The sequence below is a fragment of the Streptomyces sp. NPDC013317 genome, from assembly GCF_055563155.1.
Window position 1 is genome coordinate 1 of the sequence record NZ_JBVHDX010000007.1, and the last position, 111420, is coordinate 111420.

Genomic DNA, 111420 nt, shown 5'->3' on the forward strand with positions numbered 1-111420 from the left:
CAGAACTGCAACATCTTCAACGACGGCGCCTTCGAACCCCTCAAAGACAAAGACCAGGCGCAGGAGGCCGTGATCCGCCTGGAGCACGGCCGGCCGATCCGCTTCGGCGCGGACGACTCCAAGGGTGTCGTCCGCGACCAGGCCACCGGCGACCTGAAGGTCGTCACGGTCACCCCCGAGAACGAGAGCGCGATCCTGGTCCACGACGCCCACGCGGCCTCACCGACCACCGCCTTCGCCCTCTCCCGCCTCGCCGACCCCGACACCCTCCACCAGACCCCCATCGGCGTCTTCCGCTCCATCCGGCGCCCGGTCTACGACACCCTCATGGCCGACCAGCTGGAGACCGCCATCGAGCAGCACGGCAAGGGCGACCTGGGCCAGCTCCTCGCGGGGAACGACACCTGGACCGTCGTCGGCTGACACCCGCCGCGCCCTGAAGGGGTGAGGGCCGCTGCGGCCCCTCACCCCTTCAGACGCTTCTTCTCCTCGTCCGCGAACTTCTCGAACTGCCCGAGGTAGCGCGGGGCGCCGTGCTCGATCCGGTACACGAACACCTCTTTGTTGTACCGGTACATCATCACGTTCTGTTCCTCGAAGCCGTACATCTTCGCGACGCCCTGGAACGAGAACACGCGCATCGCGCCGCGCACGGCGACGCGTGTCATCGCCAGCTTCCGGTTCGCCACCAGGTCCCTCATGCGGTCGGCCAGACACGTCACCGCGTCGTACGCCTCCACCGCGAACCGCTCGACGGGCGCCGTGCCCGACAGGCGCCAGCGCCTGCGGTAGGCGGACGTGAACTCCTCGGCCGCGGGCACGAGCGCCGGATCGACGTAGGTGGTGCCGAAGTACCAGCCCTCGGCAGCCGGGCCGGCGGTGGAGAGGAACTCCGGTCCCAGCGCGTACTCGACGCTCCCGCACAGCCCGCCGTAGCCCTGCTGCTTCAGCGCCTTGGCGCACAGTCCGGCGCGGCGGGGGGAGACGCCCCCGTAGAGCACGGCGTCGGGGCGGGCGGCGACGACCTCGCGCGCCACCGGACCGAAGTCCTCCTCGTCCGCCGCGATCTGGTGAACCGTCACCGTCTCGCCCACCGCAGCCATGGTGGTCTGCGCGGAGTGGGCCGTACGCCAGGCGTAGTCGCCCGCCGCCCGGTCCTGCACGACGGCCGTCCGCTTGGCGCCGCGCACGAGGGCGATGCTGGTGAAGGGCAGTTGCAGCATGTCGTGATGGACGCGCAGCTCGCGGTAGACGGGGTTGATGGTCTGGAAGGGCAGGTCGCCCTGGTCGATCCCGACGGCGACGGTCGCCGTCACCAGCAGGTTCGCGTCGTAGGTGGGGGCCGCGGCGAGCAGGGTCTCGCGGGTGCTCGGGCCGATCAGGGCCATGACGGACGGGTCCTTCACGAACTCCCGTGCCAGGGCTCCCGCCCGGGGAGGGTAACCCTCGTCGTCCAGCACCTTCAGCGCCAGGTCGAAGGGCCGGTCGGGGCGGGCGTTGAAGGTCTCGGTGGCCAGCCTGGCCCCGCGCTCCTGGGCGCGCCCGTCCGCCGCCCGGGGTCCGCTCAGATCGGTCTGGATCCCGATCCTGTACGTGGGCAGGGCCGCGGGCGGCCCGCCGGCCGCCGGGGTGGCGGGGCTGCGGTTCACGAACCAGGCCGTCAGTCCGCCCGCCCCGGCGACGGCGGCCGCGGAGCCGAGCGCCAGGAAGCGGCGCCGTGACGGGGAGGCGGCGTCCGGGGCTCCGGAGGCGACGACGACGGTGGGCTCCGCGACGGGCAGGTCCAGGACCCGTCCGGAGCGTTCGGCGATCAGTGCGGGCAGCCCGGGCGGCAGCCAGTCGCCGGCCGGCCCCTCGGCGGACCCCAGCCGCGCCCGTACCTCCCCGGCCGTCGGCCGGTCCGCCGGGTCCTTGGCGAGGCACGCGGTCACCAGCGGCAACAGCGCCCGCGGTACGCCGTCGAGGTCGGGCTCCTCGTGGACCGTGCGGTACACGACGGCGGCCACCCCGCCCGTACCGAAGGGGGGCCGTCCGGTCGTCGCGTGGGCGAGGACGCAGCCGAGCGAGAAGACGTCGCTCGGCGGACCGACCTCGCCCGCACCGGCGGCGCGGGCCTGCTCGGGGGCGAGGAAGCCGGGCGTGCCGATCATCGCGCCGGTGGCGGTGAGGGCGGTGGCCCCGGCCGACCTGGCGATGCCGAAGTCGATCAGCCGCGGCCCGTCGAGGGCGAGCAGGACGTTGCCCGGCTTGACGTCCCGGTGGACGAGTCCGGCCTCGTGCATGTCCGCGAGCGCGTCGGCGAGCCGGGCGCCCAGGGCCCGTACGCTCTCCTCGGGCAGGGCGCCGTGGAGGGCGACGGCCTCGGAGAGCGAGGGGCCGGGCACGAACTCGGTGGCGAGCCAGGGCTCGCGGGCCTCCGGGTCGGAACCGAGGACACGGACCACCCAACGGCCGGTGATCCGCTCGGCGACCCGGGCCTCCCGCCGGAACCGTTCACGGAAGCCGGGGTCGGCGGCGTGCTCGGCCAGGATCAGCTTGAGCGCGACGAGGGCGCCGCCGGCGGACCGGGCGAGGTAGACCACGCCCATGCCGCCGGCGCCGAGCCGGCCCAGCAGACGGTATCCGGCGATCGTCGAGGGGTCGGCGGGACGCAGGGGCCGCATGCTCAGACCTGTCTGTTCTTGGGCGGTACGGCGGGGGCGAACTCCAGCGGTTTGTAACGGCCGTTCTCGACGGCGTACATGAAGGTGCCGACCCCCGTCAGATGTCCGTCCTCGTGGTCGAAGACGTAGCCGCCCATGGCGCCGGTGTACTTGGCCTTGCGCAACGAGGCGACGAGCGAGGTGCGGTCGGGACGCTTCCCGCCCTTCGACGCCTTCTCCACCTCCTGGATCAGGAGGTTGACCATGTCGTAGTACTCGCCCGTGTAGAAGGCGGGGGTCTCGCCGTACCGCTCGCGGTGCGCCGCGATGAGGGCCGAGGCCTCCTTGCGGGTCGTGGGGTCGACGACCGGCGCGCCGATGATCCAGCCCTCCGCCGCCTTGCCCGCCCCGGTGAGGAACCGCGGCGTGAACACGTGCTGACCGGTGATCCTCATGCCGGTGAAGCCGAGTTCGTCGAGTGTGCGGGCGGCGATGACGGCGCTCGGGGCGAGGCCGCAGTGGACGTACGCGTCCATGCCCTCCGCGATCATGCTGCCGAGCACCCGCTTGTAGTCGGTGGTGGGTCCGGGGACGACACGGGGGAAGGGGACGACCTTCGCCTGCCGGAAGCCGAAGGTGGCGCCGCCGATGTACTGCCAGGCGTAGGTGTCGTCGCTCCGCTCCTGGAGGACGCCCGGCCGCATGCTCGGGGTCTTCGTCAGAACGTAGTAGGCGAGGCACATGCCCGCGTAGACGTGTTGCGGACACGCCTGCACCATCGAGAGCCCCTGGCCGCCGGCCCGGTTGGAGAGCAGGTTGAGCCCGGCCGAGACGGTGATCACGGGCAGCAGCGCCTCGTCGTACGCGGGGAGGGCGGCCAGGCCCGTGTAGTCGGAGGTGGGCCCGATGACGCCGAGGACGTCGGGGTCTCCGGTCAGGACGCGGGCCGCGGCCAGGGCCCTGTTCTTGTCCCCGCCGTCGTCGGAGACCTTGAGTTCGAGGGTGAAGGGCTTGTTCTCACGGGCGTTGAACTGCTCCACCGCGAGTCGGGCGCCCCGCTCCTGCGCACGGCCGATGTCCTTGGCGGGGCCGGTCAGGTCGGTGTGGACGCCGATGACCCAGCGTCGCTTCTTCGGCCCCGTGGCCGCCTTCCGGTCCTTGTCGTCGTTCCGCAGCGCGGCCCAGGCGGCGGTGCCGCCTCCGGCGGCGAGGACGGCGGCGCCGGAGGCCAGGAGAAGGAACTTCCTTCTGCCGGTGCCCTGTTGCCCTCCGTCGTCCGACGTGCCGAGCTGGGTGGACTCGATCTCGGGCAGGGCGAGCATGGCGGCGGAACGCTCGGCGATGGTCCGTACGACCGGGGCGGGCAGCCAGTCGTTCCCGGCGCCGGGCGTGTCCTCCGTCAGACGCTCGGCGATCTCCTCGGCGGTGGGCCGCCCGGCCGGGTCCTTGGCGAGGCAGGTGCGCAGGAGGTCCAGGAGCCCGTCCGGTACGCCGGCGAGGTCGGGCTCGTCGTGGACCGTGCGGTACAGCAGGGCGTCGACCGCTCCCGTACCGAAGGGCGGGCGGCCGGTCACCGCGTGCGCGAGGAGGCAGCCGAGTGCGAAGACGTCGCTGGGCGGGCCGATCTCGGCGGCGCGGGCCTCGGCCTGTTCCGGCGCGAGGAAGCCGGGGGTGCCGACGACCATGTCGGTGGAGGTGAGCGCGGTCTCGCCGGTGGCCCGGGCGATGCCGAAGTCGATCAGGCGTGGGCCGTCGACGGCGAGGAGGACGTTGCCGGGTTTGACGTCGCGGTGGACGAGTCCGGCCGCGTGCACGGCGGCCAGCGCGCGGGCGAGCGCGCCGCCGAGGAGGCGTACGCTCCGCTCCGGCAGCGGGCCGTGCGCGGCGACGGCCTCGCCGAGGGAGGGGCCGGGGACGAAGGCGGTGGCCATCCACGGCTCGGGGGCATCGGGGTCGGCGCCGGTGACGGGGACGGCCCAGGGGCTGGCCACCCGGCGGGCGGCCTCGACCTCGCGGCGGAAGCGGGCGCGGAAGTCGGCCTGGTCGGCCTGGTCGGCGTGGGTGACCTTCACGGCGGCGAGTTCGCCGTTGTCCGTGCGGCCGAGGTAGACCACGCCCATGCCACCGGCGCCGAGCCGGCCGAGCAGCCGGTATCCGGCGATCGCCGAGGGGTCGGAGGTCCTGAGCGGCTGAAGAGCTGCGGGGGTCATGACTGCACCTCCAGGCTGTCCTCGGCGCGCCCGACCATGGCGACCAGCGCCTGGATCTGCGCGTTGTCGACCTCCTTGGCCACGTGCCCGGGAGCGCCCTTGACGACGGCGGCGACGGTGATCTGCCCCACGCGGGACTGGTACCAGGAGTACGTCTGCTCGCCCTTGACCGCGTCGTTGACGTACGACCCCGCCTCTCTGAGCGAGTCCGCGGCGGTGAAGTTGCCACCGACGCCGAAGGGGCTGCCGAGGGACATCAGGCCGGTGATCCGCTCACCGTCGCGCAGCCGCTGGGCGGGGCAGCGGAGCGCCTCCTCCAGTGTCTCGGCCATCTCCCAGTCGGCGTCCGTCTCGGTGCGGTGGACGGTGACGGTGGCGGAGACCCGGAGGGCGCCCCGGCCCGCTCGTGCGGGGATCTCGCCGTAGGCGGTGACGCTGTGGAGCACGGTCCGCGGGCGGGTTCCGGTCTCCCAGGTGCACTGTGCGGAGAGGACCGGCCAGTAGTCGTCGGCGCTGAGGTACGGGGTGCGTCTGACGAAGTCCGCCCCCCAGGACTCGGGGCCCGCGACGATCGCGAGGGCGAGGCGCTTGGCCTCGGCCTCGTTCTTCGGGGCCCGCTTCGGGTCGGCGGTGAAGCCGAGTTTCGAGGGCGTCGGCGCGGGCTGGGCGGCCGTGGTCCCGGACGCCGTCGCCGAGGGTGGGCCCCCCTTGCCGTCGCCGCCTCCGCCGTCGTCGCCCGCGTCGGAGCACGCCGTCAGGATCAGGCCGCACGCGAGGACTCCCCCGCAGGCGCGCAGCACTCTTCGGTACCCGTATGTCACGTATCCCCCACGCACGCTCACACTTGCCCCGAGTGGTGAGGAGATCGTACGACGCGTGGACACCAACTCGCCCCGTTTACAACATCATTGGGGCGAACCTGTGGCCTTTCCGGGACGTGCCTCGTCGTAGCGGGCGCGGGCCTCCCGGACCTGCGGGACCCGGGCGTCGGTCCAGCGCGCCAGCTCCCAGACCCGACCGGCGGCCTCCTCGCCCAGTTCGGTGAGGCTGTAGTCGACGCGGGGCGGGATGACCGGCTTGGCGTCGCGGTGGACGAAGCCGTCGCGCTCCAGGGTCTGGAGCGTCTGCGTCAGCATCTTCTCGCTGACCCCGCCCACCCTGCGGCGCAGCTCGCTGAAGCGGTACGAGCGCTCCCTCAGCGCGATCAGGATCAGGACGCCCCAGCGGCTGGTGACGTGCTCCAGGACGAGCCGCGCCGGGCACGTCGCACCGTCGACGTCGGCCAGCAGACTCTTCGGGACACTTACTTCCATGCCAGTACCTTACTTCAAAGTGGGTACTTTCTCAGAGTTAGTGCCTCCCGTACGGTGAGTGCATCACCCACCGCACCCCACGGGAGAAGGAACCACCCATGAGCATCGTCGTCACCGGAGCCACCGGACAGCTCGGCCGTCTCGTCATCGACGAGCTCCTGGCCCTGGTGGCCGCCGAGTCCGTCGTCGCCGTCGTCCGCGACAAGGCGAAGGCCGCCGCCCTCGCCGGGCGCGGCGTCGAGCTGCGGATCGCCGACTACAGCAGGCCCGAGACCCTCGCGGGGGCCTTCGAGCCCGGCGACCGCGTCCTGCTGATCTCCGGCAGCGAGGTCGGACAGCGCGTGGCCCAGCACGCCGCCGTGATCGACGCGGCCAAGGCCGCCGGCGTCGCCCAGCTCGCGTACACCGGCATCCTGGGCGGGCCGGAGGCCGACTTCGACCTGGCCGCCGAGCACCGCGCGACGGAGACGCTGATCCTCGACTCGGGGCTGCCGTACACCTTCCTGCGCAACGGCTGGTACACCGAGAACTACACCGCGAACCTCGCCCCCGTCCTCGCCCACGGCGCCGTCGTCGCCAACGCCGGCGAGGGCCGTGTCGCCTCCGCCGCGCGCGCCGACTACGCAGCCGCGGCCGCCGCCGTCCTGACCGGCCCCGCCGAGGAGCACGCGAACAGGGCGTACGAGCTGAGCGGCGACGTCGCCTGGTCGCTGGCCGAGTACGCGGCCGAGGTCGCCCGCCAGACGGGCCGGGAGATCGGGTACGACAACGTCCCGGCCGGGACGCACGAGGCGATCCTGACCGGTGCCGGCGTCCCGGCGCCCTTCGCCGCGATCCTCGTGGACGTCGACAAGGCCATCGAGCGCGGGGCGCTCGCCCGGCGGACCGGCGACCTGTCCCGCCTCATCGGTCGCCCCACCACCCCGCTCTCCGAGACGGTCGCGAAGGCCCTCGCGTAGGCCCGCACAGCCCCTGTACGGGCCCTCGTCCGGGCCTCCCGCGGGCCTCCGGAAAGGGTCGACGCGGAAGTCATGACCGTATCGCGGTACGGACATGACAGCCTGCCCTGTGCGGCGCTACCTTCATCAGGACGGCGTGGCGCAGGGCAGGAGGTTCGGTGAAGACGGACAACGAGGGACGAGCGGGTCTCCTCTACGGGATCGGTGCCTACGGGATGTGGGGTCTGGTCCCGCTCTTCTGGCCGCTCCTGAAGCCCGCCGGGGCGGTCGAGATCCTGGCCCACCGCATGGTGTGGTCCCTGGCCTTCGTCGTCGTCGCGCTCCTCGCGGTCCGCCGGTGGGGCTGGATACGGGAGCTGGTGCGCAGCCCGCGCAAGCTCGGCCTGATCACGCTTGCCGCGGCGGTGATCACCGTCAACTGGGGCGTCTACATCTGGTCGGTCAACGCCGGCCACGTCGTCGAGGCGTCCCTCGGCTACTTCATCAACCCGCTCGTCACGATCGCGCTGGGCGTCCTGCTCCTGAAGGAGCGGCTGCGGCCCGCGCAGTGGGCGGCGGTCGGCGTGGCGGCGACGGCCGTGCTCGTCCTCTCCGTCGGCTACGGGCAGCCGCCGTGGATCTCGCTGATCCTGGCCTTCTCGTTCGGCATCTACGGCCTGGTGAAGAAGAAGGTCAACATCGGCGGCCTGGAGTCCCTGGCGGCCGAGACCGCGATCCAGTTCCTGCCCGCCCTCGCCTACCTGCTGTGGCTCGGCTCGCAGGGTTCGGCCACCTTCGGCACCGGGGGCACCGGGCACGCGGCCCTGCTCGCCGCGACCGGCATCGTCACCGCCGTCCCCCTGATCTGCTTCGGAGCGGCGGCGATCCGCGTACCCCTGTCGACGCTGGGACTGCTCCAGTACCTGGCCCCGATGTTCCAGTTCGTGCTGGGGATCGCGTACTTCCACGAGGCGATGCCGCCGGAGCGCTGGGCGGGCTTCTCACTGGTGTGGCTGGCGCTGACGATCCTGACCTGGGACGCGCTGCGGACGGCCCGGCGGAGCAGGGCGGCGCTGGCGGCCGCGGAGCGCGCGGCGGCCGAGGCGGCCGAGGTGGCTGTGGCGGCGACGGCGAGCGGCACTGTGCGCGCCGACGCCGGGGCCGCCTCCGACCCCGGCCGGACGCCGGTCGTCTCCTGACGAGGCCCACGAAGCCGTGAGCCCCGCGTCGCCGTGACCACGGCGGCTCAGGCCGCCAGCAGGTCGTGCTCCCGGATCAGCCAGCACACGGCCGTCAGGCGCAGCGTCGCGAAGTCGTGGCCGACCGGCTCGGTCCAGTCGGCCTCCGACAGCGAGTCCGTGAAACCGAGGACGTAGTCGGCCAGGTCCTCCCGGCGCACGGTCCGCCGGAGCGCGGGAGCCGTCTCGTCCGGCCGGCGCGGGGCGGGGACCAGGGCGTCGCACACGGCCGCCGCGTGCTGGTCGACGGCGGCCACGAGCCCCGGCTCGAAGGCGAACTCCGCGAGCCGGGGCAGGTAGGTGGCGACCACTCCGACCAGCGGACAGTCGGGCGAGTCGTTCATTCCTCCACACTAAGGGCGCCTCCGCTCACCCCGCCGTGACCTTCGTCGCAGCACCCGCAACCTCCGCCGCCGCCACCGTCACGGGCGGCGGGCGGCGGGCAGCGGGCAGCGGGCAGCGGGCGGCGGGCGGCGGGCGGCGGCGCCGGAACGACTGCCCATCGGGGTGAACGCGGGTCATGCCTCTCGCGACCCGCATCGCGCGAGCAGTACGACTGGGGGCATGACTCCGCTCCACTGGAAGCTCGTGATCGACACCGCCGACCCGCACGCCCAGGCCGCCTTCTGGGCCGCCGCCCTCGGCTACGTCGAGGAGGACCACAACGCTCTCGTCGAGCGCCTCCTCGACGCCGGCGCGGCCCCGCCCGAGCTGACGGTCATGCTCCCGGACGGCCGCCACGGCTGGCGGGATCTGGCCGCTGTCCGGCATCCGGACGATCCTTTCGAGGAGGAGTCGGGCACCGGGCGCGGCCGCCGCATCCTCTTCCAGCGGGTCCCCGAGCCGAAGACCGTCAAGAACCGCGTCCACCTCGACCTCCACCCGGGCCCCGACGCCCGCGACGGGGAGGTGGAGCGGCTGGAGTCCCTGGGCGCCTCGGTCCAGCGCCGGGTGTCGGAGTGGGGGACGACATGGGTGGTCATGACCGACCCCGAGGGGAACGAGTTCTGCGTGGAGTGACGGTGTCCGTGCGGGCGGCGCGCCGTCATGCTCCCCGTCGTACCTCGAACTGGAAGCAGCCGTACTCGACGGCCCTGATGTGCACGAGCGCGACCCGCTCGTCGGCGAAGGCCTCCGCGAAGGCCCGGTCGAAGGCCTCGGTCGCCTCGGCCGGGATCTCCAGGAGCCGCCCGCCGACGATCCGCCCCTCGGCGTCGTAACGGCGCAGCGTCCGCAGCGCTCCGGATCGGTCGAAGGGGTACGACTCCGGGGCGGCGGGCGGTCCGGCGCACTCCTCCGCGTGGACGAAGACCGGACCCTGCTCGTCGTACGCCCCGGGTGCGGCCCCGCTCGCGGCGGCCCAGCGGCGGAGCGGCGCGTACGACACGAGGGCGATCCGCTCCCCCGGCACGATGCTCCGCAGGCAGCAGCGCAGCGGGCTGCCCTCCTCGGCGGTTCCGGCGGTGTACGGCACACAGGGCCGGCCGGCGTCGTCCGCGACCCGGAGTCCGGCGAGGACGGCGGGCTCGATGGCACGTGCGGTGTAGGTCGTCATGGCTCCAGCGTCACGTGCGCGCGATCCGCCCGCTGGCGGGATTCGGACCTGGCGTTCGGGGCGCGCGCGGCACGTCCGCCCGCACACTCGTCCGGTGAGCGAACGCTTCTGACCGGTTTCCGCTCTTGACGCTCAGTCAAACTCTCGTTGAACATTCACCACGCACATCACGCACCACCCCGCATCGACACGCACAGCGCCACCGCACAGCTCCAACGCCCCGCGACTGCACAGCCGTCGGGGCGTCTCGCACGTTCCGTTCCCATCCCCGTTCGGAATCCGGAGCCCCCACATGAACATCTCCGTTCCCAGACGTGCCGCCGCACTCGCGGCCGTGACCGCCATGGCCCTCGCCGGGTTCACCGGCGCCACGGCGAACGCCGCGCCCAGTGCGCCCTCCGCCGCCGCTGCCGCGCCGGACATACCGCTCGCCAACGTCAAGCAGCACCTCACCGACCTCCAGTCCATCGCCACCGCCAACGGCGGCAACCGCGCCCACGGCCGCCCCGGCTACAAGGCGTCCATCGACTTCGTGAAGGCCAAGCTGGACGCGGCCGGATTCACCACCAGCATCCAGCAGTTCACCTCCAGCGGCGCCACCGGCTACAACCTGATAGCCGACTGGCCCGGCGGTGACCCCAACCAGGTCCTCATGGCCGGCGCCCACCTCGACTCCGTCTCGTCCGGTGCCGGCATCAACGACAACGGCTCCGGTTCCGCGGCCGTCCTGGAGACCGCGCTCGCCGTCTCCCGCGCCAACCTCCAGCCCACGAAGCACCTGCGCTTCGGCTGGTGGGGCGCCGAGGAGCTCGGGCTCGTCGGGTCGAAGTACTACGTCAGCCAGCTGCCCAGCACCGAGCGTTCGAAGTTCTCGGGGTACCTGAACTTCGACATGATCGGGTCGCCCAACCCCGGCTACTTCGTCTACGACGACGACCCCACCATCGAGCAGACCTTCAAGAGCTACTTCGCCGGCATCGGTGTGCCCACCGAGATCGAGACCGAGGGCGACGGCCGCTCCGACCACGCCTCGTTCAAGAACGTGGGCATCCCCGTCGGCGGCCTGTTCACCGGCGCCAGCCGGGTCAAGTCCAGCGCCCAGGTCCAGAAGTGGGGCGGTACGGCCACGGCCTTCGACCGCTGCTACCACTCCTCCTGCGACACGACGTCGAACATCAACGACACCGCCCTGGACCGCAACAGCGACGCCGTCGCCCACGCGATCTGGACCCTGTCGGCCGGTACGACCAACCCCAACCCGGGCACGGTCTTCGAGAACACGGCCGACGTGTCCATCCCGGACAACGGCGCCGCGGTGACCTCGACGGTCAACGTCACCGGACTCACCGGCAACGCGCCCTCGAACCTCGCGGTGGACGTGAACATCGTCCACACCTACCGCGGTGACCTCGTCGTCGACCTCGTCGCCCCCGACGGCTCGGTCTACAACCTGCACAACCGGTCCGGCGGCAGCGCCGACAACATCGTGCAGACCTACACCGTGAACGCCTCCTCGGAGGTCGCCAACGGCGCCTGGAAGCTCCGCGCCCAGGACCGGGCCGCGATCGACACCGGCTACATCAACAGCTTCAAGCTGACGTTCCCGTAAGACCGCAGGCCGTACGCCGGCCGTAGGCACGAAGAACTCCCGGGTGGGTCGGTGACCATCGCCCCCGACCCGCCCGGGGTCCCAATCGCGCGCGCTACTTCCCGGCGTTCGCCGCGTCCACCAGCGCCTGCTTCGTCACGGCGCCGACGTAGACCTTGCCGTCGTCCGTCATCAGCGCGTTCACGAGCTTCGTCTTGAAGACGGTGCCCGAGCCGAACTTCCCGCTGACCTTGTCCCCGAGCGCGTCCAGGAAGCCCTGGATCTCCTGCGGGGCCTCGCCCGTCTTCGGGGCCGGGGCGCCGGTGTCGATCTTCGCGATCGCGGTCCAGCCCTCGCCGATGACGTTCATGCCCTCGGCCCCCGCGCCGCCGGCGCCGGGAACCATGCCGCCGAAGAGGCCGTCGAACTCCTTCTCCAGGTCCTCGGGCGCCTTGCCGTGCGCAGCGTCGTCCGCGCCGTCCGCGCCCTCGGTCACCTTCGCGCCCTTGGGCGCCTTGAAGTCGAACGTCGAGGCCGCCGGCCTGGCGAAGTCGACCTTCGTGAAGCCCGCGTCGAGGACCGGCTTGCCGCCCTCGACCGACGCCAGCGTGAACTTCAGCGGCGTCCCGGTCTTCGCGTCCACCGCGATCTTGACCGAGTCGACCGTGGAGCCGCTCTGCTTCGGCTTGATGACGAGCTGGTACGCGTCCCGGCCGGCCACCTTCGCCGTACCGCCCACCGTGATCGAGGTGGTGTCGCCCGCCGCCTTCAGGACCTCGTCCGCGAGCTCCTTCGGGGTGCCCGGGAGCTCCTTCTCCTCGGCGGGGCGGTCCGAGGCGTCGCCCTTCTCGTGGAACACCTCGTTCGACGCGCTGTCGTACGCCCACACGTCGTCGCCGTTGTGGATCAGGCTGTACTCGTCCGAGCCGTCCACGATGGTCAGCTTCTGCCTCTCGGGGCCGTCCGCCGCCACCCGCAGGGTGTGCGTGCCCGAGACCAGCTGCGTCAGCCGCTCCTGCGGGTCCACGGACGACGAGCCGCCGGACGGGGAACCGCCCGCGAAACTGTCGGCCAGGCCCGCCACCGACGGCAGCCCCAGGTCCGTGGTCACCTTGAACGTGCCGGACAGCGTCTGCGTGTCCGACGCCGCGATCTTCTCGATCAGCTGCTGTGCCGTGATCTCCGGCAGGTCGGGGTCGCCGGACGCCGCCAGCGCCGGTACGAGTCCGATCGTCGCCGCGGCCACTCCGGCCACCGCCAACGGGACGACGTAGCGGCTCGCCTTACGGGTCTCTGCCATGGTCTGTCCTAACCTCCGTGGTCGATGACTCCATCTGACCAAAGCGGCGGCGCCGAATCGTCAGCCTCCGGCATCAACCTGACGTACTGCTACGGGATGACAACCCCTAGGGCATCTAGCCCGTCCGGCCACCCCGCCAGGCATCGGCCCTCAGGCGTCAGCCCGCCCGGTGGACCACCGCGTCGCACAGCTCCTCCAGAGCCGACTTCGCGTATCCCCCGGGCAGCGGCGCCAGCATCGCCCGCGCCTCCTCCGCGTACCGCACGGTGTCCCGCCGGGCCTGCTCCAGGGCCGGGTGGACGCGCAGCCGGCGCAGGACCTCGGCGTGCCGCTCGTCGTCCGACAGGTCGCCGTCGATGAGCTCGACCAGCTCCACGTCCTCGGAACGTCCGAAAGTCGCCGCCGCGGCGCGCAGGCGGAGGACCGGAAGGGTCGGGATGCCCTCCCTGAGGTCCGTCCCCGGGGTCTTGCCGGACTCGTGGGAGTCGGAGGCGATGTCGAGGACGTCGTCGGCGAGCTGGAACGCGACGCCGAGCCGCTCGCCGTACTGGGTGAGGATGTCGACGACGGACTCGTCCGCGCCGGACATCATGGCGCCGAAGCGGCAGGAGACGGCGACGAGCGAGCCGGTCTTGCCGGCGAGGACGTCGAGGTAGTGGTCGACGGGGTCGCGGTCGCCCTGCGGTCCCGCGGTCTCCAGGATCTGACCGGTGACCAGGCGTTCGAACGCCTCGGACTGGATGCGTACGGCCTCGGGTCCGAGGTCCGCGAGCGTGTGCGACGCGCGGGCGAACAGGAAGTCACCCGTCAGGACGGCGATGGAGTTCCCCCATCGGGTGTTCGCGCTGTCGACGCCGCGCCGCACGTCCGCCTCGTCCATGACGTCGTCGTGGTAGAGCGTGGCGAGGTGGGTGAGCTCGACGACGACGGCCGAGGGCACGACACCCGGCGCGTAGGGGTCGCCGAACTGGGCGGCGAGCATCACGAGCAGCGGCCTGAAGCGCTTGCCGCCCGCCAGCACGAGGTGCTGGGCGGCCTCCGTGATGAACGGGATCTCGCTCTTGGTGGCGTCGAGGAGCCCTGCCTCCACGGCCGCCAATCCGGTCTGGACATCGGCCTCAAGAGCCTGGTCCCGCACGCTAAGACCGAACGGCCCGACGACGGTCACGAGGGGGTCTCCTGTCTGCTGACGCCTGCTTCTGCTGCCGACGATCACACGGATTGTCGATGTGTCGCTCGATTCACTCAAGTCAGCGTATCCGGTCGCCTTTCGATCACCATGGGCGCCTTCCCGCCACCCCCGGTATGTTCGTGATCAGCTGATACGACCAGGAGTAGGCGATTTGTCCCGAACAGTGATCGATCCGGACGCGAACGACGAGCGGCCTCCGCCCGAAGACGATCATGCCTTCTTCGGCCAGCGGAAGGGGCTCCTCACCCTCTCGGGCCTGGAGGTCTGGGAGCGGTTCTCGTTCCTCGGCATGCAGGCGATCCTCGTCCTCTACTTCGCCGACACCGTGGCGAACGAGGGACCCGGCATGGACGGGGGCACGGCCGCCTCCGTCGCCGCCGCCTACGGCACGCTCGTCCACCTGGTCTCCGTCGCGGGCGGCCGGCTCGCCGACCGCATCCTCGGCTCCTACCGGGCCGTCCTGTGGGGCGGCATCCTGATCGCGTGCGGCCACTACGCCATGGCGGTGCCGACGGCCGGCATGACCTGGGCCGGCCTCGGACTGATCAGCGCCGGCACGGGCCTGCTCAAGCCGAACGTCGCCACCATGGTCGGCAAGCTCTACGCCACCGACGACGACCGCCGCGACGCCGGCTTCGCCCTCTCCTCCATGGCCATCGGCATCGGCGCCTTCGCCGGCCCGCTGATCACGGGCTGGCTCGCCGACCACCAGGGCTACCACTGGGGCTTCTCGGCGGCGGTCGGCATGACCCTCGCCCTGCTCCAGTACGTCCTCGGCCGACGTCACCTGGCCGGGCGCAGGCACTCGGCCGAGTTCGCGCTCGCCCCCGACGCCATGCGCCGTGCCGTACGGCTGATCGTCACCGGTGTGGTCGTCGCGGGCGCCGTGGCCGTACTCCTGGCCGCCGACGTCTCCAAGCCCGCCTACTTCGGCGTCAACGGAACCGTCGCCGTCGCCGCGGGCCTCGCCGTGATCGCCCTGGCGCCCTGGCTGCGCCGCACCATGCACCCCGTCCACCGAGGTACGACATGCGCATCCGCACCGAGTTCCCGTACGAGACGACCCACGAGGACGTCCGGATCCCCCTCCCGGACGGCACGAGGCTCTACGCCCGGATCTGGCGGCCGGTCACCGACGAGCCCGTCCCCGCCCTCCTGGAGTACCTGCCGTACCGCCTGACCGACTGGACGGCGCCCAGGGACCGGCAGCGCCACCCCTGGTACGCCGGGCACGGCTACGCCTCCGTACGGGTCGACGTGCGCGGGCACGGGAACAGCGAGGGCCTCCCCGGCGACGAGTACGACGCCGTCGAGCTGGCCGACGGCGTGGCGGTGGTCAACTGGCTCGCCGAGCAGCCCTGGTGCACGGGGAAGGTCGGCATGTTCGGGATCTCCTGGGGCGGCTTCAACGCGCTCCAGATCGCCGCGCTGGCCCCCGAGCCGCTGAAGGCGATCGTCACCGTGTGCTCGACCGACGACCGCTACGACAACGACGTCCACTACATGGGCGGCTCCGTCCTCGCCGTGGACATGCACGCCTGGTCCGCGACCATGCTCGCCTTCGTCTGCCGGCCGCCGGACCCCCGGTACCTGGGCGAGGAGTGGCGCGAGCTGTGGCTGCGGCGCCTGGAGTCCGTGGAGCCGCTCGTGCACACCTGGCTCGCCCACCAGACCCGGGACGCGTACTGGCGGCACGGGAGCGTCTGCGAGGACTACGGCGCGATCCGCTCGGCCGTGCTCGCCGTGGGCGGCTGGCACGACCCGTACCGGGACACCGTCCTGAGGCTGGTCGAGCACCTCCCCCAGGACCGGGTGCGGGGCATCATCGGGCCGTGGTCGCACCAGTACCCGGACCGCGGTCTGCCGCCCGGGCCGGCGATCGGCTTCCTCCAGGAGACCCTGCGCTGGTGGGACCACCATCTGAAGGGCGTCGACAACGACGTGATGGCCGAGCCGCTGCTCCGCTCCTGGATCAGCGGCTCCCACCCGCCGGCCACCGTCTACGACGAGCTCCCGGGCCGGTGGGTCGCCGACCCCGCCTGGCCGTCCCCGAACGTCACCCCCGTCACCTACGCCTTCGCGGGCGAACCGGTCCTGGTCGAATCCCCGCAGCAGACCGGCCTCGACGCCGGGCGCTTCTTCCCCTTCGGCAACGACGCCGATCTGCCGCCCGACCAGCGCGAGGAGGACGCCCATTCGGCCTGCTTCGACTTCCCCGTGCCGGAGGACGGCGAGCCGATCGAGATCCTGGGCCGGCCGCGCGTGAGCCTGAACCTGCGGGCCGGCGCCCCCACCGGACAGGTCGTCGCCCGGCTCTGCGACATCGCGCCGGACGGCTCCTCGACCCTGGTCACCCGCGGCGTCCTGAACCTCTCCGCCCGCTACGGCCGCGACCGGGCCGTGGAGGCGCAGATCGGGGAGCCCGAGGACGTCGTCTTCGACCTCAACGGCATCGGGCACACCTTCCCGCCCGGCCACCGGGTCCGCCTCGCGGTCTCCTCCGCGTACTGGCCGTGGATCTGGCCCCAGCCGGACGCGGCGGGCTTCACCCTCGACCCGGTGACCTCCCACCTGACGCTGCCGGTGCGTCGCCCCACGGACGACGCGGTGGAGTGGGAGCCGCCGGAGCAGTCCGAGCCGCTGGGCGTGAGCGTCCCGGAGACGCTGGAGGAGCCCCGCCCGGAGCGGCTGGTGGTACGGGACGTGGCCAGGGGCGAGTGGCGCCTCGAGGTGGACCCCCGGTACGGCGGTACGCGGGTCTACCCGGACGGCCTGGAATTCACCGAGGACGCCCTGGAGACGTACACGATCGTCGAGGACGATCCGCTCTCGGCCCGCGCCCGCTCGGACTGGTCGATCCGGCTGCACCGGCCGGATATGGCGTGGGACGTGACGATCGAATCGCGCTCGGAGATCTCCTGCGACGCGGACGCATTCCTCACATCGAACGAGGTGGTGTGCAGACGGGGAGACGAAGTCGCCTTCCACCGGACATGGGAGAAACGCATTCCGCGAACGGCGGGGTGACCGGAAAGGCGAAAGGGCTCGCATTCCGGGTGGAATGCGAGCCCCTCGCCTACCGCGCGGATCAGGCGTCGGCGCCGGCCTTGCGGCGGCGGACGACGAACATCGCGCCGGCACCGAGGGCCACGGCAGCGGCGCCCGCGAGGGCGAACTGCGGCATGACGTCGTTCGCACCGGTCTTGGCGAGCTGGCCGGTGGACGTCACGGACGTGGTGGAGGTGCCGCCCTGCTGGGTGGTGCCGGTGTTGCCGCCGGACGTGGAGCCGCCGCCCGTCGAGCCGGTGGAGGGCTTCTCCTCGTCCTTGGCCTTGGCGGCGACGTCGAACTCGACGAAGGCGCCCTCGGCGATGTAGCCGCAGGACCCGTCCTTGTTGTCATAGCCGGGTTCGGCCACGAACATGGCTTCGGACGTGGGGGCCTTGGCGTCGACCGTCAGGCGGACCAGGAGGTCGACCTTCTCGCCCGGCTTCATCGTGTCGAGCTCGATGAAGCCGTACTCCGCGTCCAGGTCCGCCCACTCGCTGTTCAGCGGACCCCACTCGAGCTTCGCGTGGTCGAGCAGGCTGTCCTTCTCGGCGAGCAGGTCGGTGGTGACGTAGGCCGCGTCGAGCGTCTGCTCGGAGTCGTTGGTGACCCGCAGCTTGAACTCGGCGCTGCCGCCGGCGACGACCTTCTTCGGGCCGGTCATCGAGATCGCCAGCTGGTCGCTGACGTCCTTGCAGTCCGGGTGCGGCGGCTCGGCGTCCGCGAGCGTCTTCTTGGCCGCGTCGAGGAGCTTGAGGGCGGCCTCCTTGGCGATCCGCAGACGCTCGACCTCGGCAGAGGCGGCGTCGCGCGCGGCCTTGATGTCGCTCCGGGCCTTGGTCAGCTTCTCACCGGCGGCCTTGCGGTCGGCGGTGGCCGTCGTCAGGCCGGTCTTGGCGGTCTCGACGGCCTGCTCCGCGGCCGCCTTCTGCTCGGGGGTGGCATCGACGGGCAGGGCCTTCAGGTCGGCCTCGGCCTTGGACAGCTTCTCGTTCGCGGCACTCACCGCGGTGTCGGCCGTCGCGACGGCCTTCTCCGCGTCGGTGACGGCGAGCTTCAGCTTGCTGTCGGCGGCGTCGACGGCGGCGAGCGCCTTCTCGGCGCCGTCGTACGCGACGACAGCGGCGTCGTACGCCTTCTGTGCCTCGGCGACCTTCTTCTGCAGTTCCTCGATCGTCGGCTGCTGCTCCTGCGTCTGCGACGGCGCGGACGGCTTGGTGTCGGCGAACGCCGGAGCGGCCGAGAGGAAGACGACGGGAGTCGTCACGGCGGCGGCCACGGCCGTCGCGAGAATACGGCGAATCTTCAAGGTGGACCTTCTGGTCAGGATCGGTCGACGAAAAGAAAGAAAGGGTGGGTCGCTCCTGCGGGGAAACTCACGCGGTGCGACTTCTCCAAGATCGTATGACCCGGATTACGCCCTGGAAAGGGGGAGTTGAACGCGCTCAAGCGCACAGGTCGCGCACAGGACACACGTCGGACGAATAAAGCGCACGAACATGGACAGTTGTGCACGGAGGCCCATCTTTTTGTGTGACCCATGTCATCCGCGCCGAGCGGTCCGCCCCGTAACGTGTCCCCCACACCTGTGGAAAGCGAGGCAAGCACCGATGCCCGAGCAGTCCCCGCTCGATCTGGCCGAAGGCGATCCCTTCGGCCCGCACAACCTTCCGTACGGCGTCTTCTCCCCCGCCGACGAGCCCGACCGGCGGAGGGTCGGCGTCCGCATCGGCGCTCATGTCCTCGACTCGGGGGCCGCGGCGCACGCGCTGGGCTCGCCCTACGCCGCGCTGCTCGACCGGCCGAGCCTCAACCCGCTGCTCGCCGCGGGCCGCACCGCCTGGCGCGACGTGCGCAGGGCGCTCACGGCCTGGGTGACGGTGCCCGCGCACCGCCCCGTCATAGAGCCGCTGCTCCACCCGCTGGACACCGTGACGCTGCACCTTCCGTTCGAGGTCGCGGACTACGTCGACTTCTACGCGAGCGAGCACCACGCCACCAACGTGGGCCGGATCTTCCGCCCCGACGGCGACGCGCTCACCCCCAACTGGAAGCACCTGCCCATCGGTTACCACGGCCGCTCGGGCACCGTCGTGGTCTCCGGCACCGATGTCGTTCGCCCCGCGGGCCAGCGCAAGGCACCCACGGACCCGGCGCCGGTCTTCGGGCCCTCGGTGAAGCTGGACATCGAGGCCGAGGTCGGCTTCGTCGTCGGCACCCCTTCGACGATGGGCACCCCGGTCCCGCTGGCCGAGTTCCGCGAGCACGTCTTCGGTCTGACGCTCCTCAACGACTGGTCGGCGCGCGACATCCAGGCCTGGGAGTACGTGCCGCTCGGCCCGTTCCTCGGCAAGTCGTTCACGACGTCCGTCTCGGCCTGGGTGACCCCGCTGGAGGCCCTGGACGCGGCCCGTACGGCCCCGCCGGCCCGGGACTTCGACCTGCTGCCGTACCTGGACGACTCCGCCGACGAGGAACCGGGCGGCTTCGACCTGCGGATCACGGTCGAGATCAACGGCGAGGTCGTCTCCGAGCCGCCGTTCGCCACGATGTACTGGACCGCCGCGCAGCAGCTCGCGCACATGACGGTCAACGGCGCCTCGCTGCGGACCGGTGACCTGTACGGCTCCGGCACGGTCTCCGGGCCCGAGACGCACCAGCGCGGCTCGCTGCTCGAACTGACCTGGAACGGCCGCGACCCGCTCGAACTGCCCACCGGCAAGCGCACGTTCCTCGAGGACGGCGACGTGGTCACGCTCACCGCCTGGGCCCCGGGCCCCGACGGCACGCAGGTCGCGCTCGGCGAGGTGACGGGCCGGATCGTCCCGGCGCCGTAACGTCCCCCGCACACACGTCAGGGCCCGGCCCCCGCTCGCGCGGGGACCGGGCCCTGACGGCGTCTCCGGCTACCGTACGAACACGCTCGCCTGGCCCGCCAGGTCCAGGAAGTACTGCGGCGCGAAACCGAGCACCAGCGTGACCGCGACGCCCACCGTGATGGTGGCCGCGGTGAAGGCCGAGGGCACGGCGACCGTGGGGCCGTCCGCCTTCGGCTCGCTGAAGAACATCAGCACGATCACCCTGATGTAGAAGAACGCGGCGATCGCCGACGAGATGACGCCGACGACGACCAGCGCACCCGCGCCGCCCTCCGCCGCCGCCGAGAAGACCGCGAACTTGCCGGAGAAGCCCGAGGTGAGCGGGATCCCGGCGAAGGCCAGCAGGAACACCGCGAAGACCGCCGCCACGAGCGGCGAACGGCGGCCGAGCCCCGCCCACTTGGACAGGTGCGTCGCCTCGCCGCCGGCGTCCCGCACCAGCGTGACGACCGCGAAGGCGCCGATCGTCACGAAGGAGTACGCACCCAGGTAGAAGAGCACGGACGAGATGCCGGTGGGCGTGGCGGCGATGACACCGGCCAGCAGGAAGCCCGCGTGCGCGATGGAGGAGTACGCGAGGAGCCGCTTGATGTCGGTCTGGGTGATCGCGACGATCGCGCCGCCCAGCATGGTGACGATGGCGACGCCCCACATGACCGGCCGCCAGTCCCAGGTGAGGCCCGGCAGCACCACGTACAGCAGGCGCAGCAGGGCGCCGAACGCGGCGACCTTCGTCGCGGCCGCCATGAAGCCGGTGACGGGGGTCGGCGCGCCCTGGTAGACGTCCGGGGTCCACATGTGGAAGGGCACGGCGCCGACCTTGAAGAGCAGCCCCATGAGGACCATGGCGAAGCCGATGAGCAGCAGGGCGTCGTTGCCCATGGTGTCGGCGAGCGCCGGGTCGATCGAGCCGGCCGCGCCGTCGACGACGTTCGCGATGGTGGCGTACGAGACGGAGCCCGCGTAGCCGTAGAGCAGCGCGATGCCGAAGAGCAGGAACGCCGAGGAGAAGGCGCCGAGGAGGAAGTACTTGACCGCGGCCTCCTGCGACATGAGCCGCTTGCGGCGGGCGACGGCGCAGAGCAGGTAGAGCGGGAGGGAGAAGACCTCGAGGGCGATGAAGAGCGTCAGGAGGTCGTTGGCCGCGGGGAAGACCAGCATGCCGGCGATGGCGAACAGCGCCAGCGGGAACACCTCGGTGGTGGTGAACCCGGCCTTGGTCGCGGCCTTCTCCTGGTCGCTGCCGGGTACGGCGGCGGCCTCGGCGGCGAAGGAGTCGACCCGGTGGCCGTGGCCGGCCGGGTCGAGCCTGCGCTCGGCGAAGGTGAAGACGGCGACGAGCGAGGCCAGCAGGATGGTGCCCTGGAGGAAGAGCGCCGGGCCGTCGACGGCGATGGCGCCCATGGCGGCGATGTGCGCCTTGGTGGAGCCGTAGCCGCCGGCGGCGAGGCCGACGATCGCGGCGAAGGCGGCGACCAGCGCGAGCACGCTGAGGAACACCTGGCTGAGCCAGCGGCCCTTGCGGGGCGCGAAGGCCTCGACCAGGACGCTGAGGACCGCGGCGCCGACCACGATGAGGACGGGCGAGAGCTGCACGTACTCGATGTGGGGTGACGGGATCTTGGTCACCGGCTCGGCGGCGGTCGTCCACAGGCTGTGGACGGCGGGTGCGACGGCGGATGCACTCACTTGGCCGCCTCCACTTCGGGCTGGGGGTCCTTTTGCTGGACGTCGGACATGGTGTGCGTGACGGCGGGGTTCACGATGTCCGTCAGCGGCTTCGGGAACACCCCGAGGAAGATCAGCAGAGCGATCAGCGGCGCGACCACGACCAGCTCCCGCACCCGCAGGTCCGGCATCGTCCGGACCTCCTCCGTCACGACCGGGCCCGTCATCGTCCGCTGGTAGAGGACGAGGGTGTAGAGCGCGGCGAGGACGATGCCGGTGGTGGCGATGATGCCGGCCACCGGATAGCGGGCGAACGTGCCGACCAGGACCAGGAACTCGCTGACGAAGGGCGCGAGGCCCGGCAGCGAGAGGGTGGCGAGCCCGCCGATCAGGAACGTGCCGGCGAGGACCGGGGCGACCTTCTGCACACCGCCGTAGTCGGCGATGAGCCGCGAGCCGCGCCGGGTGATCAGGAAGCCGGCCACCAGCATCAGGGCGGCCGTCGAGATCCCGTGGTTGACCATGTACAGCGTCGCGCCGCTCTGGCCCTGGCTGGTCATCGCGAAGATGCCCATGATGATGAAGCCGAAGTGCGAGATCGAGGCGTACGCCACCAGGCGCTTGATGTCCCGCTGGCCGACCGCGAGCAGCGCTCCGTAGACGATGCTCACCAGGGCGAGCGCGATGATCACCGGGGTTGCCCACTTCGACGCCTCCGGGAAGAGCTGGAGGCAGAAGCGGAGCATCGCGAACGTGCCGACCTTGTCGACGACCGCGGTGATGAGCACGGCGACCGGTGCGGTCGCCTCCCCCATCGCGTTCGGCAGCCAGGTGTGCAGCGGCCACAGCGGCGCCTTCACGGCGAAGGCGAAGAAGAAGCCGAGGAACAGCAGCCGTTCGGTGTTGGTCGCCATCTCCAGCTGACCGGAGGCCCTGGCCTCGGCGATCTCCGTGAGGGAGAAGTTCCCGGCGACCACGTAGAGCCCGATGACGGCGGCCAGCATGATCAGTCCGCCGACCAGGTTGTACAGCAGGAACTTCACGGCCGCGTACGAACGCTGGGCCGCCGCGTTCTCGTCCGAGCCCGCGTGCGCCCGGTCGCCGAAGCCGCCGATGAGGAAGTACATCGGGATGAGCATGGCTTCGAACAGGATGTAGAAGAGGAAGACGTCGGTGGCCTCGAAGGAGAGGATCACCATCGCCTCGACCATCAGGATCAGGGCGAAGAAGCCCTGCGTCGGCCGCCAGCGGCTGGACTTGGTCTCCAGCGGGTCGGCGTCGTGCCAGCCCGCGAGGATGATGAAGGGGATCAGCAGGGCGGTGAGCGCGATCAGCGCCACCCCGATGCCGTCCACGCCCAGTTCGTAGCGGACCCCGAAGTCCGCGATCCAGGAGCGGGACTCGACGAGCTGGTACCGGTCGCCGCCGGGCTCGAAGCGGACCATGACGACCGCCGCGAGCACCAGCGTGACCAGCGACACGAGCAGCGCCAGCCACTTGGCCGCGGTGCGGCGGGCGGCGGGCACGGCGGCGGTGAGGATCGCACCGACCGCCGGCACCGCTGCCGTCACCGTGAGAAGCGGAAAGGACATCGCGGTTACACCGCCCTCATCAGCAGGGTCGCGGCGATCAGCACCGCAGTACCTCCGAACATGGAGACCGCATACGTGCGGGCGTAGCCGTTCTGCAGCTTGCGCAGCCGGCCGGACAGACCGCCGACCGAGGCAGCCGTGCCGTTGACCACCCCGTCGACCAGGGAGTGGTCGACGTAGACGAGCGAGCGGGTGAGGTGCGTGCCGCCCGTCACGAAGACGGCGTGGTTGAAGTCGTCCTGGAGCAGGTCGCGGCGGGCGGCCCGGGTGAGCAGCGAGCCGCGCGGGGCGGTGACCGGGACGGGCCTGCGTCCGTACTGGAGGTAGGCGATGCCGACGCCGATCACCATGACCGCGACCGTGGCCGAGGTGATGGCTCCGGCGCTGATCGGCGGGTGTCCGTGCTCGAACTCGGTCACCGGCTTCAGCCAGGTCACGAAGCGGTCGCCGATGGAGAAGAAGCCACCCGCGAGGACGGAGCCGAAGGCCAGCAGGACCATCGGGATCGTCATCGACTTCGGCGACTCGTGCGGATGCGGCAGCTCGCCCTTGTCGTCGGCCTGCCAGCGCTTCTCGCCGAAGAAGGTCATCAGCATCACGCGCGTCATGTAGTACGCGGTGATGGCCGCGCCGAGCAGGGTGACCGCGCCGAGGATCCAGCCCTCGGTGCCGCCCTTGGCGAAGGCCGCCTCGATGATCTTGTCCTTGGAGAAGAAGCCGGACAGGCCCGGGAAGCCGATGATCGCGAGGTAGCCGAGGCCGAAGGTGACGAAGGTGACCGGCATGTACGTCCGCAGACCGCCGTAACGGCGCATGTCCACCTCGTCGTTCATGCCGTGCATGACCGACCCGGCACCGAGGAAGAGCCCGGCCTTGAAGAAGCCGTGCGTGACCAGGTGCATGATCGCGAAGACGTAGCCGATGGGGCCGAGGCCGGCCGCCAGGACCATGTAGCCGATCTGCGACATCGTCGAGCCGGCCAGCGCCTTCTTGATGTCGTCCTTCGCGCAACCGACGATCGCACCGAAGAGGAGCGTGACCGCGCCGACCACGACGACCACGAGCTGGGCGTCCGGGGAGGCGTTGAAGATGTCGGCGGAGCGGACGATCAGATAGACACCGGCGGTGACCATCGTGGCCGCGTGGATGAGGGCCGAGACCGGGGTCGGGCCCTCCATCGCGTCCCCGAGCCAGGACTGCAGCGGCACCTGGGCCGACTTGCCGCAGGCGGCGAGGAGCAGCATCAGGGCGATCGCCGTCAGCTTGCCCTCGGAGGCCTCGCCGGTCGCCTCCAGGACCGGCCCGAAGGCGAAGGTCCCGAAGGTGGTGAACATGAGCATGATCGCGATCGACAGGCCCATGTCGCCGACCCGGTTGACCAGGAACGCCTTCTTCGCGGCGGTGGCCGCGCTGGGCTTGTGCTGCCAGAAGCCGATCAGGAGGTACGAGGCGAGACCGACGCCCTCCCAGCCGAAGTACAGCAGCAGGTAGTTGTCGGCGAGGACGAGGAGGAGCATCGCCGCGAGGAACAGGTTCAGATAGCCGAAGAAGCGGCGCTTGCGCTCGTCGTGCTCCATGTACCCGATCGAGTACACGTGGATCAGGGAGCCCACGCCGGTGATCAGCAGCACGAACGTCATCGACAGCTGGTCGAGCTGGAACGCGATGTCCGCCTGGAAGTCACCGACGGCGATCCAGCTCCACAGGTGCTGGTACATGGCCCGGTCGTCCACGCTCCTGCCGAGCATGTCGGCGAAGAGGACGAGGCCGATGACGAAGGAGGCGGCCGCGAGCAGCGTGCCGAGCAGGGGCCCGGCCTTGTCGAGGCGCCGCCCGCCGCAGAGCAGGACGGTCGCCCCCAGCAGAGGCGCCGCGACGAGCAGCGCAATCAGGTTCTCCACGATTCAGCCCCTTACAGCTTCATCAGGCTGGCGTCGTCGACCGAAGCCGAGTGGCGGGAACGGAACAGCGACACGATGATCGCGAGCCCGACCACGACCTCCGCGGCGGCGACGACCATCGTGAAGAAGGCGATGATCTGGCCGTCGAGGTTGCCGTGCATCCGGGAGAAGGTGACGAGCGCGAGGTTGCAGGCGTTGAGCATCAGCTCGACGCACATGAAGACCACGATCGCGTTGCGCCGGATCAGCACCCCGGCCGCGCCGATCGTGAACAACAGGGCGGCGAGATAGAGATAGTTCACGGGATTCATCGCGTGGCCTCCTCGTCGTCCCGGTCGCGGCCGAGCCGCTCCTGCGCCCGCTGCTCCAGCGCCTTGAGGTCGGCAAGGGCTTCGCCGGACACGTCGCGGACCTGGCCGCGCTTGCGCAGCGTCTGCATCACCGTCAGCTCGGAGGGGGTGCCGTCGGGGAGCAGACCGGGGATGTCCACCGCGTTGTGCCGGGCGTAGACACCCGGCGCGGGAAGCGGCGGAACGTGCTTGCCCTCGCGGACGCGCTGCTCGGACAGCTCGCGCTGCGTGCGGGCCCGTTCGGTCCGCTCGCGGTGCGTGAGGACCATCGCGCCGACGGCCGCGGTGATGAGCAGCGCGCCGGTGATCTCGAAGGCGAAGACGTACTTGGTGAAGATGAGGGCGGCGAGGCCCTCCACGTTTCCGCCGTACGCGCCGTTCGCCGCGCCGAGCCCGTTGAACTCCGTCAGGGAGGCCTGGCCGATACCGCCGATCAGCAGGATGCCGAAGCCGAGCCCGCAGGCGACGGCCCACCAGCGCTGGCCCCTGATGGTCTCCTTCAGGGAGTCGGCGGCCGTGACGCCGACGAGCATCACGATGAAGAGGAACAGCATCATGATCGCGCCGGTGTAGACGACGATCTGGACGATGCCCAGGAAGTACGCGCCGTTGGCGAGGTAGAAGACCGCGAGGACGATCATCGTGCCGGCCAGACAGAGGGCGCTGTGCATGGCCTTCCTCATCAGGACCGTGCACAGGGCGCCGATGACGGCGATCGTGCCGAGGACCCAGAACTGGAAGGCCTCTCCGCCGGAGGTGGCGTAGGCGGCGAGCTGGGCGTTCATGCGTCCACCTCTTCCGCGTCGCCCTTCTCCCCCTTGGAGGTGGCGACCTGCTGGACGGTGCCCGGCGCGGCCTCGGTGACCAGACCCCGGTAGTAGTCCTGCTCGTCCGTCCCCGGGAAGATGGCGTGCGGCGAGTCGACCATGCCCTCCTCCAGGCCGGCGAGGAGCTGCTCCTTGGTGTAGATCAGGTTCTCGCGGGAGGAGTCGGCCAGTTCGAACTCGTTCGTCATCGTCAGCGCCCGGGTGGGGCAGGCCTCGATGCACAGTCCGCACAGGATGCAGCGGGCGTAGTTGATCTGGTAGACGCGGCCGTAGCGCTCGCCCGGGGAGTAGCGCTCCTCCTCGGTGTTGTCCGCGCCCTCCACGTAGATGGCGTCCGCGGGGCAGGCCCAGGCGCACAGCTCGCAGCCCACGCACTTCTCAAGTCCGTCCGGATGACGGTTGAGCTGGTGGCGGCCGTGGAAGCGCGGCGCCGTCGTCTTGCGCTCCTCCGGGTACTGCTCGGTCAGCCGCTTCTTGAACATGGCCTTGAAGGTCACGCCGAAGCCGGCCACCGGATTCTGGAAATCAGACACCGTCCGTCTCCTTTCCATCACTCGCAGTAGCAGTATCGGGGGCACCACTGACAACCAGGTCCCGGTCGCCGCGCGGCCTGCGCCGCGGTACGGGCGGCAGGGTCTGGCCGGGCTTGGGCGGTACGGGGAAGCCGCCGGCCATCGGGTCGAAGGGGAGCTCGTCCTCGGCCGGGCCCTCGTCGCCCTTCGCCCGCCTGTCGCGGTACATGTCGGCGACGAAGGAGAGGAGCAGGACGCCGATCACGGCTCCGGCGACATAGAGCACGATCGTCTGGAACTCGAAGTTCTCGTTGCGCAGGGCCCGGACGGTGGCGACCAGCATCAGCCAGAGCACCGAGACCGGGATGAGGACCTTCCAGCCGAGCTTCATCAGCTGGTCGTAGCGGACCCGGGGCAGCGTGCCGCGCAGCCAGATGAAGAAGAAGAGCAGCAGCTGCACCTTGAGGATGAACCAGAGCATCGGCCACCAGCCGTGGTTCGCGCCCTCCCAGAAGGTGGAGACCGGGTACGGGGCGCGCCAGCCGCCGAGGAAGAGCGTCACGGAGACGGCGGAGACCGTCACCATGTTCACGTACTCGGCGAGCATGAACATCGCGAACTTGATGGACGAGTACTCGGTGTTGAAGCCGCCGACGAGGTCGCCCTCGGACTCCGGCATGTCGAACGGGGCGCGGTTGGTCTCGCCGACCATCGTGACGACGTAGATGATGAACGAGACCGGCAGCAGGATGACGAACCAGCGGTCCGCCTGCGCCTCGACGATCGCCGAGGTCGACATCGACCCGGAGTAGAGGAAGACGGAGGCGAACGCGGCGCCCATGGCGATCTCGTAGGAGATCATCTGGGCGCAGGAGCGCAGACCGCCGAGGAGCGGGTACGTGGAGCCCGAGGACCAGCCGGCGAGGACGATGCCGTAGATGCCGACGGAGGCGATCGCGAGGACGTACAGCATCGCGATCGGCAGGTCGGTGAGCTGCATCGTGGTGCGGTGCCCGAAGATCGAGACCTCGTTGCCGGCCGGGCCGAACGGGATCACGGCGATGGCCATGAACGCGGGGGCCGCGGCGATGATCGGCGCGAGGATGTAGACGACCTTGTCGGCGCGCTTGACGACGACGTCCTCCTTCAGCATCAGCTTGATGCCGTCCGCGAGGGACTGGAGGAAACCCCAGGGGCCGTGCCGGTTGGGCCCGATGCGCAGCTGCATCCAGGCGACGACCTTGCGCTCCCACACGATGGAGAAGAGCACGGTGACCATGAGGAAGGCGAAGCAGAAGACCGCCTTGATCGCGACGAGCCACCAGGGGTCCGTCCCGAACATGGAGAGGTCTTCCGCGGCGAGCGGCGTGATCATGCCTGCACCTCCGTCGAGGCCGCCGGGCCGATGCGGACCACGTCGCCCGGGTGGGCGCCCGTGTCGGAGAGGACTCCGCCCTCGGTCGAGTTGAGCGGGAGCCAGACCACCCGGTCGGGCATCTCGGCGACCTGGAGCGGGAGTCGGGTCGATCCCGCCGGACCGGAGACGGCGAGCAGGTCGCCGTCCTTGACGCCCGTCTCCTCGGCGGTCGCGGCGGAGAGCCGGGCGACCGCCGCGTGGCGGGTGCCGGCCAGCGCCGTGTCGCCCTCCTGGAGGCGGCCGAGGTCGAGCAGGAGCCGGTGTCCGGCGAGGACCGCCTCGCCCTCGCCCGGGCGGGGCGCGGCCTGCGCGGGCTCGGTGGGCTCGGAGGCCCGCTCGCCGTCCCAGCCGCCGAGCCGGTCCAGCTCGCGGCGGACCGCGCGCAGGTCGGGCAGCGCCAGGTGCGCGTCGAGGGCGTCGGCGAGCATGTGGAGCACGCGCGCGTCCGCCGGCGGCAGCGTCCGGGTCATCTGCTCGGGCTTGAGCGCGGCCTCGAAGAGCCTCGCCCTGCCCTCCCAGTTGAGGAAGGTGCCGGGCTTCTCGGCGACCGCGGCGACCGGCAGGACCACGTCGGCCCGCTCGGTGACCTCGCTCGGCCGCAGTTCGAGGGAGACCACGAACGCCGCGTCGAGCGCCTCACGCGCGCGTGCCGGGTCCGGCAGGTCGCGGACCTCGACGCCGCCGACGAGCAGCGCGCCCAGTTCGCCGATGGCCGCGGCCTCGACGATCTGGCCGGTGTCGCGGCCGTAGCCGTGCGGGAGTTCGCGTACGCCCCAGGCCGCCGCGACCTCCTCACGCGCGCGCGGGTCGGTCGCGGGGCGGCCGCCGGGCAGCAGCGTCGGGATGGCGCCGGCCTCGAGCGCGCCGCGCTCCCCGGCCCGGCGCGGGATCCACACCAGCTGCGCGCCGGTCGCCGTCGCGGTCCGGACGGCGGCGGTCAGCCCGCCGGGCACGGCGGCCAGCCGCTCGCCGACCACGATGACGGCGCCGTCCTGGCGCAGCGCCTCCGCGGCCCGCGTGCCGGCCTCGTCGAGACCGACGCGGGAGGTGAGCGCGTCCAGCCACTCGGTCTCGGTGCCGGGCGCCGCCGGGAGCAGCGTGCCGCCCGCCTTCGCCAGGCCCCGGGTCGCGAACGCGGCCAGCGCGTAGGTCTTCTGGCCCTTCGTGCGCCAGGCCTTGCGCAGCCGCAGGAAGACGCCGGGCGCCTCCTCCTCGGACTCGAAGCCGACGAGCAGCACGGCCGGGGCGGCTTCGAGGGAGGTGTACGTGACGCCCGAGCCGTCCAGGTCCCGGCCACGGCCGGCGACGGCGGAGGCCAGGAAGTCGGCCTCCTCGCTGGAGTGGACCCGGGCCCGGAAGTCGACGTCGTTGGTGTCGAGGGCGACCCGGGCGAACTTGGCGTACGCGTAGGAGTCCTCGATGGTCAGCCGCCCGCCGGCCAGGACGCCGGTACGGCCCCTGACCAGTCCGCGGGCCGCGGCCTCCAGGGCCTCAGGCCAGGAGGCCGCTTCGAGGACGCCCGTCTCCGGGTTCCGTACGAGCGGCGTCGTCAGCCGGTCACGCTGCTGGGCGTACCGGAACGCGAACCGCCCCTTGTCGCACACCCACTCCTCGTTGACCTCCGGGTCCTCGGCCGCGAGCCGCCGCATGACCTTGCCGCGCCGGTGGTCGGTGCGCGTGGCGCAGCCGCCCGCGCAGTGCTCGCAGACGCTCGGCGAGGAGACGAGGTCGAAGGGGCGGGAGCGGAACCGGTACGCCGCCGAGGTCAGCGCGCCGACCGGGCAGATCTGGATCGTGTTCCCGGAGAAGTACGACTCGAACGGGTCGCCCTCGCCGGTGCCGACCTGCTGGAGCGCGCCGCGCTCGACCAGCTCGATCATCGGGTCGCCGGCGATCTGGTTCGAGAACCGGGTGCAGCGCGCGCAGAGCACGCACCGCTCACGGTCGAGCAGCACCTGGGTCGAGATCGGCACCGGCTTCTCATAGGTCCGCTTGTGGCCCTCGAAGCGGGAGTCCGCCTGCCCGTGGGACATCGCCTGGTTCTGCAGCGGGCACTCGCCGCCCTTGTCGCAGACCGGGCAGTCCAGCGGGTGGTTGATGAGCAGCAGCTCCATCACACCGTGCTGGGCCTTCTCGGCGACCTGCGAGGTCAGCTGCGACTTCACCACCATGCCGTCGGTGCAGGTGATGGTGCAGGAGGCCATCGGCTTGCGCTGGCCCTCGACCTCGACGATGCACTGCCGGCAGGCGCCGGCCGGGTCGAGGAGCGGGTGGTCGCAGAACCGCGGGATCTCGATCCCGAGCTGCTCGGCGGCGCGGATGACCAGGGTCCCCTTGGGGACGGAGATCTCGGCACCGTCGATGGTCAGCGTGACCATGTCCTCCGGCGGTACCGCCGGGGAACCGCCGCCCGCGGGGCCGGCCGTGGTGACCGTCATGCCGTCACCTCCTTGTGGTTGTCCGCCCAGGCGGTCGACTTGGCCGGGTCGAAGGGGCAGCCCCGGCCGGTGATGTGCTGCTCGTACTCCTCGCGGAAGTACTTCAGCGAGGAGAAGATCGGGGAGGCCGCGCCGTCGCCGAGCGCGCAGAACGACTTGCCGTTGATGTTGTCGGCGATGTCGTTGAGCTTGTCGAGGTCGGACATCACGCCCTTGCCCGCCTCGATGTCGCGGAGCAACTGCACCAGCCAGTACGTGCCTTCGCGGCAGGGCGTGCACTTGCCGCAGGACTCGTGGGCGTAGAACTCGGTCCACCGGGTCACCGCGCGGACCACGCACGTCGTCTCGTCGAAGCACTGGAGCGCCTTCGTGCCGAGCATCGAGCCGGCCGCGCCCACGCCCTCGTAGTCCAGCGGGACGTCGAGGTGCTCGTCGGTGAACATCGGGGTGGAGGAGCCGCCCGGGGTCCAGAACTTCAGCCGGTGCCCGGGGCGCATCCCGCCGCTCATGTCGAGGAGCTGGCGCAGCGTGATCCCGAGCGGGGCCTCGTACTGTCCGGGCGAGACGACGTGTCCGCTGAGCGAGTAGAGCGTGAAGCCCGGGGACTTCTCGCTGCCCATCGACTTGAACCAGTCCTTGCCCCGGTTGAGGATCGCGGGAACGGAGGCGATGGACTCGACGTTGTTCACCACGGTGGGGCAGGCGTACAGACCGGCGACCGCGGGGAAGGGCGGACGGAGCCGGGGCTGGCCGCGCCGTCCTTCGAGCGAGTCGAGCAGCGCGGTCTCCTCGCCGCAGATGTACGCGCCGGCGCCCGCGTGCACGGTGATGTCGAGGTTCAGGCCGCTGCCGAGGATGTCTTGGCCCAGGAAGCCGGCGTCGTACGCCTCGCGTACCGCCTCGTGCAGGCGGCGCAGGACGGGCACGACCTCGCCGCGCAGGTAGATGAACGCGTGCTCGGAGCGGATCGCGTAGCAGGCGATGATCATTCCCTCGATGAGGGAGTGCGGGTTGGCGAAGAGGAGCGGGATGTCCTTGCAGGTGCCCGGCTCGGACTCGTCGGCGTTGACGACGAGGTAGTGCGGCTTGCCGTCGCCCTGCGGAATGAACTGCCACTTCATCCCGGTGGGGAATCCGGCGCCGCCACGGCCGCGCAGCCCGGAGTCCTTGACGTACGCGATGAGGTCGTCGGGCGACATCGCGAGGGCCTTGCGCAGACCCTCGTACCCCTCGTGCCTCCGGTACGTCTCCAGGGTCCAGGATTCGGGCTGGTCCCAGAACGCCGAGAGGACCGGCGCCAGAAGCTTCTCGGGGCTGCTGTTGTTGATCTCGGCTGCCAAGGTCATCACTCCCCCTCCCCACTGGCCGATTCGCCGCGCGGGTGGACGATCTTGTGGTGCGGGGTCTCGCCCTTGGCCAGCCGCAGCCCGACGAGCGAGGCCGGGCCGGCCCCACCGGTGGCCTCGACGGCCCCCTCGCGCTCGTCGGGGAAACCGGCCAGGATGCGGGCGGTCTCCTTGTACGTGCAGAGCGGCGCGCCCCGGGTCGGCTCGACCGGACGGCCGGCCCGCAGATCGTCGACGATCTTCTTGGCGGACTCGGGCGTCTGGTTGTCGAAGAACTCCCAGTTGACCATCACCACGGGCGCGAAGTCGCAGGCCGCGTTGCACTCGATGTGCTCCAGCGTGACCTTGCCGTCCTCGGTCGTCTCGTTGTTGCCGACCCCGAGGTGATCCTTCAGCTCCTCGAAGATGGCGTCGCCGCCCATGACCGCGCAGAGCGTGTTGGTGCAGACGCCGACCTGGTAGTCGCCGGAGGGCTTGCGGCGGTACATCGTGTAGAAGGTGGCGACCGCGGTGACCTCGGCGGTGGTCAGGCCGAGGACGTCGGCGCAGAACTTCATGCCGGTACGGGTCACGTGGCCCTCCTCCGCCTGCACGAGGTGCAGCAGCGGCAGGAGCGCGGAGCGGGACCCCGGATAGCGGGCGATGATCTCCCGGGCGTCCGCCTCCAGCCGGGCGCGTACCTCGGCCGGGTAGTCGGGGGCGGGGAGCTGGGGCATCCCGAGACTGGTCTGTCCGTCCGTCATCGGTCGACGCCTCCCATCACGGGGTCGATGGACGCGACGGCGACGATGACGTCGGCGACCTGGCCGCCCTCGCACATCGCCGCCATGGCCTGCAGGTTGGTGAAGGACGGGTCGCGGAAGTGGACCCGGTAGGGGCGGGTGCCGCCGTCGGAGACGACGTGCACGCCGAGCTCGCCCTTGGGCGACTCGACGGCCGCGTAGGCCTGTCCGGCCGGGACGCGGAAGCCCTCGGTGACCAGCTTGAAGTGGTGGATCAGGGCCTCCATGGAGGTGCCCATGATCTTCTTGATGTGGTCGAGGGAGTTGCCGAGTCCGTCCGGGCCGAGCGCGAGCTGCGCGGGCCAGGCGATCTTCTTGTCGGCGACCATGACCGCGCCGGGCGCCAGACGGTCGAGGCACTGCTCGACGATCCGCAGCGACTGGCGCATCTCCTCCAGGCGGACGAGGAAGCGGCCGTAGGAGTCGCAGCTGTCGGCGGTCGGGACGTCGAACTCGTAGTTCTCGTAGCCGCAGTACGGGTCGGTCTTGCGCAGGTCGTGCGGGAGGCCCGCGGAGCGCAGGATCGGTCCGGTGGCGCCGAGCGCCATGCAGCCGGCGAGGTCGAGGTAGCCGACGTCCTGCATGCGGGCCTTGAAGATGGGGTTGCCGGTGGCGAGCTTGTCGTACTCCGGCAGGTTCTTCTTCATGGTCTTCACGAACTCGCGCACGGCGTCGACGGCGCCGGGCGGGAGGTCCTGGGCGAGGCCGCCGGGGCGGATGAAGGCGTGGTTCATGCGCAGGCCGGTGATCAGCTCGTACAGGTCCAGGATCATCTCGCGGTCCCGGAAGCCGTAGATCATGATCGTGGTGGCGCCCAGCTCCATGCCGCCGGTGGCGATGCACACCAGGTGGGAGGAGAGCCGGTTGAGCTCCATCAGGAGGACCCGGATGACGCTGGCCCGGTCCGGGATCTGGTCGGTGATGCCGAGCAGTTTCTCGACGCCCAGGCAGTACGCCGTCTCGTTGTAGAACGAGGTGAGGTAGTCCATGCGCGTGACGAAGGTGGTGCCCTGCGTCCAGTTCCGGAACTCGAGGTTCTTCTCGATGCCGGTGTGGAGGTAGCCGATGCCGCAGCGGGCCTCGGTGACGGTCTCGCCGTCGATCTCCAGGATCAGCCGCAGCACGCCGTGCGTGGACGGGTGCTGGGGACCCATGTTGACGATGATCCGCTCGTCGTCCGCCTTGGCCGCGGACTCGACGACCTCTTCCCAGTCGCCACCGGTGACGGTGTAGACGGTGCCCTCGGTGGTCTCGCGGGCTTCCGAGGCGTTGGGGTTGTTCACGAGTACGACCTCCGCTGGTCCGGAGCCGGGATCTGGGCGCCCTTGTACTCGACGGCGATGCCGCCGAGGGGGTAGTCCTTGCGCTGCGGGAAGCCCTGCCAGTCGTCCGGCATCATGATCCGGGTGAGGGCGGGGTGGCCGTCGAAGACGATGCCGAAGAAGTCGTACGTCTCGCGCTCGTGCCAGTCGTTGGTCGGATAGACCGAGGTGAGCGACGGGATGTGCGGGTCGGCGTCCGGGGCGGACACCTCCAGGCGGATCAGCCGGCCGTGGGTGAGCGAGCGCAGGTGGTAGACGGCGTGCAGCTCGCGGCCCTTGTCGCCGAGGTAGTGCACGCCGGAGACGCCCGTACAGAGCTCGAAGCGCAGCGCCGGGTCGTCGCGCAGGGTGCGGGCGACCCGGACGAGGTGCTCGCGGGCGATGTGGAAGGTGAGCTCGTCGCGGTCGACGACCGTCTTCTCGATGGCGTTCCCGGGCAGGAGCCCCTGCTCGTCGAGGGCGCCCTCGAGCTCGTCGGCGACCTCGTCGAACCAGCCGCCGTACGGGCGGGCCGCCGCGCCGGGCAGGCGCACGGAGCGGACGAGGCCGCCGTAGCCGGAGGTGTCGCCGCCGTTGTTGGCGCCGAACATCCCGCGCTGGACGCGGACCTCCTCGCCGTGCTCCCCGCGCTGCCCGGGCAGGTTCTGCTCGGAGAGCTCCTTCTCGGGGTTCGGTGTCTCGTCACTCACCGGAGAAGACCCTTCATCTCAATCGTCGGCAGGGCCTTGAGCGCCGCTTCCTCCGCCTCACGGGCCGCCTCCTCGGCGTTCACGCCGAGCTTGGAGGTCTGGATCTTCTGGTGGAGCTTGAGGATCGCGTCCATCAGCATCTCCGGGCGCGGCGGGCAACCCGGCAAATAGATGTCGACCGGCACAATGTGGTCGACGCCCTGCACAATCGCGTAATTGTTGAACATTCCGCCCGACGAGGCGCAGACCCCCATGGAGATGACCCACTTGGGGTTCGGCATCTGGTCGTAGACCTGCCGCAGGACGGGCGCCATCTTCTGGCTGACCCGGCCCGCCACGATCATCAGGTCGGCCTGCCGCGGTGAGCCGCGGAAGACCTCCATGCCGAAGCGCGCCAGGTCGTAGCGGCCGGCGCCGGTCGTCATCATCTCGATGGCGCAGCAGGCGAGGCCGAACGTCGCGGGGAAGACGGACGCCTTGCGCACCCAGCCCGCGGCCTGTTCGACCGTCGTCAGCAGAAAACCGCTCGGCAGCTTCTCTTCGAGTCCCATAGGTGCCCCTCAGCCCCTCAGTCCCATTCCAGGCCGCCGCGCCGCCACACGTAGGCGTAGGCGACGAAGACGGTGAGCACGAAGAGCAACATCTCCACGAGCCCGAAAAGCCCCAGGGCGTCGAAGGTGACCGCCCAGGGGTAGAGGAAGACGATCTCGATGTCGAAGACGATGAAGAGCATCGCCGTCAGGTAGTACTTGATGGGGAAGCGGCCGCCTCCGGCCGGAGTGGGCGTCGGCTCGATGCCGCACTCGTATGCCTCAAGCTTTGCCCTGTTGTACCGCTTTGGGCCGATTAGCGTGGCCATGACCACGGAGAAGATCGCAAACCCCGCACCCAGGGCACCGAGCACGAGGATGGGCGCGTACGCATTCACGCTCCTCGCTCCTTCCAGTCGTCCTTGACCGTTGGACCGCACGGTCGGGCCGTGGAAGATCGCCCCCATGTGAGGCAGTTCACAAGCCCGACTGCCCCGCATCCTATGCCCGCCCCTCTGTGATCTGCGACACGGGGTACAGCAACGACTTTGTGATCTCCACCACCTGACGAAGGATCATGAAGCCGGATGAGCGGTGATCTTGGTACTCGAAGCGCCCAGGTGATCACCAGTTGTGACATCCGGACCGGAAACCGCTGGTCGGAGGGGTGCCGCACTATCAAGGGGTGGCACCTACAGGCAAATTGGCGATGAACCCGGGTGGGTGATAAAGAACCGGCCCGTCGCCCGGTCGAGGGTCTCGCGGGAGCGAAGTGGACGTGTGCACCGATTCACGAGCGTCCCGACCGCCTGGCGGAGATCATGCTGTGACCTGTGTCACAGGATTCTGCCGCAGGGAAAACGGGGCTTGGCCATCGGTGTGAAGAGGTGGTAAGCGGCGGTCAATTCGGGCGTTTCATTGAAAACCCGTGATCAAGGGCCAGATGGACCGTGCCCGTATTGTCCGTTACGGCGTCAATAAGGGCGCCAGATAAGCGGATTAGGTGGTTCCGAACGTAACTGTGGCGCAACCCACGTTTCTTGAAGGGAACCGTGAAGCCCTGATAGCGGTTGTACTCATGTCCCAGACCGCTCACATACCCAGCCACCGGAAGCCCCGCCGCAGCGCCTCCAAGCTCGCGCTCCGCGCCGGAGTTGCCGGTGGCGTCCTCAGCACCATCGCGGTGGCCGGTGCTGCCGGGCCGGCGAACGCCGATCCCGTGACCGAGACCATCGAGATGCCCACGCTCGGCTCGCTCGACACGGGCCTGGCGAGCGCCGTCTCCGCCTCCGCCGAGGCCTCCCAGCAGGAAGCCCTCGACCTGAGCCTGCAGGCCCAGGAGACGGCCGCCCTGGAGAAGGCCGCCAAGGAGGCCAAGAAGGCCAAGGCCGAGGCCGACCGCAAGGCCGAGGCCGAGAAGGCGGAGCGGGCCGAGAAGGCCCGCGCCGAGGCCCGCGAGCGCGCCTCCCGGACCCAGGAGCGCACCACGCTCTCCTCGTCCTCCGGCTCCTCCGACAGCGGCTCCTCGTACAGCAGCGACGCCCCGACCGGGTCCGCCGCCGCGATCGTGGCCTTCGCCCGTGCCCAGATCGGCGACGCCTACATCTCCGGCGGCACCGGCCCCAACTCCTGGGACTGCTCCGGTCTCGTCCAGGCGGCCTACCGCCAGGCCGGCGTCGACCTGCCGCGCATCTCGAACCAGCAGTCCTCGATGGGTACGTCCGTCTCGCTGAGCAACCTGCAGCCGGGCGACATCCTGTACTGGGGCAGCCGCAGCGGTTCGTACCACGTGGCGATCTACGTGGGCGGCGGCAAGTACGTGGGCGCGCAGAACCCGTCGACCGGTGTCGTCGAGCGCTCCCTCGACTGGGACATGCCCTCCGGCGCGGTCCGCATCCTCTGATCGTCCGCACGCCGGCGCACGTGAGAAGCCGTCACTCCTCGGGGGAGTGACGGCTTTTCCCTGTTTCGGTGGATATGCCCTACTTGCGGAACGCCTCGATGATCCGGGCGTAGCTGTCCCCGCCGTGGCCCGCCTCGACCGCGGCGCGCATCAGCTCCAGATGCAGCCTCGGCAGCCGGTCGTCGATGCCCCGCTCCTCCCCCGCGTGCAGCAGATGCCCGATCGCCGCCACCTGGACGTCGATCGTGGCGTCCGCGCCCGGATACTCCCCGGCGTCGATCTGCTCGGCGTACCCCGTCATGAACCAGGAGACCGTCGACAGCCAGCGGGTGGCCACCGCCGTGAAGTCCCGGGCCGGCACCCCGTCCGCGCCCGCGAGGGCGGTGGCGTGCAGCCAGCCGCCGAAGACGGACCACATGAGGCCGAGCAGCCCCGCGTCGTAGAGCGAGGCGAGCCCCGCGTCCGGGCCGAGGTCCACCGGGTCGCCCAGGACGGCGAGCGTCCCCCGGTGCGCGGTGAACAACTCGGTGTCGCCCGCGTAGAGGATCATGTTGGAGCTGTCACCGACCCCCGGCGGGGTCGTCATGACGGCGCCCACGAGATGGCCGATGCCGTGCTCGGCGGCCCACCGCGCCTCCTCGCGGGCCTGCTCGGGCGATCCGGTGGTGAGGTCGACCAGGGCCTTGCCCCGGAGCGAACCGGCGACGGGGGCGAGGAGTTCGCGTACGGCGGTGTGGTCGAGGACGCAGACCACGACGAGCTCGCTCGCGGCGACGGCCTCGGCGACGGTCGCGGCCCGGACGGCGCCCCGGGCGACCAGGGCGTCGGCCTTCGCCGGGGTGCGGTTCCAGACGGTGGTGCGGTGGCCGGCGGCGAGGAAGGCGGCGGCGAGGGCCGAGCCCATCTGCCCGAGACCGATGACCGTGATGTTCTGTGCGTTCATGGGATCCACGCTCGCAGCGGCGGAATCCGGCCGACAGTGGCAGGACCGACGACGACCGCTCGATTCCTGCCGCCCCTCTGGCGTACGGTCGGGGCATGAGCGCAGGGGTGGTGGCCATCGCCGTCGTACCGGACCGGCGGACCGGGACGTCGCTGTGGGAGCTGTACGAACTCTCCCTGGCGTGCGGGGTCTTCGGCATCCCGCACCCCGACCTGGCCGACCCCTGGTACCAGCTGCGGCTCTGCGGGGACTCCGGCGACGGCGGGATCTTCTCCCTGCGCACCACCCACGGTCTCGACGGCCTCGTCGGCGCGGACACCGTCATCGTGCCCTCCGTGCCCGACGCGGTCGTGGAGGAGGGCGAGGAGGTGCCGGCCGAGCTCGTCGAGGCGCTGCGCGCGGCGGCCGCCTCCGGCGCCCGGATGGTCTCGCTGTGCACCGGCGCCTTCGCGCTCGCGGCCGCCGGGCTGCTCGACGGCCGCCGGGCCACCGCCCACTGGCAGCACACCGCGCAGCTGGCCGCCCGGCACCCCGGGGTGATCGTGGACGACTCGGTGCTCTACACGGACGAGGGGACGGTCCTGACGAGCGCCGGGGCCACCGCCGCGCTCGACCTCTGTCTGCACCTGGTGCGCACCGACCTCGGCGCGGCCGTCGCAGGACAACTCGCCCGCCGCCTCGTCGTCCCGGCCCACCGCCCCGGCGGCCAGGCCCAGTTCATCGAGGCCCCGCTCCCGCCGAGCGACGACGACAGCCTGGGACCCGTACTGCAGTGGGCGACCGAGCACCTGGCCGAGCCGCTGACCGTGGAGGAGCTGGCGCGGCGGGCCCGGATGAGCCCGCGCACCTTCCACCGGAGGGTGCGCGAGGAGTACGGGACCACCCCGCTGCAGTGGCTGCTCCAGCAGCGCGTGGCCCGGGCCCAGTCCCTGCTGGAGTGCACCGACCTGCCCGTGGAGCTGGTCGGTGACCACAGCGGTCTGGGGTCGGCGGCGAACCTGCGCCGCCACTTCACCCGGGCCGTCGGGGTGTCCCCGTCCGGGTACCGGAAGGCGTTCAGGCCTTCGGGGCCACCTTCGAGAGACCGTTGATGATGCGGTCCATCGCGTCGCCGCCCGTCGGGTCGGTCAGGTTGGCCAGCATCTTCAGCGTGAACTTCATCAGAACCGGGTGCGACAGGCCGCGCTGGGTCGCGATCTTCATGATCTTCGGGTTTCCGATGATCTTCACGAAGGCGCGGCCGAGCGTGTAGTACCCGCCGTAGGTGTCCTTGAGGATCTTCGGGTAGTTGTGCAGGGCCAGTTCGCGCTGGGCCGGGGTCGCGCGGGCGTGCGCCTGGACGATGACGTCGGCCGCGATCTGGCCCGACTCCATGGCGTACGCGATGCCCTCGCCGTTGAACGGGTTGACCAGGCCGCCCGCGTCACCGACGAGCAGCAGGCCCTTGGTGTAGTGCGGCTGGCGGTTGAAGGCCATCGGCAGCGCGGCGCCCCGGATCGGGATCGTCATGTTCTCCGGCGTGAAGCCCCAGTCCTCCGGCATCGAGGCGCACCAGGCCTTGAGCACCTCGCGCCAGTCCAGCTCACGGAAGGCGGAGGAGGAGTTGAGGATGCCGAGGCCGACGTTGGACGTGCCGTCGCCCATGCCGAAGATCCAGCCGTAGCCCGGCAGCAGACGGTCCTGCGGGCCGCGCCGGTCCCACAGCTCCAGCCAGGACTCCAGGTAGTCGTCGTCGTGGCGGGGGCTGGTGAAGTACGTCCGTACGGCCACGCCCATCGGCCGGTCCTCGCGCCGGTGCAGGCCCATGGCGAGCGAGAGCCGGGTCGAGTTGCCGTCGGCGGCGACGACCAGCGGCGCGTGGAAGGTGACCTCGCGCTTCTCCTCGCCGAGCTTGGCGTGCACGCCGGTGATGCGGCCGGTGCGGTCGTCGATGATCGGGGCGCCCACGTTGCAGCGCTCGTACAGCCGTGCGCCGGCCTTCTGCGCCTGGCGGGCGAGCTGCTCGTCGAAGTCGTCCCGCTTGCGGACGAGTCCGTAGTCGGGGTACGAGGCGAGGTCCGGCCAGTCCAGCTGGAGCCGGACACCGCCGCCGATGATGCGCAGGCCCTTGTTGCGCAGCCAGCCGGCCTCCTCGGAGATGTCGATCCCCATGGAGACGAGCTGCTTGGTGGCGCGGGGCGTGAGCCCGTCGCCGCAGACCTTCTCGCGCGGGAACGCCGTCTTCTCCAGGAGCAGGACGTCGAGCCCCGCCTTGGCCAGGTAGTACGCCGTCGTCGATCCCGCCGGGCCCGCCCCGACGACGATCACGTCTGCGCTGTGCTCGGAGAGGGGCTGCTCGGTCACGGCGATGTCTCCCGAAGGTCGAGGGGTGAGGGGTCAGGCGGCGTGAGGCACGTCGGCTGAAGTCTAGGAGAAGAGTGCTGGGCGTCCGGGGCCCGGGGCGTTCAGTCCTTGAAGCCCCGGTGCAGGGCGACGATGCCGCCCGACAGGTTCCGCCAGGCCACCTTCGACCAGCCGGCCTTCTGGAGCAGACCGGCGAGGGTCGGCTGGTCCGGCCAGGACCTGATGGACTCGGCGAGGTAGACGTACGCGTCCGGGTTGGAGGAGATCGCGCGGGCCACCGGCGGCAGCGCGCGCATCAGGTACTCCTCGTAGACCGTGCGGAACGGCGCCCAGGTCGCGTGCGAGAACTCGCAGATCACGACCCGCCCGCCGGGCTTCGTGACCCGGTACAGCTCGCGCAGGGCCGCCTCGGTGTCCTGGATGTTGCGCAGACCGAAGGAGATCGTCACGGCGTCGAAGACGTCGTCGCGGAACGGGAGGCGCATCCCGTCGCCGGCCGTGAACGGCATCCACGGGTGCCGCTTCTTGCCGACCTGGAGCATCCCCAGGGAGAAGTCGCACGGCACGACGTACGCCCCGGCGCGGGCGAAGGGTTGTGAGGAGGTCGCCGTCCCGGCCGCCAGGTCCAGGATCCGCTGCGCCGGGCGCGCGTCGACGGCCTTGGCGACCTCCTTGCGCCAGCGCCGGTCCTGCCCGAGCGAGAGCACGTCGTTGGTGAGGTCGTAGTTGGCCGCCACGTCGTCGAACATCGAGGCGACTTCGTGCGGCTGCTTGTCCAGGGATGCGCGGGTCACCGGCGTTCGGCCTCGCAGACTCGGGTACGGACGGACCCGCCCATTCTCGCAGGCGGCGGAGGGAAATCGACGGCGGGCATGCCCGTGCGTACGACGACCCGGCGGACGGGCCCCGACTGCCGTCCTGGCGGGACGCGCACGCTCAGCGGCGGCGGAAGACGAGGCGGCCGTCGAGAACGGTCGCGACGCAGGTCCGGGCGCCCCGGGCGAGGAGTTCGGACTCGTCGGCGACGGCGAAGACGGCGAACCGGGCGTGGTTGCCGGCCGCCAGCTGGTGCAGGTGCACCACGGGGATGCCCGTCGCGTACGGATCGAGCGCGGGGACTCCTTCCGGCGGTGCCGGGGCCCGGCCCGCCCGGATCAGTCCCGACCTGCGCACCGCCTCCTGGACCGCCGGGCGCTCGTACGCCCCGGCCACCGCGACCGTGCCGTGCGCCAGCATCCGCTGGAGGCCGCGCCGGGCGCTCGCTCCCCAGCGCGCCTCGTCCATGGCGAGAGCGGTGAGCGCCTCGCCCGTGACCGGCTCGGTGCCGAGCTCGTCCGCCTCGCGCGGGTCCGGGTGGTAGGCGCGCTCGAGCAGCTCGGGTCCGAACGGGTTGAGGAGCGCGCGGGTCAGGACGCCCGGCCATCGCCGCACACGTGCCTGCGGGTGGGCGGCGGACACCTCCTCGTACGGGCCGACGGCCGCGAGCTCCGCGCCGCGGACGACGACGGCGCCGCCGGGCACGGGGGCGCGGCCCCCGCCCGGCAGCACCAGGTCCGCCGCGTGGATCGTCAGCACGGAGGCGTCAGTTGGCGTTCAGGAGCTTCAGCTCCGGGTGCGCCGTGCCGCCCTCGATCGCGGTGGAGGAGATGTGCGAGGCGACGCGCTCGTCGACGGGGTCGTTCGCCGGGTCGTCGTGGACGACGAGGTGCTCGTACGTCGTGGAGCGCTGCGCCGGCACCCGGTCCGCCGTACGGATCATGTCGATCATCTCGCGCAGGTTGGAACGGTGCTTGGCCCCCGCGGACGAGACGACGTTCTCCTCCAGCATGATCGATCCGAGGTCGTCCGCGCCGTAGTGCAGCGTCAGCTGGCCGATCTCCTTGCCCGTGGTCAGCCACGAGCCCTGGATGTGCGCGATGTTGTCCATGAAGAGCCGCGAGATCGCGATCATCCGCAGGTACTCGAAGAGCGTGGCCTGCGTGCGGCCCTTCAGGTGGTTGTTCTCGGGCTGGTACGTGTACGGGATGAAGGCCCGGAAGCCGCCCGTCCGGTCCTGCACGTCACGGATCATCCGCAGGTGCTCGATGCGTTCGGCGTTCGTCTCGCCGGTGCCCATCAGCATCGTGGACGTCGACTCCACGCCCAGGCCGTGCGCGATCTCCATGATCTCCAGCCACCGCTCGCCGCTCTCCTTGAGCGGGGCGATCGCCTTGCGCGGGCGCTCCGGCAGCAGCTCGGCGCCGGCGCCGGCGAAGGAGTCGAGACCGGCCTTGTGGATGCGGGTGATCGCCTCCTCGACGGAGACGCCCGAGATACGGGCCATGTGCTCGACCTCGGACGCGCCGAGGGAGTGGATGACCAGCTGCGGGAAGTCCTTCTTGATCGCCGCGAAGTGCTTCTCGTAGTACTCGACGCCGTAGTCCGGGTGGTGGCCGCCCTGGAACATGATCTGGGTGCCGCCCAGCTCCACGGTCTCCGCGCAGCGGCGCAGGATGTCGTCGAGGTCACGGGTCCAGCCCTTGGCCGTGTCCTTCGGCGGGGCGTAGAAGGCGCAGAACTTGCAGGCCGTCACACAGACGTTCGTGTAGTTGATGTTCCGCTCGATGATGTACGTCGCGATGTGCTCCGTACCGGCGTAGCGGCGGCGGCGTACGGCGTCGGCGGCCGCGCCCAGCGCGTGCAGCGGCGCCGAGCGGTAGAGGTCGAGCGCCTCCTCGGGGGTGATCCTGCCACCCTCTGCGGCGCGGTCGAGGACGGACTGAAGGTCGGCCTTCTCGGTCACCGGCTGAGTCCCTTTCGGAGGGTGGAATCTAAGGACCGAACCAGCCTACGCCAGCGCTTCTCAGGACTTCCGCAGGGTGCCGCTCGGGCGGCCCGCGGCCGCCTCGTCCGAGCGGTAGCGGAGCGTCCCGTCGGCGGCGAGGGTGAGGGTGAAGGAGGACTCGCCGGTGGTGCACAGCCCCTCGGTGCCGGGGCGGTCGGGGTCGGTGCGGTCCTCGATCCGGAGTTCGGTGGCGGTGGCGGAGGCGAGTGCGCCGATGCCGTGGCACCGCACGGTGGTGCCGAGAAGGCTGATCGTGTGGGTGGTGCGGACGACGTCCTCACCGGTACCGCCCCTGGTCACCACGGCGGTCAGGTCTCCGTGCGGCGAGCCGTTGCGCTCGGTGGTGGGCCCGGTCCAGGTGCCGACGAAGGCGGCGGGGACCGAGCCGACGGCCGGGGCGGTGGTCGCGGTGGTGGACGGCTTGGGCGTGGGGGTGGACGTGGGCCCGGTGGTGGGGGTGCGGTTCGTGGGCTCCGCGCCGGCCGGAGGGCTTGCCGTGCTCCCGCCCGTCCTGCCCGCGTCGGCGGCGCGCCGCCCGCCGGGCATCAGGTCGAAGAGGTACCCCGCCCCCAGGGTCACCGCGGCGAGCGCACCGGCGACCGCCAGCGCGACCGTGCAGCTGACCCGACGCCCCGCGGCGAGCGAGAGCGTGGCCTGCCGCCGCCGGGGTGCTTCACCTCCTGGGGCGGTGGAGTCCCGCACCCCGGCCGGGGTGCCCGGGCGGTGCGGCGGGTCCGGGGAGAACGTGCCGGCCGGGGAGAACGAGGAGAACGGCGGGCCGAAGACGCCCAACTCGGGAGCGGGCGGCCCGGGGTGGCCTCCCGGGCCGTCGGGCGTCAGGAAGGGCGGAGGGCCGTAGACCCCCGACGGCGGACCGGTCATGGGCCCCTCGGGGGCGGGTTCCCACGCCGAAGGCGCCGTGAAGGGCACGGGACCCGAGACGCTCGGATCCGCCCCGATCCCTCCCGTGCGCGCGTCGAGCTCCAGGATCTGCACGGCCGTTCGGCTGATCTGCTCCACCAGCGGGGTCGGCAGCCAGCCCGCCGCCACCAGGGCGGCCGCGCCCGCGGGGGCCAGCGTCGCCGCGAGCGCGGACGGGGCCGGGCGGGCGGCCGGATCCTTCGCGAGGCAGGACGCCACCAGCTCGCGCAGATCCCCCTCCAGCGCGCCCAGTTCGGGCTCCTCGTGGACCACCTTGTAGAGCAGGGCCGCCGAGGTGTCGCCGGGGAACGGCGGTGCGCCCGTCGCCGCGTACGCGAGGACCGCACCGAGCGAGAAGACGTCCGACGCGCCGGTCGCGCCCCGCCCGACGATCTGTTCGGGCGCCATGTAGCCGGGCGAGCCGATCGAGACCCCGCTCGCGGTGAGCGACGCCGTGCCGTCCGTGGCCCGCGCGATGCCGAAGTCGATGAGCCGGGGGCCTTCCAGGGTGGCCAGTACGTTCGAGGGCTTCACGTCGCGGTGCACCAGGCCGAGCGCGTGCACGCCCGCCAGCGCCTCGGCGAGGCCGGCGCCCAGTGTCCGTACCGTGTGCTCGGGCAGCGGGCCGACCGCCTCCACGGCCCGGGCGAGCGTCGGCCCGGCGACGTATCCGGTCGCGACCCAGGGCACGGGCGCCTCGGGGTCCGCGTCGAGGACGGGCGCGGTCCACCGGCCGCCGACCCGGCGGGCGGCCTCGACCTCGCGCCGGAACCGCGCCCGGAACTGCTCGTCCAGGGCGAAGTGCGGGTGCACGATCTTGACGGCGACGGTCCGGCCGCCCTCGTTGCGGGCCAGATAGACGCGGCCCATCCCGCCGGAACCGAGCCGGCCGAGGAGCCGGTAGGCGCCGATGGTCCTCGGCTCCCCTGCGTCGAGCGGCTGCATCTCTCCCCCTGGATGGACCGGAGCGTGAACCGGTCCGTGGACCGGAACGCGGACCGGCCCGGGTCGTGGGCCGACTGTGCACCGAACCCCGTAGGCCGACTGTGTCACCGAACCGTGGGCCGGATCACCACGATTCGGAACCGTACCCAGCCAACCGATCGCCCACCACGCCCCTCCTCCCTTCCGTAATCACCCGCCGTGTCCGAAAACACCCGGAGTCGCCCCATGTCCCGCCTCCCCAGGTTCCTCGCCACCGCCCTCGCCCTCGGTACGGCCGCCGCGCTGCTGACCGGCTGCTCGCAGGAGGGCGCGCCGGTCACGTTCGACACCCCCGAGTCGGCGTCGCGGGCCGGGGGCTCGGGCGCCGGGGGCGCCGGGGGCGCCGCGAAGAACGGGGACACGCGGGGCCCCGAAACGGTTCTCCCCACCGGCCCGAAGGCGCGTTTCACGACGGCGAACACCCTGGACGACGGCACCCGGATCGGCGTGACCACGCTCGCGGGCGCGAAGTCCGGTTTCACGGGCAAGGTGTGGGTGTGGGCGCCGAAGCAGTATTTCGACCCGAAGTACGCCGGCAGCGGCTTCCCGGTCCTCGTGGCACTGCCGGGCGGAAACGGTTATCCGATGAATTACTGGATGGGCACGGACCTCAAACTCCAGTCGAGCATCACCGCGTGGTCTCAGGAGGGAAAGAGCCTGCCGTTCATTGTCGTGATGCCCGTCCTCAACCCGGACGACAACTACTACTACGACGGCAGCGATATACCCGGGCAGCCGAAAATGGGCACCTGGCTCGCCGAGGACGTGCCCGATTTCGTCCGCGCGAATTTCCGCACCTTCGCCTCCCGCGACGGCTGGGCTTTCATGGGCTCGTCCTCGGGCGGCTTCGCCGGGCTCAAGGCCGTGCTCCAACGGCCGGACCGCTTCAAGGCGGTGATCGCGTCGGGCCCCGACACCGTCCCCGACTCCCCGCTGTGGGCGGGTCACGAGGCCGAGCGGCAGGCGAACAACCCGGAGAAACTGGCCGAGGCGCTCGGCGCGAAGCCGGACACGGAGCGGAACCGGGTCTATCTCGCGTTCCAGATAGGAACCGAGGAGTCCGGCATGGGCCGCCTGAAGTCCTTCATGAGGAACCACACGAAAGGCCCGGTGAAGACCCGGCTCCAGGTCATCCAGGGCGGCGGGCACAACGCCAGGAGTTACGTCCAGGGCATGGGGGACGGCTCGATCGCGTGGATCAGCCGGCAGATGCAGGGCCCGGTCCCGTCCCCCTGACCCGCCGGCGCGACCCCCCGCCGGCGCGTCGACCGACCCGCCGGCCCGTCGCCTGACCCGCCGCCCCCGTCCCTGTCCCGCCGGCCCGTCAGCGCCGCGCCGCGCCGAGCAGCTCGACCCGTACGTCCGCGGGGAAACCGGTCGTCGGACCGGTGCGGCGGGCGAACTCACGCACTCCCGCCATCTGCTCGGGACCGAACCGGAAGTCCAGGGTCCGGAAGTACCGCTCCAGGAGCTCGGCGTCGAAGGACTCCCAGCGGGCCGCCTGCTCGGCGACCTTGGTGACCTCCACCAGCGACAGGTCCCGCGAGGCAAGGAACGCCTGGTGGACCTCGCGCACGGTCTCCGGTTCGCGGGCCAGGAAGTCCTTGCGCGCCGCCCACACCGCGAAGACGAACGGCAGGCCCGTCCACTCCTTCCACATCAGCCCCAGGTCGTGGACCTGGAGACCGAGCCGCGGGGCGTCGTGCAGGGAGGCCCGCAGCGCGGCGTCGCCGATGAGGACGGCGGCGTCCGCCTCTTGCATCATCAGGCCGAGGTCGGGCGGGCACGTGTAGTAGTCGGGCCGTACGCCGTACTGCTCGGCGAGCAGCAGCTGCGCGAGCCGTACGGAGGTACGGGAGGTGGACCCGAGCGCCACCCGCGCGCCGTCGAGCCGCTCCAGGGGCCGCTGGGAGACGATCACGCAGGACATGACGGGGCCGTCGCAGCCCACGGCGATGTCCGGCAGGGCGACGAGACCGTCCGCGTTGCGGAGGTATTCGACGAGGGTGATGGGGCCGATATCGAGCCCGCCGCCCACCAGCCGCTCGCTGAGCTTCTCCGGTGTGTCCTTGGTCAGCTCCAGATCGAGCAGCGTTCCGGTGCGGGCCAGGCCCCAGTAGAGGGGCAGACAGTTCAGGAACTGGATGTGTCCGACGCGGGGCCGGCTGCGCTGGTGGTCATCGGTTGCATTGTCCACAGCGCGAGGCTAGACCCGTCTCGCACGGTGGACATCGCCGGGGCCACGCGTGGCGCGGACGTCAGCACATCGGGAGTTCGTCAAACGTGTGAGTGACGTGATCTTTCCCTCTAGTGCCACGCACACCCTGCGTGCTACGCTCATCGCAAGTTGCAGTTTGGTTTCCCTTGCAGTACAGAGCCTGCGGAGCATGTGACCCGCAGGCTTTTGTAGTTTTCAGACTTGTTTCAGGTTCTGGAGCAGGGCAACCCTTTGGCCCAAGGAGGGCTTATGGCTACCGGAACCGTCAAGTGGTTCAACGCTGAAAAGGGCTTCGGCTTCATCGCCCAGGACGGCGGCGGCCCGGATGTCTTCGTCCACTACTCCGCGATCAACGCGTCCGGGTTCCGCTCCCTCGAGGAGAACCAGGTCGTGAACTTCGACGTCACCCAGGGCCCGAAGGGCCCGCAGGCGGAGAACGTCACCCCGGCCTAAGTTGCCCGGGTCGGCGATCGCGCACGGCTAGAGAAGTACCCAAGGAGCCCCGCTCCGTGCTTTCGGGCACGAGCGGGGCTCCTGCCTTTTAGGCTGGACACATGACCGAACGGAAACCCCCCGGGGTCAGCTTCGAGTCGTTCGTGGACAAGCAGATCCGCGAGGCGACGGAGCGAGGTGACTTCCGGAACCTGCCCGGCTTCGGCAGACCGCTGGACGACGACAGCGCGCCGTACGACGCCCTGTGGTGGGTCAAGAGCAAGCTGCACCGCGAAGGCACCCCCGTCCTCCCGCCCTCGCTGGCGCTGCGCAAGGAGGCCGAGGACGCGAGGGAGGCGGTCGACCGGGCCGTCTCGGAGTCACAGGTCCGACGGATCCTCGGCGAGATCAACACCAAGATCGCCGCGGCTCTGCTCCGCCCGCCGGCGGGCCCGCCGCTGAACCTCAAGCCGTTCGAGGTGGAGACGGTACTGCGGGAGTGGCGGGCGACCCGGGCCGCCCGCGCCGAGCGTGACGACGAGGGCGCCCCGGGCACGTAGCGCGGAGGCGCTCCGGACCGCGATCCGGGAGCCGGCCACCACCGAGCAGGTGAACTCCCCGGCCTCCCGGCAGTCTCCCCGGCCTTTCTGACCCCGCCCGCGCCTCCTCGGTGGCCCACTGGAGGGAACACCGAGCGAGGAGTTGAGGGACATGAAGAGCGCCGACCTGCTGCTGGACGCGTTCGGGCGCGTCCAAGAGGCCGTACACGGGGCCGTCGAAGGGCTGTCGGAGGACGAGCTGGCGGAGCGGATCGACGAGGACGCGAACTCGATCGCCTGGCTGGTCTGGCATCTGACCCGCATCCAGGACGACCACGTCGCGGGCGTCTTCGGCACCGAGCAGCTCTGGACGGAGGACGGCTGGAAGGCCCGTTTCGACCTGCCCTTCTCCGCGCGCGCCACGGGTTACGGCCACTCGAGCGACCAGGTCGCCAAGGTCAGGGTCTCGGCGGAGCTGCTGCTCGGCTACTACGACGCGGTGCACGCGCGGTCCCTGGAACACCTCGGAGCCCTGACGAACGCGGACCTCGACCGCGTCGTGGACGAGGCCTGGGACCCGCCGGTCACGCTGGGCGTGCGCCTGGTGAGCGTGATCGCGGAGGACAACCAGCACGCGGGGCAGGCGGCGTTCGTCCGGGGTGTGGTGGAGCGGCGGGAACCCGTGTGACGCCTGTCGGCGCGGATTGCTATCCTCCGGCGATCAGATCACGTGAGGCGATGATCCGGATGGGGGGAAACCTCCGGCCGCCTCCGTTGCTTCCGACCGCCCGCGCGCCCGCCCTTCGCCGCGCCGTGCGGTCGCCACAGGGGAGGGCCTCCAGCCATGCGCCATCAGTCTCTTGCCGCACGCCGCAGATTCACCGTGTCGCTCGCCGTCGCGCTCTCCGCGACCCTGGGCGCCGCCCCGGCGGTCGCCGCCGACACGGCATCTGACGTCACGCCTGCCACCGCCGCCGACACGGCACCCGACGTCACACCGGCCACGGTCGCCGGGCAGCAGCAGGCGGTGGTCCCGTTCCCCAAGGGCGCCGAACTCGTGAGCGCGGGCAGGACCGGCTTCCTCACCTGGGGGAACGACGGCCACCCGGTTCCGGCCCGCTGGACCCGGTACGCGGACGGGTCGACGACCGACGTCACGGCGTCGTTCACCTTCGGCTCACGCGACTCCGACATGGTGGTCCAGGAGTCCGGCCGCTTCCTCTCCCTCCGGGACATGGAGACCGACTCCCGGGTCCTCTCCGTCGATCTGGAAGCCCTCGGCGGCAGAGCCCAGTTCGCCGGAGCCGTCCGCTCGACGCTCTTCGTCAGCTCGACGGACCCGGCGACCGGCCACAAGAGCCTCCGCCTGATCGAGAAGGGCGAGGACGGCGCCCTCGGCCAGCGCACGGTGACCGGCCTGCCGGCGAACACCGAATCCGCCTTCGTCGTGGGCGCCGCGGGCGGACACGCGCTGCTCTCGGTCACGACGGCCTCCCCCTCGACGTCGTCCTGGGCCTTGGTCGACCTCGCGACGGCGGCCGTCACCGAGATCCGCGAGACGATCAACGTCGCCGGGCAGCCCGCGCTCTCCTCCACCCACATCGCCTGGGTCGAGCAGACCGCCGTCCAGATGAAGACCCTCGTCGTCCTCGACCGCACGACCCGCGCCGTCCAGCGCATCCCGCTGGGCGCGACGGGCGACCTCACGATCGGCCTCGTCGGCAACTCGGTCGTCTACGCCCAGCCCGACGGTCTCCTGGAGCACAACCCAAGCCCGATGTACGCGCTCACCGCGCGCGACCTGACGGCGAAGACCACCCGCAAGCTCCTCGACACCGTGACGTCCCTCCTCCCCGGCCCGGACGGCACGCTGACCGTCCAGGGCGGCACGCTCGCCGGCGGCGAGGGGCTCTACCGCGTCTCCGGCGGGGCCGACGGCGTGCCCGTCGTCACGCAGGTCGCCACGAGCGGTGAGTCGACCAAGGTGACGCTGCTCGGCGACAGCATCCCCGCGACGATCGACCTGAGCCGGAACGGCGGCCGGGCGCGGCTGGAGTGGCGGCTCTCGCGCATCAACGTGGCCATGACCGTCATCCTGCGCAACACCCGTACCGGCGAGACGCGGACGGATGAAGTCCGCCCCCTCTCCGTCAGCTACGAGGACCCGAACCGCGCCTTCTACGACTGGGCGGGCGACGTGGCCTGGAACGGCACGCGCGACCTCTGGAGCGGGGCGACGGCGGGCCCGTACACCTGGCAGATCGTCGCCAAGCCGCTGAACGGCATCGGTCCCGACCTGAGCGCCTCCGGCACGTTCACCGTCACCCGCACGCCCGCGCCGCACGACTACGACAGCGACGGCTCCCCCGACGTGCTCACGCGGGACACGTCGGGACGGCTGTGGCGGGGCGACACGTTCTACCGCTCCGAGCTCGGCCAACTCGACCAGAACATCGGCGAACTCATCGGCAGCGGGTGGCAGACGTACGACCGCGTCGAGTCCACCGGCAACCTCGGTGGCCAGGCCACCGCCGACCTCGTCGCCCGGGACAGGGCGGGCGTGCTCTGGCTCTACCTCGGCAAGGGCGACGGCACCTTCGCCGCCCGCACGAAGATCGGCTCCGGCTGGAACACGTACACCCAGCTCGCCGCCGGCAGCGACCTGACCGGCGACGGACGTCCCGACCTCGTCGCCACCGACAGGGCCGGTGACCTCTACCTCTACACGGCCACCGGGAACTACAAGGCCCCCTTCTCCGCACGGAAGAGGATCGGCCACGGCTGGGGCATCTACAACGACCTCACCGCGACCGGCGACATCGCCGGAGGCCCCGCCGGGGACCTCGTCGCCCGCGACCGGGCCGGCGTCCTCTGGCTCTACCTCGGCAGGGGCGACGGCACCTTCGCCGCCCGTACGAAGATCGGCTCCGGCTGGAACGCGTACACCCACCTCGTCGGCGTCGGCGACGCGAACCGCGACGGCCGCCCGGACCTGTACGCGGTGAACACGGCCGACCCCCACGGCCCGGTCCTCTACAAGGGCACGGGGGACTGGCGCGCGCCGTTCCGCTCGCGCGAGCAGATCGGCGCGTACTCCGACGGCTCCGACCGCCGGTACGACCACTTCGCCTGACCTCCGACAGACGTCGGACGCTCGTACAACCCTTCGTATCGATCACGAGTCTGACCGGGCACGCAACCCCCGCTGCGCCCGGTCGCTTGAGAGGAACCCCCTTGATCCACGCTCGTCCCGCCCGTCGCCGCCTCGTCGCCGCCGTCGTCACCGTGCTGGCCGTCACCGCCGGCGGCGGCGCGCTCACCGCTCCGGCGGTCGCCGCTCCGGTCGTCGAGGCGGCCCACGCCACTGCGACGGCCGACGTGGCGCCGTTCCCGGTCAAGAGCACCATCTTCGGTGCTACCGAGACGGGCTTCCTGACCTCCGTGCAGGGCCCGCCGATGGATGAGTCCGGCCCCACCTACAGCGCCCACTGGGTCCCGGCCGACGGCTCCGCCGCGAAGGAGATCGGCTGGGGGTACACGAGCACGGGCTCGGGGAACCTGGTCGCCTCCTCGGGGACGACCGGAGCCTCGCTCACCGACATCGCGACGGGTGCGAAGTTCAAGTCGATCTCCTTCGGGACCGGCCACACCTACGCGGGCGCCGCCGGCAAGGCCCTCTTCACCACCGTGCTCAACGACAACGGCGACCGGCTCATCCACATGTACAGCGCCGCGAGCGCGTGGACGGGCAAGATGACCACCGGCCTCCCGGGCAACGCCACGGAGATCAAGGTCAGGCCCGGCACGGCCGCGCACGCCCTGGTGACCTACACCGTCGGCACGGGCTCCGAGGCCCGCAAGTACGCCGGTCTGCTCGACCTGACCACCAACGCGATCGCGGAGACGTACGAGGTCCCCCCGGTCGCGAGGGCGGGCAAGAGCAACCTCGCCGTCTCCGCCACGCACGTCGCCTGGGTCGAGTACGCCGGGGACTCCCTCGTCACCGTGGTGGTGGCCGACCGTGCCACCAAGGACGTCCAGGAGTTCGAGGTCGGCGAGGCCTGGCGCAAGGACATCGAGGTCGGGCTCGTCGGCGACTGGGTCACCTACGGCACCCGCAGCGGCCTCACGCAGGACATCGAGCCCGAGCCGCTGGCCGCCCTGACCGCGCGCAGCCTGAAGGACGGGACCACCACCCGCAAGCTCCTCGACCACACCCTGACCGCCGCCGTCGCGCCCGACGGCGCCCAGATGGTGCGCGGCGGTACCGTCGAGCAGGGCGAGGGCGTCTACCGGATCGCGCCGGGCGCCGACGGCACCCCGGCCGCCACCCTCGTCGCGAGCAGCGGCGAGCCCACCAAGGTCGCGCTGCTCGGCAGCAAGGTGCCCTCCGTGATCGACCTCGACGCCAACGGCGGCAAGGCGCGCCTGGAGTTCACGCTGTCCCGGTACAACGTGCGGGCCTCGGTGACCCTGAAGCACGTGCGGACCGGCCAGTCCACCGTCTGGGGCTTCGTGCAGCCGGAGAACGGCGTGCTGCGGTTGGACTGGACGGGCGACCTGGGCGCCAACGTCTTCGGCACGAGGAACGCGTACAACGGCGAGTACACCTGGACGGTCACCGCCGAGCCGATGAACGGCATCGGCCCGGCGATGCCGCCGAGCAGCGGCACCTTCACTGTCACCCGCAAGGCCGCCCCGCACGACTTCGACGACAACGGCTCGCCCGACGTGCTCGTGCGCGACAGCGCGGGCAAGCTGTGGCGCACCGACACCCACTACGACGCCACCAACAAGCAGCTGCGCCCGGCGGAGCAGACGCTCGTCGGCAGCGGCTGGAACATGTTCAACCAGATCGAGGCCGCGGGGAACATCGCCGGCAGCCCGGCCGGTGACCTGGTCGCCCGCGACACCACCGGCGTTCTCTACCACTACCTCGGCAAGGGCGACGGCACCTTCGCGAGCCGGGTGAAGATCGGCTCCGGCTGGCAGATCTACAACAAGATCGCCGCCGGCTCCGACCTCAACGGCGACGGGAAGGCCGACCTCCTCGCCACCGACACCAGCGGCGGGCTCTACCTCTACAAGGGCACCGGCAGCGCCACCGCGCCGTACGCCGCCCGCGTCAAGGTCGGCACCGGCTGGGGCATCTTCAACCAGCTCACCGCCGTCGGCAACATCGCCGGCACCGCCGCCGGCGACCTCGTCGCCCGCGACACCTCCGGCGTCCTCTGGCTCTACCAGGGCCGCGGCGACGGCACCTTCGCGCCCCGCACGAAGATCGGCTCCGGCTGGAACGCGTACACCCACCTCGTCGGCGTCGGCGACGCGAACCGCGACGGCCGCCCCGACCTGTACGCGTACGGTGCCAACGGCACGTACCTGTACAAGGGCACCGGCAGCGCGACCGCTCCCTTCGCCGCGAGGGAGTTCGCCGAGGTGCCCTACAACATGCCGCTGACGCACACGTCGGTCGTGTGACGAGAGCAAATCCGTATAACTGACGAACAGTTGTACAACCCTCCCCCGCGATCACGAGTCTGACCGGGCGTGGCGCATAACGCGCCCGGTCTCTCTGGGGGAGGACCTCTCTTGTTCCACGTACGAGCCGCAGCTCGCCATCGCCTCGCCGCCGCCGTGACCACGGTCCTGGCGGTCACGGCGGGCACGGCCCTGACCACGGCCACCCACGCCGGCGCAGCACCCACGGCGCCCGCCGGCGTCGTGCGGGCGGCCTCCGCCGCGCCCGCCGACACGCAGGACGCCGTCATCTCCATTCCCGCGACCTCCCGGATCGTCGGCGCCGGCCAGAGCGGCTTCCTGGCCGCCGAGGCCACCGACACGGGGCTCGTCTTCCGCTGGACGAGCACCGCGACCGGCACGACCACGGAGCTGCCGAAGCGGTACAGCGGGTACTACGCCAGCGGTACCGACACCATCGCGACCAAGGAAGACGCCAAGACCAGCTACCTGCTCCACGACATGGCGTCGCCCGGCAGCGCGCCGAAGGTCATCGAGCAGCCGGACACCCGCCTGCGGTGGAACGGGCTCGTCGGCCGGAGCCTCGTCTTCTCGTCCTGGGACTCGAACACCGAGCAGGGCGAACTCCGTCTCATCGGCGAAGGCATCGGCGAGGGCTCCGACCGGAAGGTGAAGGGCCTCCCGGCGAACCTCCGGTTCCAGGGCATGGAGCCTGTCTCGGCGACCACGATGGTGGTTCGGTACTTCGTGGACGATCCCGACGCGCGCCGCTTCCACCTCGCCGTCGTCGACGTCGCCACCGCCTCCGTCGTGGAGCAGCGCGAAGTCGGCCCCGCCGGGGCCGGCGCCGACGCGGCGGTCTCCGCAGACCGTCTGGCCTGGGTGGAGGGCGGGGGCCTGACGGCGGAACTGAAGTACGCCGCCCTCGGTGGGGAAGGCAGCGCTCCGGCCGTGAAGGCCCTCGACCTGGGCAACGCCAACAACACCCACGTCAGCTTCCTGGGCGACTGGCTGGCCTACACCCAGGTTCCGTACGCGCAGGTCATGCAACAGCCTTCCGACCGCTACGCGTTCACCGCGCTCAACGTCGTCGACAAGCGGACGGTGAAGCTGCTCGACCACGCCACGACCGCCGTCCCCACCCCCGACGGCGCCCTCCTGGTGCGCGGCGGCACCCTCGCCCAGGGCGAGGGCATCTACCGGGTCGCGCTCGGGGCGGACGGCACGCCCACGGCCACGCTCGTCGCGAGCACCGGCATGCCCACGGCGCTCAAGCTGGTCAAGACGGACGTTCCCGCGGTCGTCGACCTGGACAAGAACGACGGCTCGGCGAAGCTGAGCTGGACCCTCTCCCGGTACAACGCCAAGGGCACCGTGACGATCCGTCACAACCGTACCGGGAAGACGGCGCAGCGCGAGATCGCCGGCGCGTCGGTCACCCACGGCACCAGGGTCGTCGACTTCGCCTGGAACGGGCTCATCTCGCACCCAGGGGACACCTCTTCCTTCGCGCCGGCCGGCGACTACACGTGGGAGTTCGACGCCACTCCGCTCAACGGCATCGGCCCGGACCTCAAGGAGTCCGGCACCTTCAAGGTCACCCGCACGACGGGCCTGCACGACTACACGGACAACAGCAGCCCCGACCTCCTCTCCCGTGACGCCTCGGGCGTCCTGTGGCGCGACGACTCGGTCAAGGTGTCGTCCTCGTCGCAGGCGTACTCGACGGGCCGGGTGAAGGTCGGCGGCGGCTGGCAGATCTACGACCAGCTGGAGGCCGTCGGCAACCTCGCCGGCAGCGCGGCCGGCGACCTCGTCGCCCGCGACAGGACCGGCGTCCTCTGGCTCTACCAGGGCAAGGGCGACGGCGGCTTCGCGGGCCGTACGAAGATCGGCGGCGGCTGGAACACGTACAACAAGATCACCGGCGGCAGCGACCTCGACGGTGACGGCCGGTCCGACCTGCTCGCCACCGACACCACGGGCACCCTGTGGTTCTACAAGGGCACGGGCAACGCGGCCTCGCCGTTCGGCGCCCGTGTGAAGGTCGGCGGCGGCTGGGGCATCTTCAACCAGCTCACCGCCGTCGGCAACATCGCCGGCACCGCCGCAGGCGACCTCGTCGCCCGCGACACCTCCGGCGTCCTCTGGCTGTACGAGGGCCGGGGCAACGGCACCTTCGCCCCGCGTACGAAGATCGGCGGCGGCTGGGGTTCCTTCACCCACCTCGTCGGCATCGGCGACGGAGACCGCGACGGCCGCAACGACCTCTACGCGGTCGGAAGCTCGGTCTCGGTCTCCAAGTTCTACGCGGGCACCGGCAGCACGACCTCCCCCTTCAAGCCGGCCGCGTCCGGCGGCCTGCTCTGGAACTCGGGACCGGTCAACTCGGTGTTCTAGCCACCTGAGCCAGGGCGCCCGTACGGCACGGTCGCCCAGACCGTCTTGCCGACGCAGCGGTCCTTGACGCCCCAGGCACTGGCGAGGGCGGATACGAGCAGCAGCCCGTATCCGCCCTCGTCGGGCACGGCCACCGGCCGTGGTGCGCGCTCGCCCCGCGCGTCCGAGACCTCGATCCGTACGTGGTCGTCCTCCCGCTCCATCCGTACCTCGAAGTCCCTGCCGGACACCCGCCCGTGGATCGCGGCGTTGGTGGCGAGCTCGGCGACGACCAGCTCCGCGGCGGAGGGATCGGGTACGCCCCAGTCCCGCAACTGCTGCACGGCGAAGAGGCGGGCGAGCCGGGCGCCGCGGCGGGTCGCCGACAGGCGCAGGACGAATTCACCGGTGGGGGTGGCGTTTTCGGACTTCATGAGGCCGAGCCTGGCGCCCCGGGCCTACCCTGACCAGCAGCGACGCTACGACGCCGAGTGACGGTACGGGTACGCCAAGAGGGCGGTACGGATGTCGGGGAACCAGGAGGAACGGCCGGAACGGCCGTCCGAGGTCGACGGTACGGCGCACCTGTTCAGTGCGCTCGGGAAGATCATCAAGGTGCTGCGGAGGAACGCCGGCCTGAGCCAGGCGGACCTGGCGGCGGCCACACACTGCAGCGAGGACCTGGTCTCGTCGGTGGAGCGGGGCGTACGGACGCCCCAGCCGGACTTCCTGGTACGGGCGGACGAAGCGCTGGGGGCGGGCGGCGTCCTGACGGCGGCGGTGGACGACGTCCGGGAGGCGCTGGCGCGGGCGCGGACGCGGCATCCGGACTGGTTCCGGCGTTTCGCCGACGCGGAGGCGCAGGCGGTGGCGCTGCACTATTACGCGGTGCAGGCGGTGCCGGGCATTTTGCAGACCGAGGCGTACGCACGGTCTCTCTTTGCCCACCGCCGTCCCATGCTCGACGAGGAGACGGTCGAGAAGCGGGTGACCGACCGGCTCGCGCGGCAGAGCCTGCTCGACAAATGGCCCGCACCGACCATCAGTTTCGTGCTGGAAGCGGCCGTACTGTTGCGGCCGTTCGGCGGACCGGAGGTCCACCGAGAGCAGTTGCGCCGCATCTTGGAGATCGCCGGACGCCGAACGATCGACCTCCAGGTCATGCCTCAGGATGGATACGAACACCCCTACTTGGACGGGTCCTTCACGCTGTTGACGCCACGCGGACGGCGGGAGGTCGCGTACACCGAGATCTACGGGCACGCGCGGCTGATCACCGACCCGGAAGAGGCACGCACCTACGCTGAACGCTATGGGATCATCCGGGCGCGGGCGCTCACGCCTGAAGAGTCGCTCGCATGGGTCGAGAAGATGCTGGGAGAGCGATGAACACCATGGATCGGGCCTGGTTCAAGAGCAGTTACAGCAGCGCCGAAGGCGGAGAGTGCATCGAGGTCGCGTACGACTGGCCGCAGTCCTCCTCCAGCACCGCCGAAGGTGCCGCCACCGTCCACGTCCGTGACTCCAAGGTCCCCCACGGACCCCGGCTCGCCGTCGCGCCGGCGGCGTGGGTGGCGTTCGTGGCGTACGCCGGAGTCTGACGTCCCGCCGGCCGGCGCGCTTCAGAACGCGAAGACGACGCCCGTCTTCGCGTTCAGCTCGCACGCGTTCCCGAACGCCTTCTTCCAGGCGACCGGCACGTTGTCGAACGTGCCCTGCGCCTCCGCCACCACCGGTTCGTAGATCATCGGGCACACCATGTCGGCCTTGCCCGTCAGCCTGTCGAAGTCGCCGGCCGCCTGGTCCAGGGCGCCGCACGCGGTCTCTGCCTGGGGGTGGTTGCCGCCGGTGGGGCCGCATCCGAGGTAGACCTCCTTCGTGTCGCCGGTCGCGCCGGAGGTGATCGTGAGGAAGATCCGCGTGGGCGGGGTCGGCGCGGCGTCCGCGGCGCTCGCGAGGCCGAGGCCCGCGACGGTGGCCGTGGCCGTGGCCACGGCGAGGGGAAGGGTGCTCTTCATGTCCCGGGCAACGAGGCGCGCCCGACCCCGGTCACTAAGCTCCACCCACATGACCGGGAAGTTCATCCTCTTCGACGTCGACGGCACACTGATGGACGCCGTCGCCAACCAGCGCCGCGTCTGGCACGACTGGGCGGCCCGTCACGGACTCGACGGGGAGGAGGTGTACGCGGTCGCGCTCCGTACCCGGCCCGTCGAGACCTTCGCCGCCGTCGCGCCCGGCCTCGACCCCGACGCGTGCCTGGCGCTGCTGCACGAGCTGGAGGACGCGGACGTACGGACCGGTACGTACTCCGCCTTCGCGGGCGCGGCCGAGCTTCTGGCCGCGCTCCGTCCGGGCTCCTGGGCGCTCGTCACCTCCAACTACGAGCACCGGGTCCGGGGCCGTTTCGAGCGCACCGGGCTCCCGCTCCCCCACCTCGTGGTGGACGCGGCCTCCGTCGCCGAGGGCAAGCCGTCCCCGGCGCCGTACCTGCTGGCGGCCGAGAAGCTGGGCGCCTCACCCGCCGACTGTCTGGTGATCGAGGACGCGCCGTCCGGTGTCCGCTCGGGTCTCGACGCCGGCATGACGGTGTGGACGGTCAACGCTCCGGCGCCGGCGGCTGGTGCGCACCGCCACTTCGCCACCCTGGCCGAGGCGGCTCCCGAGATCCTCGCCTTCTCCCTCCACGCGACGGTCTCTTGATCGTCTTCGGGGCGGCGCCCTAGGCTCTCGTGCCCATGGAACGGGGAGAGCGGGACCAGGCGCGGCGGGGACGGCTCCGCAGGGCGGTCGGACATCGTGCGACCGTGGCCGTGGCGGCGGCCCTGGCGGGGCTGGCCGTTCTGGCCGCGGTGTTCGTCGTGCTGCCCGGTGTGGTGGTCGACCACGATCTGGCCGGGGCACGCGTCGCCGCGCAGGACCGGCTGAAGGCGGTGAACGACGTCCGCACGACGCTGCTCCAGGTGATCGGCGGCATCGTCCTGCTCTTCGGCGCCTACGCGACATGGCGCCAGCTTCGGGTGAGCCAGGAGGGCCTGCGCGCCACCCAGGAGGGTTACGTGACCGACCGGTTCAGCCGAGCGGTGGACCAGCTCGGCAGCGACAAGCTGGATGTCCGTATCGGCGGACTGCACGCCCTGTGGCGGATCGCGGAGCAGTCCCCTCGCGACCGGGAGGCCGTCATCTCGATCCAGGCCGCCTATCTCCGTACCCATCTGCCATGGCCGCCCTCGGCACCGGAGTCGCCCGCACCGGACGTGCACATCAACGACATGGCCCCGTTGGAGACCCGTACGGCCGACGCCCAGGTGGCGCTGACGGCGCTCGGCGTCCTGTGTCAGCACCGGGAGCAGTCCTGGGTCAACCTCAGCAGCACCGACCTGCGCCGGGCGGACTGCGACGGGCTGTGGTTTCCCGAGGTCAACCTCGACCGCGCTGTCATGGAGGCTGCGAGTCTTTACCGCGTCAACCTGACCCAGGCGTCCCTGGTCTCGGTCGACCTGCGGCACGCCGATCTCACGACCGGGATCCTGCGGCGTGCCCGCTGCGTCCTGGCCGACATGCGGGGCGCGAAACTGGTCGGGACCGATCTGCGGGACGCCGACTTCACGGAGGCCGATCTGCGCGAGGCGAATCTGCGGAAGGCCGATGCGCGCGGCGCGGTCCTCTCCCGTGCCGACCTCCGGCTGGCGGATCTGCGCGGGGCCGACCTGAGTTCCGCCGATCTCACGGAGGCCCGGCTGACCGGCGCCCTCGCCAGCGAGCGCACACGCTGGCCCGCCGGCTTCGACCACGGGGCCGCCGGAGTCGTCGACACCGAGGACCCCGGCCCCGAGCCCTCGCCCCTGCTCCAGCCGCCGGGGGTGACGTGGCAGGCGCCGCCGCTGCGGTCCACGGCGTGACCGTGGCGACCGACGGTGAGTCAACACGTCGTTCATCTCAGACCTCTGACGGCGGCCCGAAGACGGGTACGGCGAGCTCGCCCTCCGCCCGGAACGCGACCTCCAGATCCATCCCGATCCGGAGGTCCGCCTCCGGCACGCCCACGATCTCGGTCATCATCCGGGGGCCCTCCGCCAGGTCGACCACGGCCGCCACGTAGGGCACGCGCTCGCCGAAGGGCGGGAGGTCGTTGCGGTGGACGACCGACCAGGTGTAGAGCGTGGCCCGGCCGCTCGCCCGCTCCCACGCCACGTCCTCGCTCCAGCAGTGCGGGCAGAACTCGCGCGGGTAGTGGTGCGCCCGGCCGCACACGGCACAGCGTCTGAGCAGCAGGCTCCCCTCCCCCGCCGCCTGCCAGTACGGGCGGGTGAAGGCGTCGACGTCGGGGTCGGCGGCCGTCATCAGAAGAGTCCGATCGCGTGGTCGAGGGACCAGGTCTGCCAGGACATGGCGAAGAGGGCGACGAGCGAGATGAGCGCCATCATGGCGTTCTGCCCCTGCTCGGCCCAGTCGTGGATCATCAGGCCGAGGTAGAGGAGGTTGAGGAGCAGCCCGCCGACCAGGGCGATCGGCGTGAGGAGGCCGAGGGTCAGGCCGAGGCCCAGGGCCAGTTCGGCGTACACGACGACGTACGCCATCAGCTTGGGGCGGGGGGCGACGACCGACTCGAAACCCCGCTTCACGAAGGGCCACCGGTGCTTTCCGGCGACGTCGGCCGCCCAGGCGATGCCCGTGCCGCGCTCGAACCAGCCCTTCTTGTCCTTGTGGCGCCAGCTCTCCAGCCACCAGAGGCCGAGGCCGATGCGGAGGACGGCGAGCCATTCGGCGCCGGTGAGCCAGACGGTCTGCATCGGTCGGTACCTGCCCCTCCTCGATCCTGATCTGACGGTACGTCAGTTCAACGGATGGGCCGCCGTCTGCGCAAGACCCGCGCACGCCCCCGCAGATCCCACCCACGCGTGACCGTTTCGCAACCGATTCCCCTCTTGACCGAGACCCAACAAGTGAGCGCGCCGTTACGCTGAGCACTCATGGCCAACACCCCCCATTCCAGACCCGCTCCACCCGAACGGCCCGATCACCCGGTCTACGTCATCGGAGGCGGACCCGGCGGGCTCGCCGTCGCCGCCGCGCTGCGCGCGAAGGGAGTCCGGGCCGTCGTCCTGGAGAAGTCGGACGCCGTGGGCGCCTCGTGGCGCTCCCACTACGACCGGCTGCGACTGCACACCACCCGGCGCCTCTCCGCGCTCCCCGGCCTGCCCATGCCCCGCTCCTTCGGGCGGTGGGTCGCCCGCGCGGACGTGGTGCGGTACCTGGAGAAGTACGCCGAGGTCCACGAGCTGGAGATCGTGACCGGCGTCGAGGTCACGCAGGTCGAGCGGGCAGGCGAGGACTGGCTGCTGCACGCGACGGGCGGGCGCCGGCTGACCGGGCGCGCCGTCGTCGTCGCCACCGGGTTCAACCACACCCCGCGCATACCAAAGTGGCCGGGCCTGGACGCGTACGGCGGCGAGCTGGTGCACGCCAGCGCGTACCGCAACCCCGCGCCGTACGCAGGACGGGACGTCCTCGTCGTGGGCGCCGGGAACACCGGCGCCGAGATCGCCGCCGACCTCGTCGAGGGCGGCGCGGCGCGGGTGCGGCTCGCGGTGCGCACGGTGCCGCACATCGTGCGCCGCTCGACGGCCGGCTGGCCGGCGCAGCGCACGGGCATCCTGGTTCGGCGGCTACCGGTCCGCCTGGTCGACAGGGCGGGCGGACTGATGGCCCGCGTCGCCGTGCCGGACCTCTCGGCGCACGGTCTGCCGCGGCCGGACACCGGGCTGTACTCCCGGGTGCGGGAAGGGGCGATCCCGGTGCAGGACGTCGGGCTGATCGACGCCGTGCGGCAGGGGAAGGTGGAGATCGTGGGCGCGGTCGAATCCTTCGACGGCGACAAGGTCGTCCTGGCCGACGGCTCGGCGATCACTCCGGACGCCGTGATCGCGGCGACGGGCTACCGCAGGGGTCTGGAGCCCCTCCTCGGCCACCTGGGCGTTCTCGACGACCGAGGCCGGCCGGTGACGCACGGGCGGCGGACGCCGCGTGAGGCGCCGGGGCTCTACTTCACGGGGTTCACGAACCCGATCAGCGGGATGTTCCGCGAGATGGCGATCGACGCGGAGAAGATCGCGCGGGCGATCGCGCGGCAGCCCCGCCGCTGACCCGCGTCAGGTGCGATCGCCCCGCCGGGCGGAACGATCGCCCCTGGCGGGGCACGCGCCGTTCTGGATCGGTCCGGTCACGACCATTCCTGACTTGCCGTCAGATCTGTAATCTGACAGGGCGTCAGGTTCATAGTCATGGGCGGAAGGGTGGAGCGGAACGATGCTCGGATCGACTCACGGCACCTTCACCACCGATCTCCGCGCCCGCGTGGTCGCCTGCGGCGAGCACTCCGGGGCGCCCGGGAACGCCGTGCACGGCTTCACCGCCGTCGAAGGCGACCTGGACGTCAGCGGGCGGCCGCTGCACGCTCCCGTGCCGGACCTGGACCGGTTCTTCCGGCCCGGGTCCGTCGCCGTCGTCGGGGCCTCCGACGCCGAGGGGCGGCCCAACACCGGGATCACACGGCAGCTGATCGCCTGGGCCGAGCGGGTCGGCGCCCGGCTCGTGCCCGTGCACCCGACCCGTACGACCGTCTTCGGCATCGACTGCGTGCCCTCCGTCGGCGCGCTCGCCGAGCCCGTCGACCTCGCCGTCCTGCTCGTGGCCGACCCGCTCCCGGTGATCGAGGAACTCAGCCAGGCGAAGGTGCGGTTCGCCGTCGCCTTCGCCTCCGGGTTCGCGGAGACCGGCGGCGACGGCGCCGCGGCGCAGGAACGTCTCGCCGACGCCGTGCGCCGCTCCGGGATGCGCCTCCTCGGCCCGAACACCAACCTCAACGCCTTCGAGCGCTTCCGCGACGACCTCGACGGGCCCGCGATCGCGCTCATCACCCAGTCCGGCCACCAGGGGCGGCCCGTCCACACCCTCCAGGAGCTGGGGGTACGGCTCTCCCACTGGGCGCCGACGGGCAACGAGGCCGACCTGGAGACCGCCGACTTCATCTCGTACTTCGCGACCCGCCCCGAGGTCGGGGCCATCGCCTGTTACGTCGAGGGCCTCAAGGACGGCCGCTCCTTCCTCCTCGCCGCCGACCGCGCCGCCCGCCAGGGCGTGCCCGTCGTCGCGGTCAAGGTCGGGCGGACGGAGACCGGCGCGCGGACGGCCGCCTCGCACACGGGCAAGCTGACCGGCGCGGACCAGGTCGTGGACGCGGCGATGCGGCAGTTCGGGGTGATCCGGGTCGACGGTCTCGACGAACTCCAGGACACCGCCGCGCTGCTGGCGCGGGCGCGCAAGCCGCTCGCCGACGGGGTGGTCGTGTACTCGATCTCCGGCGGGACCGGCGCGCACTTCTCCGACCTCGCCACCGCCGCCGGGCTGCGGCTGCCGACCCTGCCCCAGGCCAAACAGGACGAGCTCCACCAGTGGATACCGCCGTACCTGAACGTCGCCAACCCCGTGGACAACGGCGGGCACCCGGTGGGCGACTGGCGCGGGCGGAAGATCATCGACGCGATCCTCGCCGACCCGTCGGTCGGCGTCCTCATCTGCCCCATCACCGGCCCCTTCCCGCCCATGAGCGACAGGCTCGCGCAGGACCTGGTGGAGGCGGCCGAGGCCACCGACAAGCTGGTGTGCGTGGTGTGGGGTTCGCCGGTCGGGACGGAGGCGGCCTACCGCGAGACGCTGCTCGGCTCCTCGCGCGTCGCCACCTTCCGTACGTTCTCCAACTGCATCGGCGCCGTGAAGGCCTACCTCGACCACCACCGCTTCAGCACCGCCTACCGCTCCCCCTTCGACGAGGCCCCGCGCACGCCCTCGCCCTCCTTCCGCAAGGCCCAGGCGCTGATGCGGCCGGGCCGGCAGCTCAGCGAGCACGCGGCGAAGCAGCTGCTGCGGGCCTACGGGATCAGGGTGCCGCGCGAGCAGCTGGTGACGAGCGCGGCGGCGGCGGTCCGGGCGGCGGCGCTCGTCGGCTATCCGGTGGTGATGAAGGCGTCGGGCGCACAGCTCGCCCACAAGACGGAGCTGGGGCTCGTGAAGGTCGGGCTGACGTCGGCGAGCCAGGTGCGGGACGCGTACCGGGAGCTCACCGACATCGCCCGCTACGAGGGCGTCGACCTCGACGGGATCCTGGTCTGCCAGATGGTGGGGCGCGGTGTGGAGATGGTGGTGGGCGTGACCCGCGACCCGCTCTTCGGACCGACGGTCACGGTGGGCCTGGGGGGCGTCCTGGTCGAGGTCCTGAACGACGCGGCGGTGCGCGTGCCTCCGTTCGGCGAGGGCCAGGCCAGGAACATGCTCGGCGAACTGCGCGGGCAGGCCCTGCTGAAGGGCGTACGGGGGGCTCCGCCGGCGGACGTGGACGCTCTGGTGGAGGTCGTGCTGCGGGTGCAGCGGATGGCCCTCGAACTGGACGGCGACCTCGCCGAACTCGACATCAACCCGCTGATGGTGCTGCCACGGGGGCAGGGCGCGGTGGCGCTCGACGCGCTCGCGGTCTGCCGATAGGAGCCCTGAGCCGTGACGGATGACCTGCTGCACGCGGTCGAGAACGGCGTCTCGTGGATCACGCTCGACCGTCCCGAGGCGATGAACGCGGTCACCTGGGACCAGCGCGAGCGGATCATCGCGCTGCTCGGGGAGGCGTCCGCCGACCCGGACGTACGGGCGGTGGTGGTGACGGCCACCGGGCGGGGCTTCTGCGCGGGCGCGGATCTGCGGGGCGGGCCGCCGTCGGGCGAACGTGTGCCGGGGGACGTGGCACGGACGATCCGGCAGGGCGCGCAGCGCTTCATCGGGGCCGTACTGGACTGCGAGAAGCCGGTGATCGCGGCGGTGAACGGGACGGCGGCCGGGATCGGGGCGCATCTGGCGTTCGCGTGCGATCTGGTCCTGGCGGCCGAGTCGGCGACGTTCGTCGAGGTGTTCGTGCGCCGGGGTCTGGTGCCGGACGGCGGCGGGGCGTATCTGCTCCCGCGGCTGATCGGGCCGCAGCGGGCGAAGGAGCTGATGTTCTTCGGCGACGCGGTCTCGGCGCGGGAGGCCCGGGAGCTGGGCCTGGTGAACCGGGTCGTGCCGGCGGAGGAGCTGGAGAAGGCCGCGCGGGAGTGGGCGGAGCGCCTGGCCCAGGGCCCGACGCGGGCGCTGGCGCTCACCAAGCAACTGGTGAACGCCTCGCTCGACGCGGACCGTGCCACGTCCTTCGCGGCGGAGGCGGCGGCGCAGGAGATCAACATGACGACCCGGGACGCGAACGAGGGCGTGCGGAGCTTCGTGGAGCGCCGCACGCCCCGGTACGAGGGGCGCTGAGGCGGCCACGGGGGTTCTCATCTGACGATGCGTCAGGTTCAATGGACGGTGTGATGGGACATGCTGGGATGGCGGCCACCGCCGTCCGATACCTCAGGTCGGCCGGATCACCGACGGCCGTCGAACCGCATCCACGACCGCTGCTGCGGGCGGTACGGGAAGACGAGCGGCTGCCCGTCGACCCGGCCGAGTTCCGGCGCGTGCTGGGGCACTTCGCGAGCGGGGTCACCGTCGTGACGGCCCTCGATCCGGACGGGCCGACCGGGTTCGCCTGCCAGTCCTTCGCCTCGCTCTCCCTGGACCCGCCCCTGGTGGCCTTCATGGTCGCCCGTACGTCGACGACCTGGCCCCGGCTCGCCCGGGCCGGGGTCTTCTGCGTCAACGTCCTGGGCGCGGACCAGCGGGACCTCTGCCTGGGGTTCGCCAGGAGCGGCGCGGACAAGTTCGCGGGGGTGCCGTACGACGCCGCCCCGGCGACCGGCTCACCCCGCCTGACCGGCGCCCCGGCCTGGATCGACTGCACGATCGCCCAGGTCCACACAGGCGGCGACCACCTGATCGTGGTCGGCCGGGTGGAGGCCCTGGGCACCCCGGCCGACGACGACGGCGAACCACTGCTCTTCCACCGGGGCCGGTTCGGCCGCTTCGGCGGCTAGAGGCCGCGGGGGCCGGGGGCGTCAGGCGAGGCGTCAGGCGTCATGCCGTCGCCGCCGGCAGGCTCGCGGACTCGTTCCGGCGGCGGATGACCAGGGCCATCAGGGCCGCCGCCGCACACAGTGCGCCCGAGGCGTACCAGACCACGTCGTACGAGCCGAAGGCGTCCCGCGCCACTCCGCCCGCGAAGGCGACGACCGCCGCGCCCACCTGGTGGGAGGCGAGCACCCAGCCGAAGACGATCGCGCTGTCCTCCCCGTAGTGCTCGCGGCACAGGGCGATCGTCGGCGGAACCGTGGCCACCCAGTCCAGGCCGTAGAAGACGATGAAGAAGATCATCGGCGGGTGGACGGAGGGTGCGAGGAGCATCGGGAGGAAGAGCAGGGACACACCGCGCAGGGCGTAGTAGACCGCCAGCAGGCGCCGCGCCTCGAAGCGGTCCGTGAACCAGCCCGAGGCGATCGTGCCGACGACGTCGAAGACGCCGATCACGGCGAGGAGCGAGGCCGCCGCGGTGATCGGCATGCCGTGGTCGTGGGCGGCGGGCACGAAGTGGGTCTTGACGAGCCCGTTCGTCGAGGCGCCGCAGATCGCGAAGGTGCCGGCCAGGAGCCAGAAGGGTCCGGTGCGGGCCGCCTTGAGGAGGACGGTCACGGCCCGGCGGGCCGCGCCGGTGACCGGGGCGGGCTTCGGGACGAACTCGCCGCCGTACGGGGCGAGACCCACGTCCGCCGGGTGGTCGCGCAGCAGCAGCCAGACGAAGGGGACGACCGCGAGCGCGGAGAGCGCGACGGTGACCGCGGCCGGCCGCCAGCCCTCGTTCTCGACCAGCCAGGACAGCAGGGGCAGGAAGACCAGTTGGCCCGAGGCGCCGGCCGCCGTGAGGATGCCGGTGACGAGCCCGCGCCGGGCCGTGAACCAGCGGTTCGTCACCGTCGCCGCGAACGCCAGCGCCATCGAACCGCTGCCGAGGCCGACGAGGACGCCCCAGTACAGGACGAGTTGCCAGGAGGCGGTCATCCACACCGTCAGCAGCGAGCCGAGCGCGATGACGCTCAGCGCGACGGCGACGACCCGGCGGATGCCGAAGCGGTCCATCAGCGCGGCGGCGAACGGCGCCGTCAGGCCGTAGAGCGCGAGGTTCACGGAGACCGCGAAGCCGATCGTCCCGCGTGACCAGTCGAACTCGCCGTGAAGCGGTTCGATCAGCAGCCCCGGCAGTGAGGCGAAGGCCGCGGCGCCGATGATCGTGACGAAGGTGACGACCGCGACGAACCAGGCGCGGTGGACACGGGGGGTGCGGGAGGAGACGGGCGACGCGGGGGTCTCGGTTGTCTGGGTCACGCCACTCAGCTTCGTGGCCGGGAACCGCCCCCACCATTGGCCCGAATGACAGCTTTCGCAAGGATCGGGACATCAGCCCACCGCGGAGGCGCGGGCCCTCGTCCGCCGGTCCGTCGAGGCGGGGCATGATCGCGTCCGGGAATGCGCACCCGGGCCGCGGACTTGTAGCTGGTGCGCCGAGGAGTGGCGCTCCGCCTGCCTGCCGGCCTCGGCGAGTGGTCTGGATCGCAAAGGATTCTCTCGTGCCTCACCGTATCGCCGTACTCGCCCTGCCCGGCCTCCTCCCCTTCGAGCTGGGCATCGCCCACCGGATCTTCGGCCGTGCCAAGGACGCCGAGGGCCGGCCGCTCTACACGATCGTGACCTGCGCCCCGGCCGCGGGACCGGTCCAGACGGACGCGGACTTCGCGATCCACGTGGAACACGGCCCGGAGGCGCTCGCCACGGCGGACACGGTCGTCGTCCCCGCCTCGTACGAACTCGGCCCCGTCTACGACGAGGGCCGGCTGACCGACGAGCTGGCGGCGGCGCTCGGGCACATCCGGCCCGGGACGCGGCTCGTCTCCATCTGCACGGGTGGGTACGTGCTGGCCGCCGCCGGCTACCTCGACGGGCGGCCGGCCACCACGCACTGGGCCTCCGCCGCGCACTTCCAGCGGCTCTTCCCGAAGGTGCGGGTCGACGCCGACGTGCTCTTCGTCGACGACGGGGACGTGCTGACCTCGGCGGGCGTCGCCGCCGGGATCGACCTGTGCCTGCACATCGTGCGCCGGGACCACGGAAGCGCCGTCGCCAACGACGTGGCCCGCAGGACCGTCGTACCGCCGCACCGGCACGGCGGGCAGGCCCAGTACATCGAGCGGCCGCTCCCGGAGGCGGGGACGGCGACCACGACGTCGGCACGGGCCTGGGCGCTCGCCCATCTGCACGAGCCGATCCAGCTGCGGGACCTGGCGGTACGGGAGTCGATGAGCGTACGGACGTTCACGCGCCGCTTCCGGGAGGAGGTCGGCGTCAGCCCCGGCCAGTGGCTGACCCAGCAGCGGGTGGAACGCGCCCGCCACCTCCTGGAGTCCACGGACCTGGCGGTCGACCAGGTGGCGCGGGACGCGGGCTTCGGCACCCCCCAGTCCCTGCGCTCGCACCTCCAGGCGGCGATCGGCGTGACCCCGACGACCTACCGCCGCACGTTCCGGACGGGGGCCGCCTCGGGCGGGTGAGCGCGCGGCCGGTCCGCGCGCGATCGGTCGGTCCGCACGCAGTCGGTCCGTCCGCGCGCGGCCGGTCGGTCGGTCCGCGCGCGGTCGGTCGGTCGGTCCGCGCGCGGTCAGTCCGTCCGGGCGCGGTCGCGGCTCTCCAGGCCCGCCCCGGTGACCGGCGACGCGTCCGCCGGGGAACGCGGCGCGGCAGCGCGCACACGGCGCCGCTCGCCCACCGCGCCGATCGCCGTGAGCAGCAGGGTCAGGGCGACGCCCCACAGGATCGCCGTCGAGGGCGGGACGACCTTCAGCAGACCGCCCGCCAGGGAGCCGCTCGCCGCGTAACCGGCGCCCACGGCCGCGTACATCACCGAGTACCCGGCGGCCAGGGCGTTCGACGGGAGGATCTGGCGGAGCGCCAGGTTGCGCGTGAGCATGGCAGGGGCCTGGAGCAGCCCGGCGAGGACGAGGGCGAGGGCGATCGCGCCCGCCCACGGCAGGACCGCGACCAGCACGACGCCCGCCGAGACGCCGAGGATGAGGACCAGGCTCTGCACCGGCAGCGGGCCCGGCCAGCCGCCGCGGAGCCCGTACACGAACGCGCCGGCCGCCGAGCCGATCGAGAACCCGGCGAGCAGCGGGCCGGCCCAGCCGATCGCGATCCCGCGCTGTTCGAGGAGGGCGGGGAGGATCAGCTCGGCGAGGGCGAGGAGCGTCAGGCTCGCCGCGCCCGTCACGTACACCGGCCAGGCCCGTACGAGAACGCGCCGCATCGGTTCGCCGGGGCCCTCGGCGTCGTCCGCCGCCTTCCAGCCGTCGGGGAGCGCCCACAGGCCGGCGACGGAGGCGGCCATCAGGCCACCCGCGAGCAGCAGGGGGACGCCGGGACCGGCGCCGAGGGCCAGGCCCGTCGCGAGGGCGGGAGCGGCGGCCCAGATGGCGAAGGTCAGGACGGACTCCATGGAGAGCGCCTGGGTGACCGCCTTCTCCGGGACCATGCCGGTCAGGAGGGCCCGCATCCCGCCGGGCGCGGCGCCGGGACCGGCCCCCGCGAGGAAGGCGAGGGCGCCGAGGAGTGCGGGGTGCCCGGTCCCGGCGGGTACGAGGCCGAGACCGGCGAAGGCGAGGGCGCCCAACGCGAGCCCGGCGGCGAGCTGCGGCCGGGCCCGCTCGGCGTTCATCCGGATGCCGAGGACCGGGGCGGCGACGATCTCGCCGAGGACGTACGCGGCGGCGAGTACGGCTCCGAGGGTGTACCCGCCGGGCTGCTCACGCACCAGGAACACCAGGGCGAGCGGCGCCATCGCCACGGGCATCCGGGCCGCGACGGCGACGGCCGACCAGGCGATGACGGGGCGGATGACGAGGTCGCGGTAGGCCATGGCCACGACCGTAACGGCCGCCGCCCGACGGCCGACAGGGTCTGTCGGCCGGGGCGTCCGGCGGGCGTCGGCGGGGCGCCGGGGCTAGAAGGTCAGGACGCCCCGCGCGACCCTGCCCTGTTCCGCGTCCTCCGCCGCCTTCGCGAACTCCTCCACCGGGTAGGTGGCGGTGACGAGTTCGTCGAGGAGGAGACGGCCCTCGCGGTACAGCTCCGCGTAGAGGGCGATGTCCTTCTGCGGGCGCGAGGAGCCGTAGCGGCAGCCGAGGATCGACTTGTCCAGGAACATCGCGGCGGGCGCGAAGCTCGCCTCCGCGGTGGGGGCGGTCATGCCGAGGAGGACGGCCTGACCGTGGCGGTCGAGGAGGTCGATCGCCGTACGGACGAGGCCCGTGTGGCCTACGCACTCGAAGACGTGGTCGGCCCCGGTGGGCAGGATGTCGCGGACGGTCTCCGCCGAGTCGAGGAAGTGCGTGGCGCCGAAGCGGCGGGCGACCTCCTCCTTGGCCGGGTTGGTGTCGACGGCGACGATCGTGAGCGCGCCGGCGATCCGGGCGCCCTGGATGACGTTGAGCCCGATGCCGCCGGTCCCGATCACGACGACCGTCTCGCCGCGGTCGACCTTGGCGCGGTTGAGCACGGCGCCCACGCCGGTGAGGACGCCGCAGCCCATGAGGGCGGCGGAGGTGAGGGGGATGTCCTCGGGGATCTTCACGGCCTGGACGGCCCTGACGACGGTCCGCTCGGCGAAGGAGGAGTTGGAGGCGAACTGGAAGAGGGGGAGGCCTGTGCTGCCGCGCGAGAAGGGCTGCTTGGGCATGCCGATGGCCTTGCGGCACATGGTGGGGCGGCCGCGGTCGCAGTCGGCGCAGGCGCCGCAGTTGGCGAGCGTGGAGAGCGCGACGTGGTCGCCTTCGGCGACGTGGGTGACGCCGGGGCCGACGGCCTCGACGACGCCGGCGCCTTCGTGGCCGAGGACGACGGGGGCGGGGAAGGGGATGGTGCCGTCGAGGACGGCGAGATCGCTGTGGCAGAGCCCGGCGGCGCGGACGCCGACGAGGACTTCGCCGGGGCCGGGGTCGCGTACCACCAGGTCGTCGACGACCTGGACGTGCTTGCCGTCGTAGACGACGCCTCTCATGTGCGGCTCCTTGTCGTGGGCGGTGCGGTCGGGGGTGACCTGGAGGGTGGCCGGCCTTGCGGTGCGGGGCGGCTCGGTGCGGACGCGCCCGCAAGGGCGCCGTCCCGTGTCCCCACCCGTCCCGCCCTGCGGGACGATCGCCCACACGGGGGGGTGGGGGTGGGATTCCGGGCGAATGCCCACACCGGTGGCTACCGGTTCGGGCGGGTGCCTTCTGCTGCCGCCTGGGCCATTTCCTCCAGGCGGGTCAGGAGCGGCATCGGGTCCACTCCCACCGTTCCCGGCAGGAAGTCCGCGATGCGTTCCGGGGTCCACGGGCCCCCCTCCGCGTACCCCGCCCGCAGTTCCCTCGGCTGGGCCCAGACCGCGATCTTGGGGCCCGCGATCGTGTAGACCTGGCCGGTGATCCTCTCCTCGCGGGCCCGCTCCGAGAGCAGGTAGACGACCAGCGCCGCCACGTCCTCCGGCTCCCCGATCTCCTTCAGCTCCATCGGCACGTTGGCCGACATCCGCGTCCGCGCCACGGGCGCCACCGCGTTCGCCGTGACCCCGTACTTGTGCAGGCCCAGGGCCGCCGACCGGACCAGCGAGATGATCCCGCCCTTGGCCGCCGAGTAGTTCGCCTGCGCCACCGACCCCTGGTGGTTCCCGCTCGTGAAGCCGATCAGGGTCCCGGTGCGCTGCTTGCGCATCACCGCCGACGCCGCCCGGAAGACCGTGAACGTCCCCTTCAGGTGCGTCGCGACGACGGGGTCCCACTCCTCCTCGGCCATGTTGAAGAGCATCCGCTCGCGCAGGATCCCCGCCACGCACACGACCCCGTCGATCCGCCCGTACTCGGCGAGCGCGACGTCGACGATCCGCTGGCCGCCCGCCATCGTCGAGATGTCGTCGGCGACGGCGACGGCAGAACCGCCCGCCTCCTCGATCTCCTTCACCACCGACAGCGCGACCTCCGACGTCGGCTCCCCGCCCTCGATGGAGACCCCGTAGTCGTTGACGACGACCTTCGCCCCCTCCGCCGCGCACGCGAGAGCCACGGCGCGCCCGATTCCGCGCCCCGCGCCCGTCACCGCCACGACCTTGCCTGCCAAGAAGTTCCCCACGCCCGGCCCCTTCCCGCATTTTCTGACGGTCCGTTAGATTCGTTCGTCGACAGGATTCTACGGTCCGTCAGATGCAGGAAAACAAGACCCTGGAGGCCCCGATGTCAGTTACCTCGCAGCTACCCGCCGAGTTCCACGACATCGCCAAGCGCGTCAACAACTGGGGGCGTTGGGGCCGGGACGACGAGATCGGCACCCTCAACCTGATCACCGACGACGTCGTACGGGACGCCGTCGCGACCGTCCGCTCCGGCCACCGCGTCCCCCTCGCCCTCGACCTCACCCAGGACGGCGTGCAGACCGGGATGATCCCGGGCCGGGTCAATCCCCTCCACGTCATGGTCCAGATCAACCAGGAGCTCTTCGGCCCGGGCACGGTCGCCACCAGCGACGACGCCGTGACCCTCGGCCTCCAGGCGGCCACCCACTGGGACGCCCTCACCCACGTCTCGCACTCCGGCAAGATCTACAACGGCCGCCCCGCCTCCACCATCACCCCGCACGGCCGCTCCGAGTTCAGCGGCATCCACACCGCCCGCCACGTCGTCAGCCGCGGCGTCCTGCTCGACGTGGCCGCCGCCAAGGGTGTCGACCGGTTGCCGGGCGATCACGCCGTCACCCCCGAAGACCTCGACGAAGCCGCCGAATTCGGCCGTGTCACCGTCCGGGCCGGCGACATCGTCCTCGTACGGACGGGGCAGATACGGCAGTACCTCGCCGGGGACAAGCACGCCTACGCGTTCCCCTCCCCCGGCCTCTCCCTCCGTACGCCCGAGTGGTTCCACGCCCGCGACGTCGCCGCCGTCGCCAACGACACGCTCACCTTCGAGATCTTCCCGCCCGAGGTCGAGAACCTCTGGCTGCCCGTGCACGCCCTCGATCTCGTCGAGATGGGCATGCTCCAAGGGCAGAACTGGAACCTGGAAGGTCTGTCCACAGCCTGTGCACAGCGCGGGCAGTACGCGTTCCTGCTCTCCGCGATGCCGGAGCCCTTCGTGGGCGGTACGGGCACACCGGTGGCCCCGGTGGCGATCCTCTGAACCGTGGAAGCCGCGGGCGACGGACGCCGTGGGCGGCTGATGACGCACGCATCGGACGTCGTCAGCAGAGACAGTCATACGCGGGTGGCGGCGCACTCGCGCGCGCCCCGAGCACGGCACGGCCGCCGCCACCCAAGACACGACCCGCACTCGTCGAGGGCGGCATCGCGCCCTCGTCGTCCCCTCACGTCGAATCGCTCACCCTAGAGTGAACAAAACGCCACGAACCGTCAACAGTGCACCGGGGCGGCGGGCGTGGCCGGCGAGGCCTCCGAGGCCTTCACCACTCCCCGGTCCACCTCGCACCAGATGCTCTTGCCGGCCCCCTCACGCTGCCAGCCCCACCGGTCGGCCAGACCGTCCACCAGCTCCAGGCCCCGCCCGTTGGTGTCCTCGCCCTGCGCGTGGCGCGGCATCGGCGGCCGGTCGCTGGAGTCGGCGACCTCCACCCGTACCGTCCCTGCCTCCGGGCAGCCCGCGCCGAACAGCATCCGCAGCACGGCCGGACAGCCCGTGTGGACCACCGCGTTGGTCACGAGTTCGGAGATGAGCAGCACCAGCGTCTCGGCCAGCGGCTCGTCATCCTCTATGCCCGATCCGGCGAGCCTCGAACGCGCCCAGCGCCGGGCGCGCCCCACCTCCGCCGGGTCCGGCCCGACCTCCAACTGAACCTGAAGCACCTGCACCGTTCACACCATCCGAACCGGCGGACACATCGCCTCGCGCCTCACAGCCATCGACGCCCTCACGGAACGTGATTCCCTTGTGAGACAGCATGGTTGACGTACAGTCACCGCAACAAGCGCTTCGGGCATATTCCAGCGCGAAGGAGTACGCATGGTCCATACTGTGCGACGCACGCTGCGGGGAGTCGAACAGGAGGGCGCCCAGCGCCTCCACGGGGTACGAACGGCGGGCATCGCCCGGTCCGGGGCCGCCGTTTCGGCGACACCGGGACGATCCGGGCTCACAACCACTCGCATCCCACGGAGAGTACCGGAGCGGGACCCCGACTCCGGGCCGTGACGGCCCGCCCGAAGGACACAACCCGATATCGACGCTCCGTGAGCGCCCACCCACGCCGCGCCTACAGGCCGAGCGCCTCCACCTCCTCCGCCCGCGCCCGCGTGAGGCCGCGCTCGGCCCTCACCCAGGCCCGTTTGAGGTGCAGATGCACGTCCGCCTCCCAGGTGAAGCCCATGCCGCCGTGCACCTGGAGGCAGTCCCGCGCGCAGTCGACGGCCGCCTCGTCGGCGAGCAGCTTGGCGCCGGCGATCTCGACGGGATCGCCCGTGACGGCGGCGGCGTATACGGCGGCGCGGGCGACCTCCGTGCGCACGAGCATCTGCGCGCAGAGATGCTTGACGGCCTGGAACGCCCCGATGGCCTGCCCGAACTGGACGCGCGTCCGCGCGTGGGCGACGGCCGTCTCGGTGGTCCGAGCGGCACTCCCCACCTGCTCGGCAGCGGTGAGCAGCGCGACCTCCGGCCACGACACCGGACGGCGCCCGCGCGGGCGCGTTCCGCCCGTGCCCCCCACGCCGCCTGCGCTCCCCGCGCCCACGGCCGCCCCTCCCACCGGGCCCGGCACGCGATGCAGTGGCGTCAGCGGATCCACCGACCGCACGGGCACCGCCCCCGTCACATCACCGAGCACCACGTCCGCCTCGTCGAGCCACTCCACCAAGCCGCCGTCGACCGCCGTCACCACCACCTCCCCCTCCGCGGCCCCGTCCACCGACCCCGCCGCCAGGTGCGTCGCCGCCAACGGCCCCGGCAACAGCGCCCGTCCCGCCTCCTCGAAGACGAGCACCGCCTCGGGCAGCCCGAGGCCCACGCCTCCCTCCGCCTCCGGCAGCCGGAGCGCGAAGAACCCGGCGGCGCCCAGCTCACGCCAGAGCGCCCGGTCGAGCGTGCCGCCCGCGTCCACCGCGGCCCGCATCGCCTCCCGGCCGAAGCGGCCGGCGAGCAGCTCCCGTACCCCCGTCTTCAGCGCCTTCTGGTCGTCCGTCAGCCGGAAGTCCACGAGACCACCACCCCTCACCGACCCTTCGGCAGGCCGAGTATCCGCTCGGCGACGATGTTCGACTGGATCTGCGACGTACCGGCCGCGATCGTGTACGACAGCGAGGAGAGCCGGTCCAGGTTCCACTCGCGGCCGAGGTCGAGCGCGTCCGGCCCGAGGACGGCGGCCGCCGCGTCGTACAGCTCCTGGCGCGCGTGCGAGTACCGCAGCTTGAAGACCGAGCCGCCGATCCCCGGCACGCCGCCCGTCGCCTCCGCCTCGCTGACGTTCCACTGGGTCAGCCGCCACAGCGCCCGGAACTCGGCGCTCAGCCGCCCGAGCCGCCTCCGCACCCCCGGGTCGTCCCAGGTGCCGTTCTTCCGCGCCGCCCCGGCGAGTTCGCCCAGCACGCGCCGGCACGCGACGACCTCGCCGACGAACGCCGTACCGCGCTCGAAGGAGAGGGTCACCATCGTCACGCGCCAGCCGTCGTTCTCCTCCCCGACCCGGTTGGCGACCGGTACGCGCACCTCGTCGAGGAACATCTCCGCGAACTCCGTCGACCCGGCGAGCGTCCGCAGCGGCCGTACGGTGATCCCGGGCGCGTCCATGGGCATCGCGAGCCAGCTGATCCCCCGGTGCTTCGAGGGCGCGTCCGGGTCCGTCCGTACGAGCAGCTCGCACCAGTCGGCGACCTCGGCGTGCGAGGTCCATATCTTCGAGCCGGAGACCACGTACGTGTCCCCGTCCCGCACCGCCCGCGTCCGCAGCCCGGCCAGGTCGGATCCGGCGTCGGGCTCGCTGAACCCCTGGCACCAGACCTCGTCGCCGCGCAGCACGGGCGGCAGCCAGCGCTCCCGCTGCCCGGGCGTCCCCTCGGCGGCGATCGTCGGCCCCGCGTGCAGCAGTCCGACGAAGTTCGCGCCGACGTACGGGGCTCCGGCGCGCTCGGTCTCCTCCAGGAAGATCAGCCGCTGCGTCGGGGAGGCGTCCCAGTGCACGTCCGCGTACCCGGCGTCGTACAGCCGCCGCTGCCATCCGCAGTCGTACGCCCGCCGTCCCGGCCAGTCCAGCGGATCGGGCTTGGGCGGCAGCGCCGGCAGGACCCGGGCGAGCCATTCCCGCAGCCGCGCCCGGAACTCCTCCTGGGCCGCGCCGTCCGCGAGGTCCATCAGACGATGCCCAGGTCCAGCATGCGGATGGCGTTGCCGCGCATCAGCTTGTAGACCGTCTCGCCGTCGAGTCCCTTGACGTGGTCGAGGGCGACTTCCTTGGTGTGCGGGAACGTGGAGTCGACGTGCGGGTAGTCGGTCTCGAAGGTGGCGTTGTCGCGGCCGACGACGTCGAGCGAGGCGATGCCGTGCTTGTCGCGGAAGAAGCAGCAGAAGATCTGCCGGTAGTAGTACGAGGACGGGGGCTCGGGGATGAGGTCCCTGACCCCGCCCCATGCCCGGTGCTCCTCCCACACGTCGTCGGCGCGTTCCAGGGCGTACGGGATCCAGCCCATCTGGCCCTCGCTGTAGGCGAGCTTGAGCCGGGGGAACTTCACCAGCACCCCGCTGAAGAGGAAGTCCATCATCGAGGCCATGGCGTTGTTGAAGCTGAGGGAGGCCTGGACGGCGGGCGGGGCGTCGGGGGAGGCGGCGGGCATCTGGCTGCTGGAGCCGATGTGCATGTTGACGACGGTCCCGGTCTCCTGACAGACGGCGAAGAACGGGTCCCAGTGGCCGGAGTGGATCGACGGGAGCCCCAGATAGGTGGGGATCTCCGAGAAGGTGACCGCCTTGACGCCGCGTGCGGCGTTTCGCCGGATCTCGGCGACGGCGAGGTCGATGTCCCAGAGCGGGATGATGCAGAGCGGGATGAGCCGGCCGCCGCTGTCGCCGCACCACTCCTCGACCATCCAGTCGTTGTAGGCGCGGACGCAGGCGAGGGCGACCTCCTTGTCCTTGGCCTCGGCGAAGGTCTGTCCGCAGAACCGCGGGAAGGTCGGGAAGCAGAGGCTGGCCTCGACGTGGTTGAGGTCCATGTCCCTGAGCCGCTCGACCGGGTCCCAGCAGCCGCGGCGCATCTCCTCGCGGGTGATGCCCTCCAGGGTCATCTCGTCGCGGTCGAAGCCGACGGCGGCGATGTTCCGCTTGTACGGGAACTTGAGGTCCTCGTAGATCCACCAGTCGGTCGGCGGACCGTCCGGGTCCATCGTGATCTGGTACTTGCCCCCGACGTAGGCGAGCTCCCCGATCCCGGCGGTCAGCGGCTGCGGCCCGCGGTCGCGGTACCTGGCCGGCAGCCAGGTCTTGAAGAGGTGGGCCGGTTCGATCACATGGTCGTCGACGCTGATGATCCGTGGAAGTTCCGTCATGAGACCCTCTCCCGTTCCCGCATTTTCTGATGACCCGTCAGATACCGATCGGTCTCAGGCTATCCCCCGCCCCCTGGACCGACAAGCAGCGTGCCTCTACGCTCTCCAGGCAATCTGACTGCCCGTCAGTTACGGACGGAGAGGGGAACGTCGTGACCGACACCGCACACACCCTGGGCACCTCCCGCACCCTCTGGGAGCTCGTCGAGCGGCGGGCCGCGCTCACGCCCGACCGGCCCGTCCTCCTCCAGGGGGACCGCGTCCTGACCTTCGGCGAGCTGCGCGAACGTGCCAAGCGGTGCGCCGCCGGGCTGTACGGGCGGGGCGTGCGGCCGGGCACGGTCGTGGCCTGGCAGCTGCCCACCCGGATCGAGACGGCGGTGCTCTCCTTCGCGCTCGCCCGCATCGGCGCCGTGCAGTCCCCGGTGATCCCCTTCTACCGGGACCGCGAGGTCGGCTTCGCGCTGCGCGAGTCGAAGGCCGAGTTCTTCGCCGTACCGGGCGTGTGGCGCGGCTTCGACCACACGGAGATGGCCCGCCGCCTCGGCGCGCGCGGGGTCTTCGAGGCGTACGACTCCCTTCCCGACGGGGACCCGGCCGTCCTGCCGCCCCCGCCGGCCGACGGGACGGGCGTGCGGTGGATCTACTGGACCTCCGGCACGACCTCCGACCCCAAGGGGGTCCTGCACACCGACCGCTCGCTCATCGCGGGCGGCTCCTGTCTCGCCCACGCGCTGCACCTGACCGCGGACGACGTCGGCTCGATGGCCTTCCCGTACGCGCACATCGCCGGGCCCGACTACACGGTGATGCTCCTGCTGTACGGATTCCCGGCGGTGATGTTCGAACAGTTCGCGCTGCCCGAGGCGCTGGCGGAGTACCGCAGACACGGGGTGACCGTGGCGGGCGGTTCCACCGCCTTCTACTCGATGTTCCTCGCCGAGCAGCGCAAGCAGCCCGGGCGGAAGCTGATACCGAGCCTGCGGCTGCTCGCGGGCGGCGGGGCGCCCAAGCCGCCGGAGATCTACCACGCCGTCGTACGGGAGATGGGCTGCCAGCTCACCCACGGGTACGGCATGACCGAGGTCCCGATGATCACGATGGGCTCTCCGGACGACACGGTGGAGAACCTGGCGACCACCGAGGGCCGGCCGCCCGCGGGCATGGAGATACGGATCGCCGACGGCGGGGAGGTCCGGCTGCGCGGCGAGGCCGTCTGCCAGGGCTATCTGGACCCGGCGCAGAGCGCCGCAGCCTTCGACGAGGACGGCTTCCTGATCACCGGAGACGTGGGCCATGTGACCGCGAGCGGACATCTCGTGCTGACCGGACGGATCAAGGACATCATCATCCGCAAGGGCGAGAACATCTCCGCCAAGGAGATCGAGGACCTCCTCCACCTGCATCCGGCGGTCGGCGACGCGGCCGTCATCGGCCTTCCGGACCCGGACCGCGGCGAACGCGTCTGCGCGGTGGTCGAGCAGCCGCCGGGCGCGGGCCCGCTGACCCTGGCGGGGATCACCGCGTTCCTGCGCGAGCAGGGGCTCTCCGTCCACAAGCTGCCGGAGCAGCTGGAGGTGGTGGAGGCCCTGCCCCGCAACGACGCCCTGCGGAAGGTGCTGAAGTACAAGCTCCGCGAGCGGTACTCCGGCGCCGCCACCTCGTGAGCGCCCCCGTGAGGGGCCGCTTCGGGCCTACTCCGTCATGAAGTAGCGGGCGAACGCCGTCACCGCCTGCTCCTCGTCGACCGCGCCCGAGGCGACGGTGGGCAGCTTGCGGGCACCCAGCGCGGCGCCGACGGGGGCGATGCCGAGGGCCAGCAGGGCTCGTTCCACGTCGGCGGGGGTCGTGGCGATGGCGAGGACGGCGTGCAGGAAGGGCCGAGCGATCTCGGCGAAGCGGTCGGGGTGGTCGTGCAGGCGTTTCGCCGCGCCGCCGGCGAACTCCTCGCGGCTGACCTTCTGGTCGCCGTCGATGTCGGCGATCCCCGCCATGCCCTGCCAGAAGGCCTCGGCGCCGTCGGCGAGCGCCTGGCCCCGGTCTGAGCGGAAGGACACGTCGAACTCCGCCAGGACACGTTTCGCCGCCGTACTGAAGTCCTCGCGCGAGATGGTCCCGTCGCCGTCCTGGTCGAAGGCGGCGAAACGGGCGGCGATCCGGCGCTGGTAGACCTCTCCGGGTCCCTGCTCGGGTTCCATGGGCTCCATTCCGGGAGGGTACGACGAGAGGGGCCGCCGTGCCGAGGGGGCGGCGGGGCGGGCGGACGCGGGCGGCAGGCCGGGCGGCACGGGTGTCGGGCCGGGCGGCACGGGTGTCGGGCCGGGCGGCGCGGGTGTGCCGGAAGTCGTCCGAGGCGGGCCCTAGGCGGAGAGCGGCTGGGCCTCGTCGTCGACGGCGGCCTCCGCGTCGCCGTACACGTCGAAGAGGCGGCGCACGCCCAGCGCGGCGAGGACCCGGTTGACGTGCGAGGCGTCCTCCGAGCCCCGCGCGGGCAGCACGACGCGCAGCCGGCCGCGGCAGGAGCGCATCAGACGGCGCGAGGCGATGAGCACGCCCACCCCGCTGGAGTCGCAGAAGAGCACGCCCGAGAGGTCGAGGACCACGTCGTGGCGTCCGCCCGCGACGGCGTCGTGAACGCGTCTCCTGACCAGGGGCGAACTCAGCAGATCCAGCTCCCCGCGGATCCGCAGGACGGTCCAGGGGCCCTGCTCGTCTTCGTCGACGTCGAGGTTCACGCGATCGCGCCCTTCAAGCGGAAGCAGTCGTTCAAGCGGAGGCAGTCGTTCCCGTGCCCTCCCGCTGCCCAGGCGCGGCGGCCCGAAACCCCTCGTCCGGTGGATGACGCTTTCCTTACCATCCGGTCCCTCCCTGGGGGCGTAGTTGTCCCAAAGCGGAGTGCGCCGTCGGACGGGCCACTACTTTGGACGGAGAACTCGGGTCGGGAGGGCCACGGAAGAGCACCGGAGGGTCGACGCATGGCGAAGGACACACCACCGCGCTGGGACCGCAGGATGCAGCAGCGGCTGGCGCGCGGTGAGGCCGCCGCGCTCGGCGAGCTCTACGACCGGTTCGCCTCGCTGGTGCACAGCCTCGCCCACCGGGTCCTGGACGACGACAGGGCCGCCGACCAGGTCACCCGCGAGGTCTTCGGCTACATCTGGGAGAACCCCGACGCCTACGACCCCAAGCAGGGCAACATGCGCTCGTGGGTCGCCAGGCTGACCCAGCGGCAGGCCGTGCACCGGCTGCGGGAGACCGAGGCCACCGCCTTCGCGGAGACCGGCGAGGGGTCGGCGGAGGAGCTGGAGCAGAAGGTCCGCCAGGCCTCGGTCGCCGCCCGCGCCGACTACATCGTGACGTCGATGCCCGCGCCGCTGCGGGCCGCCCTGGAGTTGGCGTACTTCCAGCGGCGCGACTACCGCCAGACCGCCGCGGATCTCGGGGTGACCGAGGACGAGGCGCGGCGCCGGCTGCGGCTCGGGCTGCAGCTGCTGTCCACGGCGAACACCCGCCCGCTGGAGGGGTCCTCGCCGCCCGGTTACGGACGCTCTCTGTGAACGGGCCCGACGACACGCCCGACGGCGTGGCGCGCGCTCCCCGGATACCGGGACCGCGCGCCGCGGCGGACGACCACGCGGACCTGACCGGGGACGTCGCCGTGACCACGCCCGAGCCGGCCGGGGAACCCGAACCCGCTCAGGCGCCCGCGCCCGCACCGCCTCCCCCGACACAGACACCGACACAGACGCCGACACCGATGCCGACGCCACCGGCACCGCCGCCGCACAGCGTGCTCAAGTCCCTCCTCGGGGCATGGGCGCTGTCGGCGTGCTCGCCGGAGGAGACACAGGCGGTCGAGGACCATCTGACCGTGTGCGCCCCGTGCGCCGACGAGGCGCTGCGGCTGCGGGACGCGGTAGGTCTGCTCCACTCCGAGCGTGACCTGGACCTCGACCCGCTGCTGCGCTCCCGGGTCCTGGAGAACTGCCTGGGGCGCCGTCCCGCCCGTATCCCCGTGCCCGCCTGGGCGGCTCCGTACGACGCGGAGACCGCCCGGCTCGACGCGCTGCTGCGGGACATCGGCGAATCGGAATGGCACGCGCCGGTACGCCTGAAGTGGTTCGAGGGCGAGCGGGGCGTGAGCCGCCGGACGACCGTGGCCGGGGTGATCGGCCATCTGCTGACGGTGGACGGCCTGGTCGCCACCTCGCTCGGCCTGGACGACCCGCTCGGCCCGAGGGCGACGGAGGTGTCGCCGCAGGAGCGTACGGAGGCGTACTGGCAGGGCTCGTACCACCCGCCGACGCGCGGGGTCCGCGAGCCGTGGCGCGAGCAGAGCCACACGCTCATCCGCACGGTGTCGTTCGCGGGGCGGGGCGTGGCCGACCTGACCGTGACGTACGGCGACTTCGCGCTGCCGATGCGGGACTCGCTCCTCGAGCGGGCCTTCGAGTGCTGGGTGCACGCGGACGACATCGCGAACGCGGTGGCGTATCCGTACGAGCCGCCCAGCGGAGCGCATCTGCACGGCATGATCGACCTGGCGGCGCGCCTGCTCCCGGCGGCCCTGGCCGGCCGGCGCCGCGCGGGCCTGGCCTCCCCGCCGCGGCAGCTGGTCGCGGCGGGCGCGCCGGGCCGCTCGCTCCATCTGGAGGTCGAGGGCTCGGGCGGCGGTCACTGGTACATCGCCCTGGACTCCCCGGCGGCCGTCGGCTCCCCGGACCACGCGGTGGCCCAGGTGGCGATGGACGGCGTGGAGTTCTGCCAGCTCGTGGCGGGCCACGTCCCGCCCGAGGAGGCGGCGGCCGGCCAGGACGGCGACCGCGAGGCGATCCGTGACGTCCTGTTCGCGGCGGCCGGCCTGAGCCGCCTCTAGCGGGGCCGGCCGCCTCCGGCGGGGCCGGGCCCTTACGCGAAGACGACCGTGCGGCGGCCGTTCAGCAGGATCCGGCGTTCCGCGTGCCACTTCACCGCGCGGGCCAGCGCCTGGCACTCCACGTCGCGGCCGACCGCCACGAGCTGGTCGGGGGTGACCTCGTGGCCCACCCGCTCGACCTCCTGCTCGATGATCGGCCCCTCGTCGAGGTCGGCCGTCACGTAGTGGGCCGTGGCGCCGATGAGCTTCACACCGCGCGCGTGCGCCTGGTGGTAGGGCTTGGCGCCCTTGAAGCTCGGGAGGAAGGAGTGGTGGATGTTGATGATCCGGCCCGACAGCTGCTTGCACAGGTCGTCGGAGAGGACCTGCATGTAGCGCGCGAGGACGACCAGCTCGACGCTCTCGGTCCGCACGAGCTCCAGGAGTTCGGCCTCCGCCTCCGGCTTGTTCTCCTTCGTGACCGGAATGTGCCGGAACGGGATGCCGTACGAGCCGACGAGCTCGGAGAAGTCCGTGTGGTTGGAGACCACCGCGACGATCTCGACCGGCAGCGCCCCGATCCGCGAGCGGAAGAGCAGGTCGTTCAGGCAGTGGCCGAACTTCGACACCATCAGCACGACGCGCATGCGCTCGTCGGCCCGGTTGATGTGCCAGTCCATCGCGAACGAGTCGCCCACCGCCGCGAAGCTCGCCCGGAGCTTCTCCACGGTCACCGGCTCCTCCGCGGAGAAGTGGACGCGCATGAAGAACAGGCCCGTGTCCCGGTCCTTGAACTGCTGACTGTCCTCGATGTTGCAGCCCGTGATGAACAGATAGCTCGAAACGGCGTGCACGATGCCCTGTTTGTCCGGGCAGGAAAGCGTGAGGACGTACTGGTCGGTCATCCCCGTAGGGTGCCACACCGCGCAACGGCGGAAGGGCCCGCGTCCGTCAGGCGGACCGCGTGATGATGCGGAGGACGTCCAGGGATCGCGGGGGCGTGTCGGGGTCCTCGCCGTCCGCGGACGCCATCCGTATGTGTGCCTCGCGGGCGGCCCGTACGGCCTCCGGCCACCCGTGGTGCTCCATGTACGCCGAGAACGGCGCGTCCGGCCCCACCTGGTGCATGATCCGCAGCACCCGCAGCACGGCGACGTCCACCAGGGCGGCCTCGCCCGAGTCGCGGAAGATCGTCCCGACGTACTTCTCGGCTGACCAGTTGTCCAGCCAGGTGTCCTCCACGAGGCGGTAGACGGCGTCGGTGACGTCGCCGTACCCATCGTGGCCGGCCAGCCAGGTCGTCTCGTGGAACCCGGGGTCGGAGAGCATGTGCAGCGCCGAGCGCACGTTGCTGCGCCAGCGCCACCACGGCAAGTCGTTGAGCGGCATGCCGCCCATGGTGGAGGAGCGACGGCCGCGACGGGAAGAGTTCACCGAACCCGAGACTGGACTGGACACCGTTCGATCGTACGTTCCCTTCCAAGATCGGCGGACCGGGCCCCTCCTGAGCGGCCCCCGGCCCCGGCAATTCACCTTCACGTCACTTCCTGTCGAACCACGCACACTTCTGCGTTACCCGTGAGGCGGAAGTGTGCATGGCCATGACCGGTAGGCGACTGACCTCACTCCTCGCGTATGTCACGACGGCGGCGGCCGGGGCGTCGCTGCTCACCGGCTGTGGCGTACTCCCTGGGACCACGGGGGGATCCAGGGAGCCCGTCACGGTGATGACCTGGGCCCCCGACGGCACCCGGGCCACCAACCAGCCCGGCATGCCCGCCATGGCCCAGGCCTTCGCCCGCTGGGTCAACGCCTCGGGCGGCATCGACGGCCACGAGCTGAAGATCCTCACCTGCAACGAGAAGAACACCTCGTCTGGCGCGGCGGACTGCGCCCGCCGCGCCGTCCGCGAGGACGTCGTCGCCGTCGTCGGTTCGTACAGCCAGAACGGGCGCGCGTTCATGGCCCCGCTGGAGGCGGCCGAGATCCCGTACATCGGCGGCTACGGCATCGCCGAGGACGAGTTCACCAGCCCGCTCTCGTACCCCGTGAACGGCGGTCTCGCCTCGCTCATGGCCGGTCACGGCCGCCAGCTCGCCGAGTCCTGCCGCAAGGTCTCCCTCGTACGCCCCGACACCCTCGCCGGGGACAAGCTGCCCGACCTGCTCAACTCGGGCCTGCGCAAGGGCAGTCACGACGGCGCGGTCGACATCCCGGCCTTCGAGGACGCCGCCGAGTACACCACCCAGGCCGAACGCGCCCGCGCCAAGGCCGGCAGCAAGGACGGCTGTGTGGCCGCCGTCCTCGGCGAGCGCACCCAGACGTTCTTCGACTCCTTCCGCCGCCTCCCCGGGGACGAGGACGGCGGGAGCGGCGCGGACGACGGCAAGGGCAAGGACGACATCCGGATCTCCTCCGTGCTCGGCAGCGTCAGCCAGCCCGTCGTCGACCGCACCGGCGGCGCGCACAGCCCCTTCGAGGGCGCGTACGTCACGGGCTGGTACCCGGAGGCGAACGACGCGCGCTGGGCGCCGATGCGCAAGGTGATCAAGGAGCACGCGTTCGCCGACAACCGGGTCGACCCGACCGACGCGGGCGTCCAGACGACGTGGATCGCGTACACCGTCCTGAAGAAGGTCATCGAGTCACTCGACAGCGAGACGATCACGGCGGGCGCCGTCGCGCACGCCCTGGACCGCGGTGTTCAGATCGACACCGGCGGTCTCACGCCCGAACTGCGCTGGCGCTACGAGGACATGCTCGGCGCGCCCCGCTTCCCCCGGATCGTCAACCACGAGGTGACGTTCCAGGTGGTCCGCAAGGGGCAGCTCGTGGCGCAGAAGCCCGGCTTCGTCGACGTCGGCGAGACCGTCCTCAGCGCCCCATAGCGCCGACGGCCGACGACCGACGGCCCGGCGGCCCGGCGGCCCGGGGCCGCGATGCGGCCCCGGGGCGCCCTCCTACAGCTGGGTCGGAGTCCGCTTCGACAGCCCGTACTTGTCGGCGGTCGGGTTCCAGAGCGAGGCCGCCTCGCGCTTGGCGATCGTGGCGTCGGAGCTCTTCTTGCCCGCCTCGACCGTGTGCGTGGTCCCGCGGGCCTTGCCGCCCTTGCAGAGCTTCTTGTTGCCCTTCACCTGGTCCGCCCAGGCGGCGTAGTGGTCGTCGGCGGACGCCGAGGCCTGCCAGGCCTTGGTGAGGGCGGCGGTCAGGGCCGCGTTGTCCGGCAGCTTGTCCACGGTCAGGCCCTGCAGCCGGGTCACCAGCGCGCGGCGCTGCCCGGCGGCGCCCCTCAGATCGGTGGCGGCCTGGTCGAGGTTCTTGCACTGCTTGATGCTCTCGACCGAACGGATCACCGCGTCACGGCTGTTGTTGCTGTCGGCGAGCAGCTTGTCCAGCTCCTTAGCCTGCGGCTCGGCCGGGTCGGCGGCCGCCTTGCCGGTCGGCTCGGCCGAGGGAGCGCCGGAGCTGGCGGCCACGTTCTGGGCGGGCCCCTTGTCCTTGTCCTCGTCCCCGCCGCTGAGCAGCGCCCCGGCGCCGAGGCCGACGACCGCGCAGCCGACCACCACGGCCGCGATCAGCGCGACGGGCGACCTGCGGCGCGGCTCCGGCTCGTCGTCGTACTCGTCGTCGTACCCGCCCTGGAAGGGGGGCGCCGCGGCGGGCTGCTGGAACTGCTGCTGCGGCGGCTGCTGGCCGTACGGGGGCTGCTGGAACTGCGGCGGCATCTGCTGCTGCCGGGCCTGCGGCGGCTGCTGCTGCGGCATGTGCTGCGTCGCGTCGCTGCGGAAGAGGTTGTCGAACTCGGCGGGCGGCTGCCGCTCTCCGTGCGTCTGCGCCGGTACGGGAGCGATGTACTGGGTCGCGTCCGAGGCGCCCGCGGGCTGCTGCTGCCGCCCCAGGGGGCCGGTGCCGAGGAACTGGGTGTCCGAGCCGCCGCCCTGCGCCGCGACGGGCGGGATGTGCTGCGTCGCCTGCATGTCGCCCGCGGACGGCCCGGGGCCGGAGAGGCCAGGACCGTTGTGTCCGGGCATCGGCTGCGCGGCGCCGGGGTGCGTGGGGGCGGCGGGCGGGTAGCCGTAGCCGCCCTCGGGGCCGGGCTGAGCGGGCGCTGCCTGGTGCGGGTATCCGTATCCGCCGGGAGGCGGGGTGTGGGACGGCATCGGCTGCCCGCCCGGTATCTGGCCCTGCGTCCCCGGCATCGCGCCGGGCATCGGCCCCGGGCCGCCGGCGGACGGTCCCTGCGGCGGGACCGGCGCGAGGTACTGCGTCGCCTGCATGTCCGCGGCCCCGCCGGGTCCGGCCTCGGGCGGGAGCGGCTGGGCCGGCGGCATCGGCTGCGAGGGCTGGGGCTGCTGTCCCTGCGGTCCGCCACCGGGACCCCAGGCGCCGCCCCACGGCAGGCCGCCGGCCGGGCCCGCGCCCTGGCCGGTCTCCACGCCGCCCTCCGCGGGCAGCACGACACCTTCGTGCGTGGGCCGTACCGCCGGATACTGCGGCTCCGGACCCTGTCCGCTCTGCGTCACCGGGACTCCTACTGATGGACCTACGGAATCGTCGGTTCACGCTACCGGGTGCGTCCGGCGCCGCGCACACGTGTGTGAGCCCGGTAACAGCCGCACATCGGCACCACCGTCAACTGCCGTACCCGCGCGCCCCGATCGCCCTGCGGCGCACACGGTGACGGTGACGCCCATCACACCAGGTCACGCCGCATGCAGCTCCAGCCGCGCACCGAACTCCCGCACCACCGGCTCCCCCGCGAACGGCTCCAGTCGCTCCTTGAGGTCGTCCAGGTACTCCGCACCGCGCGAGGACCGCAGCGTCGCGAGGAGTTCGAGGGCGCGCGTCCCCGTGTGGCAGGCCTGCTCCACCTCGCGCCGCTGCACCTGCGCCGAGGCGAGCAGCACCAGACCGATCGCCCGCCGCCTCGCCCGCGTCCCGGGATGGCCGGCGAGCGACTCCTCCGCCGCCCGCGCCGCCGCCTCCGCCTGCCCCAGATCCCGGTGGCAGTGCGCCAGTTCGTCGGCCAGGTACGCCCGGTCGAAGTGCGCGATCCACGACGGGTCGTCACCCGACTCCGGATCGGCCCGCTCCATCGCCCGTACGGCACGGCCCGCGACCGCCTCGAAGGCGTGGGCGTCCCCGAGCAGCGCGTGGCCCCGGGCCTCCGCCGCGTAGAACATCGCCTCGGCCCGCGGGGTCACCCGCCCCCGCGCGCCCTCCTGCGCCGCCCGCGCCAGCTGCGCGATCTCCCGCGGGTTCCCGAGCTGGGCGGCCAGATGGCTCATCGACGCGGCCAGCACATAACCGCCGTAACCCCGGTCTCCCGCGGCCTGCGCGAGCCGCAGCGCCTGGATGTAGTAACGCTGCGCGAGCCCCGGCTGCCCGGTGTCCACGGCCATGTACCCGGCCAGCTCCGTGAGCCGCGCCACCGCCGCGAACAGCTGCCGCCCGACCGCCTCCCGGTACGAGCCCGAGAGCAGCCCGGCCACCACGCTGTTCAGGTAGTGGACGACCACCGGCCGGACATGACCACTGCCGAACCGCCGGTCCAGGTCGACCAGCGCGGCCGTCATCGCCCGGACCGCCTCCACGTCCGAGACCCCCACGCGCGCCCCGGCCGACCGGGCCACGTGCGCGTCCGCGCCCGTGATCAGCCAGTCCCGGCTCGGCTCCACGAGCGCCGAGGCGGCCACCGTGGAACCGGAGAGGAAGTCCCGGCGCCCCACGTCGCTGCGCCACAGCTCGCAGACCTGCTCGATCGCGCCCAGCACGGTCGGCGAGAACTGCAGCCCGACGCCCGCCGCCAGGTTCCTGCCGTTCGCCATCCCGATCTCGTCGATCGTGACCGTACGGCCCAGCTTGCGCCCCAGCGCCTCCGCGATGATCCCCGGCGCCCGCCCGCGCGGCTGCTGCCCGCGCAGCCAGCGCGCCACCGACGTCTTGTCGTACCGCAGGTCGAGTCCGCGCTCGGAGCCGACCATGTTCACCCTGCGGGCGAGGCCGGCGTTGGAGCACCCGGCCTCCTGAATGAGCGCCTGCAGCCGTTCGTTCGGCTGACGGGCGACGAGTGGCCTGGCTGACATGACTACCCCCTGAGGCCGGTGTGATCGAAGAGAACTGATCACTGCCCGGCGGATATCCGGTCAATGCCGATGTGAACACGCGAAACCGGACGCATCGGCCACGGGCAGCCGGCCGACACCCCCCACCACTGGCTACCCCGCCACCGCTCGCCGGCCCCACGCGCGCCCCCGTCCGTGCACCCATGCGCCCCGCCGTGCAGGATCGATGCTCCACAGCGCGCCGCACGCCGCCCGTAACCCCAGGTGACGGCGGGAGTTGAGTTCACCGTGGAAGAGACCATCGGAGTCACGGAAGCCGCACAGATCCCCAAGCAGCGAGGCGAGCAGCTGCTGGACAGCGCCGTGCGGTACGCGGAAGAGCGGCACTGGGACGTGTTCCCGGGGACCTGGCTGGAGGCGGTCGAGGGCCGGGAGCGCTGCTCCTGCGGCGCCGACGCGTGCGCCTCCCCCGGCGCGCACCCGGCCAGGCCCGACTGGTCGACCCAGGCGACCGGCAGCGCGGTCGGCGCGCGGCGCATGTGGTCGAAGCAGCCCAAGGCCTCGATCCTGCTGCCGACCGGCCGCACCTTCGACGCGATCGAGGTGCCGGAGTCGGCGGGCTTCCTGGCGCTCGCGCGGATGGAGCGGATGGAGCTCACCCTCGGCCCGGTGACGTGTACGCCGGAGCGCCGGATGTTCTTCTTCGTCCTGCCGGGCGCGGCGGCCAAGGTCCCGGATCTCGTCCGCAAGCTGGGCTGGGCCCCGGCGTCGATCGACCTGACCACGCGCGGCGAGGGGTTCTACGTGGCGGCCCCGCCCACCCGGGTCGGCGGTCACGGCGCGGTGCTGTGGGCCCGGCGGCCCACCCCGGCGAACCGCTGGCTGCCGGACGCCGAGGAGCTGATCAGCGCCCTCGCGTACGCCTGCGGGCGGGAGGCGGCGGCCGAGAGGGCTCGCAGGCCCTAGGGGTGCCCTCTAGGGTGTGCCCGTACGGAGTACGGGGACGACCGGAGGGCTGACGGACCATGCCTGACCAGGCATTTGACGATGTATACGAAGAAGGCGGGGCCGCACGGGCGGACGCCGCGACGGCGGGCGGCGCATCCGGGACGGACGGTGACGCGGTGCCCGCCGTCCGTGTCGAGGGGCTCTGGAAGCGCTTCGGGCAGCAGGTCGCCGTCAACGGGATCGACCTGGTCCTGCCCGCGGGCAGGTTCATCGGTCTCGTCGGCCCCAACGGCGCGGGCAAGACCACCACCCTCTCCATGATCACCGGGCTCCTCCGGCCCGACGCGGGGCGCGTACTCGTCGCGGGGCACGACGTCTGGCGCGACCCGGAGTCGGTGGCCCGGGTCAAGGCCAGGATCGGGATCCTCCCCGAGGGGCTGCGGCTCTTCGAGCGGCTCTCCGGCCGCGAACTCCTCGCGTACAGCGGGCGGCTGCGGGGGCTGCCCGGTGGCGAGGTCGACAAGCGGGCCGCCCAGCTGCTCGACGTGCTGGACCTGGCGGGGGCGCAGAACAAGCTGGTCGTGGACTACTCCACCGGTATGCGCAAGAAGATCGGGCTCGCCGCCGCGCTGCTGCACAACCCCGAAGTCCTCTTCCTCGACGAGCCGTTCGAGGGTGTCGACCCGGTGTCCGCGCAGACCATCCGGGGCGTCCTCGAGCGGTACACCGGCTCGGGCGCGACCGTCGTCTTCTCCAGCCATGTGATGGAGCTGGTGGAGTCGCTCTGCGACTGGGTCGCCGTGATGGCCGCCGGCCAGATCCGCGCCCAGGGACCGCTCGCGGCCGTCCGGGGCGACGCGCCGTCGCTGCAGGCCGCGTTCCTGGAGCTGGTGGGCGCCCACGGGCGGGACGCGGCCGGGGACTCCCTGGACTGGCTGGGCGGCGGTACCGCCCGATGACCACGGCCTCCCCGCCCGACTCCCTGACCTCCGTCTTCGTCCGGCTCAAGCTGTCGCTGCTGCGCAACGGGCTGCGGCAGTCGGCCGGCCGGACCGCCGCGTACGTCGTCTCCATCGTGATCACGGCCGTCTTCGCGGCGGCGATGGTCCTCGCGTTCGTGCTGATGCGCGGCAGCGCGGACGCGGACTCGATCGTGATCCTGCTGACCGGCGTCCTCGCCCTGTCGTGGGCCGTGATGCCGCTCTTCGTGCCGGGCGGCGACGAGACGCTCGACCCGTCACGGCTCGTGATGCTGCCGCTGCACCCCCGGCCGCTGGTGCGGTCGCTGCTCGTGGCCTCGCTGGTGGGCACCGGCCCGGCGTTCACCCTGCTGATAGGGGTGGGTGCGGCTCTCGCGCTCGCGCGGGGAGCGGCGGGCGTCGTGGTGGCGGCCCTCGCCGTGCCCCTCGTCGTCCTGGTGTGCGTGGCGCTCTCGCGGGCCGTCGCCGCCGCCAACGTACGGCTGCTGACCTCGCGCAGGGGCCGTGATCTCGCGGTGCTGAGCGGTCTGTTGATCGCGGTCGGCATCCAGGTGGTCAACTTCGGCGCCCAGCGGCTCAGCCGCGCAGGCGGACTCTCGTCCCTCGAGCCGGCCGCCGATGTGGTGGGCTGGCTGCCGCCGGCCTCGGCGATCGCGGCGGTGGACTCGGCGAGCGAGGGCGACCACGCGGTGGCGGCCGTCCGGCTGCTGCTGACCGTCGGCGTTCTCGTGGCGCTGCTGTACTGGTGGCAGCGGAGCCTGGTGAAGCTGATGACGACGCCGGACGGTTCGACGATCGGCGCGTCCTCGGAGTCGTCCGGCCGGGACCGGTCGGGGACGGGACTCCTCGGGCGGCTGCTGCCCGGCGGGCGTACGGGAACGGTGATGGAGCGCACCCTGCGCTACATCGCGCGCGACCCGAAGACGAAGGCGGCCTGGATCACCTCGCTCGCGATCGGCGCGATCGTGCCGCTCTTCAACGCCGTCCAGGGCACGGGCTCGATCTACTTCGCGTGCTTCGCCTCGGGGATGCTCGGCATCCAGATGTACAACCAGTTCGGGCAGGACACCTCGGCGTTCTGGATGGTCGCCCAGACGATCTCGACGACGAGGGAGGCGTACGCCGAACTGCGCGCGCGGGCGTTCGCGCTGCTCCTGATCACCCTGCCGTACACGGTCCTGGTGACGGCGGCGACGGCGGCGGTGCTCGGCGACTGGTCCTCCCTGCCCGAGGCGCTGGGCCTGGCGTTCGCCCTGCTCGGCGCGATGCTGGCGACGGGGGCGGTGACCTCGGCGAACTTCCCGTACTCGATCCCGCAGGACAGCGCGTACAAGAACGTCGCGCCCGGGCAGGGCAGTCTGGCGTGGATCTCGATCTTCGGCGGAATGATCGGGGGCGCGCTGCTGTGCGCCCCGGTGATCGGGGCGACGATCTACCTCCACCTCGCGGACGAGGAGTCCCTGCTCTGGATCCTGCTGCCGGCCGGAGCGCTGTACGGCGCGCTGATCGCGTGGGGCGGCCTGCGACTGGCGGCGCCCCGTACGGCGAACCGGCTGCCGGAGATCCTCTCGGCGGTCAGCAAGGGATGACGGGGCCGTGCGGGCGGCGGGTCCGGTGACCGGCCGCTCGCACGGGCTTCCGCGCGGGCGGCCGCCTGTCAACAGGCGCCTCCCAGGCCCCGCCCAGGCCCCGCCCAGGCCCCACCACTCGCCGCCGGCGCGCTCAGCCGCCGCGAGGCTCGTACCTCGGGCGCGTCGGATCAATCCGTGACGGGCAGGCACTCGGCGAGCAGGGCGACGATGTCATGCCAGGCTCGCTGTGCGTGCCGTGGGTGATGGCCGACGCCGGGAGGCACGCTGTGGTCGACCGTTGGGTGATGGAAGGCGTGAAGGGCTCCTCCGTAGACCACGAGGCGCCAGTCGACGCCGGCGGCCTGCATCTCTTCGGTGAACGCGATCCGTTGCGCGGGCGGCATGATCGGGTCTTCCGACCCGACCCCGGCCCATACCGGGCAGCGGATGCGGGCCGCCTCGCCCGGTCGGCCCGTGGTCAGTGCGTTGACGGTCCCGATCGCGCGCAGGTCGACGCCGTCGCGACCGAGCTCCAGCGCAATCGCGCCACCGGTGCCGTAACCGACGGCGGCGATCCGGTCGAGGTCGGCCCGTGGTTCGGCGCGCAACACGTCGAGGGCCGCGTGGCCGATGCCCCGCATCCGGTCGGGGTCGTCGAGCAGCGGCAGGCAACGGGCCAGCATGTCCTCGGGGTTGCTGAAATAGCGCCCGCCGTGAATGTCGAACGCAAGCGCCACGTACCCCAGCTCGGCCAGAGCCTCGGCCCGGCGGCGCTCGACATCGCTGAGCCCCGTCCCCTCGGGTCCGATCAGGACCGCGGGCCGGCGCTCGGCACCGGCCGGGAGCGCGAGGTGTCCGATCATCGTCAGGTCGTCGGCCGGGTATTCGACCGCACGGGTGGTGATCGTCGTCATGCCACTGGACGGTAATGACCGTTGCGCCCGGTCGGAGTGGTGTTCACCGATGGCGGAGTGATCTGTCCCGACCGCATCACCTGGACGCCGGACCATGATCGTTCTCGGCGCCGAAGGCTGTACCGGCATCTCCCGAGGCCAGCTTCCGGTCGAACAGAGCTCCCGACAGCTGCTCCAATTTCGAACAAATTTTGCATCACTGCAGCTCAGGTGGTCGTTCGAGATTGCACGACCATCCGTGGAGCGCTCTCGACCAGGCCGCACACCCGCCCCCAACAGGCCGAACGTTCGGTCGTGACCGGAAAGCGGCGAAGGATGTGCGATCACCCTCCGCAGCAACAAGACTCCGAAACGCAATCAGGAAGCACCCGTCTCGAAGGGACACCCCCGTGCGTTACGTCCTCCGCAACACCGCCCTCACCACGGCTCTCGCCACCGGCCTCGCCCTCGTCGGCGTCGCCGCGACGTCCGGCAGCGCCCAGGCCGAGCCGTCCGGGCTGTACCCGCCGTCGGCACTCGTCCTCACGATCGGCAAGGGCGAAGACGCGGCGACGGCGACGATCGACCGGGCGGTCACGCTGAACTGCGCCCCGACCGCGTCCGGCACCCACCCCGCCCCCAAGTCGGCCTGCGCCGACCTGAAGACGATCAACGGCGACCTCGCCCAGCTGGGCACCGCGTGGAGCAGCTCCGCCCCCTGTACGCGCATCTGGGAGCCGGTCACGGTCACCGGAGAGGGCGTCTGGGAGGGCAAGCGGGTCAACTGGTCCGCCACGTACGGCAACACGTGCGAGATGCGCAGCGGGCTGGCGAAGACCGCGGTCTTCTCGTTCTGACCCGTAGAACACCCCCGTAGAACACACGCGTCAGCGGCCGTCGGAAGGGCATCCCGACGGCCGCTGCCGTGTGCGGTCCAGGCGGGAGGCGCCTCAGGCCGGGGACTGTCCGGTGGGTGTGGGGCGGTGGCGGGTCAGGACGCGGGTCGTGCTGCCGTCGTCCTCCGTGACGTCCCGGACGTGCGTGAAACCCAGCTTGGCCAGCAGAGCCAGCGACGCCGTGTTCGGCGCGGCCACGGTGGCGTGGACCTCGGTCAGCCCGAGGGCACCGAAGCCGTACGCGACGATCGCCTCGGCCACCTCGCCACCGAGGCCGGAGCCCCACGCCTCGGGGGCCAGGGCGTAGATGATCTCGAAGCCGTCGACCTCGTCGGTCCGCTTGATCTCGGCGTGGCCGACCAGCCGGCCGTCCCGGCGTACCGCCCAGACGTCGAACAGCTCCTCGGCGTAGACCTTGCTGAAGATCCGTCCGAACAGGGCCCTGTCCTCCACCGCGGACGTGGTCCCGTCGCCCATCCAGCGGGACACGCGCACGTCCTGGAACAGCGCGACGAAGGCGTCCTCGTCCTCGGGGACGTACGGCTCCAGGTGCAGACGCTCGGTGCGCAGGGTCGGGGTCACGAGCGCCGACGCTACGTACGCACGGCCGATACCGGCAAGCGATTTCGGGAGCGGTACGGGTACACGCCGGACCCGGCGGTCTGCCGCGCGCGCCGGGGGCGACCGGTACGAACGGCAGGCCGGCGTCATCGCCTCACGCGACGGCGGTCCCCTCCAACTCGACCATCTGGCCGGGGATCGCCAGCCGGGTCACCCCGAGCATGGTCGTGGTCGGCGCGACCCCGGCGGCGCCGAGCCGCGCGGCCAGCGTGCCGTAGTGCCGGAAGAGCAGGTCGACATCGGTCGTGTAGACGTTGAGCCGGACGAGGTTCGCGACGGACATGCCGGCCTCGCCGAGCACGGCCTCCAGGTTGGCGACGCTCAGCGCGAGCTGCGCCGCCATGTCGCCCTCGTGCCGAGCTCTGCCGTCCTCGCTCATCGCGGTCTGCCCCGAGATGTAGAGGGTCCGGGTGTGCCCGGAGACGACCTCGCCCTGGTTGAACCCCCTCTCCACCGACCAGGTCACCGGGTTGACCGCCGTTCGTTCCATCGCCACGTCAGCTCCATTCGTCTCGGGGGGAGTTGCGTCAGGGAGCCTCGCAAGAAATCACGACACCCTCCGTCACGTATTCCGGCGCTCGGTTAAGGTCCTCGCATGCGCGCCGACCGGCTGGTCTCGCTGGTGCTCCTGCTGCGCGGGCGTGGTCGGCTGACCGCGGAGACACTGGCCCGCGAGCTGGAGGTGTCCACCCGTACCGTGCTGCGCGACATCGAGGCGCTGTCGGCGGCCGGTGTCCCCGTCTACTCCGAGCGCGGGCGGCACGGCGGCTTCGCGCTGCTGCCCGGCTTCCGGACCGAGCTCACCGGGCTGAACCACGACGAGGCCCTCGCGTTGCTGACCGCCGCGTCGGGGCGCGGCGAGCGGGCGTTCGGGCTCGGGCCGGCGCTCGCCTCGGCCCGGCGGAAGGTGGTCGACGCGCTGCCCGAGAGCCACCGGGCGACCGCGAGCGACGCGGCCAGGCGGATTCTCGTCGAGCCGGAGACCGACCTGCTCTCACGCCGGCTGACCGCCGACGAGGTACCCGGCGCCACGATGGCCGAGGTGCGGCGCGCGGTGCTCGCCGGGCACAAGCTGCGCATCCACTACGCGGCCACAAACCGGCCACCGAAGTGGCGCACGGTGGACCCGATCGGCCTGGTGACCGTGCGCGACCGGGGCTACCTGCTGGCCACCCGAGCGGGCGCGGACCGCACCTACCGGCTGTCGCGGGTGCTGGCCGCCGAGGAGCTCCCGGAGGCGGCGGAGCGCCCGGGCGGGGTCGACCTCGACCGGATCTGGCGGGAGCGCGCCGCGCGGTTCCTCTCCGACGACCACCTCACCGTGCAGGTACGGGTGGACCCGGCGCGCCGGGAGGAGCTCCTGGACGCCGCGCTCGCCGTCCGCGCGGAGGAACCCGAGGCGGGCGGTCTGCTGCGGCTGGAGGTGACGTACCAGGACGCCCGGCACGCCGCATGGGCGCTGTGGCAGCTCGGCCCGGACGCGGAAGTCCTGGCCCCCGCGTCCCTGCGCACCGCCCTCCGCACCCGGGCGACCACCATGGCCACACGCTACCGCGACGCCGGGGGCACGTAGCCTCGTCCCTGTCGGGGGGGGCATGGAGAAGATCGTCGTCGAATCCGTCAGGTACTCCACACCGTGCCAGGACTGCGGTGCGGGGCTGACATGCCACGGCACCCAGGCGCTCGTCGACGACCGTCTGCGGGGGGACGTCGAAGCGACCTGCTCCGCCTGCGGGTTCACGGTCGCCATGTGCGACACGGACCGCCCGCCGGGCGAGCGGCGGGCACAGCTGCTCGCCGAGCACGGGGCGGCGACGCTGCACGTTCCCGACGCGGCGGCGAGCCGTGTCGTGATCATGCGGGTGCTCCGCGCCGAACTCGGCATCGACCTGGCCGGCGCGCGGACCGAACTGCGTCGCGTGCAGAACGGTGTCCACACGGGCACGCTGCCCGAGGTGGAGTTTCTGGCCCGCAGGCTCCGCGCGGCCGGCGTCACCGCCTCGGCCACCCGCGCGCAGCACGCCCGGAGTTCGCCGTCTTCTGCTGCCTCACCCGCCGCGACCTGCCGGTCATGGTCTACCCCGGGCAATTCAGCACCCTCGCCGAGATCGCGGCCGGGCACCACCCCCAGGCCCCCGAAGAGCTCCGCGACCTGACCCTCGTCACCCTCCCCGTCCAGGGCCGGCAGCCCAGCGCCGTACGCCCCGCGAAAACCGGTGGATCGGCGGCGACGTTCGCCCGTACCGTGCTGCCGAGCCACGTCGTCGAGCCAAAGGCAGGCCCTTGTACACCGTGTGAAACCCCGAGCGCTGAACCGTCGCGCGTCGCGCCCTGCGTGCGCCGCGCCCCTTCTTGCTGCGGATTTCTCACTGAAACCGGTGTACTCCTGTGCTCAACAGCTGGGTGGTCATGCCCACCTGCCTTCCTGTCGTCCTCCGCCGCTGCCACAGCTGCGGCTCCGAACGCTTCCGGCCGAACGGCCGGTTCCGCGTCAACGCGAACCACAAGCTGCTCGACGCCTGGCTCCTCGTGCTCTGCACCTCCTGCGGGGAGACGGCGAAGCTCACGGTCCTGGAGCGGGCGCACGTCCGCTCCGTACGACCCGAGCTGCTCGACCGGATGCACGACAACGACCTCCGCCTGGCGTCCGAGTTGCTCCAGGACCCGCTCCTACGGCGCCGCAACCGCGTCGCCCTCGACTGGGACGGGGCCTGGCGCCTCGACACCGGCGGACGGGATCACCTGGGCGGCGACGCCGTCGACGTCTCGGTACGCTTCGCCGCTCGGATTCCCGTACGGCCGGTCCGGCTGATCGCCGAAGGCTTCGGTCTGTCACGGGCCGAGGTCGAGCGACTGATCGCGGAGGGCAGGCTCGTCTCGGCGGACCGGCTGAGCGGCCGGATCTCCGGCGACTTCGCCTTCCTGCTCAAGCGCTGAGCCCTCCACGGGACCAGGGGTCTGTCCGGCGGCGACCCGCCGCCGGACAGACCCGAGGCGCCGCCTAGGGCGTGTTGCGAGAGTAGCGCCGTCCGCCCGAAGGGCGGGCCCCGCGGCGTCTGGTGCGTGCGATCGCAAGGCGGAGGGTCGTCCTCGTACCGGGTGTACCCGGACGATCCCGACAACGCAGCGAGCGTGCGTGCCAGGCGTCGCGGGGCAGGCGGGACTTTCGCAACACGCCCTAGTCCTGCCAGTAGAAGAGCGCCGTGTCGACGGTGACGGCGTTCCGTCCGCCGAAGTAGTAGACGCACAGGTCCGTGACCCGGATCGCGCCCGTCTCCCCGTCGATCCAGCGGAAACCCGCCGCCTCGAGCGCTTGGCGGGCGGCCTCGGAGAACTCGTACTCGGCGGTCGCGAACGGGCCGAGGGTGCTGATCTGGAGCCGGTCCCCGCCGACCTCGACGACGTGGTACGTCCCGTCCCCCTGCTGGTTGTCCTCGCCGCAGGAGACCGGCGGCTTCGGCGCCAGGCCGGCCTCGGTGAGGGCGGCCGTCGCCCGGCGGAGCTGGTCGTCCACGTCGACGCGGGCCGGCGGCTCGGCACAGACGGCCTCGAGCCGCCACCGCGGGTCGCTCAGGCGCTCGCAACCGGGACCGTACTCGTGGACGATCGGACCGCGGAGCTCCTCGTCCAGGCCCTCGACCTCGACCCGGGGGCGCCCCAGGCGCTCGTAGACCGCACGGGCCTCGGCCCTGTCCTCGGTGAGGCGGTACAGCGCGTACGCCGCCCAGACCTTCGCCTCGGTCGTCGGCGCCTCGTCGAGGTAGGCGCGCAGACGGTCCGCGTCGGTCGCGAGCGACTGCGCGGCGTGCGCGACCCCCCGGTCCGGGTCCGCGAACGCGTAGGTCACGTCCTCGTCTGCGCGGTACCGCATCCAGACGCGGAACTCACGGTCCTCGGGGCGCTCCTCGCCGAGTTGGGCCAGGATCGCCTCCGCTCCGTACCGGTCCACGAGACCCTCCAGACCGGCGTCGCCCGCGTCGCGGGAGTGCCGCCACGGCGAGGCGGCGATCGTCGCCAGCTCCCGCGCGGCCGTGCGGTCCCCGAGCAGGCCCCGCGCCTTCAGGAACGCGTCGCCCATGCCGTACGCGGTGTCGGACGCGCGGTCCTCGTGCCGCAGCCACGGCAGCAGCTCGGTCCGGTCGGCGAGCAGGTCGAGGAGGGCCCTGCGCACCTCGGGGGTCTCCTGGGGGTCCTGGACGCGCGCGATCAGCTCGGGGACGTACCGCTCGGGGACCCGGCCGGTCAGCGCGATCACGCACGGCCTGTGGCGCCACCACGGATTCCCGGGGTCCACCACGTACCGGGCGAGTTCCTCGGCGTCGACCTCCCGCAGACCTGCGGTGTCGACGGATCCGGCCGTCGGTATCAGGGCCTCGATGCTTCCCATCCGGGGATGCTACTGCCCCGGCAACCCCCTGAGCAGGCCGATTTCACCGGCGCGCGCACGGTCCGCCCGATGGGGACACCATGGACGTATGACGCTGCCCGGCGAGCGTGGCCTCGCCGTCGTCGAGGCCCCGTCCGTGCTCGGGTTGCGGCCGTCCGGGGTCCAGGATCTGCCGGACGCCGTGCTCGGCGGAGTGGCCCGGGTCGCGCGGGTCGAACCGCCGGCGTACGACCCGGTGCGGGACCTCGGGACCGGCGTGCTCAACCCGGGTGGGATCGCGCGGTACTCCGTACAACTGGCGGACACCGTCGGCGAGGTGCTCGACTCCGGGCGCTTTCCCGTCGTCCTGGGCGGGGACTGCAGCATCCTGCTCGGAAACCTGCTCGCTCTGCGGCGCCGGGGGCGTTACGGACTGCTCTTCCTCGACGGGCACACGGACTTCTACCAGCCGTCCGCGGAGCCCACCGGCGAGGTCGCGTCCATGGAACTCGCCGTCGCCACCGGACGCGGCCCGCGGACGCTCGCCGACCTGGAGGGGCGGGGGCCGCTGGTGCGGGACGAGGACGTCGTCGCGTTCGGGTTCCGGGACGCGGACGAGTCCGCCGCGGCGGGGAGCCGGCCGCTCCCGCCCCGGCTGTACGCCCTCGACCTCGACGACGTGCGCGCGGCCGGGGCGGGCGAGGCCGCGCGCGGCGCCGTCGCCCGGCTCGCCGAACGGGAGGGCTACTGGGTCCACCTCGACGTCGACGTCCTGGACGACACGGTCATGCCCGCCGTCGACTACCGGCAGTCCGGCGGGCTGAGCTGGGCCGAGCTGGAGGACGTGCTGCGGACGGCCCTGGGCCACGAGCGGGCCGTCGGCTTCGACGTGACGATCTTCAACCCGCGGCTCGACCCCGGCGGGACGATCGCCGCCCGCCTGACCGACTGCCTGCGCCGGACCCTGGCGGTCTAGGGGGTGCTGCGTCCGAGGATGTCGGCGAACACGATCACGGCCGCGCTCTTGCCGTACTTCTCCTCCTTCTCCGACGCGAAGTCACCCTTCCTCACGAGCACCTGCTTGATGTTGATCCTGGTTCCGATGGGGAAGGTCATCTCCTGCTCGGACGCGTTGTTCTTGCCGAGCGACCTTCCCTGGTGCTCGTCCGGCAGGCCGAACTCCCAGACGACCTCCTTGCCCGCCACATAGGTGTGGGTCAGCGGATCGCCGAAGGTCGTCGACAGGATCGCCGGCCATTCGATCGTCTGGTTGAGCGTCACGTAGCCGCCGTCCGGGTGGTTCTCGTCCTGCTTCAGGATCCCCTCGAACGAGTCGTAGACGTACTTGCTGTCACCGCGGACCACCTGGCCGTCGGCGTTGGCCTGCGGCGTCTCGAAGTCGCTCCACACGCCGTGGATGCGGGCGAAGATGTCGTACGTGTTCCGGAGGTGCTGCGCGTCCCATCCCTCGACCGTGTCGTCGGTCGCGTAGTTCCGGGCGACGGCCAGGCGCTTCCACGCGTCGAGGACCTGCGTCTCCTTCGCCTGGAAGGAGAACTCGGGGGACCCGATCTCGGACGGGCTGTAGCCGACCTCGCCGAGTGCGGCGAGCAGCGGGTTGATCCGGCGGTAGTCCGCGCTGAGGTAGTTCTCGCCGAGGTTGAGGTCCTGCTGCTTCTGCTTGGCGGCGAGGACCGCCGGATCGAGCTCCTGCGCGCGGGACTCGAGGTAGGCCCTGCGGGACTCCTCCCGGCCTTCGGCCGTTCCCCAGTCCTTGGCGACCGGGGACACACGGACCTTCTTGCCGCCGTCCTCGGGGGCGACGAGGTAGGACCCGAAGCTGAACCCGGCGATCGAGTAGCCCATGGGACTGTCCGCGTCGTCCTCGTGCTTGACGACGGGCGTCCCCTTCGCCAGACCCGGCGCCAGGACGCGCTGCACGGCCGCCTCGCCGCCCGTCCCGGTGGAGTGGTCGTGCGCGTCGTGGGCGTGGTCGTGCGTGTCGTGCCTGTCGTGGGCGTCGTCGGTCGGTGCCGGGCCGGACATCGCGCGGACGGCGTTGGCCTCGGCCTCCCGCTCGAAACTGTCCGAGGGGTCGCTGACCTTGAGACCGTCGCCCGTCTCGGTGCCCGCGACAGGGCCCTTGCGCTGCTGGATCACATGGGTCAGCTCATGCGCGAGCGTGTGCTTGTCCCCGCCGCCCCTGCCGACGACGACGTGGTTCCCCGAGGTGTAGGCCCGCGCACCGACGTCGGCGGCCGAGCGCTGGGCCGCCTGGTCGGAGTGGATGCGTACGTCGGAGAAGTCCGCTCCGAGCCGGGCCTCCATCTCGCCGCGCAGCGAGGGTTCGAGCGGCCGGCCCCGCGAGCCGATCACCTGGTGCACGGAGGAGCGCTGCACCAGCCGCGTCACCGCCGCGTTGCCCACGGTGCGTTGCAGCGCGGCGAGCGAGTCCGGGGCGGGTACGGAGGTGCCCGGGGCCGTCGACTCGCTCTGTGCCTGCGGCCGGCTGCGGGCGCCCCGGGACGCGGGGGCGGGCCGCCCCGGCTCTTCGCGTTCGCGTTCGCGTTTCATCCTGGCTCCTGTTGCTGGGCGGCTTGCCTCCACTCCTAGCACCGGGGTGAGACCGTGCGAGAGGGCTGTGAAGGCAAGGCCGGGGGCAGACATGGCCGCCCCCGCGTCCCGACGGCCGCTCCCGTACGGGTCCGGTCCGGATTGCCGGGCGGGGTCCGGTCCGGGTCCGAACGAGTGGACTCACCGGGGGCCGGAGGCGTGGAAGGGGTGTGCGCGGCCGCGGCAGGGGTCACGTTGGCGTTCCTGATCCTGAACCGGAAGAGGCGCCCCCGACATGCGACGTACCCCCTCCCGCAGACTCTTCGCCGCAGCGCTCCTCGTGGCGTCCGTGCTGGCCCCCATGGCCACCGCTCCCGCCACCGCCGTACCCGCCGCCGTACCCGTGTCCGCCCCCGCCGGCACCGGCCACCACGGCGGCGAGGAGTGCCGGGACGGCGGTCTCGGACCCGAGCTGACCGCCCGTCTGGACAAGGCCATCGAGGACGTCCGTGTGCAGGCCGGCATCCCCGGCGTCGTCGCCGGGGTGTGGATGCCGGGCAAGGGCTGCTACGTCCACGCCACCGGTGTCGCCGACAAGGCCACCGGCAGGCCGATGACCACCTACGGCTCCGTGCGGATCGGCAGCGAGACCAAGACCTTCACGGTCACCGCGCTCCTGAAGCTCGTCGACGACGGCAGGATCGGCCTCGACGACCCGATCTCCCGCTACGTCGACGGCGTTCCCAACGGCGCCGCCATCACCCTTCGCCACTTGGCCGAGATGCGCAGCGGCCTCTTCCCGTACACCTCCGACCCGGACTTCATCGAGGATCTGGAGAGCCACCCGAGCCGCCAGTTCACGCCGCACGAGGTGCTCGCGTACGGCTACCGGCACGACAACACCTTCGCGCCGGGGACCCGGTTCGAGTACTGCAACAGCAACCTCGTCCTCCTCGGCCTCGTGATCGAGAAGGTCACCGGCCGGCGTCTCGCCGACGTCATCGACCGGCGGGTGCTGCGCCCGGCGGGCCTTCGGGAGACGTTGTTCCCGCACGCGGCGGAGTTCCCCGAGCCGCACCCGCGCGGGTACACCGACCAGACGCCGGACGGCTCGGTCGTCGACTCCACGGACTGGAACCCCAGTTGGGCCTGGGCGGCGGGTGCGATGATCTCGGATCTGCACGATCTGCGCCGCTGGGCGAAGGTCGTCGCCACCGGCGAGTTGCTCAGCCCTGAGACCCAGGCCGAGCGGCTCAGGACGCTGCCGACGGGCATCCCCGGCACGAGCTACGGCCTCGGCATCTTCGAGACCGACGGCTGGATCGGGCACAACGGCTCGATCCCCGGCTACGAGACCGTGACCGTCTATCTGCCCTCGCAGAAGGCGACCATGGTGCTGATGCTCAACACGGACATCACGTCCGCGGGCCAGGAGCCGAGCACGCTGGTCGCCCGGGCGGTCACCCAGGTCGTGACGCCCGACAACGTCTACGACCGGCCGGTCCCCCCGCCGCTGAGCGGCTCGGCCCGCTAGGGACCCGGGCCTGCGGCGACTCGTCCCTGCGGGGACGCAGCCCCGCGGGGACGCGGGGCCTAAGGAGTCAGGACACCGTTGAGGAACGGCTCGATCGCCGTCCGCCAGGCGTCCGGGTGGTCGTAGTGGAGGAGATGGCCGGCGTCCGGAATCTCTGCGTACGCCCCGCGCGGGAGGACGCGGACCATCTCCTGGGCCTCGGCGCGGCCCAGCTCGCCGTCCAGGCCGCGGACGACCAGCGTCGGGCAGCGGACCTGGGCGAGCGAGTCCCAGTGGGCGTCGTGGACCCAGGTCTCGCGGGAGGTGAGCATCTGGGCGGGGTCGAAGACCGGATACCAGCCGTCGGGCCGCTCGGTCATCACCTCGGCGAAGAACTCGCCGCGCGCGGGGTTCGGCCGCTCGACCCAGGGGTCCTCGTCGCCGAACCACCGCCGCACCCCGTCGAGCGAGGGGAACGGCACCGGCCAGCGGCGGAACCAGTCCTGCCACTCCCGCTGCGAGGCGGCCCCGAGGGCCGAGGCCCGCATGTCGCAGACGACCAGGGCCTGGACGAGATCGGGGTGCTCGGCGGCGAGCTGCCAGGCGGTGAGCGCGCCCATGGAGTGGCCGACGAGGGTGACGGGGCCGAGGCCGAGCTGCTCGACGGCGGCGGCCGCGTCGGAGACGTACGCCTCGCGGGTGAAGGGGCCCGCGGGGGGCTTGTCGCTGAGGCCGTGACCGCGCTGGTCGAGGGCGACGACGCGATGCCGCCCGGCAAGCCAGCGGGCCGTGGGGGCCCAGTGGGAGGCGCGGCCCATCAGGCCGTGCAGGAGTAAGACTCCGGACCCGGTCGTACCTGCCTGCTCTTCCGTGAACTCCCAGGCCGCCAGGCGTACGCCGCCGGCCCCGGTGACGTCGAGACGTCGCACCATGTTCCCTGGCACCCCCTCTTTCCCATCGAGCGTGTCGAGCACCGCCAGACTATCGAACCCATATTCGAAAATGGGGTTCTGCCGCGTAACACCCCTCGTTCGAGTGACCGTGCTCAAGGATTGACGAGCGCCGCCGAGGGGAGATCTTCAGCGGGAGGCGGACCGCTCGGGGAAAACGGTCCGAGGGGAATGACCCTGGGAGCTCGGGGCTCCGGGTCAGCACAGGGGAGGACAGGCCCCGGCGCCGATGGGCGCCGGGGCCCTCTGTCTGTCGGCGCACCGCCCCGGACGACTCCATCGCACCCACCCCTCCCCGGCCGTACGGCTGCCCCCAGCGTGGCACGCCGAGGGCCACGGGCGTGGCGATTCCGCCGTAAAACGGGCCGCGAAGGCCCCACCGGGCCCGGGACCTGGGCGGGAGCGGGAATCCGGGCCCGCGCGGGGCCCCGGAAACGCGGAGTCCCCGCGGGCTCACGGGAACTCCCGTCGAACCCGCGGGGACTCCGCGTCCCGCTTCCGACGCGGGACGGTCCTTAGCGCTTCGCCACGAAGACGTGGGCCGCCACGTCCGGCTCCAGCTCGGCCGCCTCGCCGCTGCTGCCGACCAGGACGCCGCCGGCCGACTCCGTCACGCTCACGACCGAGCCGGGCTGCACGCCCGCGCGGCGCAGCGTGTACATCAGCTGGGCGTCCGTCTGGATCGGCTCCCCGATCCGGCGCACGATCACGGTCTTGCCGTCCGCGCCCGGGTCCAGGTCGGCGAGGGAGACCATCGAGTCGTCCAGGAAGGACTCCGCCTCGGCCTTCTCGCCCAGCTCCTCGAGACCCGGGATCGGGTTGCCGTACGGCGACTCCGTCGGGTGCCGCAGGAGCTCCAGGACGCGCCGCTCCACGGCCTCGCTCATCACGTGCTCCCAGCGACAGGCCTCCGCGTGGACCTGCTCCCACTCCAGACCGATCACATCGACGAGCAGACACTCGGCGAGCCGGTGCTTGCGCATCACCCGCGTGGCCAGCCGCCTGCCCTCGTCCGTCAGCTCCAGGTGCCGATCGCTCGCGACGGCCACCAGACCGTCCCGCTCCATGCGGGCCACCGTCTGGCTGACCGTCGGGCCGCTCTGGTCGAGCCGCTCCGCGATCCGGGCGCGCATGGGGACCACACCTTCCTCCTCCAGTTCGAGGATGGTGCGGAGATACATCTCCGTTGTGTCGATCAGTCCGGACATACGTGCCCCTCGATGAGTCGTGCGCTGGCCCTGCACCAATTCTTACGCATCCCACCGACAACCGTGCCCCGCCGGTGAAACGAAGAGGAAAGGCGGTATTGACAGAGCAATGGTCCAGACCGCACCGTGATCCGCGACACGACGACAAGGAGCTTCGGGTATGGGCGACAGCGCGCGCGAGTCCAAGCTGGCCGGACAGTTCTTCGACGCGGCGATCGGCCTGCTGCGGCAGGTCCGCGACCAGGACGCCGAGGAGATCGCCGCCGCCGGGACCGCGATCGCCGAAGCCGTCGCCGCCGGCGGCCGGCTCTTCGCCTTCGGCGCCGGCCACTCCTCGCTGGCCGCCCAGGACGTCGTCTACCGCGCGGGCGGTCTCGCCCTGATGAACCTGCTGGCCGTCCCCGGGGTCGTCGGCGTCGACGTCATGCCCGCGACGCTGGGCTCCGCCCTGGAACGTGTGGACGGTCTCGCCGGAGCGGTGCTCGACTCCTCGCCCGCCAGGGCCGGCGACGTGCTGATCATCATCTCGCTCTCCGGCCGCAACGCCCTGCCCGTGGAGATGGCGATGAACGCGCGCGCCCTCGGGCTCACCGTGATCGGTGTGACGTCGGTGGCGTACGCGACGGAGACGAAGTCCCGGCACGTCTCGGGGTCGTACCTGAAGGACCACTGCGACATCGTCCTCGACTCGCGGATCGCGATCGGCGACGCCGAGCTGACGCACGAGGCCATCGAGGCGCCCTTCGCCCCCGCCTCGACCGTCGTCACCAGCGCCCTGATGCAGGCCACGATGGCCGCGGCGGCCGAGGAGATGGTCCGCCTGGGCATCGAGCCGCCGCTGCTGCGGTCGGGGAACGTCGACGGCGGGCATGAGTGGAACGGCCGTGTGATGACCGAGTACGCCGACCGGATCTTCTTCCGCCACTGACCGGGACGGCAGCCCGGGCCACCCGGCTAACGCCGCCCGGGCCATCCCGGACCGGAGCCGGACCCAGGGCCGGCTCCTGACCCCGAACCCGGACCCGCCAGGTCCAGCGAGGCCGCCACCCGTACCGCCACCGCCTCCGCGTAGACCGCGTCCGGGCGCTCGAAGGCCGTACGGGACGCGCCGCGCAGGAACGTCACCGCGCCCACCGTCCTGCCCCGGCTGCGCAGCGGCAGGCAGAGCGCGTGGACCGCGTCACGGGGCCAGTGGCGTGTCGTCGCCCAGTCCTCGGCCGCCTGCGGACCCGCCGTGGGGGGCGCCGACGCCCGTACCGGCCCCGTACGGGAGAGGGCCTGCAGCACCGGATGGCCCGAGGGGTAGCGCAGCGGGATGCCGCCGCCCGCGACGGGGACGACCGGGCCCGGCTCGCCCGCCGGAGTCGCCGCCACCCGTACGAGTCTGCGCTCCCCCGCCGCCACGTCGACGAGCGCGTGGTCGGCGAACCCCGCCAGGGCGAAGTCGAGCAGGACCGTCGCCGCCTCCCTCGGGTCCTCGCACTCGGCCGCCACGGCGCCCGCCCGGTGCAGCTGGCTGTACCGGAACCGCAGCCGGTCCGCCTCCTGCTCGGCGAGCCGCTCCTCGGTGACGTCCTGGAAGAGCCAGCCGACGCCCAGCGGAACCGGCTCCTCGGCGAGCGGCGACGCCAGCCGCACGAACCCGCTGCGCCAGCACCGCCGCCGCTCGCCCTCCGGCGAGCGGAGCGTCACCCACACCTCGGCCGCACCCTTCGGCGCGCCCTCCGCGAGCACATGCTCCAGCGCGGACTCCAGCTCCTCCACGCCCTGGACGATCAGCTCCCCCAGCGGCCGCCCGAGCAGGGTCGTACGGCCCGCGCCCATGGCCCGGGCGGCGTGGTCGTTGACGACGGTGGGGCGCAGGTCCACGTCGACGAGGACCACACCCCAGGACGCGTCCTCGAACAGCGCCTCGCTGAGCGCGATCGAGCGCTCCAGATCGATCTGCGCGTGGACCTCGCTGAAGGCGCAGTACACCCCGGCGGGCTTCCCGTCCGCGCCGCGCACGCCGGCGGACTGGGTCCGTACGAGGACGCGGCCGCCGTCCTTCCGTACCAGCGCGAACTCGTGGACGAGCCGCCCCGGCGCCTCCATCGCGGCCATCAGGCGGGCCAGCGCCTCGACCGCGTCGGCGGGCCGCGCCGCCCACCCCTCGAAGCCCCGGCGGCCGACGGCCTCGTCGGCGGACCAGCCGAGGATCCGCTCGGCCTCCTTGTTCCAGTGCGTGACGGTGCCGTCCGCGTCGAAGGCGCAGAGCGCCGCGTCCATTCCGTCGAGGAGCGCGGCGAGCAGATCGGCCCCCGGTCCCTCCGCGTCCCGGCGCTCCGCGGTCCCACTCCTGGCAGCACTCATCCCGGAACCCCCTGCAGGACGGTGTACGCACGTGCATCCGCACGCCTCAGATCATTCAACTTGAACGTGACGCAGGACACACCCGGTTCAATGAAATCGTTGCGTCCCGGAAACGAACGCGAGGCGCCTTGTACCGGAAGAGCCGCTCTCCCGCGGCCTGTTCGGGGAAACGGAGGGCGTGCCGAATGCCCCGACGCGGAGCGTGGGTAGACCAGGTCGAGGCGTTGAGCACGGGAGTGGGGCATGGCCAGTGCGTACGGGAAATGGCTCAAGGAGCGGCGCGAGGCGGCGGGGCTGACGCAGCAGGAGCTGGCGGACTCGACGATCATGAGCCGCACGCACATCGCGCACGTCGAGGCGGGGCGGCGCGTTCCGTCGAAGGAGGACGCGCAACGGCTGGACAGGGCGCTGAACACGGACGTGTTGAGCAAGTTTCGGCCCGGCGAGGACGGAGCGTTCGCCGACTACTTCGAGGCCGCTCGACTGCTGGAGCAACAGGCCACGATGATCCGTGAGTTCGCGCTGTCGTGCGTTCCCGGCATCCTCCAGACGCCGCGCTACGCCCGTGCGGCCCTGGGCGTCTCGTTCCCGCCGAGGAGCGAAGAGGAGCAGGCCGCCTTCATCGCCGGCCGGCTCGAGCGCGCGAAGGTCTTGGACGATCCGGTGACGCCCGTCGTGTGGGCCGTGCTCGACGAGTCGGTGCTGCGCCGCCGGGTCGGCGGGCCGGCGGTCATGGCCGAGCAGCTGGAGCGGCTCGTGCACCTGGTGGAGACGGAGCGGGTCCGCGTGCACGTCCTGCCGTTCGGCCTGGGTGTCCACCCCCTGCTCCAGGGAATGCTGTCCCTGATGTGGTTCGAGGACCAGCCCCCGGCGGCCTACAGCGAGGGCGTCTCCATCGGCAGGATGCACGACTCCCCGGCCGTGGTGGAGCGCCTCCAGGGCGCTTACGATCTTGCGCTGAGCGACGCCCTGCCCCTGACGGAATCACTCGCCCTGCTGCGAGCGACAGCGAAGGACTACGGACACCATGACTGAGCGCGCCATCCCCGACTCCTTCGCCCTGAACGGCTGGCGGAAGTCGTCCTACAGCGGAAACGAGGGCGGCAGCTGTGTCGAGGTGATCGACCACCACCCCGCCGGCGTCCCCGTCCGCGACTCCAAGTCGCTCGGGGGCCCTGCCCTGGTCTTCCCGCACTCCGTCTGGTCGACGTTCGTCGCCGGGCTCAAAGGCTGACCGGCGGTCCGAAGCCGGAGAAAAATAGCTTGAGGCTTCGCGGAAGGGCTCCTAGGGTGTGGAGCACACGCGAAAGGAGGTGATCCGAAAAAATGGTTTCTTTTCGGACTCGTGAGGTGACTGCGGGCTAACGGCCTGCCGTCGCACTCTGTGCACCTCGGCAGGTCACCTGTCGACACCCAAGCAGTCACCCGACCCGTGGGCCGCCGGTAAGTCCGGCCGGCTCCCGTCCGAACTCGAGCGGACGGGACCAAGGCCCACGGGTCGTCTGCGTTCTTGGGTCGATCTTCCGGGCCCCCTGCGTACAACCAGTTCTTCTGTTCGGTGGTCGAACCGGGTGGCGCGCACCTCTGTGCGACCGCCCAGCCGCCCAGGAGGACACCTCTTGCTTCCCGTACGCATGCCCCGCCGCCTCGGCGCCGCCGTCGCCACGGTCCTCGCCGTCACCCTGGGCGCCGGCCTCCTGACCGCCGCGCCGGCAGGCGCCACCGTCTCCCTCCGGACAGTCGCCGCGGCGGACCCGATCGAGGTCCGTACGGTCGTGCCCGGCGCCGCGCTGCTGAGCGCGAGCGCAACCGGGTACATCACGATGGTCCCGAGCGACGACGAGTTCGCCAGGACGCTGCGATGGACCCCGTACGGAACGGGCGCGAGCCGTGACAGGGCGTACTCCGGACTCCGGGGCAGCGTCGAGGCATCCGGGGACTTGATGGTCGTCTCCCCCGACGGGTTCGGTGCCTCGGCCACGGACATGGCCACCGGGGAGTCGTTCGGCCCGGACGAGATACCCGGCACGCTGGACCTGGAGTACAAGGGCACCGCCGGTGAGGCGGTCTTCGTGACCGCGCGTGACGGGCTGTACCTGCAGACGAAGGGCTCCGGCCAACGTAGTGTGACCGGTCTGCCGACCGGGACCTCGTACGAGAAGGTGACGCCGCTCGACGCCGGGCACGGCCTGCTCACCTACGGCACCGCGGAGCGCGAGCAGCGGCGCGCGCTCGTCGGCCTGGCCACGGCCTCCGTCACGGAGACGTTCCCGTACCCGGAGGGCGCACGGAACCGCGATGTCGCCCTCTCCGCCGGGCAGTTCGCCTGGGTCGAGGCCGACACCGGCGCGGACACCCTCCGGGTCGTCGTCCGCGACCGGACGACCGGGGCGGAGAGCGTCGTCCCCGTCCCGGACAGGACCGCCTCCTACCCACTGGACATCGAGCTGCTCGGCGACTGGCTGATGCTCGACGGGACCGCCCGCCATCTGCGGTCGGGCGAGACGGTCCAGGTGCTCGACCACGCCTTCGGGACGACCGCCACCCCGGACGGCTCGGTCAAGATCACGCAAGGCCGCAGCGGCGACGTCACCGGCGTCTTCCGCCTCACGCTCGGGGCCGACGGCCGGCCCGTCGTCCGGCTCCTGGGTCGCCAGTGGTCCGACACCTCCGTGATGCACGACGTGAACGCCGACGGCCTTCCGGACGTGCTCGCCCGGGACGCCAAGGGCGCGCTGTGGACCGACGACCTCGGGAAGGGCTCCGGTCCGGTCCGCCTGGGCACCGGCTATCAGGTCTACGACAAGATCGAGGTCGTCGGGAACATCGTCGGGTGGGGCGTGACCGCGGATGTGATCGCCCGCGACAAGGACGGCGTCCTCTGGATGCCCCAGCTCCACGGCGGAGGCGGCGTCCATGGGCGCCAGCGGGTCGGCGGAGGGTGGCAGACGTACGCCACCCTCACCGGCGGCAGTGACCTGAACTCGGACGGACGCGCGGACGTCGTCGCCATCGACAAGGCCGGAGTCCTCTGGCTGTACGCGGGCACCGGCGACGCCAACCGGCCCTTCGAGGCCCGCACGCGCATCGGCAGCGGCTGGAGCATCTACGACCAGCTCGTCGCCGTCGGCAACCTCGCCGGCGGTCCGGCCGGCGATCTCGTCGCCCGCGACAGGAACGGCGTCCTCTGGCTCTACCTCGGCAGGGGCGACGGCACCTTCGTCCAGCGCACGAAGATCGGCGGCGGCTGGCAGATCTACTCCCAGCTCCTCAGCGCGGGGGACGCCGACCACGACGGCAAGGCCGATCTCTTCGCCGTCCACCCGGGCTCGAAGTCCGTCTACCTGTACTCCGGCACCGGCGACCGCCACCGGCCGTTCCACTCCCGCAAGGTCACCGACGTCCACGCGGGGGCCACGTACAACCACATGAGCTGATCAGCCGCACTAGGCCATCGACAGCCGCCCCGTGCGCTGTGAGCGGGCCTCGCCCACGCGGAGGACGAGCGCGGCGGCCCCCAGGAGCAGGGCGCTCAGGGCCGTGAGGCCGAGGAGTGCCGGCGCGAGGTCCGTGAGCGTGCGGTGTTCCAGGAGGGCTCCGCGGACGGCGATCAGGCTGCCGGTGAGCGGGAAGGCCGCGCCGACGACCTGGATCGCGGTCGGCAGGGCGAAGTGCGGCAGGCGGACGGCCGAGACGAACCAGAGCGGCTCGTCGAGGATCGTGTACAGGAACGCCGAGTCGCGCGAGAAGACCAGCAGGCTGTTGAGGAACGCGCCCCACGCGACCGCCGGGACGAGCAGGGCGAGGAAGACCACCGCGTACATCCACCAG

The 111420-nt window shown here is 71.8% G+C and carries 100 protein-coding genes and 1 pseudogene (1 of these 101 only partly in view); 44 read left to right on the forward strand and 57 right to left on the reverse strand.

Going from position 1 to position 111420, the window contains the following annotated elements; translation table 11 throughout:
- Positions 1-423: pseudogene (locus ACZ3IJ_RS19355) on the forward strand (2-oxoacid:ferredoxin oxidoreductase subunit beta); the annotation flags it as partial.
- 41 nt (positions 424-464) lie between these two features.
- Here ACZ3IJ_RS19355 and ACZ3IJ_RS19360 read toward each other — a convergent pair.
- The 4 genes from ACZ3IJ_RS19360 to ACZ3IJ_RS19375 all read right to left on the reverse strand — a co-directional run bounded on the left by ACZ3IJ_RS19360 (position 465) and on the right by ACZ3IJ_RS19375 (position 6165).
- Positions 465-2663 (reverse strand): bifunctional serine/threonine-protein kinase/ABC transporter substrate-binding protein, encoded by a 2199-nt coding sequence (locus ACZ3IJ_RS19360; protein WP_467469723.1) that lies wholly within the window; start codon positions 2661-2663, stop codon positions 465-467.
- Positions 2664-2665: 2 nt separating this feature from the next.
- Positions 2666-4852 (reverse strand): bifunctional serine/threonine-protein kinase/ABC transporter substrate-binding protein, encoded by a 2187-nt coding sequence (locus ACZ3IJ_RS19365; RefSeq protein WP_467469725.1) that lies wholly within the window; start codon positions 4850-4852, stop codon positions 2666-2668.
- The gene (locus tag ACZ3IJ_RS19370) at positions 4849-5673 is read right to left on the reverse strand and encodes a hypothetical protein (protein ID WP_467469727.1); all 825 of its coding nucleotides are present in this window, start codon (positions 5671-5673) and stop codon (positions 4849-4851) included. The genes ACZ3IJ_RS19365 and ACZ3IJ_RS19370 overlap by 4 nt, the downstream gene beginning before the upstream one ends.
- A gap of 84 nt (positions 5674-5757) precedes the next feature.
- A complete protein-coding gene (locus tag ACZ3IJ_RS19375; protein ID WP_467469729.1) occupies positions 5758-6165 on the reverse strand; it encodes a winged helix-turn-helix transcriptional regulator in 408 nt (135 codons plus the stop codon).
- Between the two features lie 98 nt (positions 6166-6263).
- Between ACZ3IJ_RS19375 and ACZ3IJ_RS19380 the strand changes: the two genes are divergently transcribed.
- Together ACZ3IJ_RS19380 and rarD are read left to right on the forward strand one after the other, a co-directional pair.
- Positions 6264-7124: an NAD(P)H-binding protein gene (locus tag ACZ3IJ_RS19380; RefSeq protein ID WP_467469731.1), complete on the forward strand. Its 861-nt coding sequence runs from the start codon at positions 6264-6266 to the stop codon at positions 7122-7124.
- Between the two features lie 158 nt (positions 7125-7282).
- On the forward strand, positions 7283-8302 hold the full coding sequence (rarD, locus tag ACZ3IJ_RS19385; RefSeq protein ID WP_467469733.1) for an EamA family transporter RarD: 1020 nt from the start codon (positions 7283-7285) through the stop codon (positions 8300-8302).
- A 47-nt stretch (positions 8303-8349) separates the two neighbouring features.
- On the opposite strand, the gene ACZ3IJ_RS19390 is transcribed toward rarD, so the two are convergent.
- Positions 8350-8685 carry a DUF6401 family natural product biosynthesis protein gene (locus ACZ3IJ_RS19390; protein WP_467469735.1) on the reverse strand — a complete coding sequence of 112 codons (336 nt, stop codon included), beginning with the start codon at positions 8683-8685 and terminating at the stop codon, positions 8350-8352.
- A 220-nt stretch (positions 8686-8905) separates the two neighbouring features.
- Here ACZ3IJ_RS19390 and ACZ3IJ_RS19395 point away from each other — a divergent pair, with 220 nt between their 5' ends.
- Positions 8906-9361: a VOC family protein gene (locus tag ACZ3IJ_RS19395; RefSeq protein WP_391800514.1), complete on the forward strand. Its 456-nt coding sequence runs from the start codon at positions 8906-8908 to the stop codon at positions 9359-9361.
- 25 nt (positions 9362-9386) lie between these two features.
- Here the strand turns inward: ACZ3IJ_RS19395 and ACZ3IJ_RS19400 are convergent, their stop codons facing one another.
- Positions 9387-9896 carry a DUF1203 domain-containing protein gene (locus tag ACZ3IJ_RS19400; RefSeq protein ID WP_467469737.1) on the reverse strand — a complete coding sequence of 170 codons (510 nt, stop codon included), beginning with the start codon at positions 9894-9896 and terminating at the stop codon, positions 9387-9389.
- 292 nt (positions 9897-10188) lie between these two features.
- Between ACZ3IJ_RS19400 and ACZ3IJ_RS19405 the strand changes: the two genes are divergently transcribed.
- Positions 10189-11505 (forward strand): M28 family metallopeptidase, encoded by a 1317-nt coding sequence (locus ACZ3IJ_RS19405; RefSeq protein ID WP_467469739.1) that lies wholly within the window; start codon positions 10189-10191, stop codon positions 11503-11505.
- A gap of 94 nt (positions 11506-11599) precedes the next feature.
- Here ACZ3IJ_RS19405 and ACZ3IJ_RS19410 read toward each other — a convergent pair whose 3' ends face one another.
- Together ACZ3IJ_RS19410 and ACZ3IJ_RS19415 are read right to left on the reverse strand one after the other, a co-directional pair.
- Entirely contained in the window at positions 11600-12784 is a 1185-nt protein-coding gene (locus tag ACZ3IJ_RS19410; protein ID WP_467469741.1) for a LolA family protein, read from the reverse strand.
- A gap of 157 nt (positions 12785-12941) precedes the next feature.
- Entirely contained in the window at positions 12942-13952 is a 1011-nt protein-coding gene (locus ACZ3IJ_RS19415; RefSeq protein WP_467469742.1) for a polyprenyl synthetase family protein, read from the reverse strand.
- Positions 13953-14139: 187 nt separating this feature from the next.
- Between ACZ3IJ_RS19415 and ACZ3IJ_RS19420 the strand changes: the two genes are divergently transcribed.
- Entirely contained in the window at positions 14140-15156 is a 1017-nt protein-coding gene (locus tag ACZ3IJ_RS19420; RefSeq protein ID WP_467470258.1) for a peptide MFS transporter, read from the forward strand.
- Positions 15057-17003, forward strand: coding sequence for a CocE/NonD family hydrolase (locus tag ACZ3IJ_RS19425; RefSeq protein WP_467470260.1), 1947 nt, complete (start codon positions 15057-15059; stop codon positions 17001-17003). Before ACZ3IJ_RS19420 ends, ACZ3IJ_RS19425 begins: the two co-directional genes overlap by 100 nt.
- 61 nt (positions 17004-17064) lie before the next feature.
- Here the strand turns inward: ACZ3IJ_RS19425 and ACZ3IJ_RS19430 are convergent, their stop codons facing one another.
- Positions 17065-18333: an LPXTG cell wall anchor domain-containing protein gene (locus ACZ3IJ_RS19430; protein WP_467469743.1), complete on the reverse strand. Its 1269-nt coding sequence runs from the start codon at positions 18331-18333 to the stop codon at positions 17065-17067.
- A 301-nt stretch (positions 18334-18634) separates the two neighbouring features.
- On the opposite strand from ACZ3IJ_RS19430, the gene fahA reads away from it, so the two are divergent.
- On the forward strand, positions 18635-19861 hold the full coding sequence (fahA, locus tag ACZ3IJ_RS19435) for a fumarylacetoacetase (RefSeq protein WP_467469744.1): 1227 nt from the start codon (positions 18635-18637) through the stop codon (positions 19859-19861).
- A gap of 69 nt (positions 19862-19930) precedes the next feature.
- Here fahA and nuoN read toward each other — a convergent pair whose 3' ends face one another.
- The 14 genes from nuoN to ACZ3IJ_RS19505 are packed head-to-tail and all read right to left on the reverse strand — an operon-like array spanning position 19931 to position 35675.
- Positions 19931-21592, reverse strand: a complete 1662-nt coding sequence (nuoN, locus tag ACZ3IJ_RS19440; protein ID WP_467469746.1) for an NADH-quinone oxidoreductase subunit NuoN — start codon at positions 21590-21592, stop codon at positions 19931-19933.
- On the reverse strand, positions 21589-23163 hold the full coding sequence (locus tag ACZ3IJ_RS19445; protein WP_467469748.1) for an NADH-quinone oxidoreductase subunit M: 1575 nt from the start codon (positions 23161-23163) through the stop codon (positions 21589-21591). Before ACZ3IJ_RS19445 ends, nuoN begins: the two co-directional genes overlap by 4 nt.
- Before the next feature lie 5 nt (positions 23164-23168).
- The gene (gene nuoL, locus ACZ3IJ_RS19450; RefSeq protein ID WP_467469750.1) at positions 23169-25064 is read right to left on the reverse strand and encodes an NADH-quinone oxidoreductase subunit L; all 1896 of its coding nucleotides are present in this window, start codon (positions 25062-25064) and stop codon (positions 23169-23171) included.
- An 11-nt stretch (positions 25065-25075) separates the two neighbouring features.
- A complete protein-coding gene (nuoK, locus tag ACZ3IJ_RS19455; RefSeq protein ID WP_260229523.1) occupies positions 25076-25375 on the reverse strand; it encodes an NADH-quinone oxidoreductase subunit NuoK in 300 nt (99 codons plus the stop codon).
- Positions 25372-26199 carry an NADH-quinone oxidoreductase subunit J gene (locus tag ACZ3IJ_RS19460; RefSeq protein ID WP_467469752.1) on the reverse strand — a complete coding sequence of 276 codons (828 nt, stop codon included), beginning with the start codon at positions 26197-26199 and terminating at the stop codon, positions 25372-25374. Before ACZ3IJ_RS19460 ends, nuoK begins: the two co-directional genes overlap by 4 nt.
- Positions 26196-26792, reverse strand: coding sequence for an NADH-quinone oxidoreductase subunit NuoI (gene nuoI / locus ACZ3IJ_RS19465; RefSeq protein ID WP_391800502.1), 597 nt, complete (start codon positions 26790-26792; stop codon positions 26196-26198). The genes ACZ3IJ_RS19460 and nuoI overlap by 4 nt, the downstream gene beginning before the upstream one ends.
- A complete protein-coding gene (gene nuoH, locus ACZ3IJ_RS19470; protein WP_467469754.1) occupies positions 26767-28128 on the reverse strand; it encodes an NADH-quinone oxidoreductase subunit NuoH in 1362 nt (453 codons plus the stop codon). Before nuoH ends, nuoI begins: the two co-directional genes overlap by 26 nt.
- Entirely contained in the window at positions 28125-30608 is a 2484-nt protein-coding gene (locus tag ACZ3IJ_RS19475) for an NADH-quinone oxidoreductase subunit G (protein ID WP_467469756.1), read from the reverse strand. Before ACZ3IJ_RS19475 ends, nuoH begins: the two co-directional genes overlap by 4 nt.
- Entirely contained in the window at positions 30605-31954 is a 1350-nt protein-coding gene (nuoF, locus tag ACZ3IJ_RS19480; protein WP_467469758.1) for an NADH-quinone oxidoreductase subunit NuoF, read from the reverse strand. The genes ACZ3IJ_RS19475 and nuoF overlap by 4 nt, the downstream gene beginning before the upstream one ends.
- Entirely contained in the window at positions 31954-32697 is a 744-nt protein-coding gene (gene nuoE / locus ACZ3IJ_RS19485) for an NADH-quinone oxidoreductase subunit NuoE (protein WP_467469760.1), read from the reverse strand. The genes nuoF and nuoE overlap by 1 nt, the downstream gene beginning before the upstream one ends.
- Positions 32694-34019 carry an NADH-quinone oxidoreductase subunit D gene (locus ACZ3IJ_RS19490; RefSeq protein WP_391800498.1) on the reverse strand — a complete coding sequence of 442 codons (1326 nt, stop codon included), beginning with the start codon at positions 34017-34019 and terminating at the stop codon, positions 32694-32696. Before ACZ3IJ_RS19490 ends, nuoE begins: the two co-directional genes overlap by 4 nt.
- Positions 34016-34747: an NADH-quinone oxidoreductase subunit C gene (locus tag ACZ3IJ_RS19495; protein WP_391800497.1), complete on the reverse strand. Its 732-nt coding sequence runs from the start codon at positions 34745-34747 to the stop codon at positions 34016-34018. The genes ACZ3IJ_RS19490 and ACZ3IJ_RS19495 overlap by 4 nt, the downstream gene beginning before the upstream one ends.
- Positions 34744-35298 (reverse strand): NuoB/complex I 20 kDa subunit family protein, encoded by a 555-nt coding sequence (locus ACZ3IJ_RS19500; protein WP_003998928.1) that lies wholly within the window; start codon positions 35296-35298, stop codon positions 34744-34746. The genes ACZ3IJ_RS19495 and ACZ3IJ_RS19500 overlap by 4 nt, the downstream gene beginning before the upstream one ends.
- Positions 35299-35315: 17 nt before the next feature.
- Positions 35316-35675 (reverse strand): NADH-quinone oxidoreductase subunit A, encoded by a 360-nt coding sequence (locus ACZ3IJ_RS19505; protein ID WP_030494815.1) that lies wholly within the window; start codon positions 35673-35675, stop codon positions 35316-35318.
- 680 nt (positions 35676-36355) lie between these two features.
- Here ACZ3IJ_RS19505 and ACZ3IJ_RS19510 point away from each other — a divergent pair.
- Positions 36356-37180 carry a C40 family peptidase gene (locus ACZ3IJ_RS19510; protein ID WP_467469763.1) on the forward strand — a complete coding sequence of 275 codons (825 nt, stop codon included), beginning with the start codon at positions 36356-36358 and terminating at the stop codon, positions 37178-37180.
- 79 nt (positions 37181-37259) lie between these two features.
- Here the strand turns inward: ACZ3IJ_RS19510 and ACZ3IJ_RS19515 are convergent, their stop codons facing one another.
- Entirely contained in the window at positions 37260-38132 is an 873-nt protein-coding gene (locus ACZ3IJ_RS19515; RefSeq protein WP_467469765.1) for an NAD(P)-dependent oxidoreductase, read from the reverse strand.
- A gap of 86 nt (positions 38133-38218) precedes the next feature.
- Here ACZ3IJ_RS19515 and ACZ3IJ_RS19520 point away from each other — a divergent pair, with 86 nt between their 5' ends.
- Entirely contained in the window at positions 38219-39214 is a 996-nt protein-coding gene (locus ACZ3IJ_RS19520) for a helix-turn-helix domain-containing protein (RefSeq protein ID WP_467469767.1), read from the forward strand.
- On the opposite strand, the gene ACZ3IJ_RS19525 is transcribed toward ACZ3IJ_RS19520, so the two are convergent.
- From ACZ3IJ_RS19525 to ACZ3IJ_RS19545, 5 genes are all read right to left on the reverse strand, one after another.
- Complete coding sequence (locus tag ACZ3IJ_RS19525) at positions 39180-40466, reverse strand: geranylgeranyl reductase family protein (protein WP_391800493.1); 1287 nt, start codon at positions 40464-40466, stop codon at positions 39180-39182. The genes ACZ3IJ_RS19520 and ACZ3IJ_RS19525 overlap by 35 nt on opposite strands.
- A gap of 101 nt (positions 40467-40567) precedes the next feature.
- Positions 40568-41260 (reverse strand): demethylmenaquinone methyltransferase, encoded by a 693-nt coding sequence (locus ACZ3IJ_RS19530; protein ID WP_467469769.1) that lies wholly within the window; start codon positions 41258-41260, stop codon positions 40568-40570.
- 142 nt (positions 41261-41402) lie between these two features.
- Complete coding sequence (locus ACZ3IJ_RS19535; protein WP_467469771.1) at positions 41403-42041, reverse strand: imidazolonepropionase-like domain-containing protein; 639 nt, start codon at positions 42039-42041, stop codon at positions 41403-41405.
- 7 nt (positions 42042-42048) lie between these two features.
- Entirely contained in the window at positions 42049-43248 is a 1200-nt protein-coding gene (mqnC, locus tag ACZ3IJ_RS19540; protein ID WP_467469773.1) for a cyclic dehypoxanthinyl futalosine synthase, read from the reverse strand.
- 60 nt (positions 43249-43308) lie between these two features.
- A complete protein-coding gene (locus ACZ3IJ_RS19545) occupies positions 43309-45156 on the reverse strand; it encodes a protein kinase domain-containing protein (RefSeq protein WP_467469775.1) in 1848 nt (615 codons plus the stop codon).
- 225 nt (positions 45157-45381) lie between these two features.
- Between ACZ3IJ_RS19545 and ACZ3IJ_RS19550 the strand changes: the two genes are divergently transcribed.
- Positions 45382-46431, forward strand: coding sequence for an alpha/beta hydrolase (locus ACZ3IJ_RS19550; RefSeq protein WP_467469777.1), 1050 nt, complete (start codon positions 45382-45384; stop codon positions 46429-46431).
- An 88-nt stretch (positions 46432-46519) separates the two neighbouring features.
- Here ACZ3IJ_RS19550 and ACZ3IJ_RS19555 read toward each other — a convergent pair whose 3' ends face one another.
- Positions 46520-47392 carry a menaquinone biosynthetic enzyme MqnA/MqnD family protein gene (locus ACZ3IJ_RS19555; RefSeq protein WP_467469779.1) on the reverse strand — a complete coding sequence of 291 codons (873 nt, stop codon included), beginning with the start codon at positions 47390-47392 and terminating at the stop codon, positions 46520-46522.
- Positions 47393-47662: 270 nt separating this feature from the next.
- Between ACZ3IJ_RS19555 and ACZ3IJ_RS19560 the strand changes: the two genes are divergently transcribed.
- The 6 genes from ACZ3IJ_RS19560 to ACZ3IJ_RS19585 all read left to right on the forward strand — a co-directional run bounded on the left by ACZ3IJ_RS19560 (position 47663) and on the right by ACZ3IJ_RS19585 (position 56265).
- A complete protein-coding gene (locus ACZ3IJ_RS19560) occupies positions 47663-47866 on the forward strand; it encodes a cold-shock protein (RefSeq protein WP_003967102.1) in 204 nt (67 codons plus the stop codon).
- 101 nt (positions 47867-47967) lie between these two features.
- Positions 47968-48405: a DnaJ family domain-containing protein gene (locus ACZ3IJ_RS19565; protein WP_467469781.1), complete on the forward strand. Its 438-nt coding sequence runs from the start codon at positions 47968-47970 to the stop codon at positions 48403-48405.
- 151 nt (positions 48406-48556) lie between these two features.
- Positions 48557-49072, forward strand: coding sequence for a mycothiol transferase (locus tag ACZ3IJ_RS19570; RefSeq protein WP_467469783.1), 516 nt, complete (start codon positions 48557-48559; stop codon positions 49070-49072).
- Positions 49073-49228: 156 nt separating this feature from the next.
- A complete protein-coding gene (locus tag ACZ3IJ_RS19575; RefSeq protein WP_467469785.1) occupies positions 49229-51517 on the forward strand; it encodes an FG-GAP repeat domain-containing protein in 2289 nt (762 codons plus the stop codon).
- A gap of 101 nt (positions 51518-51618) precedes the next feature.
- Complete coding sequence (locus ACZ3IJ_RS19580; RefSeq protein WP_467469787.1) at positions 51619-53865, forward strand: FG-GAP repeat domain-containing protein; 2247 nt, start codon at positions 51619-51621, stop codon at positions 53863-53865.
- Between the two features lie 111 nt (positions 53866-53976).
- The gene (locus ACZ3IJ_RS19585) at positions 53977-56265 is read left to right on the forward strand and encodes an FG-GAP repeat domain-containing protein (RefSeq protein ID WP_467469789.1); all 2289 of its coding nucleotides are present in this window, start codon (positions 53977-53979) and stop codon (positions 56263-56265) included.
- Here the strand turns inward: ACZ3IJ_RS19585 and ACZ3IJ_RS19590 are convergent.
- Complete coding sequence (locus ACZ3IJ_RS19590; RefSeq protein WP_467469791.1) at positions 56262-56678, reverse strand: ATP-binding protein; 417 nt, start codon at positions 56676-56678, stop codon at positions 56262-56264. The two genes, ACZ3IJ_RS19585 and ACZ3IJ_RS19590, sit on opposite strands and share 4 nt — an antisense overlap.
- Positions 56679-56769: 91 nt before the next feature.
- Here ACZ3IJ_RS19590 and ACZ3IJ_RS19595 point away from each other — a divergent pair, with 91 nt between their 5' ends.
- Both ACZ3IJ_RS19595 and ACZ3IJ_RS19600 read left to right on the forward strand, forming a co-directional pair.
- On the forward strand, positions 56770-57633 hold the full coding sequence (locus tag ACZ3IJ_RS19595) for a helix-turn-helix domain-containing protein (protein ID WP_467469793.1): 864 nt from the start codon (positions 56770-56772) through the stop codon (positions 57631-57633).
- A complete protein-coding gene (locus ACZ3IJ_RS19600; protein WP_467469795.1) occupies positions 57630-57845 on the forward strand; it encodes a DUF397 domain-containing protein in 216 nt (71 codons plus the stop codon). The genes ACZ3IJ_RS19595 and ACZ3IJ_RS19600 overlap by 4 nt, the downstream gene beginning before the upstream one ends.
- Positions 57846-57866: 21 nt before the next feature.
- On the opposite strand, the gene ACZ3IJ_RS19605 is transcribed toward ACZ3IJ_RS19600, so the two are convergent.
- Entirely contained in the window at positions 57867-58262 is a 396-nt protein-coding gene (locus ACZ3IJ_RS19605) for an SSI family serine proteinase inhibitor (RefSeq protein ID WP_467469797.1), read from the reverse strand.
- A 49-nt stretch (positions 58263-58311) separates the two neighbouring features.
- Here ACZ3IJ_RS19605 and ACZ3IJ_RS19610 point away from each other — a divergent pair, with 49 nt between their 5' ends.
- The gene (locus ACZ3IJ_RS19610; RefSeq protein WP_467469799.1) at positions 58312-58947 is read left to right on the forward strand and encodes an HAD family hydrolase; all 636 of its coding nucleotides are present in this window, start codon (positions 58312-58314) and stop codon (positions 58945-58947) included.
- Between the two features lie 110 nt (positions 58948-59057).
- Positions 59058-60146, forward strand: a complete 1089-nt coding sequence (locus ACZ3IJ_RS19615; RefSeq protein WP_467470262.1) for a pentapeptide repeat-containing protein — start codon at positions 59058-59060, stop codon at positions 60144-60146.
- A gap of 37 nt (positions 60147-60183) precedes the next feature.
- Here ACZ3IJ_RS19615 and ACZ3IJ_RS19620 read toward each other — a convergent pair whose 3' ends face one another.
- On the reverse strand, positions 60184-60588 hold the full coding sequence (locus ACZ3IJ_RS19620; RefSeq protein WP_467469801.1) for a Zn-ribbon domain-containing OB-fold protein: 405 nt from the start codon (positions 60586-60588) through the stop codon (positions 60184-60186).
- Positions 60588-61037 carry a DoxX family membrane protein gene (locus tag ACZ3IJ_RS19625; protein WP_467469803.1) on the reverse strand — a complete coding sequence of 150 codons (450 nt, stop codon included), beginning with the start codon at positions 61035-61037 and terminating at the stop codon, positions 60588-60590. The genes ACZ3IJ_RS19620 and ACZ3IJ_RS19625 overlap by 1 nt, the downstream gene beginning before the upstream one ends.
- Positions 61038-61217: 180 nt before the next feature.
- Between ACZ3IJ_RS19625 and ACZ3IJ_RS19630 the strand changes: the two genes are divergently transcribed.
- The 4 genes from ACZ3IJ_RS19630 (at position 61218) to ACZ3IJ_RS19645 (ending at position 66242) form a co-directional block, all read left to right on the forward strand.
- The gene (locus ACZ3IJ_RS19630) at positions 61218-62390 is read left to right on the forward strand and encodes a flavin-containing monooxygenase (protein WP_467469805.1); all 1173 of its coding nucleotides are present in this window, start codon (positions 61218-61220) and stop codon (positions 62388-62390) included.
- A 163-nt stretch (positions 62391-62553) separates the two neighbouring features.
- Entirely contained in the window at positions 62554-64785 is a 2232-nt protein-coding gene (locus ACZ3IJ_RS19635; protein WP_467469807.1) for an acetate--CoA ligase family protein, read from the forward strand.
- Positions 64786-64797: 12 nt separating this feature from the next.
- Complete coding sequence (locus ACZ3IJ_RS19640; protein WP_467469809.1) at positions 64798-65586, forward strand: enoyl-CoA hydratase/isomerase family protein; 789 nt, start codon at positions 64798-64800, stop codon at positions 65584-65586.
- 68 nt (positions 65587-65654) lie between these two features.
- Positions 65655-66242: a flavin reductase family protein gene (locus tag ACZ3IJ_RS19645; RefSeq protein WP_391800537.1), complete on the forward strand. Its 588-nt coding sequence runs from the start codon at positions 65655-65657 to the stop codon at positions 66240-66242.
- Between the two features lie 40 nt (positions 66243-66282).
- On the opposite strand, the gene ACZ3IJ_RS19650 is transcribed toward ACZ3IJ_RS19645, so the two are convergent.
- Positions 66283-67584: an MFS transporter gene (locus tag ACZ3IJ_RS19650; protein ID WP_467469811.1), complete on the reverse strand. Its 1302-nt coding sequence runs from the start codon at positions 67582-67584 to the stop codon at positions 66283-66285.
- A 242-nt stretch (positions 67585-67826) separates the two neighbouring features.
- Here ACZ3IJ_RS19650 and ACZ3IJ_RS19655 point away from each other — a divergent pair, with 242 nt between their 5' ends.
- Positions 67827-68804 carry a GlxA family transcriptional regulator gene (locus ACZ3IJ_RS19655; protein WP_467469813.1) on the forward strand — a complete coding sequence of 326 codons (978 nt, stop codon included), beginning with the start codon at positions 67827-67829 and terminating at the stop codon, positions 68802-68804.
- A 107-nt stretch (positions 68805-68911) separates the two neighbouring features.
- On the opposite strand, the gene ACZ3IJ_RS19660 is transcribed toward ACZ3IJ_RS19655, so the two are convergent.
- The 3 genes from ACZ3IJ_RS19660 to ACZ3IJ_RS19670 form a co-directional block, all read right to left on the reverse strand.
- Entirely contained in the window at positions 68912-70165 is a 1254-nt protein-coding gene (locus tag ACZ3IJ_RS19660; RefSeq protein WP_467469815.1) for an MFS transporter, read from the reverse strand.
- Between the two features lie 84 nt (positions 70166-70249).
- Positions 70250-71305 carry a Zn-dependent alcohol dehydrogenase gene (locus ACZ3IJ_RS19665; protein ID WP_467469817.1) on the reverse strand — a complete coding sequence of 352 codons (1056 nt, stop codon included), beginning with the start codon at positions 71303-71305 and terminating at the stop codon, positions 70250-70252.
- Positions 71306-71496: 191 nt separating this feature from the next.
- On the reverse strand, positions 71497-72411 hold the full coding sequence (locus tag ACZ3IJ_RS19670; protein ID WP_467469819.1) for an SDR family NAD(P)-dependent oxidoreductase: 915 nt from the start codon (positions 72409-72411) through the stop codon (positions 71497-71499).
- A 71-nt stretch (positions 72412-72482) separates the two neighbouring features.
- Between ACZ3IJ_RS19670 and ACZ3IJ_RS19675 the strand changes: the two genes are divergently transcribed.
- Positions 72483-73451, forward strand: coding sequence for a cyclase family protein (locus ACZ3IJ_RS19675; protein ID WP_467469821.1), 969 nt, complete (start codon positions 72483-72485; stop codon positions 73449-73451).
- Between the two features lie 230 nt (positions 73452-73681).
- Here the strand turns inward: ACZ3IJ_RS19675 and ACZ3IJ_RS19680 are convergent, their stop codons facing one another.
- The 4 genes from ACZ3IJ_RS19680 to ACZ3IJ_RS19695 form a co-directional block, all read right to left on the reverse strand.
- Entirely contained in the window at positions 73682-74137 is a 456-nt protein-coding gene (locus ACZ3IJ_RS19680) for an ATP-binding protein (RefSeq protein ID WP_467469823.1), read from the reverse strand.
- A gap of 401 nt (positions 74138-74538) precedes the next feature.
- On the reverse strand, positions 74539-75477 hold the full coding sequence (locus tag ACZ3IJ_RS19685; protein WP_467469825.1) for an acyl-CoA dehydrogenase family protein: 939 nt from the start codon (positions 75475-75477) through the stop codon (positions 74539-74541).
- A gap of 14 nt (positions 75478-75491) precedes the next feature.
- Positions 75492-76628 carry an acyl-CoA dehydrogenase family protein gene (locus ACZ3IJ_RS19690; protein ID WP_467469827.1) on the reverse strand — a complete coding sequence of 379 codons (1137 nt, stop codon included), beginning with the start codon at positions 76626-76628 and terminating at the stop codon, positions 75492-75494.
- The gene (locus ACZ3IJ_RS19695; RefSeq protein WP_467469829.1) at positions 76628-77818 is read right to left on the reverse strand and encodes an amidohydrolase family protein; all 1191 of its coding nucleotides are present in this window, start codon (positions 77816-77818) and stop codon (positions 76628-76630) included. The genes ACZ3IJ_RS19690 and ACZ3IJ_RS19695 overlap by 1 nt, the downstream gene beginning before the upstream one ends.
- 152 nt (positions 77819-77970) lie before the next feature.
- On the opposite strand from ACZ3IJ_RS19695, the gene ACZ3IJ_RS19700 reads away from it, so the two are divergent.
- Positions 77971-79485, forward strand: a complete 1515-nt coding sequence (locus tag ACZ3IJ_RS19700) for a class I adenylate-forming enzyme family protein (protein ID WP_467469831.1) — start codon at positions 77971-77973, stop codon at positions 79483-79485.
- A gap of 27 nt (positions 79486-79512) precedes the next feature.
- Here the strand turns inward: ACZ3IJ_RS19700 and ACZ3IJ_RS19705 are convergent, their stop codons facing one another.
- Positions 79513-80025 carry an EF-hand domain-containing protein gene (locus ACZ3IJ_RS19705; RefSeq protein ID WP_467469835.1) on the reverse strand — a complete coding sequence of 171 codons (513 nt, stop codon included), beginning with the start codon at positions 80023-80025 and terminating at the stop codon, positions 79513-79515.
- Positions 80026-80178: 153 nt separating this feature from the next.
- A complete protein-coding gene (locus ACZ3IJ_RS19710; protein WP_352188791.1) occupies positions 80179-80553 on the reverse strand; it encodes an STAS domain-containing protein in 375 nt (124 codons plus the stop codon).
- 240 nt (positions 80554-80793) lie between these two features.
- Here ACZ3IJ_RS19710 and ACZ3IJ_RS19715 point away from each other — a divergent pair, with 240 nt between their 5' ends.
- Both ACZ3IJ_RS19715 and ACZ3IJ_RS19720 read left to right on the forward strand, forming a co-directional pair.
- Positions 80794-81375: a sigma-70 family RNA polymerase sigma factor gene (locus ACZ3IJ_RS19715; RefSeq protein ID WP_391800454.1), complete on the forward strand. Its 582-nt coding sequence runs from the start codon at positions 80794-80796 to the stop codon at positions 81373-81375.
- Positions 81372-82694, forward strand: coding sequence for a zf-HC2 domain-containing protein (locus ACZ3IJ_RS19720; RefSeq protein WP_467469838.1), 1323 nt, complete (start codon positions 81372-81374; stop codon positions 82692-82694). The genes ACZ3IJ_RS19715 and ACZ3IJ_RS19720 overlap by 4 nt, the downstream gene beginning before the upstream one ends.
- Before the next feature lie 32 nt (positions 82695-82726).
- On the opposite strand, the gene purU is transcribed toward ACZ3IJ_RS19720, so the two are convergent.
- Positions 82727-83578: a formyltetrahydrofolate deformylase gene (gene purU / locus ACZ3IJ_RS19725; protein WP_467469841.1), complete on the reverse strand. Its 852-nt coding sequence runs from the start codon at positions 83576-83578 to the stop codon at positions 82727-82729.
- 46 nt (positions 83579-83624) lie between these two features.
- The gene (locus ACZ3IJ_RS19730; RefSeq protein ID WP_391800536.1) at positions 83625-84071 is read right to left on the reverse strand and encodes an SCO4402 family protein; all 447 of its coding nucleotides are present in this window, start codon (positions 84069-84071) and stop codon (positions 83625-83627) included.
- A gap of 203 nt (positions 84072-84274) precedes the next feature.
- Between ACZ3IJ_RS19730 and ACZ3IJ_RS19735 the strand changes: the two genes are divergently transcribed.
- The gene (locus ACZ3IJ_RS19735; RefSeq protein ID WP_467469843.1) at positions 84275-85561 is read left to right on the forward strand and encodes an ABC transporter substrate-binding protein; all 1287 of its coding nucleotides are present in this window, start codon (positions 84275-84277) and stop codon (positions 85559-85561) included.
- A 72-nt stretch (positions 85562-85633) separates the two neighbouring features.
- Here ACZ3IJ_RS19735 and ACZ3IJ_RS19740 read toward each other — a convergent pair whose 3' ends face one another.
- Together ACZ3IJ_RS19740 and ACZ3IJ_RS19745 are read right to left on the reverse strand one after the other, a co-directional pair.
- A complete protein-coding gene (locus tag ACZ3IJ_RS19740; protein WP_467469845.1) occupies positions 85634-87196 on the reverse strand; it encodes a hypothetical protein in 1563 nt (520 codons plus the stop codon).
- Positions 87197-87376: 180 nt separating this feature from the next.
- Positions 87377-88759, reverse strand: a complete 1383-nt coding sequence (locus ACZ3IJ_RS19745) for a transcriptional regulator (protein WP_467469847.1) — start codon at positions 88757-88759, stop codon at positions 87377-87379.
- Between the two features lie 267 nt (positions 88760-89026).
- On the opposite strand from ACZ3IJ_RS19745, the gene ACZ3IJ_RS19750 reads away from it, so the two are divergent.
- Genes ACZ3IJ_RS19750 through ACZ3IJ_RS19760 form a run of 3 tightly spaced genes read left to right on the forward strand, consistent with a single transcriptional unit; the run spans position 89027 to position 92255 of the window.
- Complete coding sequence (locus tag ACZ3IJ_RS19750) at positions 89027-89704, forward strand: bifunctional DNA primase/polymerase (protein ID WP_467469849.1); 678 nt, start codon at positions 89027-89029, stop codon at positions 89702-89704.
- Positions 89705-89763: 59 nt separating this feature from the next.
- Positions 89764-90645: an ABC transporter ATP-binding protein gene (locus ACZ3IJ_RS19755; RefSeq protein ID WP_467469852.1), complete on the forward strand. Its 882-nt coding sequence runs from the start codon at positions 89764-89766 to the stop codon at positions 90643-90645.
- Positions 90642-92255 (forward strand): transporter, encoded by a 1614-nt coding sequence (locus ACZ3IJ_RS19760; RefSeq protein WP_467469854.1) that lies wholly within the window; start codon positions 90642-90644, stop codon positions 92253-92255. Before ACZ3IJ_RS19755 ends, ACZ3IJ_RS19760 begins: the two co-directional genes overlap by 4 nt.
- Positions 92256-92425: 170 nt before the next feature.
- Here ACZ3IJ_RS19760 and ACZ3IJ_RS19765 read toward each other — a convergent pair whose 3' ends face one another.
- Positions 92426-93151 (reverse strand): dienelactone hydrolase family protein, encoded by a 726-nt coding sequence (locus tag ACZ3IJ_RS19765; protein ID WP_467469856.1) that lies wholly within the window; start codon positions 93149-93151, stop codon positions 92426-92428.
- Positions 93152-93540: 389 nt separating this feature from the next.
- Between ACZ3IJ_RS19765 and ACZ3IJ_RS19770 the strand changes: the two genes are divergently transcribed.
- Positions 93541-93987, forward strand: a complete 447-nt coding sequence (locus ACZ3IJ_RS19770; RefSeq protein WP_467469858.1) for an SSI family serine proteinase inhibitor — start codon at positions 93541-93543, stop codon at positions 93985-93987.
- 93 nt (positions 93988-94080) lie between these two features.
- On the opposite strand, the gene ACZ3IJ_RS19775 is transcribed toward ACZ3IJ_RS19770, so the two are convergent.
- Entirely contained in the window at positions 94081-94608 is a 528-nt protein-coding gene (locus tag ACZ3IJ_RS19775) for a GNAT family N-acetyltransferase (protein ID WP_467469861.1), read from the reverse strand.
- Between the two features lie 133 nt (positions 94609-94741).
- Positions 94742-95137 carry a RidA family protein gene (locus ACZ3IJ_RS19780; protein ID WP_467470265.1) on the reverse strand — a complete coding sequence of 132 codons (396 nt, stop codon included), beginning with the start codon at positions 95135-95137 and terminating at the stop codon, positions 94742-94744.
- A 105-nt stretch (positions 95138-95242) separates the two neighbouring features.
- On the opposite strand from ACZ3IJ_RS19780, the gene ACZ3IJ_RS19785 reads away from it, so the two are divergent.
- The 3 genes from ACZ3IJ_RS19785 to ACZ3IJ_RS19795 all read left to right on the forward strand — a co-directional run bounded on the left by ACZ3IJ_RS19785 (position 95243) and on the right by ACZ3IJ_RS19795 (position 97584).
- Entirely contained in the window at positions 95243-96220 is a 978-nt protein-coding gene (locus ACZ3IJ_RS19785) for a helix-turn-helix transcriptional regulator (protein ID WP_467469863.1), read from the forward strand.
- 22 nt (positions 96221-96242) lie between these two features.
- Complete coding sequence (locus tag ACZ3IJ_RS19790) at positions 96243-96803, forward strand: hypothetical protein (protein ID WP_467469865.1); 561 nt, start codon at positions 96243-96245, stop codon at positions 96801-96803.
- A 232-nt stretch (positions 96804-97035) separates the two neighbouring features.
- Complete coding sequence (locus ACZ3IJ_RS19795; protein ID WP_467469867.1) at positions 97036-97584, forward strand: DUF1062 domain-containing protein; 549 nt, start codon at positions 97036-97038, stop codon at positions 97582-97584.
- A 241-nt stretch (positions 97585-97825) separates the two neighbouring features.
- On the opposite strand, the gene ACZ3IJ_RS19800 is transcribed toward ACZ3IJ_RS19795, so the two are convergent.
- Positions 97826-99034, reverse strand: a complete 1209-nt coding sequence (locus ACZ3IJ_RS19800) for a hypothetical protein (RefSeq protein ID WP_467469869.1) — start codon at positions 99032-99034, stop codon at positions 97826-97828.
- Between the two features lie 88 nt (positions 99035-99122).
- Here ACZ3IJ_RS19800 and ACZ3IJ_RS19805 point away from each other — a divergent pair, with 88 nt between their 5' ends.
- Entirely contained in the window at positions 99123-99989 is an 867-nt protein-coding gene (locus ACZ3IJ_RS19805; protein ID WP_467469871.1) for an arginase family protein, read from the forward strand.
- Here the strand turns inward: ACZ3IJ_RS19805 and ACZ3IJ_RS19810 are convergent.
- Positions 99986-101587 carry an eCIS core domain-containing protein gene (locus ACZ3IJ_RS19810; protein WP_467469873.1) on the reverse strand — a complete coding sequence of 534 codons (1602 nt, stop codon included), beginning with the start codon at positions 101585-101587 and terminating at the stop codon, positions 99986-99988. The genes ACZ3IJ_RS19805 and ACZ3IJ_RS19810 overlap by 4 nt on opposite strands.
- A 274-nt stretch (positions 101588-101861) precedes the next feature.
- On the opposite strand from ACZ3IJ_RS19810, the gene ACZ3IJ_RS19815 reads away from it, so the two are divergent.
- Complete coding sequence (locus ACZ3IJ_RS19815; protein WP_467469875.1) at positions 101862-103100, forward strand: serine hydrolase domain-containing protein; 1239 nt, start codon at positions 101862-101864, stop codon at positions 103098-103100.
- A 59-nt stretch (positions 103101-103159) separates the two neighbouring features.
- Here ACZ3IJ_RS19815 and ACZ3IJ_RS19820 read toward each other — a convergent pair whose 3' ends face one another.
- Positions 103160-104011, reverse strand: coding sequence for an alpha/beta fold hydrolase (locus tag ACZ3IJ_RS19820; RefSeq protein ID WP_467469877.1), 852 nt, complete (start codon positions 104009-104011; stop codon positions 103160-103162).
- Positions 104012-104544: 533 nt separating this feature from the next.
- On the reverse strand, positions 104545-105237 hold the full coding sequence (locus ACZ3IJ_RS19825) for a metal-dependent transcriptional regulator (RefSeq protein ID WP_352190820.1): 693 nt from the start codon (positions 105235-105237) through the stop codon (positions 104545-104547).
- A gap of 160 nt (positions 105238-105397) precedes the next feature.
- On the opposite strand from ACZ3IJ_RS19825, the gene ACZ3IJ_RS19830 reads away from it, so the two are divergent.
- The gene (locus ACZ3IJ_RS19830) at positions 105398-106165 is read left to right on the forward strand and encodes an SIS domain-containing protein (RefSeq protein ID WP_467469879.1); all 768 of its coding nucleotides are present in this window, start codon (positions 105398-105400) and stop codon (positions 106163-106165) included.
- 26 nt (positions 106166-106191) lie between these two features.
- Here ACZ3IJ_RS19830 and ACZ3IJ_RS19835 read toward each other — a convergent pair whose 3' ends face one another.
- A complete protein-coding gene (locus tag ACZ3IJ_RS19835) occupies positions 106192-107589 on the reverse strand; it encodes a PAS domain-containing protein (RefSeq protein WP_467469881.1) in 1398 nt (465 codons plus the stop codon).
- A 243-nt stretch (positions 107590-107832) separates the two neighbouring features.
- Between ACZ3IJ_RS19835 and ACZ3IJ_RS19840 the strand changes: the two genes are divergently transcribed.
- The 3 genes from ACZ3IJ_RS19840 to ACZ3IJ_RS19850 all read left to right on the forward strand — a co-directional run bounded on the left by ACZ3IJ_RS19840 (position 107833) and on the right by ACZ3IJ_RS19850 (position 111026).
- On the forward strand, positions 107833-108624 hold the full coding sequence (locus tag ACZ3IJ_RS19840; RefSeq protein WP_467469883.1) for a helix-turn-helix domain-containing protein: 792 nt from the start codon (positions 107833-107835) through the stop codon (positions 108622-108624).
- On the forward strand, positions 108617-108823 hold the full coding sequence (locus ACZ3IJ_RS19845) for a DUF397 domain-containing protein (protein WP_467469885.1): 207 nt from the start codon (positions 108617-108619) through the stop codon (positions 108821-108823). Before ACZ3IJ_RS19840 ends, ACZ3IJ_RS19845 begins: the two co-directional genes overlap by 8 nt.
- A gap of 385 nt (positions 108824-109208) precedes the next feature.
- Entirely contained in the window at positions 109209-111026 is a 1818-nt protein-coding gene (locus tag ACZ3IJ_RS19850) for an FG-GAP repeat domain-containing protein (RefSeq protein ID WP_467469887.1), read from the forward strand.
- 9 nt (positions 111027-111035) lie between these two features.
- Here the strand turns inward: ACZ3IJ_RS19850 and ACZ3IJ_RS19855 are convergent, their stop codons facing one another.
- Positions 111036-111420, reverse strand: partial view of an ABC transporter permease gene (locus ACZ3IJ_RS19855; RefSeq protein WP_467469889.1) — the end only. The gene runs 437 nt beyond the window's last position; 385 of the gene's 822 nt are visible here — the last part of the coding sequence; its start codon lies beyond the right edge, outside the window; the stop codon is at positions 111036-111038.

Excerpts from the sequence above, each read along its gene's own strand:
- ACZ3IJ_RS19380 (WP_467469731.1), top strand. The coding sequence starts at position 6,264 with ATGAGCATCGTCGTCACCGGAGCCACCGGACAGCTCGGCCGTCTCGTC.
- nuoF (WP_467469758.1), bottom strand. The coding sequence starts at position 31,954 with ATGACCTTGGCAGCCGAGATCAACAACAGCAGCCCCGAGAAGCTTCTG.
- ACZ3IJ_RS19475 (WP_467469756.1), bottom strand. The coding sequence starts at position 30,608 with ATGACGGTCACCACGGCCGGCCCCGCGGGCGGCGGTTCCCCGGCGGTA.
- ACZ3IJ_RS19665 (WP_467469817.1), bottom strand. The coding sequence starts at position 71,305 with ATGAGAGGCGTCGTCTACGACGGCAAGCACGTCCAGGTCGTCGACGAC.
- ACZ3IJ_RS19625 (WP_467469803.1), bottom strand. The coding sequence starts at position 61,037 with ATGCAGACCGTCTGGCTCACCGGCGCCGAATGGCTCGCCGTCCTCCGC.
- ACZ3IJ_RS19635 (WP_467469807.1), top strand. The coding sequence starts at position 62,554 with ATGCTCGGATCGACTCACGGCACCTTCACCACCGATCTCCGCGCCCGC.
- ACZ3IJ_RS19565 (WP_467469781.1), top strand. The coding sequence starts at position 47,968 with ATGACCGAACGGAAACCCCCCGGGGTCAGCTTCGAGTCGTTCGTGGAC.
- ACZ3IJ_RS19660 (WP_467469815.1), bottom strand. The coding sequence starts at position 70,165 with ATGGCCTACCGCGACCTCGTCATCCGCCCCGTCATCGCCTGGTCGGCC.
- ACZ3IJ_RS19735 (WP_467469843.1), top strand. The coding sequence starts at position 84,275 with ATGACCGGTAGGCGACTGACCTCACTCCTCGCGTATGTCACGACGGCG.
- ACZ3IJ_RS19605 (WP_467469797.1), bottom strand. The coding sequence starts at position 58,262 with ATGAAGAGCACCCTTCCCCTCGCCGTGGCCACGGCCACGGCCACCGTC.
- nuoE (WP_467469760.1), bottom strand. The coding sequence starts at position 32,697 with ATGACGGACGGACAGACCAGTCTCGGGATGCCCCAGCTCCCCGCCCCC.
- ACZ3IJ_RS19600 (WP_467469795.1), top strand. The coding sequence starts at position 57,630 with ATGAACACCATGGATCGGGCCTGGTTCAAGAGCAGTTACAGCAGCGCC.
- nuoH (WP_467469754.1), bottom strand. The coding sequence starts at position 28,128 with ATGATCACGCCGCTCGCCGCGGAAGACCTCTCCATGTTCGGGACGGAC.
- nuoI (WP_391800502.1), bottom strand. The coding sequence starts at position 26,792 with ATGGAAAGGAGACGGACGGTGTCTGATTTCCAGAATCCGGTGGCCGGC.
- ACZ3IJ_RS19400 (WP_467469737.1), bottom strand. The coding sequence starts at position 9,896 with ATGACGACCTACACCGCACGTGCCATCGAGCCCGCCGTCCTCGCCGGA.
- ACZ3IJ_RS19755 (WP_467469852.1), top strand. The coding sequence starts at position 89,764 with ATGCCTGACCAGGCATTTGACGATGTATACGAAGAAGGCGGGGCCGCA.
- ACZ3IJ_RS19595 (WP_467469793.1), top strand. The coding sequence starts at position 56,770 with ATGTCGGGGAACCAGGAGGAACGGCCGGAACGGCCGTCCGAGGTCGAC.
- ACZ3IJ_RS19545 (WP_467469775.1), bottom strand. The coding sequence starts at position 45,156 with ATGCAGCCGCTCGACGCAGGGGAGCCGAGGACCATCGGCGCCTACCGG.
- purU (WP_467469841.1), bottom strand. The coding sequence starts at position 83,578 with ATGACCGACCAGTACGTCCTCACGCTTTCCTGCCCGGACAAACAGGGC.
- ACZ3IJ_RS19520 (WP_467469767.1), top strand. The coding sequence starts at position 38,219 with ATGAGCGCAGGGGTGGTGGCCATCGCCGTCGTACCGGACCGGCGGACC.
- ACZ3IJ_RS19360 (WP_467469723.1), bottom strand. The coding sequence starts at position 2,663 with ATGCGGCCCCTGCGTCCCGCCGACCCCTCGACGATCGCCGGATACCGT.
- ACZ3IJ_RS19840 (WP_467469883.1), top strand. The coding sequence starts at position 107,833 with ATGGCCAGTGCGTACGGGAAATGGCTCAAGGAGCGGCGCGAGGCGGCG.
- ACZ3IJ_RS19590 (WP_467469791.1), bottom strand. The coding sequence starts at position 56,678 with ATGAAGTCCGAAAACGCCACCCCCACCGGTGAATTCGTCCTGCGCCTG.
- ACZ3IJ_RS19510 (WP_467469763.1), top strand. The coding sequence starts at position 36,356 with ATGTCCCAGACCGCTCACATACCCAGCCACCGGAAGCCCCGCCGCAGC.
- ACZ3IJ_RS19560 (WP_003967102.1), top strand. The coding sequence starts at position 47,663 with ATGGCTACCGGAACCGTCAAGTGGTTCAACGCTGAAAAGGGCTTCGGC.
- ACZ3IJ_RS19410 (WP_467469741.1), bottom strand. The coding sequence starts at position 12,784 with ATGGCAGAGACCCGTAAGGCGAGCCGCTACGTCGTCCCGTTGGCGGTG.
- ACZ3IJ_RS19705 (WP_467469835.1), bottom strand. The coding sequence starts at position 80,025 with ATGGAGCCCATGGAACCCGAGCAGGGACCCGGAGAGGTCTACCAGCGC.
- ACZ3IJ_RS19570 (WP_467469783.1), top strand. The coding sequence starts at position 48,557 with ATGAAGAGCGCCGACCTGCTGCTGGACGCGTTCGGGCGCGTCCAAGAG.
- ACZ3IJ_RS19375 (WP_467469729.1), bottom strand. The coding sequence starts at position 6,165 with ATGGAAGTAAGTGTCCCGAAGAGTCTGCTGGCCGACGTCGACGGTGCG.
- ACZ3IJ_RS19745 (WP_467469847.1), bottom strand. The coding sequence starts at position 88,759 with ATGTCAGCCAGGCCACTCGTCGCCCGTCAGCCGAACGAACGGCTGCAG.
- ACZ3IJ_RS19730 (WP_391800536.1), bottom strand. The coding sequence starts at position 84,071 with ATGGGCGGCATGCCGCTCAACGACTTGCCGTGGTGGCGCTGGCGCAGC.
- ACZ3IJ_RS19390 (WP_467469735.1), bottom strand. The coding sequence starts at position 8,685 with ATGAACGACTCGCCCGACTGTCCGCTGGTCGGAGTGGTCGCCACCTAC.
- ACZ3IJ_RS19785 (WP_467469863.1), top strand. The coding sequence starts at position 95,243 with ATGCGCGCCGACCGGCTGGTCTCGCTGGTGCTCCTGCTGCGCGGGCGT.
- ACZ3IJ_RS19810 (WP_467469873.1), bottom strand. The coding sequence starts at position 101,587 with ATGAAACGCGAACGCGAACGCGAAGAGCCGGGGCGGCCCGCCCCCGCG.
- ACZ3IJ_RS19765 (WP_467469856.1), bottom strand. The coding sequence starts at position 93,151 with ATGACGACGATCACCACCCGTGCGGTCGAATACCCGGCCGACGACCTG.
- ACZ3IJ_RS19690 (WP_467469827.1), bottom strand. The coding sequence starts at position 76,628 with ATGGACCTCGCGGACGGCGCGGCCCAGGAGGAGTTCCGGGCGCGGCTG.
- ACZ3IJ_RS19830 (WP_467469879.1), top strand. The coding sequence starts at position 105,398 with ATGGGCGACAGCGCGCGCGAGTCCAAGCTGGCCGGACAGTTCTTCGAC.
- ACZ3IJ_RS19820 (WP_467469877.1), bottom strand. The coding sequence starts at position 104,011 with ATGGTGCGACGTCTCGACGTCACCGGGGCCGGCGGCGTACGCCTGGCG.
- ACZ3IJ_RS19500 (WP_003998928.1), bottom strand. The coding sequence starts at position 35,298 with ATGGGACTCGAAGAGAAGCTGCCGAGCGGTTTTCTGCTGACGACGGTC.
- ACZ3IJ_RS19675 (WP_467469821.1), top strand. The coding sequence starts at position 72,483 with ATGCAGGAAAACAAGACCCTGGAGGCCCCGATGTCAGTTACCTCGCAG.
- ACZ3IJ_RS19445 (WP_467469748.1), bottom strand. The coding sequence starts at position 23,163 with ATGTCCTTTCCGCTTCTCACGGTGACGGCAGCGGTGCCGGCGGTCGGT.
- ACZ3IJ_RS19800 (WP_467469869.1), bottom strand. The coding sequence starts at position 99,034 with ATGGGAAGCATCGAGGCCCTGATACCGACGGCCGGATCCGTCGACACC.
- ACZ3IJ_RS19790 (WP_467469865.1), top strand. The coding sequence starts at position 96,243 with ATGGAGAAGATCGTCGTCGAATCCGTCAGGTACTCCACACCGTGCCAG.
- ACZ3IJ_RS19620 (WP_467469801.1), bottom strand. The coding sequence starts at position 60,588 with ATGACGGCCGCCGACCCCGACGTCGACGCCTTCACCCGCCCGTACTGG.
- ACZ3IJ_RS19695 (WP_467469829.1), bottom strand. The coding sequence starts at position 77,818 with ATGACGGAACTTCCACGGATCATCAGCGTCGACGACCATGTGATCGAA.
- ACZ3IJ_RS19715 (WP_391800454.1), top strand. The coding sequence starts at position 80,794 with ATGGCGAAGGACACACCACCGCGCTGGGACCGCAGGATGCAGCAGCGG.
- ACZ3IJ_RS19365 (WP_467469725.1), bottom strand. The coding sequence starts at position 4,852 with ATGACCCCCGCAGCTCTTCAGCCGCTCAGGACCTCCGACCCCTCGGCG.
- fahA (WP_467469744.1), top strand. The coding sequence starts at position 18,635 with ATGCCCGAGCAGTCCCCGCTCGATCTGGCCGAAGGCGATCCCTTCGGC.
- ACZ3IJ_RS19610 (WP_467469799.1), top strand. The coding sequence starts at position 58,312 with ATGACCGGGAAGTTCATCCTCTTCGACGTCGACGGCACACTGATGGAC.
- ACZ3IJ_RS19575 (WP_467469785.1), top strand. The coding sequence starts at position 49,229 with ATGCGCCATCAGTCTCTTGCCGCACGCCGCAGATTCACCGTGTCGCTC.
- ACZ3IJ_RS19645 (WP_391800537.1), top strand. The coding sequence starts at position 65,655 with ATGGCGGCCACCGCCGTCCGATACCTCAGGTCGGCCGGATCACCGACG.
- nuoK (WP_260229523.1), bottom strand. The coding sequence starts at position 25,375 with ATGAATCCCGTGAACTATCTCTATCTCGCCGCCCTGTTGTTCACGATC.
- ACZ3IJ_RS19835 (WP_467469881.1), bottom strand. The coding sequence starts at position 107,589 with ATGAGTGCTGCCAGGAGTGGGACCGCGGAGCGCCGGGACGCGGAGGGA.
- ACZ3IJ_RS19760 (WP_467469854.1), top strand. The coding sequence starts at position 90,642 with ATGACCACGGCCTCCCCGCCCGACTCCCTGACCTCCGTCTTCGTCCGG.
- ACZ3IJ_RS19405 (WP_467469739.1), top strand. The coding sequence starts at position 10,189 with ATGAACATCTCCGTTCCCAGACGTGCCGCCGCACTCGCGGCCGTGACC.
- ACZ3IJ_RS19630 (WP_467469805.1), top strand. The coding sequence starts at position 61,218 with ATGGCCAACACCCCCCATTCCAGACCCGCTCCACCCGAACGGCCCGAT.
- ACZ3IJ_RS19780 (WP_467470265.1), bottom strand. The coding sequence starts at position 95,137 with ATGGAACGAACGGCGGTCAACCCGGTGACCTGGTCGGTGGAGAGGGGG.
- ACZ3IJ_RS19460 (WP_467469752.1), bottom strand. The coding sequence starts at position 26,199 with ATGAACGCCCAGCTCGCCGCCTACGCCACCTCCGGCGGAGAGGCCTTC.
- ACZ3IJ_RS19395 (WP_391800514.1), top strand. The coding sequence starts at position 8,906 with ATGACTCCGCTCCACTGGAAGCTCGTGATCGACACCGCCGACCCGCAC.
- ACZ3IJ_RS19845 (WP_467469885.1), top strand. The coding sequence starts at position 108,617 with ATGACTGAGCGCGCCATCCCCGACTCCTTCGCCCTGAACGGCTGGCGG.
- ACZ3IJ_RS19815 (WP_467469875.1), top strand. The coding sequence starts at position 101,862 with ATGCGACGTACCCCCTCCCGCAGACTCTTCGCCGCAGCGCTCCTCGTG.
- ACZ3IJ_RS19805 (WP_467469871.1), top strand. The coding sequence starts at position 99,123 with ATGACGCTGCCCGGCGAGCGTGGCCTCGCCGTCGTCGAGGCCCCGTCC.
- ACZ3IJ_RS19550 (WP_467469777.1), top strand. The coding sequence starts at position 45,382 with ATGTCCCGCCTCCCCAGGTTCCTCGCCACCGCCCTCGCCCTCGGTACG.
- ACZ3IJ_RS19825 (WP_352190820.1), bottom strand. The coding sequence starts at position 105,237 with ATGTCCGGACTGATCGACACAACGGAGATGTATCTCCGCACCATCCTC.